131 protein-coding genes, 7 tRNA genes and 2 rRNA genes (2 of these 140 only partly in view) are annotated in these 106,921 nt (G+C 52.4%); 100 read left to right on the forward strand and 40 right to left on the reverse strand.

What is annotated here, in order from left to right:
• The 3 genes in view from moaA to taw22 are tightly spaced (at most 43 nt apart) and all read left to right on the forward strand, a layout consistent with a single transcriptional unit that may run on beyond the window.
• Nucleotides 1–40, forward strand: partial view of a GTP 3',8-cyclase MoaA gene (gene moaA / locus A3K92_RS00295; protein WP_198361960.1) — the end only. 884 nt of this gene lie to the left of the window's left edge; the window shows 40 of its 924 coding nt (coding positions 885–924); its start codon lies beyond the left edge, outside the window; the stop codon is at nt 38–40.
• Nucleotides 41–83: 43 nt separating this feature from the next.
• Nucleotides 84–1,037, forward strand: coding sequence for a DUF835 domain-containing protein (locus A3K92_RS09495; RefSeq protein WP_088884377.1), 954 nt, complete (start codon nt 84–86; stop codon nt 1,035–1,037).
• Nucleotides 973–1,986, forward strand: a complete 1,014-nt coding sequence (taw22, locus tag A3K92_RS00305) for a tRNA (guanine(37)-N1)/4-demethylwyosine(37)-methyltransferase Taw22 (RefSeq protein WP_088884378.1) — start codon at nt 973–975, stop codon at nt 1,984–1,986. Before A3K92_RS09495 ends, taw22 begins: the two co-directional genes overlap by 65 nt.
• 4 nt (nt 1,987–1,990) lie before the next feature.
• On the opposite strand, the gene A3K92_RS00310 is transcribed toward taw22, so the two are convergent.
• Both A3K92_RS00310 and A3K92_RS00315 read right to left on the reverse strand, forming a co-directional pair.
• Entirely contained in the window at nt 1,991–3,493 is a 1,503-nt protein-coding gene (locus A3K92_RS00310) for a replication factor C large subunit (RefSeq protein ID WP_088884379.1), read from the reverse strand.
• A gap of 5 nt (nt 3,494–3,498) precedes the next feature.
• Nucleotides 3,499–4,479, reverse strand: a complete 981-nt coding sequence (locus tag A3K92_RS00315) for a replication factor C small subunit (RefSeq protein ID WP_088884380.1) — start codon at nt 4,477–4,479, stop codon at nt 3,499–3,501.
• A gap of 48 nt (nt 4,480–4,527) precedes the next feature.
• Here A3K92_RS00315 and A3K92_RS00320 point away from each other — a divergent pair, with 48 nt between their 5' ends.
• Nucleotides 4,528–4,986, forward strand: coding sequence for a metal-dependent hydrolase (locus A3K92_RS00320; protein ID WP_088885997.1), 459 nt, complete (start codon nt 4,528–4,530; stop codon nt 4,984–4,986).
• A 55-nt stretch (nt 4,987–5,041) separates the two neighbouring features.
• Nucleotides 5,042–6,229 (forward strand): glycine C-acetyltransferase, encoded by a 1,188-nt coding sequence (locus tag A3K92_RS00325; protein ID WP_088884381.1) that lies wholly within the window; start codon nt 5,042–5,044, stop codon nt 6,227–6,229.
• A gap of 36 nt (nt 6,230–6,265) precedes the next feature.
• On the opposite strand, the gene A3K92_RS00330 is transcribed toward A3K92_RS00325, so the two are convergent.
• The 3 genes from A3K92_RS00330 to rimI are packed head-to-tail and all read right to left on the reverse strand — an operon-like array spanning nt 6,266 to nt 9,082.
• Nucleotides 6,266–8,023: a DUF262 domain-containing protein gene (locus A3K92_RS00330; RefSeq protein ID WP_088884382.1), complete on the reverse strand. Its 1,758-nt coding sequence runs from the start codon at nt 8,021–8,023 to the stop codon at nt 6,266–6,268.
• Between the two features lie 52 nt (nt 8,024–8,075).
• Nucleotides 8,076–8,582 carry a tRNA-intron lyase gene (gene endA / locus A3K92_RS00335; protein WP_088884383.1) on the reverse strand — a complete coding sequence of 169 codons (507 nt, stop codon included), beginning with the start codon at nt 8,580–8,582 and terminating at the stop codon, nt 8,076–8,078.
• Complete coding sequence (gene rimI / locus A3K92_RS00340; protein ID WP_088884384.1) at nt 8,582–9,082, reverse strand: ribosomal protein S18-alanine N-acetyltransferase; 501 nt, start codon at nt 9,080–9,082, stop codon at nt 8,582–8,584. The genes endA and rimI overlap by 1 nt, the downstream gene beginning before the upstream one ends.
• A 186-nt stretch (nt 9,083–9,268) precedes the next feature.
• Here rimI and herA point away from each other — a divergent pair, with 186 nt between their 5' ends.
• The 15 genes from herA (at nt 9,269) to A3K92_RS00415 (ending at nt 27,086) form a co-directional block, all read left to right on the forward strand.
• On the forward strand, nt 9,269–11,038 hold the full coding sequence (gene herA / locus A3K92_RS00345) for a DNA double-strand break repair helicase HerA (protein ID WP_088884385.1): 1,770 nt from the start codon (nt 9,269–9,271) through the stop codon (nt 11,036–11,038).
• Between the two features lie 9 nt (nt 11,039–11,047).
• Entirely contained in the window at nt 11,048–12,412 is a 1,365-nt protein-coding gene (gene mre11, locus A3K92_RS00350; protein WP_088884386.1) for a DNA double-strand break repair protein Mre11, read from the forward strand.
• The gene (gene rad50, locus A3K92_RS00355) at nt 12,409–15,060 is read left to right on the forward strand and encodes a DNA double-strand break repair ATPase Rad50 (protein ID WP_088884387.1); all 2,652 of its coding nucleotides are present in this window, start codon (nt 12,409–12,411) and stop codon (nt 15,058–15,060) included. The genes mre11 and rad50 overlap by 4 nt, the downstream gene beginning before the upstream one ends.
• Nucleotides 15,060–16,391 carry a DNA double-strand break repair nuclease NurA gene (gene nurA / locus A3K92_RS00360; protein WP_088884388.1) on the forward strand — a complete coding sequence of 444 codons (1,332 nt, stop codon included), beginning with the start codon at nt 15,060–15,062 and terminating at the stop codon, nt 16,389–16,391. Before rad50 ends, nurA begins: the two co-directional genes overlap by 1 nt.
• A gap of 36 nt (nt 16,392–16,427) precedes the next feature.
• Nucleotides 16,428–17,438: a FecCD family ABC transporter permease gene (locus tag A3K92_RS00365; RefSeq protein ID WP_088884389.1), complete on the forward strand. Its 1,011-nt coding sequence runs from the start codon at nt 16,428–16,430 to the stop codon at nt 17,436–17,438.
• Nucleotides 17,435–18,151 (forward strand): ABC transporter ATP-binding protein, encoded by a 717-nt coding sequence (locus A3K92_RS00370; RefSeq protein WP_088884390.1) that lies wholly within the window; start codon nt 17,435–17,437, stop codon nt 18,149–18,151. The genes A3K92_RS00365 and A3K92_RS00370 overlap by 4 nt, the downstream gene beginning before the upstream one ends.
• Nucleotides 18,152–18,205: 54 nt before the next feature.
• Nucleotides 18,206–18,811: an archaeal proteasome endopeptidase complex subunit beta gene (psmB, locus tag A3K92_RS00375; RefSeq protein ID WP_088884391.1), complete on the forward strand. Its 606-nt coding sequence runs from the start codon at nt 18,206–18,208 to the stop codon at nt 18,809–18,811.
• A gap of 5 nt (nt 18,812–18,816) precedes the next feature.
• Nucleotides 18,817–19,173, forward strand: a complete 357-nt coding sequence (locus tag A3K92_RS00380) for an ASCH domain-containing protein (protein WP_088884392.1) — start codon at nt 18,817–18,819, stop codon at nt 19,171–19,173.
• Entirely contained in the window at nt 19,170–19,871 is a 702-nt protein-coding gene (locus tag A3K92_RS00385; RefSeq protein ID WP_088884393.1) for a DUF1614 domain-containing protein, read from the forward strand. Before A3K92_RS00380 ends, A3K92_RS00385 begins: the two co-directional genes overlap by 4 nt.
• 67 nt (nt 19,872–19,938) lie before the next feature.
• A complete protein-coding gene (locus A3K92_RS00390) occupies nt 19,939–20,781 on the forward strand; it encodes a ribose-phosphate diphosphokinase (protein ID WP_088884394.1) in 843 nt (280 codons plus the stop codon).
• A 378-nt stretch (nt 20,782–21,159) separates the two neighbouring features.
• Nucleotides 21,160–22,648 (forward strand): 16S ribosomal RNA (locus tag A3K92_RS00395).
• Nucleotides 22,649–22,701: 53 nt separating this feature from the next.
• Nucleotides 22,702–22,779: transfer RNA gene (locus tag A3K92_RS00400), tRNA-Ala, on the forward strand.
• Nucleotides 22,780–22,886: 107 nt separating this feature from the next.
• Nucleotides 22,887–25,916: ribosomal RNA gene (locus tag A3K92_RS00405) — 23S ribosomal RNA — on the forward strand.
• Together the 16S and 23S rRNA genes with 1 tRNA gene alongside form the textbook arrangement of a ribosomal RNA operon.
• A gap of 121 nt (nt 25,917–26,037) precedes the next feature.
• The gene (locus A3K92_RS00410; protein ID WP_088884395.1) at nt 26,038–26,514 is read left to right on the forward strand and encodes a magnesium-dependent phosphatase-1; all 477 of its coding nucleotides are present in this window, start codon (nt 26,038–26,040) and stop codon (nt 26,512–26,514) included.
• Nucleotides 26,515–26,519: 5 nt separating this feature from the next.
• Nucleotides 26,520–27,086: a DUF366 family protein gene (locus A3K92_RS00415; RefSeq protein WP_088884396.1), complete on the forward strand. Its 567-nt coding sequence runs from the start codon at nt 26,520–26,522 to the stop codon at nt 27,084–27,086.
• Here A3K92_RS00415 and A3K92_RS00420 read toward each other — a convergent pair.
• The gene (locus A3K92_RS00420; RefSeq protein WP_088884397.1) at nt 27,080–27,688 is read right to left on the reverse strand and encodes a diacylglycerol/polyprenol kinase family protein; all 609 of its coding nucleotides are present in this window, start codon (nt 27,686–27,688) and stop codon (nt 27,080–27,082) included. The genes A3K92_RS00415 and A3K92_RS00420 overlap by 7 nt on opposite strands.
• Before the next feature lie 45 nt (nt 27,689–27,733).
• The gene (locus tag A3K92_RS00425) at nt 27,734–28,606 is read right to left on the reverse strand and encodes a PhoI (protein ID WP_088884398.1); all 873 of its coding nucleotides are present in this window, start codon (nt 28,604–28,606) and stop codon (nt 27,734–27,736) included.
• Between the two features lie 128 nt (nt 28,607–28,734).
• On the opposite strand from A3K92_RS00425, the gene lysS reads away from it, so the two are divergent.
• Nucleotides 28,735–30,315: a lysine--tRNA ligase gene (lysS, locus tag A3K92_RS00430; protein WP_088884399.1), complete on the forward strand. Its 1,581-nt coding sequence runs from the start codon at nt 28,735–28,737 to the stop codon at nt 30,313–30,315.
• On the opposite strand, the gene A3K92_RS00435 is transcribed toward lysS, so the two are convergent.
• On the reverse strand, nt 30,268–31,002 hold the full coding sequence (locus A3K92_RS00435; protein ID WP_088884400.1) for a class I SAM-dependent methyltransferase: 735 nt from the start codon (nt 31,000–31,002) through the stop codon (nt 30,268–30,270). The two genes, lysS and A3K92_RS00435, sit on opposite strands and share 48 nt — an antisense overlap.
• Nucleotides 31,003–31,254: 252 nt before the next feature.
• On the opposite strand from A3K92_RS00435, the gene A3K92_RS00440 reads away from it, so the two are divergent.
• A complete protein-coding gene (locus tag A3K92_RS00440) occupies nt 31,255–31,839 on the forward strand; it encodes an indolepyruvate oxidoreductase subunit beta (protein WP_088884401.1) in 585 nt (194 codons plus the stop codon).
• A gap of 11 nt (nt 31,840–31,850) precedes the next feature.
• On the opposite strand, the gene A3K92_RS00445 is transcribed toward A3K92_RS00440, so the two are convergent.
• Together A3K92_RS00445 and A3K92_RS00450 are read right to left on the reverse strand one after the other, a co-directional pair.
• The gene (locus tag A3K92_RS00445) at nt 31,851–33,017 is read right to left on the reverse strand and encodes an MFS transporter (protein WP_088884402.1); all 1,167 of its coding nucleotides are present in this window, start codon (nt 33,015–33,017) and stop codon (nt 31,851–31,853) included.
• 2 nt (nt 33,018–33,019) lie between these two features.
• Nucleotides 33,020–33,493, reverse strand: a complete 474-nt coding sequence (locus A3K92_RS00450; RefSeq protein ID WP_088884403.1) for an HIT family protein — start codon at nt 33,491–33,493, stop codon at nt 33,020–33,022.
• Nucleotides 33,494–33,551: 58 nt separating this feature from the next.
• Between A3K92_RS00450 and A3K92_RS00455 the strand changes: the two genes are divergently transcribed.
• The 8 genes from A3K92_RS00455 (at nt 33,552) to A3K92_RS00490 (ending at nt 38,940) form a co-directional block, all read left to right on the forward strand.
• Nucleotides 33,552–33,779, forward strand: a complete 228-nt coding sequence (locus tag A3K92_RS00455; protein ID WP_088884404.1) for a hypothetical protein — start codon at nt 33,552–33,554, stop codon at nt 33,777–33,779.
• 63 nt (nt 33,780–33,842) lie between these two features.
• Nucleotides 33,843–34,625, forward strand: coding sequence for an archaeal proteasome endopeptidase complex subunit alpha (gene psmA / locus A3K92_RS00460; RefSeq protein WP_088884405.1), 783 nt, complete (start codon nt 33,843–33,845; stop codon nt 34,623–34,625).
• A gap of 11 nt (nt 34,626–34,636) precedes the next feature.
• Nucleotides 34,637–35,347 (forward strand): ribosome assembly factor SBDS, encoded by a 711-nt coding sequence (locus A3K92_RS00465; protein ID WP_088884406.1) that lies wholly within the window; start codon nt 34,637–34,639, stop codon nt 35,345–35,347.
• Nucleotides 35,344–36,108 (forward strand): exosome complex RNA-binding protein Rrp4, encoded by a 765-nt coding sequence (gene rrp4 / locus A3K92_RS00470; protein ID WP_088884407.1) that lies wholly within the window; start codon nt 35,344–35,346, stop codon nt 36,106–36,108. The genes A3K92_RS00465 and rrp4 overlap by 4 nt, the downstream gene beginning before the upstream one ends.
• The gene (rrp41, locus tag A3K92_RS00475) at nt 36,105–36,854 is read left to right on the forward strand and encodes an exosome complex exonuclease Rrp41 (protein WP_088884408.1); all 750 of its coding nucleotides are present in this window, start codon (nt 36,105–36,107) and stop codon (nt 36,852–36,854) included. The genes rrp4 and rrp41 overlap by 4 nt, the downstream gene beginning before the upstream one ends.
• On the forward strand, nt 36,847–37,677 hold the full coding sequence (rrp42, locus tag A3K92_RS00480) for an exosome complex protein Rrp42 (protein WP_088884409.1): 831 nt from the start codon (nt 36,847–36,849) through the stop codon (nt 37,675–37,677). The genes rrp41 and rrp42 overlap by 8 nt, the downstream gene beginning before the upstream one ends.
• Before the next feature lie 96 nt (nt 37,678–37,773).
• On the forward strand, nt 37,774–38,196 hold the full coding sequence (locus A3K92_RS00485) for a cell division protein SepF (protein ID WP_088884410.1): 423 nt from the start codon (nt 37,774–37,776) through the stop codon (nt 38,194–38,196).
• 75 nt (nt 38,197–38,271) lie between these two features.
• Nucleotides 38,272–38,940 (forward strand): ZPR1 zinc finger domain-containing protein, encoded by a 669-nt coding sequence (locus A3K92_RS00490; RefSeq protein ID WP_088884411.1) that lies wholly within the window; start codon nt 38,272–38,274, stop codon nt 38,938–38,940.
• Here the strand turns inward: A3K92_RS00490 and A3K92_RS00495 are convergent.
• A complete protein-coding gene (locus A3K92_RS00495; protein ID WP_088884412.1) occupies nt 38,937–39,461 on the reverse strand; it encodes an ASCH domain-containing protein in 525 nt (174 codons plus the stop codon). The two genes, A3K92_RS00490 and A3K92_RS00495, sit on opposite strands and share 4 nt — an antisense overlap.
• 56 nt (nt 39,462–39,517) lie before the next feature.
• Here A3K92_RS00495 and A3K92_RS00500 point away from each other — a divergent pair, with 56 nt between their 5' ends.
• On the forward strand, nt 39,518–39,928 hold the full coding sequence (locus tag A3K92_RS00500) for a hypothetical protein (RefSeq protein WP_088884413.1): 411 nt from the start codon (nt 39,518–39,520) through the stop codon (nt 39,926–39,928).
• Here A3K92_RS00500 and A3K92_RS00505 read toward each other — a convergent pair.
• The 9 genes from A3K92_RS00505 to A3K92_RS00545 all read right to left on the reverse strand — a co-directional run bounded on the left by A3K92_RS00505 (nt 39,915) and on the right by A3K92_RS00545 (nt 49,604).
• Nucleotides 39,915–40,922 (reverse strand): homoserine dehydrogenase, encoded by a 1,008-nt coding sequence (locus A3K92_RS00505; protein ID WP_088884414.1) that lies wholly within the window; start codon nt 40,920–40,922, stop codon nt 39,915–39,917. The two genes, A3K92_RS00500 and A3K92_RS00505, sit on opposite strands and share 14 nt — an antisense overlap.
• A 37-nt stretch (nt 40,923–40,959) precedes the next feature.
• Complete coding sequence (locus tag A3K92_RS00510; protein WP_088884415.1) at nt 40,960–41,802, reverse strand: CBS domain-containing protein; 843 nt, start codon at nt 41,800–41,802, stop codon at nt 40,960–40,962.
• A 58-nt stretch (nt 41,803–41,860) separates the two neighbouring features.
• Nucleotides 41,861–43,054, reverse strand: coding sequence for a sodium ion-translocating decarboxylase subunit beta (locus tag A3K92_RS00515; protein ID WP_088884416.1), 1,194 nt, complete (start codon nt 43,052–43,054; stop codon nt 41,861–41,863).
• A gap of 6 nt (nt 43,055–43,060) precedes the next feature.
• The gene (locus A3K92_RS00520) at nt 43,061–43,519 is read right to left on the reverse strand and encodes an acetyl-CoA carboxylase biotin carboxyl carrier protein subunit (protein WP_088884417.1); all 459 of its coding nucleotides are present in this window, start codon (nt 43,517–43,519) and stop codon (nt 43,061–43,063) included.
• Between the two features lie 2 nt (nt 43,520–43,521).
• Nucleotides 43,522–43,902 (reverse strand): OadG family protein, encoded by a 381-nt coding sequence (locus A3K92_RS00525; protein WP_088884418.1) that lies wholly within the window; start codon nt 43,900–43,902, stop codon nt 43,522–43,524.
• Between the two features lie 9 nt (nt 43,903–43,911).
• Nucleotides 43,912–45,480 carry a carboxyl transferase domain-containing protein gene (locus tag A3K92_RS00530; protein WP_088884419.1) on the reverse strand — a complete coding sequence of 523 codons (1,569 nt, stop codon included), beginning with the start codon at nt 45,478–45,480 and terminating at the stop codon, nt 43,912–43,914.
• Nucleotides 45,481–45,577: 97 nt separating this feature from the next.
• On the reverse strand, nt 45,578–46,009 hold the full coding sequence (locus A3K92_RS00535; RefSeq protein WP_088884420.1) for a translation initiation factor IF-2 subunit beta: 432 nt from the start codon (nt 46,007–46,009) through the stop codon (nt 45,578–45,580).
• A 44-nt stretch (nt 46,010–46,053) separates the two neighbouring features.
• Entirely contained in the window at nt 46,054–49,107 is a 3,054-nt protein-coding gene (locus tag A3K92_RS00540) for an AAA family ATPase (protein WP_088884421.1), read from the reverse strand.
• 5 nt (nt 49,108–49,112) lie between these two features.
• Complete coding sequence (locus A3K92_RS00545; protein WP_088884422.1) at nt 49,113–49,604, reverse strand: hypothetical protein; 492 nt, start codon at nt 49,602–49,604, stop codon at nt 49,113–49,115.
• Between the two features lie 186 nt (nt 49,605–49,790).
• On the opposite strand from A3K92_RS00545, the gene A3K92_RS00550 reads away from it, so the two are divergent.
• Nucleotides 49,791–50,303 carry a metallophosphoesterase gene (locus A3K92_RS00550; RefSeq protein WP_088884423.1) on the forward strand — a complete coding sequence of 171 codons (513 nt, stop codon included), beginning with the start codon at nt 49,791–49,793 and terminating at the stop codon, nt 50,301–50,303.
• Between the two features lie 25 nt (nt 50,304–50,328).
• Nucleotides 50,329–51,174, forward strand: a complete 846-nt coding sequence (locus A3K92_RS00555; protein WP_088884424.1) for a hypothetical protein — start codon at nt 50,329–50,331, stop codon at nt 51,172–51,174.
• Here A3K92_RS00555 and A3K92_RS00560 read toward each other — a convergent pair.
• Nucleotides 51,155–51,745, reverse strand: a complete 591-nt coding sequence (locus A3K92_RS00560) for a hypothetical protein (RefSeq protein ID WP_088884425.1) — start codon at nt 51,743–51,745, stop codon at nt 51,155–51,157. The genes A3K92_RS00555 and A3K92_RS00560 overlap by 20 nt on opposite strands.
• Before the next feature lie 89 nt (nt 51,746–51,834).
• Between A3K92_RS00560 and rtcA the strand changes: the two genes are divergently transcribed.
• Entirely contained in the window at nt 51,835–52,869 is a 1,035-nt protein-coding gene (gene rtcA / locus A3K92_RS00565) for an RNA 3'-terminal phosphate cyclase (protein ID WP_088884426.1), read from the forward strand.
• A 50-nt stretch (nt 52,870–52,919) separates the two neighbouring features.
• Nucleotides 52,920–53,765 carry a hypothetical protein gene (locus tag A3K92_RS00570; protein WP_088884427.1) on the forward strand — a complete coding sequence of 282 codons (846 nt, stop codon included), beginning with the start codon at nt 52,920–52,922 and terminating at the stop codon, nt 53,763–53,765.
• Here A3K92_RS00570 and A3K92_RS00575 read toward each other — a convergent pair.
• The 5 genes from A3K92_RS00575 to A3K92_RS00595 all read right to left on the reverse strand — a co-directional run bounded on the left by A3K92_RS00575 (nt 53,744) and on the right by A3K92_RS00595 (nt 57,297).
• The gene (locus tag A3K92_RS00575; protein WP_088884428.1) at nt 53,744–54,586 is read right to left on the reverse strand and encodes a TatD family hydrolase; all 843 of its coding nucleotides are present in this window, start codon (nt 54,584–54,586) and stop codon (nt 53,744–53,746) included. The genes A3K92_RS00570 and A3K92_RS00575 overlap by 22 nt on opposite strands.
• Before the next feature lie 9 nt (nt 54,587–54,595).
• Complete coding sequence (pbp11, locus tag A3K92_RS00580) at nt 54,596–54,919, reverse strand: tRNA-binding protein Pbp11 (protein WP_088884429.1); 324 nt, start codon at nt 54,917–54,919, stop codon at nt 54,596–54,598.
• A 24-nt stretch (nt 54,920–54,943) separates the two neighbouring features.
• Nucleotides 54,944–55,612 (reverse strand): DUF257 family protein, encoded by a 669-nt coding sequence (locus A3K92_RS00585; RefSeq protein ID WP_088884430.1) that lies wholly within the window; start codon nt 55,610–55,612, stop codon nt 54,944–54,946.
• A complete protein-coding gene (locus A3K92_RS00590) occupies nt 55,609–56,277 on the reverse strand; it encodes a DUF257 family protein (protein ID WP_157722392.1) in 669 nt (222 codons plus the stop codon). Before A3K92_RS00590 ends, A3K92_RS00585 begins: the two co-directional genes overlap by 4 nt.
• 96 nt (nt 56,278–56,373) lie before the next feature.
• A complete protein-coding gene (locus A3K92_RS00595) occupies nt 56,374–57,297 on the reverse strand; it encodes an asparagine synthetase A (protein WP_257789298.1) in 924 nt (307 codons plus the stop codon).
• A 198-nt stretch (nt 57,298–57,495) separates the two neighbouring features.
• Between A3K92_RS00595 and A3K92_RS00600 the strand changes: the two genes are divergently transcribed.
• Complete coding sequence (locus tag A3K92_RS00600; protein WP_088884433.1) at nt 57,496–58,077, forward strand: P-loop NTPase family protein; 582 nt, start codon at nt 57,496–57,498, stop codon at nt 58,075–58,077.
• Between the two features lie 83 nt (nt 58,078–58,160).
• Here A3K92_RS00600 and A3K92_RS00605 read toward each other — a convergent pair whose 3' ends face one another.
• Entirely contained in the window at nt 58,161–59,321 is a 1,161-nt protein-coding gene (locus A3K92_RS00605) for a pyridoxal-phosphate-dependent aminotransferase family protein (protein ID WP_088884434.1), read from the reverse strand.
• 164 nt (nt 59,322–59,485) lie between these two features.
• Between A3K92_RS00605 and A3K92_RS00610 the strand changes: the two genes are divergently transcribed.
• The 6 genes from A3K92_RS00610 (at nt 59,486) to A3K92_RS00630 (ending at nt 65,095) form a co-directional block, all read left to right on the forward strand.
• Entirely contained in the window at nt 59,486–60,652 is a 1,167-nt protein-coding gene (locus tag A3K92_RS00610) for an MFS transporter (protein WP_088884435.1), read from the forward strand.
• Between the two features lie 88 nt (nt 60,653–60,740).
• Nucleotides 60,741–61,289 carry a 50S ribosomal protein L16 gene (locus tag A3K92_RS00615; protein WP_088884436.1) on the forward strand — a complete coding sequence of 183 codons (549 nt, stop codon included), beginning with the start codon at nt 60,741–60,743 and terminating at the stop codon, nt 61,287–61,289.
• A gap of 127 nt (nt 61,290–61,416) precedes the next feature.
• Nucleotides 61,417–62,559: an RNA ligase gene (locus tag A3K92_RS00620; RefSeq protein WP_088884437.1), complete on the forward strand. Its 1,143-nt coding sequence runs from the start codon at nt 61,417–61,419 to the stop codon at nt 62,557–62,559.
• A gap of 140 nt (nt 62,560–62,699) precedes the next feature.
• Nucleotides 62,700–64,088: an ATP-binding protein gene (locus tag A3K92_RS00625; protein ID WP_088884438.1), complete on the forward strand. Its 1,389-nt coding sequence runs from the start codon at nt 62,700–62,702 to the stop codon at nt 64,086–64,088.
• Between the two features lie 3 nt (nt 64,089–64,091).
• Complete coding sequence (locus tag A3K92_RS09665; RefSeq protein WP_257789299.1) at nt 64,092–64,217, forward strand: hypothetical protein; 126 nt, start codon at nt 64,092–64,094, stop codon at nt 64,215–64,217.
• A 5-nt stretch (nt 64,218–64,222) separates the two neighbouring features.
• Complete coding sequence (locus A3K92_RS00630; protein ID WP_157722393.1) at nt 64,223–65,095, forward strand: hypothetical protein; 873 nt, start codon at nt 64,223–64,225, stop codon at nt 65,093–65,095.
• Between the two features lie 5 nt (nt 65,096–65,100).
• On the opposite strand, the gene A3K92_RS00635 is transcribed toward A3K92_RS00630, so the two are convergent.
• Nucleotides 65,101–66,183 carry an AAA family ATPase gene (locus tag A3K92_RS00635; protein WP_088884440.1) on the reverse strand — a complete coding sequence of 361 codons (1,083 nt, stop codon included), beginning with the start codon at nt 66,181–66,183 and terminating at the stop codon, nt 65,101–65,103.
• A 797-nt stretch (nt 66,184–66,980) separates the two neighbouring features.
• Between A3K92_RS00635 and A3K92_RS00640 the strand changes: the two genes are divergently transcribed.
• The 52 genes from A3K92_RS00640 to A3K92_RS00895 all read left to right on the forward strand — a co-directional run bounded on the left by A3K92_RS00640 (nt 66,981) and on the right by A3K92_RS00895 (nt 92,880).
• The gene (locus A3K92_RS00640) at nt 66,981–67,751 is read left to right on the forward strand and encodes a putative RNA uridine N3 methyltransferase (protein ID WP_088884441.1); all 771 of its coding nucleotides are present in this window, start codon (nt 66,981–66,983) and stop codon (nt 67,749–67,751) included.
• A 1-nt stretch (nt 67,752) separates the two neighbouring features.
• A complete protein-coding gene (locus A3K92_RS00645; protein WP_088884442.1) occupies nt 67,753–68,793 on the forward strand; it encodes a 50S ribosomal protein L3 in 1,041 nt (346 codons plus the stop codon).
• A gap of 10 nt (nt 68,794–68,803) precedes the next feature.
• A complete protein-coding gene (gene rpl4p, locus A3K92_RS00650; RefSeq protein WP_088884443.1) occupies nt 68,804–69,571 on the forward strand; it encodes a 50S ribosomal protein L4 in 768 nt (255 codons plus the stop codon).
• Between the two features lie 6 nt (nt 69,572–69,577).
• Nucleotides 69,578–69,838, forward strand: a complete 261-nt coding sequence (locus tag A3K92_RS00655; RefSeq protein ID WP_088884444.1) for a 50S ribosomal protein L23 — start codon at nt 69,578–69,580, stop codon at nt 69,836–69,838.
• A 13-nt stretch (nt 69,839–69,851) separates the two neighbouring features.
• Nucleotides 69,852–70,571 (forward strand): 50S ribosomal protein L2, encoded by a 720-nt coding sequence (locus tag A3K92_RS00660; RefSeq protein WP_088884445.1) that lies wholly within the window; start codon nt 69,852–69,854, stop codon nt 70,569–70,571.
• Nucleotides 70,572–70,573: 2 nt separating this feature from the next.
• Nucleotides 70,574–70,975, forward strand: coding sequence for a 30S ribosomal protein S19 (locus tag A3K92_RS00665; RefSeq protein ID WP_088884446.1), 402 nt, complete (start codon nt 70,574–70,576; stop codon nt 70,973–70,975).
• A 10-nt stretch (nt 70,976–70,985) separates the two neighbouring features.
• Nucleotides 70,986–71,456, forward strand: a complete 471-nt coding sequence (gene rplV, locus A3K92_RS00670) for a 50S ribosomal protein L22 (RefSeq protein ID WP_088884447.1) — start codon at nt 70,986–70,988, stop codon at nt 71,454–71,456.
• A gap of 5 nt (nt 71,457–71,461) precedes the next feature.
• Nucleotides 71,462–72,091 (forward strand): 30S ribosomal protein S3, encoded by a 630-nt coding sequence (locus A3K92_RS00675; protein WP_088884448.1) that lies wholly within the window; start codon nt 71,462–71,464, stop codon nt 72,089–72,091.
• Nucleotides 72,078–72,278: a 50S ribosomal protein L29 gene (gene rpmC, locus A3K92_RS00680; RefSeq protein WP_088884449.1), complete on the forward strand. Its 201-nt coding sequence runs from the start codon at nt 72,078–72,080 to the stop codon at nt 72,276–72,278. Before A3K92_RS00675 ends, rpmC begins: the two co-directional genes overlap by 14 nt.
• A 36-nt stretch (nt 72,279–72,314) precedes the next feature.
• A complete protein-coding gene (gene yciH / locus A3K92_RS00685) occupies nt 72,315–72,581 on the forward strand; it encodes a stress response translation initiation inhibitor YciH (RefSeq protein ID WP_232460924.1) in 267 nt (88 codons plus the stop codon).
• Nucleotides 72,467–72,847: a ribonuclease P protein component 1 gene (locus tag A3K92_RS00690; protein ID WP_198361944.1), complete on the forward strand. Its 381-nt coding sequence runs from the start codon at nt 72,467–72,469 to the stop codon at nt 72,845–72,847. Before yciH ends, A3K92_RS00690 begins: the two co-directional genes overlap by 115 nt.
• On the forward strand, nt 72,844–73,188 hold the full coding sequence (locus tag A3K92_RS00695; protein WP_088884452.1) for a 30S ribosomal protein S17: 345 nt from the start codon (nt 72,844–72,846) through the stop codon (nt 73,186–73,188). Before A3K92_RS00690 ends, A3K92_RS00695 begins: the two co-directional genes overlap by 4 nt.
• A 3-nt stretch (nt 73,189–73,191) precedes the next feature.
• Nucleotides 73,192–73,617 carry a 50S ribosomal protein L14 gene (locus A3K92_RS00700; protein WP_088884453.1) on the forward strand — a complete coding sequence of 142 codons (426 nt, stop codon included), beginning with the start codon at nt 73,192–73,194 and terminating at the stop codon, nt 73,615–73,617.
• Between the two features lie 10 nt (nt 73,618–73,627).
• Nucleotides 73,628–73,993: a 50S ribosomal protein L24 gene (gene rplX, locus A3K92_RS00705; protein WP_088884454.1), complete on the forward strand. Its 366-nt coding sequence runs from the start codon at nt 73,628–73,630 to the stop codon at nt 73,991–73,993.
• Entirely contained in the window at nt 73,993–74,724 is a 732-nt protein-coding gene (locus A3K92_RS00710; protein ID WP_088884455.1) for a 30S ribosomal protein S4e, read from the forward strand. Before rplX ends, A3K92_RS00710 begins: the two co-directional genes overlap by 1 nt.
• 11 nt (nt 74,725–74,735) lie before the next feature.
• Nucleotides 74,736–75,287, forward strand: a complete 552-nt coding sequence (locus tag A3K92_RS00715) for a 50S ribosomal protein L5 (protein ID WP_088884456.1) — start codon at nt 74,736–74,738, stop codon at nt 75,285–75,287.
• 1 nt (nt 75,288) lies between these two features.
• Complete coding sequence (locus A3K92_RS00720) at nt 75,289–75,459, forward strand: 30S ribosomal protein S14 (protein ID WP_088884457.1); 171 nt, start codon at nt 75,289–75,291, stop codon at nt 75,457–75,459.
• A gap of 11 nt (nt 75,460–75,470) precedes the next feature.
• Nucleotides 75,471–75,863 (forward strand): 30S ribosomal protein S8, encoded by a 393-nt coding sequence (locus tag A3K92_RS00725; protein ID WP_088884458.1) that lies wholly within the window; start codon nt 75,471–75,473, stop codon nt 75,861–75,863.
• Nucleotides 75,864–75,873: 10 nt separating this feature from the next.
• Entirely contained in the window at nt 75,874–76,428 is a 555-nt protein-coding gene (locus A3K92_RS00730) for a 50S ribosomal protein L6 (RefSeq protein WP_088884459.1), read from the forward strand.
• Nucleotides 76,429–76,445: 17 nt separating this feature from the next.
• Nucleotides 76,446–76,829: a 50S ribosomal protein L32e gene (locus A3K92_RS00735; protein ID WP_088884460.1), complete on the forward strand. Its 384-nt coding sequence runs from the start codon at nt 76,446–76,448 to the stop codon at nt 76,827–76,829.
• Between the two features lie 5 nt (nt 76,830–76,834).
• Nucleotides 76,835–77,281: a 50S ribosomal protein L19e gene (locus A3K92_RS00740; protein WP_088884461.1), complete on the forward strand. Its 447-nt coding sequence runs from the start codon at nt 76,835–76,837 to the stop codon at nt 77,279–77,281.
• A gap of 10 nt (nt 77,282–77,291) precedes the next feature.
• Nucleotides 77,292–77,897 (forward strand): 50S ribosomal protein L18, encoded by a 606-nt coding sequence (locus tag A3K92_RS00745; RefSeq protein ID WP_088884462.1) that lies wholly within the window; start codon nt 77,292–77,294, stop codon nt 77,895–77,897.
• Complete coding sequence (gene rpsE, locus A3K92_RS00750; RefSeq protein WP_088884463.1) at nt 77,894–78,601, forward strand: 30S ribosomal protein S5; 708 nt, start codon at nt 77,894–77,896, stop codon at nt 78,599–78,601. Before A3K92_RS00745 ends, rpsE begins: the two co-directional genes overlap by 4 nt.
• An 11-nt stretch (nt 78,602–78,612) precedes the next feature.
• Nucleotides 78,613–79,080 (forward strand): 50S ribosomal protein L30, encoded by a 468-nt coding sequence (locus tag A3K92_RS00755; protein WP_088884464.1) that lies wholly within the window; start codon nt 78,613–78,615, stop codon nt 79,078–79,080.
• Between the two features lie 11 nt (nt 79,081–79,091).
• Nucleotides 79,092–79,538: an uL15m family ribosomal protein gene (locus tag A3K92_RS00760; protein ID WP_088884465.1), complete on the forward strand. Its 447-nt coding sequence runs from the start codon at nt 79,092–79,094 to the stop codon at nt 79,536–79,538.
• Nucleotides 79,539–79,582: 44 nt separating this feature from the next.
• A complete protein-coding gene (gene secY / locus A3K92_RS00765; RefSeq protein WP_088884466.1) occupies nt 79,583–80,962 on the forward strand; it encodes a preprotein translocase subunit SecY in 1,380 nt (459 codons plus the stop codon).
• 75 nt (nt 80,963–81,037) lie between these two features.
• A complete protein-coding gene (locus A3K92_RS00770) occupies nt 81,038–81,628 on the forward strand; it encodes an adenylate kinase (protein ID WP_088884467.1) in 591 nt (196 codons plus the stop codon).
• Entirely contained in the window at nt 81,621–82,142 is a 522-nt protein-coding gene (locus A3K92_RS00775) for an EMC3/TMCO1 family protein (protein WP_088884468.1), read from the forward strand. The genes A3K92_RS00770 and A3K92_RS00775 overlap by 8 nt, the downstream gene beginning before the upstream one ends.
• A gap of 42 nt (nt 82,143–82,184) precedes the next feature.
• Nucleotides 82,185–82,457 carry a 50S ribosomal protein L34e gene (locus tag A3K92_RS00780; protein ID WP_088884469.1) on the forward strand — a complete coding sequence of 91 codons (273 nt, stop codon included), beginning with the start codon at nt 82,185–82,187 and terminating at the stop codon, nt 82,455–82,457.
• 10 nt (nt 82,458–82,467) lie between these two features.
• Entirely contained in the window at nt 82,468–83,049 is a 582-nt protein-coding gene (cmk, locus tag A3K92_RS00785) for a (d)CMP kinase (RefSeq protein ID WP_088884470.1), read from the forward strand.
• A complete protein-coding gene (locus tag A3K92_RS00790; RefSeq protein ID WP_088884471.1) occupies nt 83,050–83,301 on the forward strand; it encodes a 50S ribosomal protein L14e in 252 nt (83 codons plus the stop codon).
• Nucleotides 83,302–83,375: 74 nt separating this feature from the next.
• On the forward strand, nt 83,376–84,086 hold the full coding sequence (locus A3K92_RS00795; protein ID WP_088884472.1) for an SDR family NAD(P)-dependent oxidoreductase: 711 nt from the start codon (nt 83,376–83,378) through the stop codon (nt 84,084–84,086).
• Nucleotides 84,087–84,144: 58 nt separating this feature from the next.
• Nucleotides 84,145–85,155, forward strand: a complete 1,011-nt coding sequence (locus A3K92_RS00800) for an RNA-guided pseudouridylation complex pseudouridine synthase subunit Cbf5 (protein ID WP_088884473.1) — start codon at nt 84,145–84,147, stop codon at nt 85,153–85,155.
• Nucleotides 85,156–85,294: 139 nt separating this feature from the next.
• Nucleotides 85,295–85,576: a hypothetical protein gene (locus A3K92_RS00805; protein WP_088884474.1), complete on the forward strand. Its 282-nt coding sequence runs from the start codon at nt 85,295–85,297 to the stop codon at nt 85,574–85,576.
• Nucleotides 85,577–85,739: 163 nt separating this feature from the next.
• Nucleotides 85,740–86,006: a hypothetical protein gene (locus A3K92_RS00810; protein ID WP_088884475.1), complete on the forward strand. Its 267-nt coding sequence runs from the start codon at nt 85,740–85,742 to the stop codon at nt 86,004–86,006.
• Between the two features lie 55 nt (nt 86,007–86,061).
• A complete protein-coding gene (locus A3K92_RS00815; RefSeq protein WP_088884476.1) occupies nt 86,062–86,649 on the forward strand; it encodes a class I SAM-dependent methyltransferase in 588 nt (195 codons plus the stop codon).
• Nucleotides 86,635–86,721: transfer RNA gene (locus A3K92_RS00820), tRNA-Ser, on the forward strand. Before A3K92_RS00815 ends, A3K92_RS00820 begins: the two co-directional genes overlap by 15 nt.
• Nucleotides 86,722–86,763: 42 nt before the next feature.
• Entirely contained in the window at nt 86,764–87,213 is a 450-nt protein-coding gene (locus A3K92_RS00825) for a 30S ribosomal protein S13 (RefSeq protein ID WP_088884477.1), read from the forward strand.
• A gap of 10 nt (nt 87,214–87,223) precedes the next feature.
• Nucleotides 87,224–87,766, forward strand: a complete 543-nt coding sequence (locus tag A3K92_RS00830; RefSeq protein ID WP_088884478.1) for a 30S ribosomal protein S4 — start codon at nt 87,224–87,226, stop codon at nt 87,764–87,766.
• Nucleotides 87,763–88,182 (forward strand): 30S ribosomal protein S11, encoded by a 420-nt coding sequence (locus A3K92_RS00835; RefSeq protein WP_088884479.1) that lies wholly within the window; start codon nt 87,763–87,765, stop codon nt 88,180–88,182. Before A3K92_RS00830 ends, A3K92_RS00835 begins: the two co-directional genes overlap by 4 nt.
• A gap of 30 nt (nt 88,183–88,212) precedes the next feature.
• Nucleotides 88,213–88,995 carry a DNA-directed RNA polymerase subunit D gene (locus A3K92_RS00840; RefSeq protein ID WP_088884480.1) on the forward strand — a complete coding sequence of 261 codons (783 nt, stop codon included), beginning with the start codon at nt 88,213–88,215 and terminating at the stop codon, nt 88,993–88,995.
• Nucleotide 88,996: 1 nt separating this feature from the next.
• Nucleotides 88,997–89,081 (forward strand) — tRNA-Leu (locus A3K92_RS00845).
• 66 nt (nt 89,082–89,147) lie between these two features.
• Nucleotides 89,148–89,513, forward strand: coding sequence for a 50S ribosomal protein L18e (locus A3K92_RS00850; RefSeq protein WP_088884481.1), 366 nt, complete (start codon nt 89,148–89,150; stop codon nt 89,511–89,513).
• 6 nt (nt 89,514–89,519) lie between these two features.
• Nucleotides 89,520–89,948, forward strand: coding sequence for a 50S ribosomal protein L13 (gene rplM, locus A3K92_RS00855; protein WP_088884482.1), 429 nt, complete (start codon nt 89,520–89,522; stop codon nt 89,946–89,948).
• Nucleotides 89,949–89,958: 10 nt separating this feature from the next.
• Nucleotides 89,959–90,366, forward strand: a complete 408-nt coding sequence (locus A3K92_RS00860) for a 30S ribosomal protein S9 (protein WP_015859569.1) — start codon at nt 89,959–89,961, stop codon at nt 90,364–90,366.
• Between the two features lie 32 nt (nt 90,367–90,398).
• Nucleotides 90,399–90,596, forward strand: coding sequence for a DNA-directed RNA polymerase subunit N (locus tag A3K92_RS00865; protein ID WP_088884483.1), 198 nt, complete (start codon nt 90,399–90,401; stop codon nt 90,594–90,596).
• Between the two features lie 15 nt (nt 90,597–90,611).
• Nucleotides 90,612–90,689, forward strand: a tRNA-Pro gene (locus A3K92_RS00870).
• A gap of 36 nt (nt 90,690–90,725) precedes the next feature.
• Nucleotides 90,726–90,899, forward strand: a complete 174-nt coding sequence (locus A3K92_RS00875; RefSeq protein ID WP_088884484.1) for a DNA-directed RNA polymerase subunit K — start codon at nt 90,726–90,728, stop codon at nt 90,897–90,899.
• A 10-nt stretch (nt 90,900–90,909) separates the two neighbouring features.
• Complete coding sequence (locus tag A3K92_RS00880; RefSeq protein ID WP_088884485.1) at nt 90,910–91,935, forward strand: hypothetical protein; 1,026 nt, start codon at nt 90,910–90,912, stop codon at nt 91,933–91,935.
• A gap of 15 nt (nt 91,936–91,950) precedes the next feature.
• On the forward strand, nt 91,951–92,556 hold the full coding sequence (gene rpsB, locus A3K92_RS00885) for a 30S ribosomal protein S2 (protein ID WP_088884486.1): 606 nt from the start codon (nt 91,951–91,953) through the stop codon (nt 92,554–92,556).
• 39 nt (nt 92,557–92,595) lie between these two features.
• Nucleotides 92,596–92,683, forward strand: a tRNA-Leu gene (locus tag A3K92_RS00890).
• A gap of 38 nt (nt 92,684–92,721) precedes the next feature.
• A complete protein-coding gene (locus tag A3K92_RS00895) occupies nt 92,722–92,880 on the forward strand; it encodes a 50S ribosomal protein L40e (RefSeq protein WP_088884487.1) in 159 nt (52 codons plus the stop codon).
• Nucleotides 92,881–92,933: 53 nt separating this feature from the next.
• On the opposite strand, the gene A3K92_RS00900 is transcribed toward A3K92_RS00895, so the two are convergent.
• On the reverse strand, nt 92,934–93,260 hold the full coding sequence (locus A3K92_RS00900) for a PadR family transcriptional regulator (protein ID WP_088884488.1): 327 nt from the start codon (nt 93,258–93,260) through the stop codon (nt 92,934–92,936).
• Nucleotides 93,261–93,374: 114 nt separating this feature from the next.
• Here A3K92_RS00900 and A3K92_RS00905 point away from each other — a divergent pair, with 114 nt between their 5' ends.
• On the forward strand, nt 93,375–93,674 hold the full coding sequence (locus tag A3K92_RS00905) for an FUN14 domain-containing protein (protein WP_088884489.1): 300 nt from the start codon (nt 93,375–93,377) through the stop codon (nt 93,672–93,674).
• Nucleotides 93,675–93,694: 20 nt separating this feature from the next.
• Here the strand turns inward: A3K92_RS00905 and A3K92_RS00910 are convergent, their stop codons facing one another.
• The 3 genes from A3K92_RS00910 to A3K92_RS00920 all read right to left on the reverse strand — a co-directional run bounded on the left by A3K92_RS00910 (nt 93,695) and on the right by A3K92_RS00920 (nt 96,077).
• Entirely contained in the window at nt 93,695–94,450 is a 756-nt protein-coding gene (locus A3K92_RS00910) for a metallophosphoesterase family protein (protein ID WP_088884490.1), read from the reverse strand.
• A gap of 192 nt (nt 94,451–94,642) precedes the next feature.
• Nucleotides 94,643–94,719: transfer RNA gene (locus tag A3K92_RS00915), tRNA-Gly, on the reverse strand.
• A gap of 59 nt (nt 94,720–94,778) precedes the next feature.
• Entirely contained in the window at nt 94,779–96,077 is a 1,299-nt protein-coding gene (locus tag A3K92_RS00920; protein WP_449451370.1) for an alpha-amylase family glycosyl hydrolase, read from the reverse strand.
• A 67-nt stretch (nt 96,078–96,144) separates the two neighbouring features.
• Between A3K92_RS00920 and A3K92_RS00925 the strand changes: the two genes are divergently transcribed.
• Nucleotides 96,145–96,222: transfer RNA gene (locus A3K92_RS00925), tRNA-Arg, on the forward strand.
• Nucleotides 96,223–96,231: 9 nt separating this feature from the next.
• Here A3K92_RS00925 and A3K92_RS00930 read toward each other — a convergent pair.
• The 4 genes from A3K92_RS00930 to A3K92_RS00945 all read right to left on the reverse strand — a co-directional run bounded on the left by A3K92_RS00930 (nt 96,232) and on the right by A3K92_RS00945 (nt 98,741).
• Entirely contained in the window at nt 96,232–96,717 is a 486-nt protein-coding gene (locus tag A3K92_RS00930) for a DUF835 domain-containing protein (RefSeq protein WP_088884492.1), read from the reverse strand.
• A gap of 182 nt (nt 96,718–96,899) precedes the next feature.
• Nucleotides 96,900–97,298 carry a methylmalonyl-CoA epimerase gene (gene mce / locus A3K92_RS00935; protein ID WP_088884493.1) on the reverse strand — a complete coding sequence of 133 codons (399 nt, stop codon included), beginning with the start codon at nt 97,296–97,298 and terminating at the stop codon, nt 96,900–96,902.
• A gap of 4 nt (nt 97,299–97,302) precedes the next feature.
• Nucleotides 97,303–98,274, reverse strand: coding sequence for a methylmalonyl Co-A mutase-associated GTPase MeaB (meaB, locus tag A3K92_RS00940; protein WP_088884494.1), 972 nt, complete (start codon nt 98,272–98,274; stop codon nt 97,303–97,305).
• 38 nt (nt 98,275–98,312) lie between these two features.
• A complete protein-coding gene (locus A3K92_RS00945) occupies nt 98,313–98,741 on the reverse strand; it encodes a cobalamin B12-binding domain-containing protein (protein WP_088884495.1) in 429 nt (142 codons plus the stop codon).
• A 132-nt stretch (nt 98,742–98,873) separates the two neighbouring features.
• On the opposite strand from A3K92_RS00945, the gene A3K92_RS09720 reads away from it, so the two are divergent.
• A complete protein-coding gene (locus A3K92_RS09720; RefSeq protein WP_449451369.1) occupies nt 98,874–99,527 on the forward strand; it encodes a PHP domain-containing protein in 654 nt (217 codons plus the stop codon).
• An 818-nt stretch (nt 99,528–100,345) separates the two neighbouring features.
• Here A3K92_RS09720 and A3K92_RS00955 read toward each other — a convergent pair.
• The 3 genes from A3K92_RS00955 to A3K92_RS00965 form a co-directional block, all read right to left on the reverse strand.
• Complete coding sequence (locus A3K92_RS00955) at nt 100,346–100,906, reverse strand: Maf-like protein (RefSeq protein ID WP_088884496.1); 561 nt, start codon at nt 100,904–100,906, stop codon at nt 100,346–100,348.
• Nucleotides 100,907–101,012: 106 nt separating this feature from the next.
• The gene (locus A3K92_RS00960; protein WP_088884497.1) at nt 101,013–101,381 is read right to left on the reverse strand and encodes a hypothetical protein; all 369 of its coding nucleotides are present in this window, start codon (nt 101,379–101,381) and stop codon (nt 101,013–101,015) included.
• Between the two features lie 46 nt (nt 101,382–101,427).
• Nucleotides 101,428–103,236 carry a PINc/VapC family ATPase gene (locus A3K92_RS00965; protein WP_088884498.1) on the reverse strand — a complete coding sequence of 603 codons (1,809 nt, stop codon included), beginning with the start codon at nt 103,234–103,236 and terminating at the stop codon, nt 101,428–101,430.
• A gap of 95 nt (nt 103,237–103,331) precedes the next feature.
• Here A3K92_RS00965 and minD point away from each other — a divergent pair, with 95 nt between their 5' ends.
• From minD to asnB, 3 genes are all read left to right on the forward strand, one after another.
• A complete protein-coding gene (minD, locus tag A3K92_RS00970) occupies nt 103,332–104,069 on the forward strand; it encodes a cell division ATPase MinD (protein ID WP_088884499.1) in 738 nt (245 codons plus the stop codon).
• A gap of 9 nt (nt 104,070–104,078) precedes the next feature.
• Nucleotides 104,079–104,828, forward strand: a complete 750-nt coding sequence (locus tag A3K92_RS00975; protein WP_088884500.1) for an ATP/GTP-binding protein — start codon at nt 104,079–104,081, stop codon at nt 104,826–104,828.
• 106 nt (nt 104,829–104,934) lie between these two features.
• Nucleotides 104,935–106,392, forward strand: coding sequence for an asparagine synthase (glutamine-hydrolyzing) (gene asnB, locus A3K92_RS00980; RefSeq protein ID WP_088884501.1), 1,458 nt, complete (start codon nt 104,935–104,937; stop codon nt 106,390–106,392).
• On the opposite strand, the gene A3K92_RS00985 is transcribed toward asnB, so the two are convergent.
• A protein-coding gene (locus A3K92_RS00985) for a hypothetical protein (RefSeq protein WP_232460882.1) crosses the window boundary here: on the reverse strand, nt 106,375–106,921 show its end. The gene runs 653 nt beyond the window's last position; the window shows 547 of its 1,200 coding nt (coding positions 654–1,200); the start codon falls outside the window, past its right edge; its stop codon occupies nt 106,375–106,377. The genes asnB and A3K92_RS00985 overlap by 18 nt on opposite strands.

Below are 106,921 nucleotides of genomic sequence, written 5' to 3' on the forward strand. Positions count from 1 at the left end.
CAAGAAAGCCGTTCTCATGCGCGAGCCCTACTGGAGGTAAAGTTTTTGAGGGATGGCTTCTAACTTCTTCCCGGGGAGGAGGTATGGGAAGCTACCCAATATTGGTTACGGGTATTGTCCTGCTTATGGGCTCTCTGTTAGGTATCTATCGCGCCTGGTACTACTATTCCCGGCTCTCGGGAATCTGGAAAGACCTGAGCGAAAAAGTAATTGTTTCATTGATTTTTTTCGCATTAGGGGCCTTGGGAACTATCGCTCATTCTTTTTTGTTGGCAGACATCACGGTGATTGTTATGGCGTTCTTCTACACCCTGTCTTACTTGGTAATATTATTTGTGCTTTTTAGAAGTCTCGGGCGTGTTTCATCTTCAAAACCCACACCTGAGAAATCTCAGTCAGGGGGCCGGGAGGAGGGCAATGTCCCTGTGGTGGGTGGTTATCTGCTGATTAACCCCCCTTCTCGCTTGATATTAATGCTTCTTAAGAGGGTATCTCGCGGTCTCCTTGTGGTGAGCAGAAACACCTACCACCAGTGGGTTAAAAGATCCGGTGTTGAGCCCGATAAGTTCATCTGGCTGAGCAGGGCCGAGCTGGATGGGGCAATAGATCCCGGAAAGCTTCATGTACTTCAGAGGGAGATACTGACCTTTTTGGAAACGCACAGTCCAGCGAGCATTTACTTTGAGGGCATTGAGTATCTGGTACTCTACAACGACTTCCCCGGCGTTGCCAAGTTCCTGTTTTCAGTTAAGGACGCGGTGTTGATCAACAACTCTTTAATGCTCCTTTTCCTGCCCAAGGGGATTCTTGACTCGAAACAGGAATCCGTAATGGCCAGGGAGTTTGAACCGATTGACGAGAAAGAGTTAACGAGAAGAATTTTAAATGCACTACCAGAGAAGGAAAGGGCCGAAATAGCGCTCTTCGGTGCACTTCCACCAGCCAAGGAGCAGGAATCGGAGGGAAGCAAGGGTGCCAGCGCTGAAGGTCCCGAAGAGGGAAGCAGAGCCGGTGAAGAGGAAGCTGAAGAAGCTTAACCTCTACGACGGGAGGAGACGGCCGAGAAAAGAGGATGATTTTGTTCTTTTACCTGTTTTTGAGGATGAAAAGGTTTACTCCCTCGGCTACGAGGTTCTTGACATTGAACTCCCACTCAGGCCGGAGAGGCAGATATACAAGAACCTTGAGAGCGTTTTGGCAGAGAGGCTAACCCCGGAGGAGCTGAAGCATCTCCGGAGATACGACGTTATAGGGGACATAGCGGTCGTTCAAATCCCGCCCGAGCTTGAACACCGCGTTGATGATATTGTGTGGGGCCTCCGGAAAGTTCACCCGTTTCTCAAGGTCGTTGCAAAAAAAGGTTTCCATGAGGGGGCCTTCAGGATAAGGGATTACTCCATAATCTGGGGCGAAAAGAGGCTCGAAACTGTCCACAAGGAGAACGGCGTCGAGATAAAGGTGGACCTCTCGAAGGCCTTCTTCAACCCGAGGATGAAGGGCGAGAGATACCGTCTGGCCCAGCTTGTTCGCGATGGAGAGAGGGTTCTGATTCCCTTTGCTGGCGTTCTGCCGTATGCGCTCGTCATAGCTCGCTATCGGAAGGTCAAAATCACCGCCGTAGAGCTGAACAGGGAAGCCTATGAGCTCGGCCTTGAGAACATCGAGTTGAACAGGAAGCGTTTGAAGGGAGAGATTGAGTTCATACACGGCGACGCCTTTGAGGTTCTTCCGGAGCTTCCAACCTACGACCGTGTGATAAGTCCGACGCCGAGGGGCGTTGACGCTCTGGCCCTAACGCTGAGCAAAGCCGAGAAATGGCTCCACTACTACGACTTCGTTGGTGAGACTGAGATAGAGGACTTCAAGAAGAGGATACTGGAGGAGTGCTCGAGGCAGGGAAAGGAATGTGAAGTTAGGGTAAAAAAGGTCAGCGACTTCAAACCACACGTATTTAAGGTCTGCGCTGATGTGAGGATAAAAGGGTAGGAAATCACTTCTTCAAAAAGTCGAAGAGCGTTGCCTGCTTGCCCTTTTTCTTTTCTTCTTTTTTCCTGCCGACTGCTTCAATTTCCTTCGTTGCCTTTTCAAGTTCCTCCTCGCTTATTTCCTCTTCAGTCTCTTCCTGGACTTCTTCTGTCGTCTCTTCGGCTTCCTCTATCTCCTCTCCCTCTTCGGTTGTTTCAACCTCTTCGAACTCTTTTCTGATCTCTCTGGCTCTTGCCTCAAGCTCACCCTCCTTCTTGAGCTTCTTCTCGATGTTCATGCTCTTGGCCCATATCGTCTTGGCCTTCTCTTTGTCACCTACTATGAACTCGACCTCCTTCAAATCAAGGTCAAGGTAGACAACGAAGTGGGCTGCCATCTCCGAGTTGTTCTCAAAGATGGCTTTGAGGTAGTTGAGGGTCTCCAATGCTTCGAGCTTGGCCATGTGCATTTCTTTCATAATTTTCTTGACCACGGAATCCCTGAGCGTTCTCTCCTCCTTGCTTTCGGTGAGTATCTTTATCGTCTTCGGCGGGTAGATTTTGACGAAACCTTTCTTCTTGACGCCTGCAACGGCAACTCCTGCCGTCATCATGTCCGTTGCATACTTCCAGAGGGAATACGCTCCGGTTCTCTGGGCTCTTCCAAGGTAGATGTCCGCCCTGCTTAGTGCTTCATATGCCCTTGCTATGTCCTCCGGCCGGTAATAGACGTAGGGGATGTTCTCGTCTATCCACTGGAGAAGTTCATCTGGAAACATATCAACGCCAAGAACAGCTATCTTAGCTTTTTTAGCGTTATCGGTGGCGAAAACCTGTGCAAGAGCCTGAAAGACGCTCTTTTCTACGTCTCGGTAGGCCAGAACTTCCTTCGCGTCCTCAACTCCACCGGTAACTACAGTCTGGAGGTCGTTGATAGCAGCCCTTAGATCGCCGTTGGAGCGTTTGGCTATTTCGTAAAGTATTTCCTTCGGAACCGTTTTGCCTTCCATCTTGAGGATCCTGATTAGGGCCTTAATGATGTCCCTCTGGGTTAGTCTCTTGTACTCGACTATCTGCGCTTTGTCGCGTATCTCCCTTGGAACCTCCCAGTAGTGGTTGGCGGCCATTATTATCGGGTTCTTGGCTTTGTCAATGAGCTTGGCTATCTCTTTTGCACCGCTTGGCTCTATGTTGTCCGCTTCGTCGAGAAAGATTAGCTTCCTGTGCTTTCCGAGGATGTCCATCGTGTAAGCTGCCTGAACATAGCGTTCGATCATCGTGTAAGTTCTCTCGTCGCTCGCGTTGAGCTCTATCACCTCGAAGCCGTACTCGTTGGCTAGGGCATATACTGTGGTTGTCTTCCCGCTCCCGGGCGGGCCGGCAAGGATCAGGGCTTTCTTCTTTGGAGGATTGCCATGAAGCCAGGCCTCGACCCATGCTCTGACCTGTTCTATTGCCTTCTCCTGATTGACTATTTCGCTGAGCTTTCTCGGGCGATACTTCTCGACCCAGGGGGCTTCCCTCGGCATAGCTATCACTTGCCCATTATGGTGAACTGAGCGAGCAGGGCCTCAAGCTGTATCATCTCGTTGGCCCCTTCAACGAGGCGGAAGTTGTACTCGCCTATCTTGTCGGCCAAAGCGACCTTTTTATCCTCCGGAATCGGCAGGTTGAAGACCTCCCTGTGCATCTGGATGAGAACATCCTCCCCGCTGAGGCCCTGTTTGAGGAGTATTTCCCTCAGCTTGTCCCTCGCCTTGAGGAAGTTGCCTTCCAGGGCCAGCTCCATCATCTCACGGACATCTTCGGGCCTGGCCCTGCTGGCGACGAGGAAGACGTTCTCGTCCGTTATCTTTTTGTCGAGGGCGGCAGCGGCTTGAAGGACGTTTATGGCCCTTCTCAGGTCTCCCTCAGCGACGTAGAGTATGGCCTGAAGCCCTTCCTCCGTCAGCTCAAGGCCTTCGTTCTCGGCGATGTACTTTATACGCTCCGCTATGGCCTCGTCGCTGAGCGGTCTGAAGCGGAAGATGGCACACCTTGACTGAATTGGCTCGATGATCTTTGAGGAGTAGTTGCAGCTGAGGATGAAGCGCACGTTGTTCGAGAACATCTCCATGGTTCTCCTGAGGGCCTGCTGGGCGTCTTGCGTTAGGGCGTCCGCTTCATCAAGGAAGATTATCTTGAAGCTCGCCCCGCCTATCGGTTTCGTCCTTGCAAATTCTTTCACCTTCTCGCGGATGACGTTTATGCCGCGCTCATCGCTCGCGTTAAGTTCCAGGAAGTTGTGACGCCAGTTTTCGCCAAATAACTCCCTCGCGAGGGCCAGAGCGGCAGTTGTTTTCCCCACGCCAGGCGGCCCGGCAAAGAGCAGATGCGGCATCGAACCGGTTTTAGCGTAGTGCTTGAGCCTCTTGACGATGTGATCCTGACCCACTATGTCATCAAGTCTTTGGGGTCTGTACTTCTCGACCCACGGCTTCTCAAGTACCTTAACCTCCCTTGGTTCCTCGGGCATGGCTTTCACCTAAAGGCTTATTTTCTCGAAATGTTTAAGGCTTTTGCCATGGACCCGCTTGAACATGCCTCAATTCCAAGTCTGGTTTATCTTGCCCTCTCACCCGAACAATCCTTAGGCTTTATGATGGCCCTAGTCGTTGGAGCGGTCTTTCCGGACCTCGACGTTCTAACTAAAGAGCACCGCTCATACCTTCACTCACTCCTCCCGTTCCTCCCTGCTTTTGTTGTGGCAGTTCTACTTGGGGGTTGTCCCCTGGCCTTCACCCTCGGTTGGCTCAGCCACCTCTTTCTCGACTTCTTCACTGGAGTGATTCCCCCGGCTTATCCCCTTTCGAGGAGGGGCTGGGGGTTGTCAATTACAATCACCGGGCCGAGGAATTTTGGGATTGAGGTGAAGCTAATCGAAAGATACCCCGAGAAGAGGCACGATTACAGGCTGGAAATCGGTGGAAGTTTCGCGCTCGCCCTTTTAACGCTCCTGACGGCGATAATTAGACTGCACTAACATGCCCACTGCAAAACTTTTATACCTCGATGTCCAACTACAACCGGTGGTTCTCATGGGGAAGCTCGACTGGATTAGGGAAGAGCTCCAGGAGCTTAAGGAGAAGGGGCTCTACGTGACCATAAGAAAGCTTGAAAGCGCCCAGGGCCCGTGGGTCGTGGTTGATGGCAAGAAGGTTCTCAACATGTGCTCCAACAACTACCTAGGTTTGGCAGCTCATCCAGAAATCAGGTACGCGGCCATAAGGGCAATTCTCGACTACGGTGTCGGTGCAGGAGCTGTTAGGACCATAGCCGGAACGATGGACCTCCACGTTGAGCTCGAGGAGAAGCTCGCCAAGTTCAAGAAGAGGGAAGCGGCTATACTCTTCCAGAGCGGCTACAACGCCAACCTCGGAGCGATAAGCGCCCTCCTCAAAAAGGGCGAAGACGGTGTCTTCATAAGCGAAGAGCTGAACCACGCGAGCATAATAGACGGAATGCGCCTCAGCGGCGCGCCGAAGGTTATCTACAAGCACATAGACGTGGAAGACCTTGAGAGGAAGCTGAAGGAAAACAAGGACAAGAAAAAGAAAATCATCGTAAGCGACGGTGTCTTCTCGATGGATGGTGACCTCGCTCCTCTCCCAGAGATGGCGGAGCTGGCCGAGCAGTACGATGCCATACTCTACATAGACGATGCACACGGGGAGGGCGTCCTCGGTGACAGCGGAAGAGGTATAGTTGACCACTTCAAGCTCCACGACAAGGTTGACTTCGAGATGGGAACTCTGAGCAAGGCCTTCGGTGTCATAGGTGGCTACGTAGCTGGTCCTGAGGAGGCAATCGAGTACCTCCGCCAGAGGGCGAGGCCGTTCCTCTTCTCAAGCGCTCCGAACCCGCCTGACGTCGCCGCGGCCATAGCGGCAGTTGAGATACTCCAGAGGAGCGACGAGCTTGTTAGAAAGCTCTGGGACAACACCCACTTCCTTCAGAACGGATTACGCGAGTTAGGCTACGACCTCGGCAACACCAAGCACCCGATTACCCCCGTTATGCTCTACGACGAGAAGCTTGCCCAGGAGTTCTCAAGGAGATTATACGACGAGTACAACATCTTCGCCCAGGCGATAGTCTATCCGACCGTCCCGCTCGGAACGGCTAGAATAAGGCTCGAGCCTTCGGCGGCCCACAGCAAGGAGGACCTCCAGTACGTGATAGATGCCTTCGAAGACCTCGGAAAGAAGACCGGGTTCCTGAAGTGACTTTATTCTTCTTTTCTTCTCATAAATCCCAAAATTCTAATCCTCTTGGGAGAGATAAATCCTAAAGGTTAGGTCTAATAGCTCTTTGTGTCTTTTTTGAAAAGCCTTTTTGTCCCATACCTTATACTCCCTAAGCATTGAAGTGATAGCGAAAGGACTACGTTCAACCTCAAAATATTTCTTCTTTTTCTTTGAAAACTCATAGTTAGAAGCTCTAGAATTTTTCCTTTTATTAAGGAGGGTTAAGTTGCCTAGTTTGTGCACAATATCTTTAACCTCATCCTCACTAAAGATCTCTAACCATTTATCGTTAGGGGATCTGGGAAGAATATGCTCCACCGTGATAGTTCCAATATTAGCATACCCTGGAAAGTTCTCTTCTTGCATCTCCATGTCCAACCTCAGGAGAAGATATCTCGCCATTTTTCCTCCTTTTAGAGTGTAAAATTGAGAATCATCAACTTTTGATAATAGTATTTTGCGAACTAATTCTTTGTCATTAAAGTCGATTTTTCTCCGCTCACGGCCCCTTCTGAATTCTTCTGTATGTTCAAACATTTTCTCCAAAACATCTTGAGGGGAGTTAGAATTTTTAATAAGCCGTATGAGGCTTATAGCACTAGTGGTTCTTTCTGTGGCAGTAAAGTCCGCACACCACTCAATAAAGAGCTTTCTCTCTAGCATGAATGCAAAGTTATAGAGTGATTCTTCATCTCTGAACTTCTTGTAGAAAAGTAGAAGTGGTGATACCCACTCAGAAAACGGCAAAAATCTGTTCATTATGTCAATTAGTGTTATGTACCTAACTTTCTTCCACGGGATTAGACCCACGATTTGAGGATCGAGGATTTTGTCTCTATAAATTTCTCCATACTCAAGCACTAGTTTAAAGAATCCCTCGCCTTTTTCAATTTTATTTTCCTTGAAGAGTTTCTCAAATTCTTCAACAAGTTCTCGCTTAGCTTTTTCCTCAGTGTAAATAGCTCTTATCCACCCCAGCAGGTTTTCAAGGCCTTCACGTCCAATATCCTCCTCTAGATTTCGCCACTTTCGGAAATATTCTTCCCTTGCTTCCTCTGGGAGAGGTTCTAGGTTCATACTCTTAAGTACATCTGCAGATGAAAGAGGCAAACCTCTAGTATTTAGAACATTAAATAATCTAAATGCCGAACTGCGATCGGTTGTGATGATGCGAACAAAGTAAACATTTTGAAACAAATATTTTAAGAATCTTCTCATGGTTTCCCTATCGAGGCTCTCAACAAAGTTCCTGAAAGTTGTTATTGCCTCGTAGGGGTGATAAGCTGGGGAATCTTTATCAACAAGTATTATTCTCCTGTTCTTCACGTCATCAATAAATTTGCTAGTTCCCCCAATTTTGTAAATGTACTCTGAAAAGAGCTCCTGAAGGTCACTCCACACTTTAATTTTCTCCCGAGGAGGAATGCCTGCGTACTCATTGCCCTTACTCACAATCCAGTCCCAGTGAAGACCTTCATCATTAAGGTAATCTCTAAACACGGATAGTAAAACTATCAAAGATGTTAGTCGTTGCTGACCATCAACAATTTCATAAGTCATTCCATCATTTTCGCTTCTCAGGAGGATCGACCCAAGAAAATAACTTGGTTGATCGTCTTCTATAGCATCTAAAATATCCTCCACAAATTCTTGAAAGTTTTCCTCCTTCCAGCTAAATGGTCTTTGATAAATGGGGATTCTATAAAACTTATTGCTCAAGAGTTCAACAACATTGACTTCTTTGGCCTCAATTATTGGTTTATTCTCTGACACTTAACGCACCCACGAGACATTCTTGCAAACTACCATATAAAGATTTTCCGTGTTAGAACTTTGTCCATTCTATTTTGTAGTATACAATGTCCCCGTCGTCGTCAACGACGGCCATTATCATCTCCTTCCTGACGCCGTGAGCCACCCTAACTCTGGCCGTTATGTCGTTGGGGGCTATTGTCTTGTTCTCTGGAACGACCCAGACGAGCCACTGTGAATGCTCGTCCATTCCGCGCCTGTAAACCCTGAAATGGGAGCCGAACTTTAGGCCGGATTTAACCGTGTAGCCCCTGTCCCTCAAATCCTTGTAGACGAGGTACTTGGCATCGAACAGCTCGTCTTCTTCCCTCCCGAGCTTCATGACTTCCTCTAAGGTTAGCCTCCTTTTCCCGTCCCTTACCTCTATCTTGCCCCTCTCCACCAGATAGGCCGCCTCGAGGAGTGAGAGAAAGACCTTCCCGTTGACGAGCTTACCGTAGTGGCGGTTGTTGTGGAGGCCGTCTATTGCGTTCTTATCGGTCGAGAAAACCCTGTTCCCGCTGAGGTAAAAGACTATCATCAGCTCCCCCTCCATTCCTCTGCAGGCAAAATCATGTAATAGGCGTCCTCGCCGTCGGAGTAGTAGCCTATTATCCTCTTCACTTTCCTGAAGCCGAAGCGCTCGTAAAGTCTTATCGCCTTTTCGTTGCTGACCCTGACTTCGAGACCGATGTATCGTGCCCCTTTCTTTATCAACCTATCAATGACCTCCGTGAGAAGTGCTGAGCCTATGCCGTTGCCCCTGTACTCCCTGTCCACGGCTATGCTCATTATGTGGCCCTCAAGGTCCGGCCTCAGGTAGGCCATCACATAGCCGATGACCTTCCCGTTGTATTCCGCAACCAGAAATGTATCCGGATTGTTCTCAAGGAAGACGAGAAAAAGCCCCCTGGGATAGGCTTCGCTAAAGGATTCACGCTCAATTCTCATTATCTCGGGGATGTCAAAGAGCTTCGCTGGCCTTATCACGACCATCGCCAGCGGTATTCTCCTGGTTACTTCTCTGGCCGAAGTACTCATGATCTCATTTTCTCCCGAAACCTTAAAAGATTAAGGGGGCTGATATGGATGACTTTCGTGATGAGCACTCTCGAACCTGACCGTGGGATGATGACCGGATTCCTGGCTGATTTCTCCTTCTTTACTCCACTCGCAGGAGTAAAGTTTAAAGCCACCAGACTGGAATCCATCCGATAGGTGGAAACTATGAGGATAGCCCAAGACCCTGACAAGCCCGTTGGAATAGTCACGGGCGAGGCGACGGTTAGTTCCTTCCAGTTCTACGCTCATCCGGACGTTGACCTCAAATTCGGAGACTTCGTCGTTGCAAGGCTGTGCAAAGAGGCCAAGGAGAGAGACTGTCGGTGGAGTGATAACGTTGAATGGGTTATTGGAACAATCAGGGGCCTGAAGAACATAAACTGGCTCCTCAGCGAGGGAAAGAGCACTTACACCTCTCTGGAGCTTGATATAAGAGAGTACGGGGAGAGCATAGGTGAGAACGAGGCGTTAATCGTTACGGTTCACGTCCTCGGGAAAGTGCAGTTCAACGGTGAAAGGGCGGAAGTTGTTCCCACAAGGGTTCCCGTCCCAAACGGCAACAGGGTTTACCTTGCAAGCTCCGACCTCTTGAGGGCCATCTACTACGGCGGGAACGGCTACATCGAGCTGGGCAGGTTGATAATAAGGGAGGACGTCCCGGTTTACCTTAACGTTAACGAGCTCGTCTCAAGGCACTTCGCCATTTTGGCCGTCACCGGAGCGGGAAAGAGCAACACCGTCTCGGTCATGCTCTGGAAGCTGGTTGAAGAGCTTGGTGGAACCGTGATAGTCCTCGACCCTCATGGAGATTACACGAAGCTCAGCCTCCCCGGGACGGGAAGGGAGTACGTGAACCTTATCGAGGCAAAGATTAGGCCCGAGGCCATGGATAGCGAGGAACTTGCTGAGCTTATGGAGATACAAACTAATGCAGCAATACAACGTTCCTATTTGATGAGAGCTTGGGACACCGTGCTCCACGAGAATCAGGGCGTTGGTGGAAGGGAGGCAGTAAAGCTTGTCCACGATTTGCTCCAGAGGTGGGCGAGCGAAGGCGGCGGAACTTACTGGGACCCCCACGCCGGTCAGTACAGGGACCTTGGCGATATAAAGTCGGCAGAGAAGGAGACGATAATGAGGCTGACGATGAAAGTTTCACGCTTCCTCAGGAACTACGGCCATCTGCTCTCGAGCGAGGACATAGTTGCGTCAATAGAGCCCGGGAAGGTTAATGTTATCGACCTCGGCCCCCTCGACGAGGGCCAGATGAAGCTGGTCGTTGCCAAGCTCCTTGAAAAGGTCTTCGAGACGAGGATGGACTACGAGAAGGCAAGGAAGAGGCTTGACTACCTAAGAACGGCTTACTCCAGCAATATCTCTTCAGTCGCGGATGAGATAGACGAGCTTGAGAAGTTCTTGAGGGGCGTTGAGAGGGATTACCCGGCTCTAGCGGAACCGGTAATGGTTATTGTTGAAGAGGCCCACATCTTCGCGCCCCACGGCGAGAAGGGGGGAGCGGTCAGAATCCTCGGAAGGATAGCGAGAGAAGGAAGGAAGTTCGGGGTAGGCCTTGGGCTCGTCTCCCAGAGGCCGAGCAGATTGAGCGAGGACGTTCTGAGTCAGACCAACACGAAGATAATAATGCGCATAGTCAACCCCAACGACCAGCAGTACGTCATCAGGGCCAGCGAGCAAGTTAGCGGGGAGCTGATGAGCGATATAGCTGGCCTCGGGAAGGGGGAAGCCGTCATAGTCGGCCAGGCGATAAGCCTGCCTGCACTGGTCAAGATATACAACTTCAAGGCCCTCGGCGGGAACTACGGAGGAGAGGACATCGGCGCGGTGGAGAGGTGGCTTGCCAGGAAAAAGCGCGAGGAAGAAGAGAAGAAGAAAGAAGAGCTCTACGAGGAAGAGGGCGTTGAGATAGACTTTTGAGGTGTTGGTATGAAGTTCGCCCACATTGCAGATGTTCACCTCGGCTTTGAGCAGTACCGACTGCCTTACCGGGCCGAGGAGTTCGCAAAGGCCTTTCGGGAGGCGATTGAGAAGTCCGTCGCTGAAAAGGTTGACTTCATACTCATCGCTGGTGACTTATTCCACTCCAGCAGGCCAAGTCCCGAGACCCTGAAGCAGGCTATGGACATCCTTTCGCTCACAAAGGAGAAGAAAATTCCCGTCTTTGCAATTGAGGGGAACCACGACAGGACCCAGAGGCGGGTTTCCGCGTATCACCTCCTGGAAGAGCTCGGCCTTCTCAGCCTCATCGGGATTAGGAGTGAGAGGATTGAAACCGATTATTTGACCAGCGAGAGGACGGAGAGGGGATGGCTGGTTAAGGGGATATTTGAGAAAGGCGGTAAAACCGTTGAGATACACGGCATGAAGTACATGAGTGCCGCCTGGCTCGAAAAGAACCCGCTGAAGGACATATTTCACCCCGAAGGAGACTCGATACTCATGCTCCACCAGGGGGTTCGGGAGCTCGTGGAAGAGATGACGGGGAAACTCCCTGAAAGCCAGAGGGACTACTACGAGGTAAAGCTTGGAGACCTCCCAAAGGGCTACCTTTACTACGCCCTCGGGCACATTCACAGGGCTTTTCTGACGAGCTACGACATAGGAAAACTCGCCTACCCCGGCTCGCTCCAGCGCTGGGACTTCGGTGACTATGAAATAAGATACCGCTGGGATGGAAGGACATTCAGGCCGATAACCGGCAGTCAAAAGGGCTTCTACATAGTCGAGGACTGGGAGCCTAAGTTCGTCGAGCTCGAGGTAAGGCCGTTTGTCGATGTCAGCATCAGCGCGGACGAGGAGACCGCCGCGAGGGAACTCAAGCGCCTCTCGGTTAAGATACCGGAAGAGGCCTTCGTAAGGCTTGACATTCGCTGGGAGAGGCCCTACGACGTGTCAAAGCTCACCGGGCTAATCAAGGCGCGCTACGTTTACGTGAGAACCCGGTTCGAGAGAAAGCTCGGCGGGAGAACGCCTTCCGGCGAGGTTCCCAAACCGGAAGAGTACTTCCTTCCCGTGGAACTAAAGGCCATAACGCTGACCGGGGAGAGGAGCGTTGAAAACATCGAGGACGTTGTGAGCCTTTTCCTCGGCAGTGAGTGGGACGAGAAAAGGATTAAGCAAAAAGAACCTGAGAAAAAGCCCGCTGAGAGCGGAGAGAACGACCTCAAAATTGACGGTGAAAAAGAGGCCAGGGCGGAAAAAAGTGAGAAGCCGGCAACAGAGGAGAAGAAAACTCCCAAAAGGCTTTCAAAGGGTTCTAACCTTTTGGCGTGGCTCGGTGGTGGGAGATGAAGATTGAGAAACTCATAATAAAGGACTTCAGGTCGCACGCCCTAACCAAGGTAACCTTCTCGAGCGGGATAAACCTGATAATCGGCCAGAACGGCTCCGGCAAGAGTTCTATCCTCGATGCGATTCTGGTTGGCCTCTACTGGCCGACAAAACCAAAAGACCTCAAAAAGGACGACTTCTCACGCATAGGCGGAGGCGGAACCGAAATCACAGTCTTCTTCGAGAAGGGGAACGTAAAGTATCAGATTCACAGGAACATAACTAGGGGAATAGCGTTCGTTCGCTACCACGATGGAAGCTCCTGGAAGACCCTGGAGACGGGGCAGAAAGGAGTGCGCGAATGGATGGAGAAGCTCGTCCCCTACGATGTCTTTCTGAACGCGGTCTACATCCGCCAGGGTGAGATTGACGCGATCCTTGAGAGCGACGAGAGCAGGGAGAAGGTAGTCAGGCAGGTTCTCGGGCTCGACAGGTACGAGAACGCCTACAAGAACCTTCTGGATGTAAGGAAAGAAATAGACGCGAGAATAAAGGCGACGGAGGACTACCTTAGGAGCACCGAAAACATCGATGAGCTAATCGGAAATCTGGAAAAAGAGCTGGTTTCCATCCTCGGGGAGATAAACGAGCTCTCGCCAAGGATCCCAGTGCTCAGAAAGGAACTTGAGAAGCTCGAAGAAGAGCTGAAAGAACTCGACAGAAAAGCCGAAGAACTATCAAAAATCAGGATCGGGCTGAAGGAGGTAGAAGGCCTGCTGAGAGGACTCAGGGCGGAGGAATCGGGCCTCGTAAGCAGGATCGAGGACGTTAAAAAGAGAATCGAGAAGCTCAGGGAAAAAGTAAAGGAATTCAGCGAAGTGGAGCCAAAGGCGGAGGAATACAGGAAGTTGTCTGACTTTTTGAAGAGATTCAGCGATAGCATGAACAGGATAGAGAAACTTCTGGCCACTTACTCCCAGCAGGCTGAGAACCTCGAAGAGCGCCTCCGTGAGCTTGGAGACAAGGAGGAGAGAATGAAAAAGCTCGCCGATGAGAAAGAAAAACTGCAAAAGGAGCTTGATGCGCTTGAAGATGACGTTACTGCCTACCAGAAGGCAAGGGAATTGATTGCAAACCTGGAGAGGCTCAGGAAGAGGCTCACACTGAGCGAGGAGGAAATAGAAAAGCTGGAAGAAGACATCAAGAGAGCTAGGGAGAGAAAGGAGGAGATAAACAGGGAACTCGAGGAGATAGGCTCCAGGAGGGGAGAGCTGAAGAGCAGGGCTGGAGAGAGAAACAAAGCCATAATAGAGCTCAAGAAAGCCAAAGGCAGATGTCCTGTATGCGGCAGGGAGCTAACCGAGGAGCACAGAAGGGAACTTCTCGAAAAATACACGGCAGAACTCAAGGATATATCGAGCGAGATGAAAAGCCTCGACGAAAGGGAGAGGGAGTTAAGGGCCGAGCTGGTTGAGGTAGAGAAGACATTAAAACGTGAGAGAGATCTCTTCGCCCTCAAGGAAATCCTTGGACAGATAAAGGAGATCGAGGAGAAGCTGAAGGAGTACGACATGGAGCGCCTTGAAGGGGCCAGCAAGAGGGCCGAGGAGCTGAAGAAGAAGCTCTCCGAAATCGAGGGTAAAATACGGGAGCTTGAAGACGAGCTGAAGAGGGGAGATGCCCTGAGGAGGAAGCTTGAGGTTATTAAGAGGAAGATCAGCGAGCTTGAGGAAGAGAAAAAGGTCCTCCTCAATGAGTTGAAAGAATTTGGGTTTGAAAGCGTTGAGGATGTCAACTCCAGGCTGAGGGAGCTCGAGCCGTATTACAACCGTTACCTCGAGCTGAAACCGGCCAGAAAAGAGCTCAAACAGGAAGAAGAGACCCTCAAAGCCCTGAACCTGAAGCTCGGCTCCGTTAAAGGGGAGATCTCCAAGACCGAGAAGAACCTCCGGGCCCTTCAAGAAAAACTTGAGGAGGTTGAGAGATCCTACGATAGGGAACGACACGAGGAGCTGAAGAAGAGAACAAAGGATCTCTCAAAGGAGCTCGCGGGTCTTGAAGCCCGTCTAAGGGCCCTGGAGGAGAGAAGGGACGAAGTAAAGGGTAACCTGGAAAAGCTGAAGGAAGAAAAGGAACTCAGAAAGAAGAAAGCCAGCGAACTTGAAAACCTCAAGAAGGCCAGGGAGAGAGTTCAGAGGCTCAGGGAAAAGGTCAAGGCGTACAAGAACCTTCTAAAGGAAGGGGCTTTGGCCAAGGTCGGTGAAATCGCCAGCGAGATCTTTGAGGAGCTGACGGAGGAGAAGTACTCAGGCGTCACGGTTAAAGCAGAGGAGAACAAGGTCAGGCTGGGCGTGGTCTACAACGGGAAGGAATACGGTCTCGGCTTCCTGAGCGGCGGGGAAAGGATAGCCCTTGGCCTAGCCTTCCGGCTTGCTTTATCGCTTTATCTGGCAGGTGAGATAAGCCTCCTTATCCTCGATGAGCCGACACCTTATCTGGACGACGAAAGGCGGAGAAGACTCGTTGACATAATGCAGCGCTACCTCAGGAAGATACCGCAGGTTATAGTCGTTTCCCACGATGAAGAGCTCAAAGACGCGGCCGATAGGGTCATCAGGGTGAGCCTTGAGAACGGTGTTTCAGTTGTGAGGGAAGTGGAGGTGAGCTGATGTACAGGCTTATTGACAGGGGGAGCGTGAACAGAATAAAGGCCCTCCTTGAGAGGGGCTACCGCGAGGCGGAGGGGAAGTTGGCTGAAATTCAGTGGATGCCCTTGCCCAAGGAAAGGAGAAAGACGAGGGTCTACGCCATAGACGGTAGTCAGGGGAAGCAGAGACTCAGCGGGACGATATTCTACGCGGTTTCAAGCTACGCCTTCGGCAACGGGCCCGCTTACAGGCTGGTCTATACCAACGCCATGCTCTACAACCAGGGGATTTCAGACCAGATTATAAGGCTCCAGATGGAAACGCTGGAGAACAAGCTCGGCTACCTTGCCGCCAAACTTGGTGAAGTCGACTACGTGATGATGGACGGGACTTTAACGGGCTCCTTAACGAGGCCACCCGTTTATCCCGAGAGTGTGAAGGGCCTGACGACCATAGAGAACGCCCTCGGTAAAGAGAAGCTCAAGGAGCTCATTAAAAAGTTCGTTCGCCTTCTTGATGAGCATTACAAAGAACTTGGAGACCAGCTTCAGGATAAGGGAAAGGTTAACGGCGGTGTGATCCTTGCCGATGAAAAACTGACCGATTTCGAGGAGTTCTACTCCGCCATGGAGGGCTACAAGGTCAGGGACTTCGCGGGAACTACGCCGAGGAGCGTTAGAATCTCCGGAAAAACGCTGGATCAGTACCTGAAAGGGGAGAAGACCGCCGAGGAGATATTCCAGGAGCTCTTAAACGAGTACGGTGAGGAGAGGGAGCTTTCCCTCGACGATGCCCGCAACGCCGTTCACGTGGTTCTTAGTTATCTCGAATACCTCTACTCCCTTGAGAAGCTCCTCAGGGTTAGCTTAGTTTACGTGGCCAAGAGCTTTTACAACAGAAAGCTGACCGGAAAGCTTGGTATTGACATCGTTGACGTTCCCTACCTGGATGCCTACCTGAGAAAGCGCTTTGGTGAGGAGATTCCCGGTTATTACGTCATAACACAGGGAGGAAACGCAATAAGCCACCGGATGCCCAAGCCTCTGAGGGACACCTTCCCTCTGGTTGAACATTACATCGAGCACGGTGTCCCGATGGCTTACATAAGGACGATGAAAGGCGGAGTAATTTACCTCCTCCAGAGCAACAGAGAAATCAACGACGAGCTTTTGAGTGAAATCCTCTGGCATGAAAGCAACGGCTACTTCAGGCCGCTCCAGAGGGCCCACGAGGGGGTTAAGATAGAGAAGAAGGCCTTCGAGGCCGAACTTAAGGCTTTGCTCAACATCATAAAGGCTGAGAGGCCAGAACTGAGGGTCTTCCTGAAGTATGGTAGAAGTCCTCTGGAGTAGCGAAAGGTTTAAAGAATGGACATTTAATCCACTCGCATGAGGGACTCGAAAGTTGTTTTTACTGGCCTTGCGGTTTTGTCGCTCCTTTCTCTATTCCTGAGTCTCTACATAGGGCCCGTTAGAATAAGTCCCCTGGAGGTCTCCAAATGCCTGCTCTATGGCCTGAAGTCTTCCCTGGGTCTGGGAGGAGAATTGAAACCCAAGTATTTCTTCATAGTATGGGAGCTGAGGCTTCCGCGAACTCTTCTGGCATATCTCGTTGGCATGTCACTGGCATCTGCCGGCGTGGCTTCCCAGGCCCTTTTTAAAAACCCCATGGCTGACCCGTATATAATCGGTATTAGCGGTGGTGCTTCGATTGGGGCAGTCCTGGGCTTTATATACGCCCCTTCCCATATCTCGGAGTTAGCATTTCTCTTCGCTCTGGGATCCGTGTATCTGGTCTACCGCGTTTCTAGGGTGGACGGAAGGGTTCCAGTTGATACGCTCCTCCTGGCAGGGATAGCCTTTGGCTTCATGGCGGGAGCAATAACCTCTTATTTAGTGCTCACCCTTGGCTCAACCGCTCACCTGACTTACATGTGGCTGATGGGGAGCTTCAACGGTTCCGATTGGAGTAAAGTACAGGAAATGGCTGTGGTTACCGCTTTCGGCCTCGGTTTTCTCTTGTGGAAGTGGAGAGAACTCAATCTTCTTCTTTTAGGCGAAGAGGGGATTGCCCTTGGCCTTGAGGTTGATAAATTCAGGAAGCTTTTGATAATCGTTATCTCCCTCATGACGGCCGTGGCAGTTGCAACGGCAGGTATAATTGGGTTCGTTGGTTTGATAGGCCCCCATATAGCCAGACTCCTCGTGGGACCCAATCACAAACGATTAACCCTCAATGCCGCCGTTTTTGGTGGTTTTCTCATGGTCTCCTCTGATATAATCGCACGGACCGTTGTTAAACCCGATGAAATTCCCGTGGGAATAGTGACCTCAATCATCGGGGGAGGGTTCTTCCTGTACCTGCTCATAAAGCACAAGAGGGGTGAGCTGAGGGCATGATGAGGGTGGAAGTATCTTTTTCTTACGGCGAGAGAAAAGCCCTTGATGGTGTCGATTTCAGTGCCGATAAAGGAAGGCTTCTAGCGGTTATAGGCCCCAACGGTTCTGGCAAGAGCACCTTACTCAAGTGTATAGCCGGGATCCTGAAGCCAGAGGGAAGGATTGAACTGGACGGCGAGGACATAACTGCACTTTCCCCCCGGGAGAGGGCGAAGCTCGTTTCGTACGTTCCACAATCGTCCTTTCCAGAGTTCGACTTCACCGTTGAAGAGTTCGTGGAGATGGGAACTTACTTCACCGGTGGCAGTGTAGAGAGGGCCCTGAAGGAAGTTGGCATGTGGGAAAAGAAATCGGAATCAGTCCTCAAGCTTTCTGGCGGGGAGTATCAGCTGGTTCTCATAGCCAGAGCCCTTGCACAGGGTGGAAGGGTTCTTCTCCTCGACGAGCCGACCAGCCACCTCGATGTGAACCACGCCCTTGAAGTTATGGGTCTCATCAAGTCCCTCAGCAGGGAAAGAATCGTTGTTGCGGTTCTCCACGACCTGAACTTAACCCTTAGGTACGCTGACGATGTACTCGTACTTAAGAACGGGAAGGTAATCTGGTTTGGGCCAACTGAGGAGTTAACCCCGGATGTTCTTCAGAGAGTTTACGGGATCAAGTTTGAGTTCGTTAGGGGTAATTCCGGAACCGCTGTTGTGCCTTCCCTCTAAACACACCAAACCTTTAAATTCTCCAATCTCTATCGCTTACGGAGGTGAGTGGTTATGGTGGGAGAGAAAAAAACCGGCACCACTACAGTAGGGATAAAGGTTAAAGACGGTGTTGTCCTCGCCGCTGACACTCAGGCTTCCCTTGACCACATGGTAGAAACGCTCAACATAAGGAAGATCCTCCCGATAACCGATAGGATAGCCATAACAACGGCAGGGAGCGTTGGCGACGTTCAGGCCCTGGCCAGAATGCTCGAGGCAGAGGCGCGCTATTACCAGTTCACATGGGGAAGACCGATGACGACGAGGGCAATGGCCAACCTGCTCAGCAACATACTCAACGAGAACAAGTGGTTTCCATACATGGTTCAGATCCTCATCGGAGGCTACGTCGATGAGCCTGAGCTCGCCAGCTTGGACGCCCTCGGCGGCTTAGTCTTCGAGAAGTACATCGCAACCGGTTCTGGAAGTCCGTTTGCGATAGCCATACTAGAGGACGGCTACAGAGAGGATATGAGCGTTGAAGAGGCGAAGGAGCTTGCAGTAAGGGCCGTGAGAACCGCCGGAAAGAGGGATGTCTACACTGGAGACAGGAAGGTTCAGGTCGTCGTCATAACCAAGGACGGAATGAAAGAGGAGTTCGTCGAGTTCAAGGAGTGATGGTGATGAAGGGGCTCATAGTTAGGCGCCCCTTTGCAGACTGGCTCGTTGAGGGCAGAAAAAGGTGGGAAATACGGAAGTCCAGAACAAGGGTTCGTGGAGAAATCCTGATCCTCAGTGAAGGCTACGCCCTGGGTAAAGCTGAACTGGTTGACGTTGTTGGCCCCTTCACCCCGAAAGAACTGGCCAGGCATAGGGAAAAACACCTCGTTGATTACAACTTCCTCCGGGAGTACTCCAATGGAAAGCCGCTCTACGCCTGGGTGTTTGACAACCCTGAGAAGTTTGAGGAGCCCATAAAGGTCAACATCAAAAAAGGTGCCCAGGTCTGGGCAAACGTTGAGCTGGTGGGCGGGCTATGAGATACCGCTATCTTTTTCCACCCATAGCAATTCCCTTTGTGTTCTTATTTCTCCTTCTTCTCCTGCTTTTCTTTACGATCCTTTCGGGGATTGTGACGGCGGCCTTTCAAAAACTCGGGCTCCCCTTACCTGTTGCTTACTCACTCTTCCTCTTTTCCCTGGTCGGGAGCTTCATAAACATCCCGATAGCAGAGGAGAGATCGTACGTACCGGTTATGAGAGTGAGGGAAGTTAGGTTCTTTGGGATTACCTATCCCGTCCCCTACTTTGATTGGGCTGAGCAGAAGGTCGTTATAGCAATCAACGTTGGAGGTGCTTTGGTCCCGTTGAGTCTCGTTACCTATGAGGTTGTGAGATTATACCAACTGGGCGCCTACTCTGCCTTATTTAGAATGGCCGTTGCAGTAATCATAGCGGCCTTGGCCAGCAACATGGTGGCCAGGCCCGTCCCCGGGGTGGGGATAGCCCTGCCGACTATCATACCCCCACTCATAGCGGTTTCTCTTGCTGTTCTTATCGGGGGACAGTACAGGCCTCTGATAGCCTACGCAAGTGGAACAATGGGAGTTCTCATCGGCGCTGACCTGATGAACTGGAAAAAGATAAAGAATCTGGGGGCGCCAATGGTGAGCATAGGCGGCGCGGGAACCTTTGACGGTATATTTCTTGCAGGAATATTGGCGGTGCTCTTGGTTTGACATGTATTTGAATGGGTCATCTTTAAAAAGGTCGAAGTTTTACAGGTTTGCGGCAAAGGTGGTGAACATGATAATAGTGGGATCGGGTGCCGTTCATCTTAAGGATGAGCTACTCAACTTTGGAGCAGAGGTAGGGGAGATAGAGATAAGCCGTTTCCCCGATGGGGAGAAGTACGTCAGGGTACCTCTCTGTGGAACAGAGGCGACGGTTGTTCAGTCTACCTACAAGCCTCAGGATGAAAACCTGATTGAGGCCCTTCTGATAGGAGATGCCCTCCGGGAGAGGGGCTTTGAGAAGCTGAAGTTGGTTGTTCCATACTTGGCCTATTCCCGCCAGGACAGGGTAACGAAGGAAGGCGAACCCATAAGCGTGAGGGCCGTAATGAGAACGCTTGGTCTTTACTACGATGAGCTCTACGTCGTGGACATTCACAATCCCAAAACACTTGACTTCTTCCCAGGTAAAGCCTTCAACGTCTCCCCGGCCAGGTCAATAGCGGACTACTTTGGAGACAAGCTGGGAGAGGGCATAGTTCTTTCCCCTGACAAGGGTGCTCTATCCAGGGCCAGGAAAGTTGCAGAGGAACTTGGGGTTGAATACAGCCACTTTGAAAAGCGCAGAATTTCGCCAACACAAGTGGAGATGAGACCGGTTGAAATAGACGTCAGTGGGAAGAACGTTCTGATAGTGGACGACATAATAAGCACAGGTGGGACGATGATAAGGGCTGCTGAAATCCTTAGAAAGTTGGGGGCAAGGAAAATCTTCGTTGGCGTTACCCACGGGGTTTTTGCCGAAGGTGCTGTGGAGAAGGTGAGTAACGCTGTGGACGAGCTGGCTGTGACCAACACCATACCCACTCCTGTCTCGAAAATCAGCGTTGTCCCAGAGATAATCAGGGTTCTCTAGCTTTTCGCTTTAACATTTTAATGTTAAATTTTTTTTGTAGCTTTTTTTAGTTTTTGAGTGGTTTATTTTCAAAAAACGGGCCCTTTCAGTCATTTTGCAAAAATTTTGTATCACAAGGGTCTGCCACTATTGGGTGGAGCGCCCGAACAGGGCGCGAGAAACCCGGGCGCCAAGACGGCGGCGTCGGGGGGAACGGGTGCAAAGCACCCAATATGAACCCCGCCCTCCAGCCCGGGTCACAAAAAGGTGCGCTCCCGAGGAAACGCCGAAAGGCGGACCCCTCGGGGGTAAGGCAGGCCCGACATCCCGACCAAACCCCGGACGGGAATTTTGGTACTTCCCGCTAAGGGAAGTCCCACCGGCCGTACTCCTTGCTCAATTCCGGTTGATCCTGCCGGAGGCCACTGCTATGGGGGTCCGACTAAGCCATGCGAGTCATGGGGCGCGCTCTGCGCGCACCGGCGGACGGCTCAGTAACACGTCGGTAACCTACCCTCGGGAGGGGGATAACCCCGGGAAACTGGGGCTAATCCCCCATAGGCCTGAGGTACTGGAAGGTCCTCAGGCCGAAAGGGGCTTTTGCCCGCCCGAGGATGGGCCGGCGGCCGATTAGGTAGTTGGTGGGGTAACGGCCCACCAAGCCGAAGATCGGTACGGGCCATGAGAGTGGGAGCCCGGAGATGGACACTGAGACACGGGTCCAGGCCCTACGGGGCGCAGCAGGCGCGAAACCTCCGCAATGCGGGAAACCGCGACGGGGGGACCCCCAGTGCCGTGGCATCGCCACGGCTTTTCCGGAGTGTAAAAAGCTCCGGGAATAAGGGCTGGGCAAGGCCGGTGGCAGCCGCCGCGGTAATACCGGCGGCCCGAGTGGTGGCCGCTATTATTGGGCCTAAAGCGTCCGTAGCCGGGCCCGTAAGTCCCTGGCGAAATCTCACGGCTCAACCGTGGGGCTTGCTGGGGATACTGCGGGCCTTGGGACCGGGAGAGGCCGGGGGTACCCCTGGGGTAGGGGTGAAATCCTATAATCCCAGGGGGACCGCCAGTGGCGAAGGCGCCCGGCTGGAACGGGTCCGACGGTGAGGGACGAAGGCCAGGGGAGCAAACCGGATTAGATACCCGGGTAGTCCTGGCTGTAAAGGATGCGGGCTAGGTGTCGGGCGAGCTTCGAGCTCGCCCGGTGCCGGAGGGAAGCCGTTAAGCCCGCCGCCTGGGGAGTACGGCCGCAAGGCTGAAACTTAAAGGAATTGGCGGGGGAGCACTACAAGGGGTGGAGCGTGCGGTTTAATTGGATTCAACGCCGGGAACCTCACCGGGGGCGACGGCAGGATGAAGGCCAGGCTGAAGGTCTTGCCGGACACGCCGAGAGGAGGTGCATGGCCGCCGTCAGCTCGTACCGTGAGGCGTCCACTTAAGTGTGGTAACGAGCGAGACCCGCGCCCCCAGTTGCCAGTCCTCCCCGCTGGGGAGGAGGCACTCTGGGGGGACCGCCGGCGATAAGCCGGAGGAAGGAGCGGGCGACGGTAGGTCAGTATGCCCCGAAACCCCCGGGCTACACGCGCGCTACAATGGGCGGGACAATGGGATCCGACCCCGAAAGGGGAAGGGAATCCCCTAAACCCGCCCTCAGTTCGGATCGCGGGCTGCAACTCGCCCGCGTGAAGCTGGAATCCCTAGTACCCGCGTGTCATCATCGCGCGGCGAATACGTCCCTGCTCCTTGCACACACCGCCCGTCACTCCACCCGAGCGGGGTCCGGGTGAGGCCTGGTCTCCCTTCGGGGAGGCCGGGTCGAGCCTGGGCTCCGTGAGGGGGGAGAAGTCGTAACAAGGTAGCCGTAGGGGAACCTACGGCTCGATCACCTCCTATCGCCGGAAATCCCGTCCGGGGGGTTTAAGGGATGTCGGGCCTGCCATAGGTGGGCCGGTAGCTCAGCCTGGTATGAGCGCCGCCCTTGCAAGGCGGAGGCCCCGGGTTCAAATCCCGGCCGGTCCACCACGAAGAGGTGCACATCCCGAGCCCAGCTCGGGGTGGAAGGGCCTGAGACCCCGAACAGGGGTCACGATGAGGGCCGTGCATAGGCGAGCTGGTCCAGAAAACGCCCCGCCCGGTGGCAACTAAGCCGCCTGGTGGATGGCTCGGCTCGGGGCGCCGACGAAGGGCGTGGCAAGCTGCGATAAGCCCCGGCGAGGCGCAGGCAGCCGTCGAACCGGGGATTCCCGAATGGGACTTCCCGCGGCTTTTGCCGCACTCCCAGTCGGGAGGGGGAACGCGGGGAATTGAAACATCTTAGTACCCGCAGGAAAAGAAAGCAAAAGCGATGCCGTGAGTAGGGGCGACCGAAAGCGGCACAGGGCAAACTGAACCCCGGGCCGAAAGGTTCGGGGGATGTGGTGTTGCAGGGCCCCCGAAAGACCCTCGCGGGCGAAGCCGAAGTCCGCTGGAACGCGGCGCCGTAGAGGGTGAAAGCCCCGTAGGCGTAAGCCCGCAGGGTCTTGGGGTGTCCCTGAGTACCGTCGGTCGGATATCCGGCGGGAAGCTGGGAGGCATCGGCTCCCAACCCTAAATACGTCCCGAGACCGATAGCGAACTAGTACCGTGAGGGAAAGCTGAAAAGCACCCCGGGAGGGGGGTGAAAAGAGCCTGAAACCAGGCGGCGATAGGAGGGTGCGGCCCGAAAGGGTTGACCCTCCCCGAAGGAAACACGGGCGACCGTGGAGTACGAGGGGAGGTGACCGGGGTTGCACCGTCCGTCTTGGATCACGGGGCAGGGAGTTCACCCGAGCGGCGAGGTTAAGGGGGTCAGCCCCGAAGCCGCAGGGAAACCGACAGGTCCGCAGCCCGTAAGGGCGAGGGACGGGGTGTGAAAGCGCCCGGAGTCGCTCGGGTGAGACCCGAAGCCGGTCGATCTAGCCCGGGGCAGGGTGAAGTCCCTCAACAGAGGGATGGAGGCCCGCTAGGGGTGCTGACGTGCAATTCGCTCCCGTGACCCCGGGCTAGGGGTGAAAGGCCAATCGAGGCCGGCGATAGCTGGTTCCCGCCGAATTATCCCCCAGGATAGCCCGGCCGGAGGTAGGCGGTGGGGTAGAGCACTGATTGGGGGTTTAGGGGGAGAAATCCCCCGGCTCCCTGTCAAACTCCGAACCCACCGCCGCCGTAGATGGCCGGAGTAGGGGGGCGGTGTAAGCCGTCACCCGAGAGGGGAACAACCCAGACCGGGGTTAAGGCCCCAAAGTGCCGGCTAAGTGTTACTCCAAAGGGTGTCCCTGGCCTTAGACAGCGGGGAGGTAGGCTTAGAAGCAGCCATCCTTTAAAGAGTGCGTAACAGCTCACCCGTCGAGGTCAGGGGCCCCGAAAATGGACGGGGCTTAAGCCGGCCGCCGAGACCCCGGCGCACGGACCGATTGGTCCGTGATCGGGTAGGCGGGCGTGCCGATGGGGCGGAAGCCGGGCCGTAAGGTCCGGTGGACCCGTCGGTATTGCGGATCCTGCCGGGAGTAGCAGCATAGCCGGGTGAGAATCCCGGCCGCCGTAGGGGCCAGGGTTCCACGGCAATGTTCGTCAGCCGTGGGTTAGTCGGTCCTAAGCCGGCCCGTAACTCGGCGCCGGCGAAAGGGAAACGGGTTTATATTCCCGTACCGCGGTGGTAGGTGCGGCAACGCAAGCCCGAGGGGTGACGCCTCGGGGTAGGCGGACCGGCCCACAAGGCCGGCTAAGCGTATAAGCCCGGGGAGTGCCGTAATGGCGAGAACCGGGTGAAAGCGCGAATGGCCTCCCGTAAGGGGGGTTCCGCCGATCCCTGGGGCCCGTGAAAAGCCCCTCGGGAACGATCCACCGCGACCGTACCGAGAACCGACACTGGTGCCCCTGGGTGAGAAGCCTAAGGCGTGTCGGGGGAAACCCAGCCGAGGGAACTCGGCAAATTGGCCCCGTAACTTCGGGAGAAGGGGTGCCTGCGGGTGCGTAACCCGCAGGTCGCAGTGACTAGGGGGGCCCGACTGTTTAGTAAAAACACAGGTCCCAGCTAGCCCGAAAGGGTTTGTACTGGGGCCGACGCCTGCCCAGTGCCGGTATGTGAAGCCCGGGTCCAACCGGGTGAAGCACCGGTAAACGGCGGGGGTAACTATAACCCTCTTAAGGTAGCGAAATTCCTTGTCGGTTAAATGCCGACCTGCATGAATGGCGTAACGAGGTCCCCACTGTCCCCGGCTGGGGCCCGGCGAAACCTCTGCCAGGCGCATATGCCTGGGACCTCCGGTGGGAAGCGAAGACCCCATGGAGCTTTACTGCAGCCTGCCGTTGCCGTACGGCGGGGGGTGCGCAGCGTAGGCGGGAGGCGTCGAAGCCCGCCCTCCGGGGCGGGTGGAGCCGCCCATGAGACACCGCCCACCCTCTGCCGTACGGCTAACCCGCGGAAGCGGGGACAGCGGTAGGTGGGCAGTTTGGCTGGGGCGGCACACCCTCGAAAAGGTATCGAGGGTGCCCTAAGGTCGGCTCAGGCGGGTCAGGAATCCGCCGTGGAGTGCAAGGGCAAAAGCCGGCCTGACTGGACCCGTAACAGAGGCGGGTCCAGCCGCGAAAGCGTGGCCTAGCGAACCCCTGTGCCTCCCCGGTGGGGGCCAGGGATGACAGAAAAGCTACCCTGGGGATAACAGAGTCGTCTCGGGCGAGAGCCCATATCGACCCCGAGGCTTGCTACCTCGCTGTCGGCTCTTCCCATCCTGGCCCTGCAGCAGGGGCCAAGGGTGGGGGTGTTCACCCATTAAAGGGGAACGTGAGCTGGGTTTAGACCGTCGTGAGACAGGTCGGATGCTATCTACCGGAGGTGCTGGCCGCCTGAGGGGAAGGCTCCCCCAGTACGAGAGGAACAGGGAGCCGCGGCCTCTGGTCTACCGGTTGTCCTACAGGGCAACGCCGGGCAGCTACGCCGCAGCCGATAAGGCCTGAAAGCATCTAAGGCCGAAGCGGCCCCCGAAAATAGGCGGCCATTCCTGGGCGTTTGGGCCTGGGCGACCGGTCCGTTGCCCAGGACGAGGGCTCGGGAAGAAGACCCGTTTGATGGGGCGGGGATGTAAGCGGGAAGGGAAACCGACCCGTTTAGTCTGCCGCTCCCAACAGCCCGAGTGCCCCGGGCGGGGCGTCTGATAGGCCAGCTCGCCTATGCACGGCCCTCATGTGACTTAACTCATGTCTCTTCTATTGAACCTAAACCGCAAGAATTAAAGTCCTTCAATCGCTTTATCTCCGGTGATTCTTATGAAACTGCTCGTTCTTGATCTGGACGGAACGCTATGGGATCATGAGGATGCATCCCGCCTAGTTCCTCCTTTTGAATTCCACAGTGATTACCTGGTCGACGCCTACGGGGATGAGCTTCACCTTTTTCCTGGCGTGCGGGAGTTCCTTGAATGGGCCAGCTGGCGCTTTATCCTGACGATAGCCAGCTGGAACGTCGAGGAGAGAGTTAGACCTATTCTTGAGGGCTTCGGCCTCTGGGACTACTTCCTGTTCCCTAAGATAGAGGGCCACCCAAACAAGGCCGACATGATAAGGAGAACACTTGAGGAACTAGCCTCAATCGGCTACACTGTTGAGGACGTTATCTACGTGGACGACAGGGAGCTTCACGTGGACGAGACTAAGATGACTCTTCCAGAAGTCGACTTCATCCACATGTGGGTTGATGTAAATTCTTTTGAAGAGCTTAGGCAACTTCTCGAAAAGATGAGGTGATCGCGATGGAACTACTGGTCGTTAAGGATAAGCGCATTGACTACGACGGCTCGGCCATCCAGAGCCATTGGGCCTACAGGAACTTTGGAATCCTCGGGAATTCGGTCGTCGTCTTCCGCGGAAAGTGCGACGTCAAGGTCGAGGAGATGATAGACATAGAGGATCTTCGCCAGAGCAAGGAAATTAAAAGCGACGACATGGTGCACTACATAATCGAGGTCTTCGACCTCGTAAACACTCTCTTTGCCTCAACCCTTCAGAAGCTCTTCATAGCGAAACTCTGCGAGGTTCTTGGGGAATACGGCGTGAAAACAAACAGAAAGGGCGACGACATCTACGTGAACGGCAAGAAGCTCAGCATCTCTATAGCTACTGTTTCACCTGTAAGCGTCAAGATTCACATCGGAATAAACGTCGAGGCTAAAGGAATTCCCAAGGGCGTCGATGCCATCGGCCTCAAAGAGCTCGGCATCACCGACATCGAGGACTTTATGGAGAAGACTGGAAAAGCCCTCGTTGCTGAGTTTGAGAAAGTGAAGAAGGACAGCCTGAAGGTCAGATGGGCTCAGTAGAGGGGGTAGAGCAAACCTCCAACGAGAGGAACGGCCAAGTTGTCGTCGAGCAAGCGCTGATACTCTGCGAGGGTCAGCATAGCCGCCCATCCTATTTTTTCAACTGTTCCTGCATTGAGAAAAATGAACGCTATTATTACTGCCGTGACGAAGTAGCCCAGGCTCCCGGTCCAGTGCTTCTTGAGCTTTACATTAAAGCCGTGCCTTTTGAAGTAGTAGTGTCTTATTATTCCCGTAACCCCGTCGCTTATCGCCATTGCAAGCAGCAGAGCGGTAGCGTATTCAATCGGGAGTGTGGCTGAAATAACGGATGCCGAGAGAGCAAAGAAGACCTCGCCGTAGTTGTGCTCTAACTGGTACCAGCTCAGCTCCCTTCTTCTCAGGTGAGGCCACAGCTGGATTAAACCAATGAGAAATGCCGCCCCGCTGAAAATCCACCGGGGGATAAGCCCCCAGTAGAACATCAGTATCGCGGGCACGACACTGAGATGTATCAACTTCCTGTTGATCCACGCCCACTCCTGCCCGAGCTTTTTCGTGAAGGCGATGGTGCCGATGATAAAGAGCACGCCTATTGTAACCGCTTCGGGGATGTTGATCATACCGATTTCACCAAAAATGAAAGAGGAGTTGAGAGTTATATATCTTTACCCGAAAGCCGTCATCACCTTGTGGAGCGCGCCCGCGAAGTCCTCCGCATGGACTACAACATACCAGTCGTCGGTTCTCGTCAGTTCCCCGCGCGACTTCCCAATTAACTCGCCGTAGAGCCCCTGGATCTTAACCCTCGGCTCTGTAGTTGAGAGCTTCAGCGTTATCTCGTTTGGCTTCCCGTTCTCCCAAACCACTCCAACCTTCAGGCCCGCTTTGGTCTCCTTTCTCTTCCTGAGGCCCAGCTTAAGGTAGCGGAGCCTCTCCTTAGGAACACCACTCTCCTCTGCCTTATCACGGAGGTATTCGTTCGCAAGTGTGAGGCCGTGCAGGCCGAGAGCGTAGCCGAAGACGGGAATTCCGAGGTCTTTTCTGGTTCTCCCCTTGTAGGCGTAGACCTCTATCTTCCTCCCCGCCCCGCGGGAAGCGAGGTAGAGGCCGTTCGTCTCATCCCTCCTGAACTCGCTCAAAAAGTCTGCCAGCGTTTCGTAGAACGAGAACGGTATCGAGAAGCTTGCCCACGTTCCCCATACCCTCGGCGGGGCCGAGACGAAGCCCATCTCTTCAAGATGGTATTCGAGGGGCTTTAGCCTCAGTATCAGGAAGCCTTTCTCTGTAAGCTCCATCTCCATGATTGCCCTCTCTCCAGGCACCAGAGCAAACTTTCCATCGCTTTCAAAGTCCTTCGCCTTTAGCAGTCTGTCCCTTCTTAGCTTTCTCTCTTCCTTTGAACTTACCACGACGGGAATCGGCGTTTTCCTCCCCGTTTCTTTGTCGTACGGAACCTTAAAGCCAGCCTTCAGTAGCTCTTCCTGAATTTCGAGCGATGCTGGAAAGAAGGCCTGCATCCTCTTTAGTTCAACTTCCATGGGGATACCTCCTTACATTTTGCAGTAGTTTTTACTATGTTTACTTATAAACTTTTCTTTATGATTCGTTGCAACTGGACAAGCTTAAGCTTAAAAGGGGCTGAGAGGAGCTAGGCCAGGTGGTGAGAATGGTTCACTGGGCGGATTACATGGCCGAGAAGATAATCCGGGAAAGGGGCGACAAGGAGGAGTACGTCGTCGAGAGTGGCATTACTCCGAGCGGTTACGTTCACATAGGCAATTTTAGGGAGTTCTTCACGGCTTACATAGTCGGCCACGCCCTCAGGGACAGGGGGAAGAAGGTTCGTCACATCCACATGTGGGACGACTACGACCGCTTCAGGAAGGTCCCGAAGAACGTTCCACCGGAGTGGAAGGAACACTTGACGAAGCCCGTCAGCGAGGTTCCCGACCCTTGGGGATGTCACAAGAGCTATGCAGATCACTTCATGGAGAAGTTCGAGGAGGAAGTGAGAAAGCTCGGCATAGAGGTTGATTTCCTCCACGCAAGGGAGCTTTACAAGAGCGGTGAGTACGCGGAGAAGGTGAAGCTTGCCCTTCAAAAGCGCGATGAGATAAAGGCAATCCTCGACAAGTACCGCGAGAGGGCCAAACAGCCTCCCCTTGAGAAGGACTGGCAGCCGGTTATGATCTACTGTCCGCACTGCAGGAAGGAGGCCCAGTTTATTTCGTGGGACGGCGAATGGAAGGTTAAATACCGTTGCGAGCACTGCGGCAGGGAAGGCGAGACCGACATAAGGGAGGGTAACGTTAAGCTCCGCTGGCGCGTTGACTGGCCGATGCGATGGGCGCACTTCAAGGTTGACTTCGAGCCAGCTGGAAAGGACCACTTAGCCGCTGGAAGCTCCTACGATACCGGCAAGGAAATATCTGAGAAGGTCTTCGGCTGGAAGGCCCCTATGACCCTCATGTACGAGTTCGTTGGAATCAAGGGGCAGAAGGGCAAGATGAGCGGTTCAAAGGGCAACGTTATCCTCCTCAGCGACCTCTACGAGGTTCTTGAACCCGGGATAATCCGCTTCATCTACGCGAAGGCGAGGCCCAACAAAGAACTGAAGATTGATCTCGGTTTGGGCCTTCTCAACCTCTACGACGAGTTCGACAAGGTCGAAAGGATATACTTCGGCCTTGAGCACGCCAAGAACAAAGAAGAGGAAGAGGAACTCAAGAGAACCTATGAGCTTTCCATGCCAAAGGTTCCCGAAAGGCTTACGGCTCAAGCCCCGTTCCGCTTCCTTGTTACGCTCGTCCAGATGCCCCACCTCGACGAGGATGGCATAATCCGCGTTCTTCAGGAGCAGGGTCACGTTCCCGAAGAGCTCACCGATGAAGACATTGAGAGAATCAAGCTCCGCATTAGGTTGGCCAAGAACTGGGTCGAAAAGTACGCTCCCGATGATGTCAAGTTCAGCCTGCTTGAAAGACCACCCGAGATTGAGCTCGAGCCGGAAATCAGGGAGGCAATGCTCGAAGTGGCTGAGTGGCTGGAAAGGCACGAGAAGTTCACCGTTGATGAGCTCAACAACGTTATCTTCGATGCCGCCAAGAAGCGCGGAATCCCGAGCAAGAAGTGGTTTAAGGCACTCTACAACGTCTTCATCGGCAAGGACCGCGGGCCGAGGCTTGCCCCATTCTTGGCTTCACTCGACAGGGAGTTCGTTGTGAGAAGGCTTCGCCTCGAGGCCTGATTTACTTTTTGGAATGTAGATCTGGAAGTAGCTGTGCTCGTTTATTTTTTCACTGTGTATTTCTTTGAAATATAGCTTCGCCAGCAACTCGACTGCAGTTTTGCCCCATATGTTAAAGCGGACCCTGAACGTGTCTTCCTCGCTCTGGAACTCTATCACAACGGTTTTTTCGTCCTTATCTATCAAGACCCTGCTTATCCAGTATTCCGCACCAACAACCTGGCCGTTCATGAGAACCGGAAGGAGCTCCCTTAAATCCGTGAACTGCAGAATAAACCTTCCCCCTGGTTTCAGTACTCTGGCTATCTCCCTGAATATCTGGTTTAGCTCCTTCGGCTCAAAATGAACGAGGCTGTCGATGAAAAGGACGTAGTCAAAGCTGTTTTCTCTGAAGGGGAGGTTTTTAGCATCTCCCTCCACGAATTCTACCTTTGAGCGCTTGTCCCTCGCGAACTCTCTAGCCTTTCTGATCATCGAAGGACTGTAGTCCAGCCCAACAACTTCGAAGCCAAGATCCTCCAGCAGGAAGGAGAATCCGCCAACCCCACAGGCCAGGTCAAGAACCTTCCCCCTCTCGGGCATGTGCTTGAGGAGGAGTGGCTCCAGAGTCTCCAGCCTCTTCTTGTACTCTTCGGAATAGATGTCACTATAGGCCTTGAAGACCTCGTAGTACTTCTCGAAGGACATATTCTTTGATTCTCCTCACACCTTAAATATTTGTCCATCTCTATTCCCGGTATTGGGGCTCCGTTGAGGGGAGCTTAACACTCTCGAAAGACATGGCTGGTGTCTGAACGTTTTAGCTCGAAAGAACGCTTTGGTTCTATCTTTGACTGGGTAAAACTGAATGGGAATGATCTTCGAAGAGCTAATACTCTGGGCGAATTTTTTTGAGCTTAGGTTTTTATTTCTCACCTCCAATCTTCTCCGGTGGTGCTCATGGAGTTCAATCTCATAATAACCGGCGTCGGTGGTCAGGGTGGATTGACACTCTCGAGGATAATCGGGAACGCTGCTATGGTTGAAAGTTACAACGTCAGAATCGGCGAGACCCTTGGAATGAGCCAGCGCTACGGTAGTGTTCTCAGCTACCTTCGCTTCGGCGAAGAAGTTTATTCTCCCCTAATCGAGGAGGGTGAAGCCGATTTAATGCTTGCACTCGAGCCTGCTGAGGCCTTGAGAAACGCGCGCTTCCTCTCAAAGAAGAGCGTTGCCATAATCAATGCCTACCCGATTCACACGGCAACTACTTTGGTCGGCAAAGAAAAGTACCCAGAGCTCGATGAGATAAGGGAGGCCATTGAAAGAATCTGCCCGGTTCATATGGCCAACTTCCAGCGCGAGGCGGACAAGATAAACCCGAGAACGCTTGGCGTTCTGATGCTCGGCTACGCCTACGGCAAGGGGCTAATCCCCCTCAAGCGCGAATCCCTGACCGAGGGCATAAAGCTCACCCTCCGCGAGAAGCTCTGGGAGATGAACTTCAAGGCCTTTGAGCGCGGCGAGGAACTGGCTAAGGAGTGAGCTTTTCTTTTCTACTCATTGTGCTTGATGAAGAAGGCGTAGAAGATGGCCGTCGCCACTGCGTAGAGGAGCGCGGTGGCGTAGAACGGGTAGGCCAAGGAAACCGCGAAGAGCATCCCGCCGAGGGAGTTGCCAACCCCTCGCATGAAGGTCGAGAATGCCTGCTGGATTCCGTTGGCTGTCGCCTTCTCCTCCGTCCTGAAGAACCCCATCATGAAGGAGCTGTTTATGGGCCAGATTATGTTCATGAGTATGGCCCTGAGGACGTAAACTGCCCCCGCCAGGACGAAGGTCTCTATTGAGGGGAAAATTGCAAAGAGGAAGGTTGCCGCCCCCTGAAAGAGGGTTATAACCTTCACCGGCCCGTATTTCCTGACGAGTTCTGGAAGGCCAAAGGAGCCGAGTCCCATGGCCAATTGCTGGAAGAAGAAAATCCCGCTTATTGCCTGTAAGGTCTCCCCAAAGCGTAGCTTGAAGTAAAGGCTCATGAAGGGTATCGTTATCCCCGCGCCAAGGCCTATGAGGGCACTCGGGAGGGAGAACTTGAGGATTTTGAGGACGAGACCTCTGTTCCACCTTATTTTCTTCTCCCTGACTTCCACGTCCCTCACGATTAGCAGGGCCGGAATGACGAAGAGGAACTGGAGGAGCGAGAGGGAAAACGTTATCCTGTAGGCCGTTTCTTCAGCAAGCGACAGTCCCGTCAGGTATCCCGGGAGGAAGCCGGCCAGAAGGACACCCAGGGAGTTGAATAAGGTTCCCAGGCCGAAGCTTTTCGAAAAGGCCTCGTGTCTCCTCTCGTCCGGGACGAGCTCGCTCAGGTAGGCGTTGTAGTTCGGTTGCCTTAGTCCCATGTTTACCCCGACGAGCACGAATCCAAGGAAAAGAACGACAGCGTTTATCGCCAGCACCTGGAGAAGCCTTCCGGCGAGACCCAAAAACGCGCTCAGGAGGAGGCTTTTTCTGTAGCCGAGGCGCAAAGATATCGGCCCTGCCAGGAGGAAGAAGAGCCCGCCGACAATAGTCTGGGCCGAGAAAAATGCCCCCATGGCCTTCATGTCGTAGCCGAGGGCATTCAAATAGAACGGCATGATGAAGAAGGAGAACCACATGAAGGTCTGGCCTAATGCATTTGCCCCTATGAGTATCCTTGCATCCCTGCCGTACTCGGAGAGCATGGTTAAACGTCTCTCATAGCGTTTATAAGCTTATCGAAATGGTGTTTTAGCTTCTGGATCTCATTGCCGTTTAATCTGTTCCTTTCCCACCTTTCCTTCATGCTAAGGTTCTCGTCCTCAAGATCGAGAACGGCCTTTCTGACGCCTCCTCTCGGACTTTTGCAGTCCCCTTTCCATCTGGGAATAACGTGGACATGGAGGTGCGGAACCGTCTGGCCGGCGGCCTCTCCTAGGTTTATCCCGACGTTGAAACCATCTGGTTTAAGACTATCTTTAAGGGCTTTCATTGCCAGTTCTATTCCCCTGAGAAGCGCTTCTTTTTCTTCCCATCTGATCTCGTCCCAGCTCTCCACGTGCCGCTTTGGAACTACTAACAGGTGTCCCCTGCTGGCAGGATAGCCGTCGAGTAGGATCCTTACCAGCTTCCCTTCGTACAGGACACTTCCTCTATCCGGGTTGCAGAACGGACACTTCATTTCACCACCTCCAAACCCTTAAAACTCCTTACCGTTAATTCATTTTTGGGTGGGAAAAATGGTTGAGCTTGAGACCATGCAGAGGGAATACCGAAAGCTCATGCTTTCGGGTCTGTTGATACTCCTGGTGGCCTTTGCCCTTTTGATATTTGCGCCATTTGGCAGGCTCTCACTGCTGATCGGACTGGTGCTCTTTCCTGTAGCGTTGGTTCCCCTTGAGCTGGCGAGAAGAACTGCTCATAGAATGGCCCTGCTGGCCCTCAGTGAAGGTGATGGAAAAGCTTAATTACACTTTGCGGTGAAATCGTTTGGGTTAAAAAAGAAAAGATAGATGATGAGGTGATGAGGCATGGCGTTTGTACCACCACAGGCTGGCTACGACAGGGCGATCACGGTTTTTAGTCCCGATGGAAGGCTCTTCCAGGTGAACTATGCAAGGGAGGCAGTGAAGAGGGGAGCAACCGCTGTCGGCGTCAAGTGGAAGGAGGGCGTTGTCCTGGCCGTCGAGAAGAGGATAACCAGCAGGCTCATCGAGCCCAGCAGTTACGAGAAGATCTTCCAGATAGACGACCACATAGCGGCGGCGCCAAGCGGTATAATAGCTGACGCTAGAGTTCTCGTGGACAGGGCCAGGCTGGAGGCTCAAATCTACCGCCTCACATACGGCGAACCGGTTCCGCTCACCGTTCTGGTGAAGAAGATCTGCGATCTAAAGCAGGCCCACACCCAGTACGGGGGAGTTAGACCATTCGGTGCGGCTCTGCTCATGGCAGGCGTCAATGAGAAGCCTGAACTCTACGAAACCGACCCGAGTGGAGCCTACTTCGAGTGGAAGGCAGTTGCCATAGGCAGCGGAAGAAACGTTGCCATGGCAATCTTCGAGGAGCACTACAGCGATGATATCGACATGGAGGGGGCAATAAAGCTGGCCATACTGGCTTTGGCAAAGACCCTCGAGGAGCCCAGTGCAGAAGGAATAGAGGTTGCCTACATCACCACCGCGGACAAGCTGTGGAAGAAACTATCAAAGGAAGAAGTCGAGAAGTATCTCTCCGAGATCCTGGAAGAGATCAAGGAAGAAGAGGTCGAGGAAAAGGAAGAGGACTACTCCGAACTCGACCAGAACTACTGAGGTGACGGGCGATGCCCATAAGTGTTGATAAAGCCGTCATCGCCCGTCTTAAAACTCACGGCGAGACCTTCGAGATACTCGTTGATCCATATCTGGCCAGGGACTTCAAGGAGGGCAAGGACGTTCCCATTGAAGAGATCCTCGCCACTCCCTACGTTTTCAAGGACGCTCACAAGGGTGACAAAGCGAGCGAGCATGAGATGGAGAAGATCTTCGGAACGAGCGATCCCTACGAGGTCGCTAAGATAATACTCCGTAAGGGTGAGGTTCAGCTGACGGCCGAGCAGAGGAGGCAGATGCTGGAAGACAAGAAGAGGTACATAGCAACCATAATTCACAGGCACGCCGTCGATCCTAGAACTGGCTATCCTCATCCGGTAGACAGAATCCTCAGGGCCATGGAGGAAGCAGGGGTTCACATTGACATATTCAAGGATGCCGAGGCACAGGTTCCGGCAGTGATCAAGGCAATAAGACCACTCCTTCCGATAAAGCTTGAGGTGAAGGTTATAGCGGTCAAGATACCGAGTGACTACGTTGGAAAGGCCTACGGCGAAGTTAGGAAGTTTGGGACGATAAAGCGCGAAGAATGGAGCAGTGATGGCTCTTGGATGTTCGTGATAGAGATTCCTGGAGGAGTTGAGGAGGAGTTTTATGAAAAACTCAACGCCCTCACCAAGGGCGAAGCTTTAACTAAACTGTTAGAGAGGAAGGGACTATGAGGAGAGTTTTTGTAAAACCAAGGGAATTGGTTGTTCCTGGAACTCTGCTTGCGCAGGGACCCTTCCAGGCAGGTAGAGGAACGTTCAGGGAAGGCAACAGGATATACTCAACAGTTGTGGGGCTCGTTGAGATCAGGGGCGATACAATAAGGGTTATCCCTCTGGAGGGCCCCTACATACCTGAGGTCGGAGACAACGTTCTTGGAAAGATCGTTGACGTGAAGTTCTCCAGCTGGACAGTGGACATAGGCGCTCCGTACCAGGCAACTCTCCGCGTCCAGGACGCGGTGGAAGAGAGGATAGATCTGCTGAAGACGGACCTTAGGAAGATATTCGACATCGGGGACATAATCTACGCCAAGGTTAAGGCGTTCAATGAGGTGAACCAGATCGACCTGACCACTAAGGGAATGCCATTCAACGGCGGTCCGCTTAGGGGAGGTCAGCTGGTAACGATAACCTCCTCTAAAGTGCCCAGGGTAATCGGAAAGGGTGGCTCGATGATAAACATGATCAAAAAACTCACCGGAACGAGGATAATAGTTGGCCAGAATGGCTGGGTATGGGTAAGCGGAAAGAACAGGGAACTGGAAAAGCTGGCTGTAGAGGCGATACTCAAAGTGAACAGGGAAAGTCACACCAGGGGATTAACCGACAGGGTCAAGGAGTTTCTCCTCTCCCGGCTTCAGGATCTCAAGGAGAGGGGGGTAATAGACGAGATCCCCGATCTTGATGAAACGGAGGGTGGTGAAGGGCAATGATGGGTAGGCCAGAGGGATTAAAGCTCATCGATGAGAACGGAAGGAGAATAGACGGTAGGAAGAAGTACGAACTCAGGAAAATTCATATGGAAGTAGGTGTTCTAAAAAACGCCGATGGTTCGGCTTACATTGAATGGGGGAAGAACAAAATCCTAGCTGCCGTTTACGGTCCAAGGGAAATTCATCCAAAGCACCTCCAGAGACCTGAAACAGCTGTTCTGAGGGTTCGTTACAATATGGCTCCCTTCAGCGTTGAGGAGAGAAAGAAGCCCGGTCCTGACAGGAGAAGCGTCGAGATAAGCAAGGTCATCCGCGGTGCACTCGAACCAGCCCTAATACTCGAGATGTTCCCCCGGACTGTTATAGACGTTTTCATTGAAGTTCTTCAAGCCGATGCCGGAACTAGAGTGGCCGGAATAACCGCGGCTTCCCTTGCCTTGGCCGACGCTGGAATACCCATGCGCGACCTCGTAGCAGCTTGTGCCGCAGGAAAAATAGACGGCGAGATAGTCCTTGATCTGAACAAGGAGGAGGACAACTACGGAGAGGCCGACGTTCCTGTGGCCATAATGCCCATGAAGAACGACATAACCCTGCTTCAGATGGATGGGTACTTAACCAGAGACGAGTTCATCGAGGCAGTTAGGCTCGCAATAAAGGGTGCGAAGGCCGTTTATCAGAAACAAAGGGAGGCTTTGAAGGAGAAGTACCTCAAGATCTCCGAGGAGGTGGGTGACAATGAGTGACGTTGAAATAATGGCCGGCATCATGCGCGACAGGATACTCAGTCTGCTCAAAGACGGAAAAAGACTCGATGGCAGGGGTTTTGAAGACTACCGGAACATAGAGATCCAGACCGGTGTCATTGAAAAGGCAGAGGGCTCTGCATTAGTTAAGCTTGGAGACACAATGGTGCTCGTTGGCGTTAAGGTCGACTTTGGGGAGCCCTTCCCGGATCTGCCCGAGAGGGGAGTAATGACGACTAACGTAGAGCTTGTTCCACTCGCTTCACCGACCTTTGAGCCGGGCCCTCCAGATGAGAGGGCAATCGAGCTGGCCCGCGTTGTGGACAGGGGAATAAGGGAGAGCAACGCCGTTGACCTCGACAAGCTGGTTATAGTGCCTGGAAAGCTCGTTTACGTCCTCTTCATCGATGTTCACGTCCTCGACCACGACGGAAACTTAATCGACGCAACAGGATTGGCGGCGATGGCTGCCCTAATGACCACCAGAATTCCCAAGGTTCAGTATAACGAGGAAACAGGAGAGCTGATAAAGCTGGACGAGTTTGAGCCTCTGCCGATTAATCACGTCCCAATTCCCGTGACCTTCGCCAAGATCGGCTCTTCAATAGTTGTTGATCCCAACCTGGACGAGGAGACCGTCATGGACAGCAGGCTGACTATAACGACTGACGAGACCGGTCACATCTCCGCCGTTCAGAAGGGAGAAGGCGGTGCCTTTAAGCTTGAAGAGGTCATGTACGCTGTTGATACCGCCCTCAAGAAGGCCTCAGAAATTCGTGAAATCCTGCTCAATGTCACGGGGTTCGAGCTCCCCCAGGCGTGAGCTCTTTTCTTTTTGCCGTTTCAAATGGGAAAGAAATATAAACGTTAACACTTAAAATGCTTTAGCTTTCATTATGATCAAGCTGGGGTGAAAGCCATGGGCCTGTTTGACGGCATTTTAAAGAAGGAGAAGGATAAACCCAAGAGAACAGTTCCAGTTAAGGAGGTTTCCTCCTCGGCCAAGAAAAAGGAAGGATCCTCTCAGGTGCACCGGGAAGTAGACGTTATCCCCCTTGAGGAGGACGTCCTCGCCAGGGAGATCGTAAAGCCTCAGGTTAGGTACGTCAAGAAGGTTGTCGTAACCAGTTACTCTGACCTTGAAAAGATATCTGAGGAACTTCAGAACGGTAACCTCGTCCTTGTGGATCTAAGCCCCCTTGAGGTGAAGCCGGATATCCTGGAAAAGGTGGCCGAGCAGGTCAAGGGAATGACAACGGCTCTCGGTGGCCAGCTGGCAAAGATCTGCAAGAATGAAATAAGACTCTTACTAGTCCCGGAGGATATAAGATTCGTTAAGTGATCCCAATTTCCGATTTTCCTTTATGGATACCAATTATTTATAAACTGGCTTTTGCTTCTTTTCTCGGTGGGCGATATGAGTGAGAAGAGTGAGAAGAAGGAGAAGGTTGAATTTCACGAGGAAGTGGGCGAGGTTCAGGTTATAAGACTTGGCGATTGCCCAGTCTGCGGTGGAAAAGGCACGCTCAAGGCTATTCAGCACATCCACGAGATTCCCTACTTTGGAAAGGTCATGGAGAGCACTATAATCTGTGAAAAATGCGGCTACAGAAACGCCGACGTCATGATCCTCGAGGACAGACCGCCGAAGCTCTACACCGTCAGGGTCGAAAACGATAGGGATCTCTTCACGCGTGTTGTCAGGAGTAAAAGCGGAACCATTGAGCTCGATGAGATCGGGGTTAAGATAGAACCGGGTCCGGCTGCGGAAGGATTCATAACCAACGTTGAAGGCGTCCTTGAGCGGGTTAGAGAGACCCTCCTCATGGCCAGGGAATTCAGACTGCAGGAGGGAGACGAAGAAGCGGTTAAGAAGGCCGACGAGATACTGGAGTACATTCAGGACGTCAAAGACGGGAAAAAACCGCTAACAGTCAAAGTAATGGACCCCCTCGGAAACAGCGCTTTGATCGGCGAAAAGGTCAAGAGCCGGCTCCTCACGGAGGATGAGATACGCAAGCTCAGCCTTGGGCCTTACGTCCTCCTTCCTGAGCAAGAAGAGAAGACTTCGGAGAATGAGGATTAGAGGTGGATTGTCTCCCGGGTCAGGAGGTCCTCTATCAGGGCCTTTACCCAGGGCTTTCTGGTTTTTCTCGATAGGTGTATTATTCCCTCCACGTGGATACCGTACCGCTCCTTCATTTCTTCTCTGCTCATGGGTTCCTTAAAGAGGAAGGGTCTCTCTATGGTAAAGGCGTAGCCGTATTCTCGTATGTATTCCCCAAGCCACTTCTTCCCGTTCTCGCCGTGGACCAGTGTCAGACCGCTTGTCTCCTTCGTTATCTCCCACAGTGTATCTAAGTCGGCTTTGATAACCTCTCCTACCTCGAAGCCGCCAGCTATCGTTCCCCTCTGGGTCAGGGTCTGCTCCTCGTGGAGGCCGAGCCTTCTGAGGGTATCGCGAAGCTCGTAGGGGTTGCCCCTCGCGACGTAGAGGAAAACCAGGTCTCCTTCCTGAAAAGCACGGCTCTTCCTTATCTCAACGGTCTTGAGGCCCCGGAATATCAGTTCAGCATAGACCTGGTGGAGCGCTATGACGTGCTCCATGCTTTCACCACCAAGGGCTCGAAAAAGGGTTAAAAAGGTTATGGCAATCCGTTGCTGTGAAGCTCGAGAAAATCACCCTCAGGAACGAATTGTTCTGGAAGGCTGGTGTGGCCTATTTGGTTCTGTCTGTGATACTGCTTGTGGTTGAAGTGATGAGAAGGGGCACTTTGTTTTCGCTGCTCAATGTCTTTGTTGGGGTCGTCTTTATTGTTATGGCCAACAGATTTCGTGCAGTTAAACTTGAGTGCGATGGGAAAACGTTTTTCATTATCCCTGATTATGCTACCTCATCCGTCATCCTGAAGGACTCTGGTGAACAGGTTCTCCTCAAGAGGCCTTTTCCTATTTTTGAAACGGAAGAGATAGAAACTCCGTGTGGAATGGTAAAAATTCAGGCTATTAATCATCGCTTCGGAAAGATTGAGCTGATCATATGGAAGGAAAACAAAAAGATCACCCTCCCGTGATGGTGAGAGCAGCCTTCACGATATCGCTCACGACCCCGCTGGCGGTTTCTTTCAACCCCGCACCCGCTCCCTTTATCACCAGCTCCCCGAGGAGGTCAGTCCATATCACCGCCGCGTTCTCGTGGCTTTCCACTGCCAGCGGACTATCCAGCGGCACCTCCTTCGGCTCAACGGTTATGCTTCCCCTCTCGATAGTTGCTACCAGTCTTATTGTTTTTCCTTTCTTCCTGGCTCTCTGGACTTCTCCAAGCGTTATCTCGGCTATGCCCTTTACCCTCGCTTCGTCGAAGGTTTTCGGTCCAAACGCGACGCAGTGCAGAATTGTAGCTTTATATCCAGCGTCTATGCCGAGTATGTCCCCGCTTGGATCCCTCTCGGCTATTCCAAGGGATTGGGCCTGCCTCAGTGCCTCCTCGAAGTGGAGCCCCATCTCCATCCTGCTTAGGATGAATGTTGTCGTCGCGTTCAGAACCGCTTCTATCCTCTCGACGGTGTCCCCGAGGAGGTTCTCGCGGAGAAGGCCGATGATCGGCGTCCCGGCCATCACCGTCGCCTCGAAGAGGTAGGGAACGTTTCTCCTCTCCGCCTCACCAATAAGTTCCGCATAGTGAAATGCCAACGGCGGCTTGTTGCTGGTTACGACGGCCTTCCCTTCTCTGAGCGCGGTGAGGTGCCACCCGTGGGCATTCTTGTCGTTGGTCACGTCGATAACGATATCAGCGTCAATTTCCTTCACCGCTTCCTCGAGAGTGAAATTGTAGACCTCGTAGTCGTTCGTCCAGGAAGAAAGCTTTCCAAAGGTCTCCTTTACCAGGAGGGCCTCCCTGAGATCAACTCCCTCAGGAAGCCAGAGCGTTCCGCTCGTGTCCGATATGCTGACTACTTTAAAGTCCAGTCCATACTTTTCCCGGAAGAACTTTTTCTTCTCAACGAGAACCCTTGCAACAGCTTTTCCGACGTTCCCAAAACCAAAGAGCTGAACTTTCACATCCATCGAACCACCTGAAGAAAAAAGAGAGGAGGAGCTTAAATCACTTGTTGAGGATGACCTTTATGAGGTCCATGTCCCTGACGATGCCGACGAGCTCGTCTTGGCCTCTAATGACGGGAAGCTGTTCTATCTCGTACTTCACCATCTTCTGAGCGACGTCGTAGACGCTCATGTGGGGTGTGGCAACGACAACGTTCGGGTTCATTATCTCCTCAACCGGCTTCTTGGGAAGCTGAAGTTCAGCTTTCTCAAAGAGGAGCGTTGGATGGCTTTCAAGAATCCAGTCTTCTTCACTGGAGGCGGCTAGCTCAGTGCTCTTCATTATCCTGATAACTTCACTGTCCTTGAGGATGTCCGTCTCATCAACCATCCCTATCAAATTCCCGTCGTCGTCTATAACTGGTATTGCCATGGAGTTGGAGAGTAGAAGTGCCTTGAGAGCGGCTTTTAGCGGTGTCCCCCTCCACACAACGCCCACGTTTCTCTGGTAGTACGGCTCTATGGTAACCTCCTTGAGTTTTTCGTTTTTCGCCAGATAGCGCCTCACTATGTCGCCGACCGTTAGTATTCCTACTGGCCTGTCCTCGTCATCCACAACGACTACCCTGCGGTAGTCCATCTCAAGCATCTTCCTGACGGCTTTTTTGAGGTCGTCTGTGGCCTTAACTGTTGGCACTTCTCTCCTTATCAGCATTGCCAGCTGGTCCTCGTCAGGGTGAAGAAGGACTCTCTTTATGCTCACTATTCCCACTAGCTTGCCGTCCTTTCCGACAACGGGGAAGGAACGGACGTTGTGCTTTCTGAAGAGCCCAATGGCGTATTCCCTCGTCGCCGGGAGCTGGATGACGACCGGGTCCTTTGTCATCAGTGTCTTGACTTTCATCTTCACCACCGCTCAACCTAAAGCGGGTTCCTTCTATTTTAAGTTTTTGGAAAAAAGGTCAGCCCAAGAGGGCGAGGAAGACACCCGCAACAACCGCGGTTCCTATAACGCCGGCGACGTTTGGGCCCATAGCATGCATGAGGATGAAGTTGCCGGGGTCTTCTTCGCTTGCTATCCTCTGAACAACCCTTGCGCTCATTGGAACTGCTGAAACTCCGGCCGCGCCTATCATCGGGTTTATTCTGCCACCGCTGATCTTCATCATGAGCTTTCCGAAGAGCACTCCACCCGCGGTAGCGCTGGCAAAGGCCACGACACCCAGTCCAAGTATCATGAGGGTCTGTGCCGTGAGGAAGCTTTCAGCCCTCATCGTTGAACCAACGCCGAGGCCGAGGAAGATTGTGACGATGTTCATGAGCTCTTCCTGAGCAGCTTTACTTAAGCGCTCGACGACACCGCTCTCCCTGAACAGGTTGCCTATCATGAGCATTCCTATAAGCGGTGCCGCGCTCGGAACAAGAAGGCCTATGACGATCATGGTGATCACGGGGAAGAGTATCTTCTCGCGCTTTGAGACCGGCCTGAGCTGCTCCATCCTTATCTTCCTCTCCTCGGGTGTCGTCAGTGCCTTTATGATAGGGGGCTGTATCAGCGGAACCAGGCTCATGTAGGAATAAGCAGCAACCGCTGTCGCAGCGAGTATCTCGGGTGCGAGCTTCGTCGTCAGGTAGATGGTTGTTGGCCCGTCAGCACCGCCGATGATACCTATGCTCGCCGCTTGGTGGAGGTTAAAGCCCAAAGCCAGAGCCGTGAGCATGGCAACGAAAACACCGATCTGGGCCGCCGCTCCGAGTAAAGCCGTCTTTGGATCAGCTATCATCGGTCCGAAGTCCGTCATTGCTCCGAGACCGAAGAATATCAGGAGCGGGACGACCTCGGTCTTGACGAGGAGGTAGTAGATAAGGTCGAAGAGTCCAGGCTCCCCATAGTGATCGCTCATGTATGCGATTGTCTTGAAAATGCTGTCGCTCACGTTCTCCGGCAGATTCACTGCCACAGGCCAGTTTGCTATACCGCTTAGAGGGAGGTTTACCAGCACCGCTGTTATGCCTATCGGCAGGAGGAGCAGGGGCTCCATCTCGTACCTTATAGCTAGGTAGACCAGCGTTAAGCCGACGAGGATCATTATGACGTTCCCCACTGTGAGGTGGAGGAGTCCAAGGGTGTTGAGGAAGTCTATGAACGTTGCCATGGCGCTTCACCCTATTTCCATTAGTGGGTCGCCCGTGTTCACGGTGTCGCCTTCCTTGACGAGGATCTTCTTGACTACCCCGTCTTTCGGCGCTGGAATCTCATTCTCCATCTTCATAGCCTCGAGAATGAGCAGTCCTTGGCCCATCTTTACTTGCTCCCCCTCTTTGACGAGTATTCTGAGAATCTTGCCCGGCATTGGAGCCGTGACGACGCCCTCGCCAGCCGGAGCTGGAGTCGGTGCCGCTGGTGCGGCAGGAGCAACTGGTGCCGGAGCCGGAGCGGGCGCTGGTGCTGGCGTCGAAACCTGAGCCGGAGCGCTTAGGGCTCCAACGTCTATTCCGAGCCCCTTGGCCTCGACCTCGTAGCTCTTGTCCTCAAAGCTTACCTTGAATTTCCCTCCTGGGAGCTCCTCAACCTCGACTTCGTACTCAACACCATCAACGATGACCTTGACCTTCGCCATTTTCACCACTTCCCAATCTCGTAGTTGAAGTCCTCAACATCTTCCATCTGAGTCTGAAGGCCGTAGAGGCGCCAGGAATCGGAAACCTTCCTCCTGAAGGGCAGGGGTCTGAGCTGGCTGGCCTTTTCTGCGGTATAGGCCAAAATCGCGGCCGTAATAACGGCAAGATCCCTCGGCGGTATAGATGGCTTCTCCTCTTTCACCTCTGCGGCCGGTGAAGGAGTAGCTGTAGGCTGTGCAGCCGGTTTTTCCCTCTCGACGAGCCTCCTCTCAAGCCATCCCACGAAGTAAAGAACTAGGGCCAGTATTCCAAGGATAGTAAAAACGACCGTAACGCCTATTACTGTTATCCAGCCGCCTTCGATGACCTGTGTTACGTCCATTTTCCCACCTCACAGCGGTATGTTGCCGTGCTTCTTCGGCGGGAGCTTGACGCGCTTGCTCTCCAGGGCCTCGAGCGACATGATTATCTTCGCTCTTGTCTCAGCTGGATCGATGACGTCGTCGATGTAGCCCCTTGCTGCAGCAACGTACGGGTTGGCGAACTTGTCGCGGTACTCCTTGATCTTCTGCTGGCGAACCTCCTCCGGGTTCTCTGCAGCTGCGATCTCCTTCCTGAATATGATGTTGGCCGCTCCCTCCGGCCCCATAACCGCTATCTCAGCTGTTGGCCATGCAAACACGAAGTCGGCACCGAGGTGCTTGCTTCCCATCGCGAGGTATGCTCCTCCGTAGGCCTTCCTGAGGATGACGGTAACCATCGGGACGGTCGCTTCAGCGTAGGCGTAGAGAACTTTTGCACCGTGCCTTATGATTCCCCTATATTCTTGGTCGGTTCCTGGGAGGTAGCCGGGGACGTCGACAAGCGTAACTATTGGGATGTTGAAGGCGTCGCAGGTTCTTACAAACCTCGCTATCTTGTCCGAGCTGTCTATGTCAAGAACTCCAGCCAGGTGTATTGGGTTGTTGGCGACTATACCAACTGTCTGTCCGTTCATCCTTCCAAAGCCCACTACCGCGTTCGGGGCGAAGTACGGGAGAATCTCAAGGAAGTCCGGGTTGCCGTTCTCGTCGCGGTCGACTATCTCGTAGATTACCTGCCTCACGTCGTAGCCCTTGTTCGGGTCGTCCGGGACGATGCTGTAGAGACCCTCGGTCTTTCTGAAGGGCAGGTCGTTGGTCTTAACCCTCGGCGGCTTCTCCATGTTGTTTGACGGCAGGTAGCTCAGGAGCCTCCTTATAAGGGCCAGAACCTCCTCGTCGCTTTTTCCTATCAGATGGGCCTGACCGGAGCGCTGGGCGTGGACCATTGCCCCACCGAGCTGTATCGGCGTAACCTCGACGCCGGTAACTGCCTTAACGACCTGCGGGCCGGTGATGAACATGAAGCTGGCCGGGTTGTCAACCATCAGAATGAAGTCACCTATGGCCGGGCTGTAAACAGCTCCGCCGGCACAGGGACCCATAATAGCCGTGATCTGCGGAACCACACCGCTCAGAAGGGTGTTCATCTTGAATATCTCGCCGTAACCCTTGAGCGAATCAACACCCTCCTGAATCCTTGCCCCACCTGAGTCGTTGAGGCCTATGACCGGTGCTCCAGCTTCGAGGGCCAGCTCCATAATGCGCTTTATCTTCGCCGCGTGCATCTCGCCGAGAGAACCGCCCATGACTGTAAAGTCCTGGGCGTAGACGAAGACGAGCCTTCCGTCAATGGTTCCGTAGCCTGTTATGACGCCATCGGCTGGAAGCTCCTTCTTGTCGAGACCGAACTCGGTCCCACGGTGTTTAACAAACATTCCGATTTCCACGAAGCTCCCTGGGTCAAGGAGCTTTTCAATCCTTTCGCGGGCGGTAAGTTTGCCCTTGGCATGCTGCTTCTCAACGGCCTGTTCGCCGCCCATTTCAAGAATTTTCTTTTTCCTTTCGTACAGCTCATTGAGCTTTTCCTCCATGCTCATGAGAATTCCCCCTGAATTTGCTGAACCTTGTAGTTTGTAAAGTTTAAAAGGGTTTTTAGGGGTTAGAGAAACCTAAAAGCCAAAAATGAAGAAAAGTTCACAGGTGTTGTATTGGCGTTTCCGCACCGCAGGCCTCGCACTTGAGGAAGTGGAAGCGTCCCTTCTTGATTATCTTCGTGTCCGGTGAGCCACAGACCGGGCAGATAACGAACTCCTTGAGGTACTTCTTCATCTTGTTGGCTATGAGGTAGGGCGTGAAGCGTCCCTGAAGGATTGCCCTTCTCCCCTCGAGTGTTCCGGCAGTTGCCACTTCCCTCAATATGAACTTGAGGAGATGGTTCGGATCGCGGTTCATTGCCTCGGCTATGTCCACGAAGTTCTCGATTATCGTCCTGTTTCCTGCTATGGTAACCTGCGCAGGAGGAACCTCGAAACGGGAAGTGTGATGCTTGACGTTCTCAGGGAGTTCATCGTAAGCTTTGTCAAGCAGGCCTTCGAAATCGTAAAAGTCAATCTTCTTCTCGCTCATGATCTCACCCCATCCTACATCTCCAGCTGCCTTTATAACCTTTGTTAGAGCACCCTGTAGAATCCCGCCCTCGGTTCATATATCCTTGCTTCTCTCTTTAGGTCGTTGAGAAGCTTTTTAACGTCGTTCTCGGTTCCAAGTCCGGCTTGTCTAGCGGCCTCGATAACTTTATCCTCAGGAGCCCCGAATTCTCCCTCTCCCTCCAGGGATTTTATGATGTCGAGGAGCTTCTCTATCTTGTTCAGCTTCTTCGTGCTCTTTCCGACTTCTAAGATTGCGGCGTCAACCATTCCCTCTTCGTCCACCGCGATAGTCCTCAGCATTTCCTCCATGATCTCTATTGCTGCCCTCGCGTCTTCTCTTGTTACCGTCTCGCTCAGGCGCATCCTCGCGTGGGCCTCACTCAGACGGATCAGTGCCTCAAGCTGCCTCGCCGTTATCGGTATCGGCTGCAATCCCTCGTCCTCACCTTTTCTCTTGAAACCCTTCCTCATTCTGACGTAGTAGTTTTTGATTTCCTCCATCGCCTCCCTGCTGAGAACGGGGTGAACGTTCTTCCTCGCGTAGGCTATGTACTTCTTGAGGAGGTCGTAGGGTATCTTCGGCGTAACTACTTCTGCCTCGCCCCTTCTGACCCTGAGGATGTGCTCCGCTATGCTGGCATCAACTTTCTCGTCGGGCTCGTCCAGCAGGAGGAATATAAGGTCGAAACGGCTAAGGAGCGTTGGCGGGAGGTCAAGCTGTTCCGGAAGGGACTTCATCCTGTTGAACCTTCCGAACTTCGGGTTTGCGGCTGCTATAACGGTTGTTCTGGCGTTGAGAGTGGCCGTTATACCTGCTTTGGATATGCTTATCGTGTTGTGGAGAACCAGTCCGTGGGATACGAAGAGGTGGTAAGGCTCGACGGTAACGTCGTAGACCCACTCCCAGCGGTCGTTTGGGATTCTCTCCACCTTCTTGACTCTGAGGAAGTTTACGTTCGCGTTCCACCAGCTGTAAAATTCTTCCAGGTGCTCTCTGGCCGATTTTGTCATCCCACTTACAATGTCCCTTATCACTCTGACGGCTGCTTCGTTTCCTTCACTCAGCATCTTCCTGAACCTGTTGTACGTTATTCCCGATCTCGGATAGATCCAGCTTTTTGGAATATTCCTCAGCGCCTTGGCAGGTTCTTCCTCAGCAATCTTCTCGAGTTCGGCTATTTTTCTTTTGATTTTTTCCAGTATGGCCCTTATGTAGCTCTCCTTCACCAGCGGCTGGTTGAGTCTCATACGTTCCTTTGAAGTCAGTCTTATGTTTAGGGCCCTGCACGCCTTTAGGAGGGGTTTTACGAGCTCCTTTGGAAGTGCTCTCTCCGTCTCTTTTACCACAAAGTTTGCTCCCGTTTTCATTATCTTCCCAACAATGCCCCTGGAGTACAGGTAGTCATGGTAGTCCTCCGCCTCCTTCCTGTCCCTGTAGACGCTCTTGAATTCCGCTCGTATCTCCACTGGATACTCCCTAACCCCGAGCGCTATGTCCCCCGGGAAGATTTCATCGGCGGGCTTTTCCCTTATCTCCCCTTTCTCCCACACCATTATTGGGTGCTCTGGAGTTACCGTTATCTCCCTGCCGTTGGAGAACCTTATGCGAATAAACCTATCCGGCGCTTTGTGCCTGCTCACGCGGTCGGCTTTTACCTTCACGATTTTCTTTTCCTCAAGGTCGTAGGCGAGGAGTTCGATATCATCAACGGGCAGTATCTCGGTGTCTTTGCCGATTATAACCTTATCGCGGTTTCTCTCGATGAGCCCATCTACCAGCTCGCCAATCTTCATCTTCCTGCCATCTGCGAGCAGAAGCTCGAAATCGTGGTGGTAGCTCTGCTGTTCCAGTGCCTCGTGGATCGCACTCCTGTCGCGATCGCTCATCTTGTCGAACTCGTCGATTAGGGCAAACCCGCCATCAGCAAGAACCAAAACACCAGCTTCGAGAACCCAGGAGCCAGTGAACTCGTCTCTCACGGCAGCTGCCGTAAGACCGGCCGCAGAACTGCTCTTTCCACTCGTGTAAATCGCCCTTGGGGCCAAATTGGCCACGTAACGGAGAATTTGAGATTTGGCTACTCCCGGATCTCCCACAAGCAGGACGTGGCTCTCTCCCCTCAGTTTTGTCCCATCTGGGAGTGTCCGCTGGACTCCGCCGAACAGAGCTAAGGCTATGCCCTTCTTCACGATCTTGTGGCCCCAAATGGCGGGGGCGATGGAATCCACTATTGCATCGACGATGTCCTTCCTCTTGGCCAGCTCGCGAATCTTCTGCTCGTCCTCTGGCGAGATTTCAAGTTCCTCTATCTCTTTGCTCAGCTGTTCAATGTGGTTAACCTCAAGAACTTTCTTGAAGATCGGTCTCTTTTCCCTCTGTTCGAGAATAACCCTTAGAATCCCAGTTGCCAGGACCCTATCACCGGGCAAGGCTGTGTCAACGAGGTCATCAAGGAGTATTGCATCGACGAATCGAGGCATCTGGCCGCCTTTAAGGCTCTCGGGCCTGTCCTGGAGGCGGAAGCTCTGGAAGTTGATGAAGCGGCTCTTCTCAACGTCGAGTTCGATGTTCCTTGAGCCACAGGCGTCGCACTTTGCCGGCTTGACGAGGTTCTCGTAGGGCCTCTGGAGCCTTATCATCTCGTTGCCGCAGTCCTTGCAGACGAAGACTGCCCTCTCGACGAAGGGCTTTACCTCGCTCACGCGCGTGATGATTCCCTCAACCTGGATAAACCTGTTTATGTGCTCGCTCCCGAGTTCCTTGACGAGTAGTGTATGGGGCAGGTTGTAGAACCTCGCGTGAATCTTAAGCTCTCCATCGTACATAAGGTCTTCGCGCAGAACTATCTGGATCGCGTCCTCGGCGCTGGCTATCACTTCTTCTGGGTTGTTTATTAGCTCTTCTCCAAGCTCGGGATCAAAGGAGTTTAGGTGAGTCCAGTCTATAGTTAGCGATCTTTTGGGGACTACTGTGAGCAGATCACGGAGCTTGTTTATGTACAACGGGTTACCGTCATCGTCTTTGTATTCCCTCAGGAAGGACGAGAACCGTGATATCATATCCTCTCTCTCCATATTCCTCACTCCCCGAGCCACTCATTTCTTATCCTGGAGAGCTCCAGGTAGATCCTCCTCTCCTCCGGAGCGAGCCTCCCGAGGACTTCCAGACTGTTTGGCCTGAGCCTTACAGCCTCGAGTATCTTTTTGAAGCGTAGCTCCTTTAGATAGAGGTACTTCCTCTTAAGGTTGGCAAGCTTGGTCATCTTAACCCCGAGGACGTCTATGCTCTCTCCGGAGTTCTTTCTCACGTAGTTCTCAAGGTAGTACATGTAGAATTCCGCCCTCTCGTAGAGACCTTCGGGAATAGCCGTTAGGGGCTCATTCTCCCTTTCCTGGGCTATGATCCTGTCAATCTCGCCTATGATTTTATCTGTCTCGTCAACTACTTCTCCTACTCCAGCTTCCCATAAGATCTTGGCCTTCCAGTCCTCAACGAGGGTTATGTCCCCTGGATTCCAATCTTCGAAGGGTTTGAGTATCTTCACCGGTATGAGTGCCCGGCCCGTGAACATCTCACCACCTCATCATGGTTGGGCAATGGTCTAATAAACTTTGGGAGTACGCTTTGGTGTCTCGTTGTACCTTTCTTGGAGTTCTTTTCCCTTTCCAATGTGTTCATGTATTCACCTTTGACAGTCTCCAGAGTCGTGCACGATAAGCCTATAAACCGTTGGGCTCACCAGAACATAGGTGAGAGCATGCTGATAGGAATAATGAGCGATACCCATGACAACCTTCCGGCTATAAGGAAGGCCGTCGAGTTTTTCAACGAAAGGAACGTTGACCTCGTTATACACGCCGGAGATTTCGTCGCTCCCTTCGTCGCAGGGGAGCTTAAAAAGCTAAAGGCCCCGCTCAGAGGAGTTTTCGGCAACAACGACGGTGAGAGGAAGGGTCTGTACGAAGCTTTAGGGATTTACGACGAGCTTATAGAGTTGGAAGCTGATGGGATGAAGATAGCCGTAACCCATGGGACTAATGAGGTTCTGGTTAGGGCCCTGGCCCACAGCAGGCTTTACGACGTGGTTGTGGTTGGGCACACCCACCGCTACGAGATAAGGGAAGTTGGCAGTACGGTTCTTGTCAATCCAGGTGAAGTTTGCGGCTACGTTACCGGCGTAAAAAGTGTTGCTCTCCTCGACACCCGCATGAGGGAGGTCAGGATAATAAACCTCGACACGGGTGAGCTTTTAGGGGCGATGAGCCTCTGACCTTTTTATCATAACTCCCGCGGCGATGGAGATGGATGACATTCTCATCCCCAAGGAGCGGCGTGATGCGGTCGTTCTGATTGGGGTTGATGACAGAGATAGGGTTGAGTTCGTCAGGGTATATGCTCTAACAGAGGAACTCGCGATGCAGGCCCTTGAGGAGTTCTTTAATGCTAAGGGCCTGTTCCCCACAGATTACCGGCTGGTGAGCCGGGGTAATGAACCCGTTGGGGGCAGGAAGGCGATAACTACGAGGAGCGAGGTCTCCCTAAGTTCTGCACTTGCCAGACTGGGCCTCAAGTTGCTCTCCAACGGGATCCTTTATCTGGAGGGTGTTAACACGATTTATCAGATAACCCTCGTCAGCGAGGATCTCTATTCGACCATTCTCTCAGGCCGGGAGAAGGAGGTTCAGGGTAGTGATGAAAATCTGAACCCGGAGGATGTCATTTCTCTCGGTGTTGACGTTCTCGTAGAGAATCTTTCTGGAAGGGACATTTCAGATCTTTTGCCGGAAAACGCAGTTCTTCTTCGCGAACCACCGCTCGAAAAGGTTGCCTCCCTTTTGAATGAGGAGAGGGATTATCCTCTGGTCGTTGAGACAAAAAACGCCGGAAAGTACGCTGTCCTTGACTTTCCCGTTGTTGTTAGGCTTCCCCCTCTAACGGCGGAGGAATTCGCCGCTGAACTGTCTTCCCGGCTGGGCATCGATGTTGATCCGGGACTTTTCTCTGGGTACCTCCCTGAAAAGCTCAACCTGAGGAACGCTAAAGCCTTGGTAAAGCTCGTTGAGGCCATTGTTGAAAAATGGAATCTCGGAAGGGAGGAGGCGCTTAAATTGGCCATTAAACTCAACCTTGAAGGGCTTTAAAGTATCTTTTGGCCATTTCCCTGTACTCATGATTATGCTTCCCAAGCGCTGAATTAACGAGCTCTTTTTCCTTTTCGTCCTTTGCCAGATAGCCTAGCAATAGTCCCTGGTCTAAGGTTAGCTCGTCCACAAAAGAGGATCTTTCCAGGTATTCCCTTCTGTTACCACTGGCTTCCAGGGAGTCTCTAAGCTTCTTGAGATAGGGTACAACCTTCTCTTTCCTTCTCTGAAACTCGAGCCAATCAATCGAGAGTCCTGATGAGGGGGATATAAAACGGCCCGGACTGGTCATGTACTGCCTGAGGGATCCCCCGAGCTTCGATGAGAGCAGTTTTTTCTTGAACTCGTTCAGCCCTTTGTAGTCCGCTTCCAGTCTTCTTTTATCGACTTCATCGAGGGCATCGAAGATGGCCACTCCGACCAAATAGCAGAGAGCCCCAAACGGGATGTCCGGCAGTGTTATCGTTTCAGTTGAGACCTTTACACTTTCTCCTTTTCTTCTTTCTTTCCCCTCGAGGAGCATCCCTAGGGGATAGCTTATTGATTTCAGGCAGAATTCCAGCTCGTCCATTCTTTCACCGTTCTGAGTTATGCCTTCTTGGGCTAAAATCCTTTCGTCAGGTTTTTAGATGAGGTCGTCAAGGGGATTGGGGTGAAACCATGGAGTGGGTTGAGATAGATGGTTCATACGGTGAAGGTGGGGGACAGATACTCAGGACGGCCGTTGCTCTCTCGGTTATAACCGGGAAGGCAGTTAGAATAACGCGGATTCGTGCCAACAGGCCAAATCCGGGCTTAAGACCTCAACACCTCCACGGGATTCTGGCATTGAAAGAGCTCAGTAACGCAAGGGTTAAAGGCGCCCAGGTCGGTTCGACCGAGCTCGAGTTTATCCCCGGGGAGGCTAAGCCGAGGCACATCCGCGTCCCGATAAAGACCGCCGGTAGTATAACGCTCGTTCTTCAGGCCTTGTTGCCTGCAATGGCCTTCGTCGGCGGGAACTTTGAGATAACCGGTGGAACCGACGTCCCCTGGAGCCCGCCGGTGGACTACTTGAAGCACGTAACGCTCTTCGCCCTTGAGAAGATGGGACTGAAGGTTGAGCTTGAAATCAAAAGAAGGGGGCACTATCCTAAGGGAGGTGGCCTCGTTGTCGGAAGTGTAGAGCCGTGGGGGGAGAGGAGGTCATTAAAGGCACTCAAATGGAATAGAGTAGAGCGCTTCGCCGGAATAAGCCACGCAACAAACCTGCCATCTCACGTTGCGGAGAGGCAGGCCAAGGCCGCAAAGGAGAGACTTAAGGAGCTCTACAACGTTCCTGTGGAGATAGAGACTGAGGTAAGCCGTTCCCTTGGCCCTGGAAGTGGAATAGTAGTCTGGGCGGAGACGGACAAGCTGAGGCTCGGGGGAGATGCCCTTGGAAAGAGGGGGAAGCCTGCAGAGGTTGTGGGGAAGGAAGCGGCCGATGAGTTGTTGAGTCAGCTAAGGACGGGAATGGCAGCGGATAAATTCCTCGGCGACCAGCTGATACCGTTTTTGGCCTTCGCCGGTGGAGAAATAGGAGTTGTGGAGATAACCAACCACCTCGTCACCAACGTCTGGGTTGTCGAGAAGTTCCTCGGGAAGGTCTTCGAGGTCGAGGGGGAGGTTGGAGGGCCGGGAGTTGTGAGGGTTATGAGGAGGGTGGAAGTTTGACGAAGGATTAATATATCCCAATTTGTATTCATACTAGTAGGTGCTGGATGATGAGTTTTGATCTTCAGACAACTATTAGTATTGCTATGGTTGTTGTGAGCATATTCTCTTTGGGATTGACTTATTACTTAAGCCAGCATGCTCCTTGGGAAAAGTATCGAAAAAATGTTTTAGTACTTTTAACGGATTTGTTTAAAATTTCATTTGAACCAAAGATTTTTTCACAGTTGCAGCCTGATCTAGGGGAATTGTTTGGCAGGCCTAAGATGTGGCATATTCTGATTGGGTTTGTACTCCCGATTTTTATTTCAGGAGCACTATCTCTTTGGTCTTTTCACTCCAAAGGTACTCTTCCACGTTTGACTGATTTTCTAGTGTTGTACTTTCTATTGGCGTTGATCCTGTTTTATCTTGTGATGTTGGTGTGGAGCCTTATTTATCTAATCAAGCCTAAAGCTGCAGGACCAGTATATGGGATTTATACCGGAACTGCAATGAGTTTAATTTTCTCCCTCGGTATTGTGACCAGTGTTAATCCTGTATCTTACAGCGGGCGAGGAATTATGATTCTGATAAGTCTATTTGTTGTGGGATTAGTATATCTTGTGATATGGATAATGTCGAAAAAGCAGGAAAGCATATTTTATCAGAAATGGAAGAAAATGCGGAAAGATATTGAGCCCCAAATTCCTTTCGTCACAGTTTATACACTAAGTGGCACAAAGTTCCAGGGAAAAGTTTGGGAGTTTGATTCTGCTTGGTTAAAGCTAAAAACAGATGATAAACTTGGTAATATCTCTAATATTATTGCTATCGATTGGAAATCTATAATGGCAGTAGAGCTTGAAGAGAACCATCAAATATTGATAATTAGTCAGTCAACATCGACCTCATAGACCTTCCTCGGGTTCTCCACGTGAATCCTGTAAACGTCCTCCTCCGTGAAGATGCCATTCTGGAGGAAAGCCTTCGTCCTCTTCGGCACGGTTTTCGGTCCTAAAACCGCGCCCGGACGGCGTTTGTCGTCTATGTAGTCGGTCTCCATCATAAAGCGGTTACCCTGTTTGATTGCTTCCTCGATGTTCTTCCTGCTGGCTATTATGCTCGGAAAGACGCCTACTTTTTCGGCAACCTTCACCAGCGGCGGCGAGAAGTGCTTGACAACCTTGTAGGGCTTTATTCCGACTTCCTTAACGTACTCTCCCAGCTCCCTGAATTTTGCTTCGTCGAAGCTTTCAGTGTGAAGCTGAACAGCACAGTCGGCCTCCTTCGCCAAGGCCATTCCATACTTCATCAGCTCTATGCTGGCCTCCCAGATTTCCGGAGGAACCTCGTAGTGGGGTCTGCCTATCTCACCTATTCCTATCGCCTTCCCCTCAAGGCACAGCTTTTGGGCATACTCCAGAGCTTTCATGACTTCACTCTTCGCGTATTCGAGGCCCTTCTCTCTAGCCAGGTAATCAAACTCGGCCGGATGGACTCCAACGACTGCGTAGGCCTTCACCGGCGTCTCCCTGTTGATCTTTTCAACAAGCTCAATGTGAAAGTCCATCGCTTTGATGAAGTCCTCAGCCTTGAGGCCCGGAAAGCCGTAGTCGTGGGCCGTCTTGTAAACAACGACTAGGTGAGTTCCACCTGCCCTGTGAAACTGCTTCACCGCCTCAAGGAAGAGCCCGTGGTACGGATCGACGTGGAAGTGGTCGTCCCAGATTCTCATGCCATCACCTCATGACTGATAGACTTCGATTTCATCGTTTTTCTTCACTTTTATCCTGCCCTCGAGGATGAGTGCCACCCTGTCACCGGGAGCGGCAAACTCGACATCCCTGTGCTCCTTCTCGATGCGGTAGATGATGGCAACTTTCCTGTCTGCTTTGACCTTGTAAGCGGGGTAAACAACCCCCTCAAGAACCTCACCGATGAGAACTTGCCTCCCCCAAACGGTTAGGCTTTTCTCTACTCTGAACTTTCCCACTGGCTTTCTGGAGACTATCTCCAGGGGATTTTCATCTTTACTCCCTCTCCTAAATAACCTGTCCAGGAATCCCATGACTCTCACCTGGTTATCTTTGTCTTACTCTGAGAAAACTTCCCTTAGATCAACCTTTATGGCATTCACGTTCGTTCTTAATGCCGAGGGATCCTTTATAATGCTTACGATTAGCATGCGCCCTTTCTGCTTCAGTTCAAACACCGAAGTAGCTAGATCTTCGAGAGCTGGAAGGGGTCTCGTTCTGAGGTTTTCCATTATCGCGGACTCCAGTATGTAGAACGCGGTTCTCTTCCTGTTGGTGACGATAGGCTTCATGGCGCGCAGGGTGGTCCCAATTCCCAAGGGGTTGTCCTGGAAAACGAAAAGCCTGTCAATGCCAAGTACAATGTTGATGAATTCTTCTTCTGGAGCTACCGAGGAGAAGAGCTTCTCATAATGGTTCATATACACATTGGGGTCCATATCAAAGCGTCCCCTGTTGACCACGTTTCCAGCGGTTTCATTCCCACCCATTTTGAGAACCCTGACGCTTGAGAGATTCGGGTTTATCCCCATGAGGTTCAGGTGCTTGACGTAGAGGGGGAAAGCATCAAGGATGTCGTCAACAAGGACTGGAATTTCCCTCTCGCGGATGTACCTGAGGAGGACTGCCAAGAATGCCTCCGCACCCAGGGGAGCGCGGTTTTCCACAATGACAGTGCTGCCGAACTTCATCCCGTCGAGGAGGTTAAAGAGATCGGAAAGGCTCATAGTTCACCACCTATGTCGACTTTTAACTCCTCCCCGAGTAGATCCACGTCGGTGCTCTTGACAAAGCGGAGTATTGCACCTGTAGGATATGGAACCATCTCGACAACCGTGCTGGCCACCCTTTTCATCTCGCTGGAAACAATCGGACTTAGGGATTCGAGTATTTTCTTGTTGAACAGGTAAAACGTCCTCCTCCTGGTATTCCCAAGGAATCTTTGAAGGATCCAAATGGTCAGGTAAATATCTGATGGACTTGAGAGGGTTTTGAGGAAGTTTTCGAGGCCGAGAACCAGGTTTATTGAATCCTCAACCTCTTCGAAGACCTTGCTGGCCTCTTTCTCGTAGTTTTTTATGTAAACCCTGGGGTCGGGATGGAAGGGAACCCTCGCCACAACGTTGCCCACATCTATTCTGCCGCCGGTCTTTATGACGTAGACCCCGCTGAAGTCCACTTTGATCCCGAGGTTTTCTATGTGGGCCGCTATGACAGGTAGAGTGTCGAAGTTGTCATCTATTATGAGGGGTATTTTCATCTCCTCCGAGTATTCCATAAGCTTTAGAAGCGTGAACTCCGGGATGTACGAAGGCAAGTACTCAAGAATGGCAGTCTCGCCGGGCTTAACGCTCTCGATTATTCCGAGGACGCTTGTGTTCACAACTCTCACCTTAGTTAAATTCTGAAAAAGATGGATATAAGGGTTTCGAGAGATCTTGGGAAAATTCTGTTCTTAAAAATTGGTGTAAATGTTTCGATAAGCTTCTTAAATAACCGCCGGAATCCCTGGAATCCTCGGGAAGGGCTGCACCTCGGCTATGTGCTCCGCACCGACAATGTAACGGACGAGCCTCTCAATTCCTATTCCTGCTCCTGCGCTGGGCCTCAGCAGGCCGGCCTTTGCAACTTCGAGGTAAGGTCTGAACGACTCTTCGCTCAACCCGGAGGAGCGTATCTTCGCAAGTATCTTCTCGTACTCCCACTCTCTCTCGCCGCCGCTCGAAACCTCGCCGTAGCCTTCTGGCAAATAAAGGTCGTAGTTCCTGAAGTGCCCGGGCCTCTCAGGGTCTTCCCTGTCGTAGAACTCCCTTTTAATGTCCGTTACCCAGAAAGGCTCATCCAAGACTCTGCTCGCTTCCTCTTCGCTTCCAAATTCTTCCCGGATTTCTTCGAGGGTAAAGCGCCTGAAAGGTTTCCTGACCCTTGGGAGTTCCCTTTCGAAGGTTTCCCATACGAGCGGCCTGAGCTCGCGGAAGAGATCCGTTATTAGCCCCTCAATCAGGCTCATAACGTCGTCCATGCTCGCGTAGGCGATTTCAAAGTCGAGCTGGGTAAACTCGTATGCGTGCCTCCCGTCGTCCGCTTCCCTGCCTTCGAGCCTCACGTTCGGCGAGAGGATGAAGAGCCTGTCTATACCCATAGCCACTGCAATCTGCTTGTGGAGTATCATGCTGTGCATCAGCCTGAGCCTTGAGCCGTAGACCTCAACCTCCAGTGGCTTCAACGCCTCCCCCGCCGCTGGGTCTGGCCAGAGCGGGTCGGTTATCGAGCTCAAAACCACAGGGAGCAACCAGCGAAAACCTCTCTTTGAGAGCTCACCCGTAAGGTAAGCTATTGCCCTCGTCTGAACCTCTGTTATTGGTTCAATTTTTCTGCTTACAATTTGGAGAGCGTTCATATTAATCACCAACTTTTCGTCAAGATGCTCAGGGTTTATTATCTTTGTGCAAAAATCTTTGAATTCTTGCCAAATAATGACAAGATTAAAGTCAGATTTTTGCCTAAAATTCTAAACTTTTTAATTTAGATTGGCATAACTCCAACCAAATTTGAAGTGGCCAAACGGCAGAGTTATAACTCTTGGAACGGAATACCTGCGGTGGAAGCTATGGGCGTCTACATATTCAAGCCAGAGGATTTGATACGCTACGGCTCTGCCAGACCGGAGCAGATGGAGCTCCTGAAGGAAGCGATACTTGCAAAGAAGGACATACTGATTGTCGGCACGAGCAGGAGCGGAAAAACAAAACTCGTTGAGGCCCTCCTCCACTACGTCCCAGATGACTGGAAAGTCGCCGTTGTGACGGCCTACAGCGAGTTCAAGCCGTTCCGGAAAAACATTGAAGTGATTGACACCGCCTTCGACCAGAGAAGCACAGACGAAAGAACCGAGGAAGTCATTGAGAAACTGAAAGGCCTGAAACCAGACTACATTGTGATAGACACCATCCACACCATCAGCGTTCCAAGGGTTTTGGATGAACTGATCGATGATTATGCTTTCATAGTAACCTCCCTCGCCCTGACGGACGACATAAAGGGCGAAGTAATGCACTGGCTCAGGATAGACGAGAAAACTTTTGACCGCTTTGACGTCCTAGTCGAGCTTAGCAGAGACTGGAGAACCGGCATGAAGAAGATAAACGGGATTTACGAAATAAAAAACGGGGAGCTTAAGCCCCTTCTCTAAACCTGTTCCTTTTTCTCCTACATTTCAGCATCAAAAGAAGAACGAGGTTGAAAATAGTGGAAAGGGAACCTAAGCTTAACTCCTCAGGCCCTCTTCTTGAGGTCCTCAATGACCTCGCGGAGGTTGGCGAGCATCTCTTCTATGTCATCAAAGGTCATGTAGCCCATGTTTCCAATCCTGAAGGTCTTCTCGGCGACGCTTCCGTAACCCTTAGCCAGCTCGAAGCCGCGCTCGCGCATCGCGTTGTAAACGTCAACGCCCTTCATGCCCTCGGGGACGACGACGGCGGTAATAGTTGGGCTCTCATAGCCGGGCTCTGCCAGAATTCCAAGGCCCATCTCCTTAACTCCGTTCCTTATCATCTCGCTCCTCTTTCTGTACATTCCGAGCCATTCTTTCTTGCCGCCCATCTTCTCGACTATCCTCAACACGACGTTGAGGCCGAATATCTGCGGGAGCGGCGGGGTTGAGGGCGTTCCCTTCTTCTTCTCGTTGAACTTCTTGTAGAGCGGGAGATCAAAGTACCATCCTCTCTCAGGCATCTTCTCGGCTATCTCAAAGACCCTCTCGCTTACTGCCGCAACCGCTAATCCCGGGGGAACGCCGAAGGCCTTCTGGCTGCTCGCGAAGACGAGGTCGATTCCCCACTCGTCGAACTTTATATCGGCACCACCCATCGCTGAAACGGCATCGACGAAGAGGAGCTTGTCGTGCTCATGGACGACCTTTGCCAGCTCTGGGAGCGGGTTGAGGACACCCGTTGAAGTCTCGTTGTAGGTTATCGTTACCGCGTGGACATCAGGGTTTTTCCTGATGGCATCGTCAAGCTCCTCCGGCTTAACAGCCTGCCCAGGTTCCTTCTCGAAGACAACGGCCTTTCTGCCGTTGGCCTCGACAACGTCGGCAAAGCGCTTTCCGAAGGCGCCTATGACAGTAACCAGAACCTTTCCGCCACGCGGGACGGTGTTTCTAACAGCTGCCTCCATGAAGCCTGTTCCAGAACTCGGGAAGAGGATTATCTCGCCCTTATCGGCCTCAAGGAAGGCCTTGAGCCTGTTGAGGGTATCAACGTGAACTTCCTTGGCCTCGGCAGAGCGGTGGCTGAACATCTGGACGCTCATTATCGCAAGAACCTCGGGGAAGCAGGCGACGGGACCGGCGGTGAAGAGCTTGTATTTGGGCTTCACCATCTCGTAAACTTCCCTGTAAGCGTCCTCGTACTGCATGTCAAACCTCAGCTCCATTAACATCACCTCGGCGGGAGTTGGCGCGAGAGCTATAAAAGGGTTCTCTTCAGCTGGAGGTTTGGTTTTTGAAGCTTTTTTCTTATGGATGTCCGATAAATGAAAAGTTTTCAACCCGACCAATACTTTTTAAAATTCCACACTAACGTTCAGAAGGTGGTCTGATGGAACTGCGACGCCTTGCTGGAATCATCCTGCTGATTATCTCCGCTTTCACCGGCACGATAGCCTTTCGCCTGGCAACTCCGGCCATAGCGTTTTACACCCGTGATATTCTCAAAGCAAGCATGCTGTCCGTTTCAATTGTATCAATGTCCTTTGTCCTCGCTAGGGCTTTTTCCTCGGTTCTGGGAGGTCTGATGCTTGAGAGAGGTAAAAAGCTTGTTTACGTTGGTGCCCTCGCAATGATGAGCAACGCGCTGGCCGTTCAACTCTACCCACTCACCTCTACATGGGTTCAGGTGGCTGGGATAAAGCTCCTCAACGGCTTCCTCAACGGTCTGAGCTGGCCGATGGCCCAGTTCGTCATAGCCGTGGCGACGCCCAACGAGATAAGGGCGAGGGTGACCTCGGTGTACTTCTTCTTTGGGAGCATAGCCTCACTCCTCGGGAACTACGTCTATGCCTATACCGCTAGCTGGGGCCTGTCGGAGCAGATGTGGATTTCCTCAGCTTTCTTTGTCCTGACGGGTCTGATAATGCTCCTAAGCTACTACCTCCTCTACGCCGAGATAACGCCGAGGCGGAAAAACACAGTCGAAGGTGAAAGACCGAGTCTGGACCCGAAGAGGGTTCTCGTAATTGCCTCCCTGATGGCGGTCATAGTCGCCTTTACCTCGGGGGAGATAACCTACGTCTACGTCTCTGAGGCTCTGGGGATGGACAAAGCAACGACCGCAACGCTCGTAGGCTGGGCCGGTTTTCTTGCCGCCATGCTGAGCTACGGCATCTCGTGGCTCGCCGACGTGAGGAGCGAGAGAAGAATGGTGGTTCTGACCTCTATCATGGTCGCCGTTTCCCCGCTTCTCGCGGCGGTGAAAACGGCCCCGACGGTGTTTCTTGGCATCTTCCTGGCCCTCTTTGCCTTCCAGAGCTTTCGTCCGATTTCGAGGAAGGTTTTAGTGAGCTACCATCGCTCTTCCCTAGCCATCGGTGGAATGAACGGGGTGCAGAACCTGTCCACTTTCCTTGGGGGAATGCTCTTCGGCTTCGCCTACTCCCTCGGGGAGCTTCACGGAGTCATAACCCTCAATCTTGCCTTGCTTACCTTTACACTAGTCTCCCTCCTGCTTCTCTGGGAGGCAGTTAAGCTTAAAGGCGGTGAAAAATAACAACCCACTAAGAGACCGTCCAAAACTTTTATAAAAGGGGGGTCAAGCTAAGTTTAGGCTTAGCTTACGCTCATTTGGAGGTGAGAGTATGGGACTGAGACCAGCAAAGATTGATAGGGACGTTGACAAGCCCGCTTACACGAGAAGGGAGTATATACGCGGTGCTCCGGGGCCGAAGATAACGATATTCGACATGGGCAACCTCTCCGCTGAATTCGAGTACGAGGTCAGCCTCCACGCCGAGCAGGCCATGCAGATAAGGCAGAACGCCCTTGAGGCCATTCGTATACAGGTCAACAGGTACCTCCAGAAGAACGTCGGAAGGAGCAACTACCACTTCAAGATAAGGGTTTACCCGTTCCAGGTGCTTAGAGAGAACCCGATGGCAACCGGTAGGAAGGCAGACCGTTACGGAAACGGTATGCGCAGGCCCTTCGGAAAGCCCATTGGACTCGCTGCAAGGGTCAAGAAGGACCAGAAGATCCTCACCGTCTGGGTGAACGAGGCCCACCTCAAGTTCGCCCTTGGAGCGATGCACAGGGCCAAGATGAAGCTGCCCTACTCAGCTTACTACAGGATCTACGACAAGGAAGGCAACGACATCACCACCAAGGTTCTTTCCACGATGAAGCTCTGATGTGCATGCTGAGCCCCTAGGGCTCTTCCTTTCACAACTTTTGTGCGCTTCCCATGGCGAATTTTTGTGCCGGGTTCGGGATCATAATGATTATTAACGATGCCGCCCTATTCTCCCCGGTGGGAAGATGGTAAGCTCACAGTTCAGGGATCTGCTCCTCAAACTTGGCGTTCCCGAGGACAGGCTTCTCGTTCTAGAGGGTAAGGGAGGCATCGTTGAGGACGAGTTCGATGGCATCAGGTACGTCCGCTTCCGCGATTCCGCCAGGGGGTTTCGCAGGGGAACGGTGGTCTTCGAGAACGGCGAGACAGTCCTCGGCTTTCCCCACATAAAGAGAATCGTCCAGCTTGAGAACGGGGTAAAGCGGATCTTCAAGAGCAGGCCGTTCTACGTCGAGGAGAAGGTGGACGGCTACAACGTCCGCGTCGTTAAAGTTGAGGACAGGGTTCTTGCCCTTACCCGCGGCGGCTTCGTCTGCCCGTTCACGACGGAGAGAATAGAGGACTTTGTGAACTTCGAGTTCTTTAAGGACTATCCAAATCTAATCCTCGTTGGAGAAATGGCCGGGCCCGAAAGCCCTTACATAGTCGAGGGACCGCCCTACGTGAAGGAGGACATAGAGTTCTTCCTCTTCGACATACAGGAGAAGGGAACCGGAAAGAGCCTGCCAGTTGAAGAACGCTATAAACTCGCGGAGGAGTACGGGATTCCGCAGGTCGAGCGCTTCGGCATGTTCGACCGCTCCCGCCTGGATGAGCTCTACGACCTGATAGAGCGACTCAGCAGGGAGAAGAGGGAAGGCATCGTCATGAAGAGCCCGGACATGAGGAAGATAGCGAAGTATGTGACGCCATACGCCAACATCAACGACATAAAGATAGGCTCGCACATATTCTTCGACCTCCCCCACGGCTACTTCATGGGAAGGGTAGAGAGACTCGCCTTCTACCTCGCCGAAAAGCACGTCAAGGGAGAGGAGTTCGACGAGTACGCCAAAGCCCTCGGAAAAGCCCTGCTGAGGCCATTCGTTGAGAGCATCCACGAAGTTGCCAACGGCGGAGAGGTCGAGGAGACCTTCACTGTGCGGGTCAAGAACATAAGCACCGCCCACAGGATGGTCACCCACTTCGAGAGGCTGGGCGTGAATATTCACATCGAGGACATCGAGGATTTGAAGAACGGTTACTGGAGGATAACCTTCAAGCGGGTCTATCCCGACGCGACGAGGGAGATAAGGGAGCTGTGGAACGGGTTGGCGTTTGTGGACTGAGGTTTCTGTTTTTGAAGCCGGTGATTTCTTTTTTAAATTCGCTGAGAATGATAATCGCCGTTATGATAACCGCGGTTATTATCTCGCTGGCCGTTTGAAGAGTTCGAAAGGCTTATAAGCACCAAAACCTACTCACGAGTATGATACCCACAAGTAAGTTTGTTGATAGGGAGGCCGAGCTGAACTTCCTCAGGGAGCGATATCGCTCGGGAAAGGCGGAGCTGATAATCCTCTACGGCCGGAGGAGGATCGGGAAGACCTACCTCCTGCGGAAGTTCCTTGAGGAAGTCGGCGGGCTTTATCTCCTCGCGGAGGAGAACGAGACGAATCTGGAGGACTTCTCCTCAAGGCTGGCCGACTACTTCAACGATCCCTTCTTGAGGGAGAACCCGATCCGGAGCTGGGGGGCGTTCTTCACATACCTCGCTGGAAAGAGCTCCGAGAGGCTCGTGGTTGTTATCGATGAAGTTCAGTACCTTGCCAAGGCAGACAAGGGTTTTCTGAGCACGATCCAGAAGTACTGGGATTTGTATTTAGCCGACACGAAGATAATGCTCATCCTCTGCGGTTCGCTCGTTTCCTTCATGGAGGGCATGCTCTCGGCGAAGTCGCCGATATATGGCAGAAGAACGGGAGCGTGGAAGGTGGAGGAGATAGGCTTCTTTGACCTGCTCGAATTCCACCCCATTGACTTTGAGACCGCGGTTAAGGTATACAGTGTCTTCGGCGGAGTCCCCCAGTACTGGGCGGACTACAACCCGGAGAAAGACTTCTGGGACAACATTAGGGCACTAATCCTCTCCAAGGGGGCCAAATACTACGACGAGCCCAAATACCTCCTCAAGGAGGAGCTCAGGGACGTTTCGAGGTACTTCTCGGTTCTCAGGGCCATAGCTCTCGGCTACACGCGTTTCGGCCAGATAGCGGATAAAGCAAGGATAGAAACCAAAAGCCTCGGCAAGTACCTCAACGTTCTGGAGGAGATGGGCTACATCAGGGAGGAGAGGCCCGTTTTGGGGAAGGGAAGGGCCGTTTACAGGATAAACGACAACGTCTTTGCCTTCTGGTTCCGCTTCGTCCTTCCGAGGAGGGACGAGATAGAGATGGGCTTCGACGTGGTGGATGAGATAAAGGGCGAGTTCAACGACTACCTCGGCTTTGTCTTTGAGGATGTGGCGAGGCAGTTTCTGGTTGAGATGAACAGAGCCAACAAGATGCCTTTCAGGTTCACAAAAATTGGCCGCTGGTGGCACAAGGGCGAAGAGATTGATTTGGTTGCTTTGAACGAAAGGGAGAGGAAGGCCCTCTTCGTCGAGGTGAAGTGGAAAGACCTGAGCGAGAGGGAAGCGCGGGGAGTTTTAAGGGACTTGGAGAGGAAAGCTGGGCTTGTTGGAGTTGAGGACTGGGAGAAGGCCTACGGACTGGTGGCTAAAAAGGTCGAGGGGAAAGAAGAGCTGAGGAAAGAGGGCTTTTTGGTCTGGGATTTGGCCGACTTCGAAAGGCTTATCTCCTCCAAAGGTGAAGTTTAGCGGGTGGTGGCGTTGTCGCTCTTGCCATTGGCCGGGATGTTCATATTCGGAGGTAAGAAGAGGAATAAGAAAAAGGAAGAGTGGATGAAAAAAATGGGGCTTAGTAAAAAAGAACTGGAAAAATACTAGCCCTGATGATTGAATTCAGAGGGTATGAAACGCACAAGAAGATTTCTAGACTCACAGGAGTAGATGCAGAAAAAATCGATCGTGTTCGAAGAGATGGTCCGGTCACACACACACTTAGCAGCACGTTCTCCGATGATATAGATAATCCGCACAACACGTTCTTCATATTCTTCACAGAAATGCTGATGCCACTAGCAGCGGAACTATCAGGAAAACAACACCCGATCGTAGGAAAGAAGGTTGTAAAAGCTGTGGAGTCGCTTGTAGGGAGTGATCCCAACGCAACCTTCGATAAAATACTAAACATGGAGGACCACAAAATAGCTAAAGTTATTGGTAAGCACATAGAGGATGTCAGAGATAGGCCACTATCGAACGAAGAATGGGAGCAACTGGAGAAAGCAATAAGTGCAATAAAGAAGATATCTGCAAAGGTGTATTCCAACGGGCTCCAAGCGCCCGAAGCGCTGTACCGGGCAGCAGAGAGAAATGATTTTGATAGGGCTCTGGTCGAAGAGGGCATACTCGACGAGAAAGATGTAGCTATGATCAAACAAGTTTTCGCCGAGATCAGCAGTAAGAAGATAGAGGAAAAGCCAAAGCTCAAGCAAGCTCAGAAGCAGGTTAAGGAAGAGCCCAAGAGCTTACCCGAAGATGCCAAGCTCGAAGTCCTCTCCATCCTTCAGGCCTTGGAGTTCGCCGACTACTCCGAAAGCGCCAAGGAAAAAGCCCTTCAAAAGCTGGCCTCGATGCTCGAAGAGCTCTCGAAGGAAAAGCTCACGGCAGAAAACCTTCAGAGAATCGGCCTCGTGGCCTTCGCGCTCGAAATAATAAAGCGGGGCGAGTTTGAAAGGGCGGAGGAGATAAAGAGGCTCTGAGGGCTTTAAAGCTCCCTAAAAACTCTCTCAAGGACCGGATCCGAAATCCTGTACCTCCCGTTTTTCTTCTCGACGTAGCCCGACTTAACGAGGTTCTCAAGCAGGGCTGAGAAGTTGGAGTCGTTGACGTAGCCGAGCTTTAGCGTCAGGTAATCCTTGATGTCCTTCCAGCGGGAATAGCCGAGGCTTATGGCCTTCAGTATCACCCTGTACCTCGGACTGTAGGCGAAGAGCTTTGACAGCTCGCTGTTCACAACTGATTTCGCCTCCCTAAGAACTTCCTCGATGGCGTCTTCGTGGCCTACCCCTCTCGTAACCCTGACGTAGCCATAGAGGGCCAGCCAGCCTACTATTCCGTCGAGCTCCTCAACGGCTTTTTCAATCTCACGCTCGCTTACCCCAACTTTCTCCTCCTCGAAGCCCTTCCGCAGGAATTCGGCGCTCAGCTCCGGACTGAACCTGTTGAGGGTTATGTCGTGGTGGTACCTGCCGAAGAGCGGAGCCTCTGGGTCGTTGAACTTGAGGAAGTCGAAGAGCAGGCCCACTTCGGAACCAGTCAGGACAAAGCTCAGGTTCTCAAGGTTGTCGATTGCGTAAGCCAAAACCCCATCGTACTTTGTCGCCCCGCCAAAGCGGAGGTACTGGGCCTCGTCGAACGCTATGATGATTCTTCCTGCCTTTTCTCCGTACTCGTTGAGGGCCTCAAGCAGTTCAGTTATCGAGAACTCCTTTGAGGTTACCTCAACCCCAACCCCTGAGATGCTAACTCCTCTAACCCTTTCGAGGAAGACTCTCGCCTCCTCGATGATCCTCCGCTTTCCGCTCATTGCAGAGAGCAACATCTTTCCGATGACGTACCTGTTTACGGAGGAGAACTCGGAGTAGGTTTTCCGCACGTCTATCTTGATTGACGGGTTGGGAAGCTCGTTGAGGGCGACGTTCAGGAGGGAGCTTTTTCCAAGCCTCCTGAGCCCGAGAAGAAGGATTAACCTCTCCCCGCGACCTATTGCCTCCTCAAACTCTCTAAGCTCCCGCTCCCTGTCGAACAGCTCTTCCTTCTTCGTCTTTGGATAGGGGGAGAACAGCATTAACTTGCACCCCCACAAGTTACTTGCACCCCCACAAGTTAAAAGCCTTTCCCCACAACCTTTGCTCGCGCAAAGGTTGACCAAATGGCTCTGACTCTATTTAATCGCCTTGGAGTAGTTCGTACGTGTTTCGTTATGTAAGGGACTTTTAGTGGCTTTCTTGGGCAGGTAGTTGATGCCTGTTGGGGTTATCTCCTTCGCGCCCTTCGGGCGCTGTTAGAAGTAAACCCTTATCTCTAAAAAGCCAGTTTAAGTTTGAAAGCCACTGAAAGCAAGAGCACTCGAAAAGCACGTACAAACTTTGATGAAACTTTGCGAAGGCAAAGTTTCCCTCCGTGGGGCGAAGCCCCACTTCGGGGGTTTGAGAGTACAGAGCAAGCTTTAGGAAAGCTTGACCAAAGTTCGTAGCTCTCGTTCTGAAAGTTAATCTGGGCGGGTGATCCCCTCTACTGGTCGCTTTAATTCTGTGGAATTCACAAAGGCAAGTCGCTAAGAGTGAGTTCACTTTAAATCGACGCCCGAAGGGCGTCAGTGGGCAGGAACTCCTAATAGCACTTGCCCGTTGAGTTGAATTCCGTTTTTGGAATGGGCGTTTGGGGAGGGATCACACTCTTAGCTCCGGAAGTTCAGCGATGAGCTACCAACCTTGATCAAACTTCACGGAGGTGAAGTTTGCTTTGCAAAAAAATTTCACACTTCCCAAACCAAAAAAGGGTGGAAAGGTTCGAAAGCCTTTTAAATAGTCTCCATAGACCCCACTTCAGCGTTGAAGTTAGCAGAGCTAAGGATGACGGAAAATGGCCTGGCACGTCTTCATTCCAGATTCACTCCTCGAAGAGAGCAACGACCCGAAGATCAGAACCTACAAAGTTGGGCAAATTGCTAGAGCCTGCTCGATATTTGGCGTCGAGCACATCTGGATTTACAGGGCCGGCGGAAGGGACGGGAAGTTCATCAAAACGATCCTCGAATACGCAGAAACGCCGCAGTACCTCCGCAAAAGGCTGTTCCCCCTGATGCCAGAACTCAAGTACGCCGGCGTTATACCGCCGCTCAGGACACCGCACCACAAGCTCAAGGGAAAACCCAAGGTGGGCGAAATCCGTGAGGGCTTTGCCTTCAGGAAGGGCAAAAGGGTTTACGCGGACATCGGGCTTGAAGAACTCGCGATGGTTGAAGGGGATGTTGAAGGGCGCGCAACGTTCAGGATCGTATCGATAAGACCGCTCAGAGTGGTGCCAGCGAAGCCAGCTGAATACTGGGGGTACAGGGTGCACCTGACTCATAAGTCCCTGGCGAAAACACTTAAAAAGGCCGGGCTGGATCTGGTCATCGCGACCTCTAGGAAGGGTCGCGATATTAGAGAGGTGGAGCTTCCCCCGCTGGAGGGGGAGATCGGTTTCGTGTTCGGCTCACCGAGGAAGGGCGTGATGGAGCTCCTCGGCGGGGAGAAGTTCAACTTCGATCTAATCCTTAACACGATCCCTAATCAGCGGACTGAAACCGTCCGCACCGAGGAGGCGCTCCTCGCGACTCTCGCAATATTTAATCTCATAAGGAGGGATTGAGATGGGAAAAGTACACAGGCCTAGGAGAGGTTCACTGGCATATTCCCCGAGAAAGAGGGCCAAGAGCATAGTGCCCAGGATTAGAAGCTGGCCAAAGGACAGTGAGGTCAGGATGCTGGGCTTTGCAGGCTATAAAGCCGGAATGACCCACATCCTCATGATAGATGACAACCCTGGACTCACCAAGGGAAAGGAGATATTCGCGCCGGTCACAATAGTCGAGGTTCCGCCGCTCTTCGTCTACGGGATAAGGGCCTACAGGCAGGGCTACCTCGGCCTTGAAACAGCGACAGAGGTCTGGTTCCATGAGCTGAACGACTACGTCAAGAGAAGGATAAAGACCCTGCCCAAGGACTACGGCGAAGACGCATTCCAGGCCAAGCTCGGCCAGCTTGAAGACCTCGTCAACGACGGCGAGATAGTTGACGTTCGCCTTCTCGTCCACACCCAGCCGTGGCTCATCAAGCTCAAGAAGAAGCCGGAAGTCATGGAGTACGCCATAGGCGGCGACGACGTCAAGGCCAAGTTCGCCTACGCCAAGGAGAAGATCGGCAAGGAGATAAGGGCGAGCGAAGTTCTCCACGAGGGAGAGCTCCTCGACGTTATAGCCGTAACCAAGGGCAAGGGAACCCAGGGCCCGGTCAAGCGCTGGGGCGTCAAGGTTCAGTTCCACAAGGCCCAGAGGGCCGGAAAGGGCAGACACATCGGTAACCTCGGTCCGTGGCACCCGGCCCGCGTCATGTGGACTGTCCCGCAGGCCGGTCAGATGGGCTTCCACCACAGGACCGAGCTCAACAAGAGGCTCATCGCCATAGGTGAGAACGGAAAGCTCAATCTGGACGGTAACGAGATCGAGATAACCCCGAAGGGCGGCTTCCCCCACTACGGAATCATAAGGAGCGACTTCCTCATGATAGAGGGCACGATTCCGGGTTCCTTCAAGAGGATAGTAAGGGTTAGGCCAGCCATAAGACCGCCCAAGAAGAAGCCGCCCGTTGAGAGGCCGCAGATAACCTACGTCAGTAGGGAGTCCAAGCAGTGAGGTGAGATAGATGAAGGTTAAGGTTTTCAACCTCGAAGGCGAGCCCGTTGGGGAGATAGAGCTTCCAAAGGTCTTTGCTACGCCTTTCAGGCCCGACCTCATAAGGCGTGCAGTCATCGCTTCATGGACCCACAGGATACAGCCCCAGGGAAGGGACCCGCAGGCGGGTAAGAGAAGGGTTACCGAGAACATTGGAAAGGGCCACGGCATGGCGAGGGTTGAGAGGATAAAGACTCCGCCGAGGTTCGCGGCCTTCGTCCCGTTCGCCGTTGGTGGAAGGAGAACCCACCCGCCGAAGGTCGAGAAGATAATCTGGGAGGACATCAACAAGAAGGAGCGCAGGCTGGCTATAATGAGCGCTATCGCCGCAACAGCAAACCCTGACCTCGTCAAGGCTAGGGGTCACATCATAGACAACGTTCCCGCCTTCCCGCTCGTCGTCGTTGACGACCTCGAGAAGGTCTTCAAAACGGCACAGACCAGGGAGATATTCAAGAAGCTCGGCGTTTGGGACGACATCGAGAGGGCAAAGAAGAACACCAAGATAAGGGCCGGAAAGGGCAAGATGCGCGGCAGGAGATACAAGAAGGCCAAGGGACCACTTATCGTCGTTGCCAAGAACGAGGGCATCGTCCAGGGAGCGAGGAACCACCCCGGAGTTGATGTAGTTACAGTCGAGAACCTCGGTGTCGAGCTGCTCGCTCCCGGAACCCACCCGGGAAGGCTCACAATCTGGACGAAGGGAGCAATAGAGAAGCTTAGGGAGATTTATGGGTGATGGGAGATGGATCCGTACAAGGTTATCGTAAGGCCCGTCGTTACCGAAAAAGCCGTTTCGCTCATCGAAAGGGAGAACAAGCTCACCTTCATAGTCGATAGAAGGGCCACCAAGCAGGACATCAAGAGGGCCGTGGAAGAGATGTTCGATGTGAAAGTCGAGAAGGTCAACACCCTCATAACAATGAAAGGCGAGAAGAAGGCCTACGTGAAGCTCAAGCCCGAGTACAACGCAAGTGAGGTTGCTGCAAGAATGGGATTGTTCTGACGGGGTGAGTGAGATGGGAAAGAGTTTGATCCAGCAGAGGAGAGGTAAGGGAACCACGACCTTTAGGGCCCCTTCGCACAGGTACAGGGGCGCTGTTAAGTACGTTCCGCTCAACATCACGAAGGAGAGGACCATCAGGGGAGTCGTTGAGGAAATCCTCCACGACCCTGGAAGAACGGCTCCAGTTGCCCGCGTTAGGTTCGAGGACGGGACTAAAAAGCTTATCCTTGCTCCAGAGGGAGTTCTCGTTGGTCAGGAGATTTACATTGGACCTGAGGCCCCGATAGCGATAGGCAACACCCTTCCGCTCGCAAAGATACCGGAGGGAACCTACGTATACAACATCGAGGGCATACCGGGTGATGGTGGAAAGTACGTCCGCGCCGGGGGAACTTACGCCCTCGTCGTGAGCAGGGAGAAGGACAAAGTCATAGTCCAGCTTCCGAGCGGTGAGCTCAAGCAGTTCAAGCCCGAGTGCAGGGCAACGATAGGTGTTGTCGCCGGCGGCGGTAGGCTCGAGAAGCCCATCGTCAAGGCTGGTAAGGCCTACTACATCGCCAAGGCCAGGAACAGGTTCTGGCCGAAGCCGAGAGGTGTCAAGATGAACGCCGTCAACCACCCGCACGGTGGTAAGGAGCACCACATCGGAAGGCCGAGCACCGTTTCCCGTAGGGCTCCGCCCGGAAGGAAGGTTGGCCACATAGCCGCGAGAAGAACTGGTAGGAGGAAGTGAAGATGGCGAGAAGGAAGGAGTTTAGGTATAGGGGTTACACGCTCGATGAATTACTCAACATGTCCCTTGAGGAGTTTGCAAAGCTCCTCCCGGCCAGGCAGAGGAGGAGCCTCAAGAGGGGCCTTAGCCCTGAGCAGAAGAAGCTCCTCAGGAAAATAAGGCTTGCCAAGAAGGGCAAGTACAAGAAGCCGATAAGGACCCACAGCAGGGACATGATTATACTTCCCGAGATGGTCGGCATGACCATTCACGTCCACAACGGCAAGGAGTTCGTTCCCGTCGAGATCAAGGAGGAGATGATAGGCCACTACCTCGGAGAGTTCGCCATGACGAGAAAGGTCGTCCAGCACGGCTCACCTGGTGTCGGTGCAACGAGGTCATCGATGTTCGTGGCAGTTAAGTGAGGTGGTTTAGATGAGCAGGGGCAGGTTTTCCTACTCATTCCAAAATTTTGACCCTGAGAGGATGGCTCGCGCCAGCGGAAGGGATCTTAGAATTTCACCCAAGCACAGCGTTGAGCTCCTCAGAGAGATAAGGGGCATGATGCTGAACGACGCTCTCCGCTACCTCGACGATGTCATAGCGAAGAAGAGACCCGTTCCGATGAAGCGCCACAACGACAGCCAGGGACACAAGCCGGGTAAGGGCTTCGGTCCGGGTAGGTACCCGGTCAAGGTCGCCAAGGCCGTCAAGAAGATACTCCTTAACGCCAAGAACAACGCCGAGCAGAAGGGCCTCGATGTCGACAGGCTTAAGATAATTCATGCTGCAGCGCACCGCGGTCCAGTGCTTCGCGGGTACATCCCGAGAGCCTTCGGAAGGGCCACCCCATTTAACGAGCAGACCACTCACATAGAGATAGTCGTCGAGGAGATTAGGAGGTGAGACCTTTGGCAATCGAGAGGTACTTCATTAGGGAAGGAGTTAAGGAAATGCTCATCGACGAGTACCTTGAGAAAGAGCTCAGGCGTGGCGGCTATGGTGGTCTGGATATAAAGAAGACCCCCCTCGGAACCAAGGTCATAATCTTCGCCGCCAACCCCGGTTACGTTATCGGCAGGGGTGGAAAGAGGATAAGGGATCTGACCAGGATACTTGAGAGGCAGTTTGGCCTTGAGAACCCTCAGATCGAGGTCGAGGAGATAAAGAACCCATACCTCAACGCCAAGGTTCAGGCCGTTCGCCTGGCGCAGGCCCTTGAGAGGGGAGTACACTTCAGGAGGGCCGCTTACTCAGCCATAAGGGCTATTATGAGGAACGGAGCTAGGGGCGTCGAGATTCGCTTAAGTGGAAAGCTCACCGGCGAAAGAGCTAAGAGCGTTAGGTTTTACCAGGGCTACCTTGCCAAGGTTGGAAACCCCGCTGAAACACTCGTCAGCAAGGGTTACGCTCAGGCTCTGCTCAAGCTCGGTGTTATAGGAGTCAAGGTCTCTATCATGCCGCCCGATGCAAAGCTTCCGGACGAGATCGAGATCAAGGAGATAGTGGAGGAAGAGGTGAGCACCAATGAAGCCCAGTGAGATTAGGGAGATGAGCATTGAGGAAATCGATGAGAAGATCAGACAGCTCCGCCTCGAGCTCGCCAAGGAGAAGGGTATGCTTACCATGGGGACCTCTACCGAGAACCCCATGGTCATCCGCAACCTCAGGCGCGATATAGCGCGCCTGCTTACCATAAAAAAGGAGAAGCTTAGGGAGAAAAGGTGAGGTTCGGTGCCAAGGATTGTTAACCCTCTGGATGAGATGCTCTTTAAAGAGGTGCTGAAGGAGCAGCAGAGAATTAGGGTTTACATAGAAAGGGCCCGCTACGGAAAACTCAAGACAATAATTGAGGGCATAGACGAGAAGGAGTTCGACCTCGAGGAGATAGCAAAAAAGCTGAAGGCGAAGCTGGCATGCGGCGGAACCGTAAAGAAGGGAAGGATAGAACTCCAGGGCGACCACAGAGACAGGGTCAAGAAATTGCTGGCAGAACTTGGATTTTCAGAGGAGCTCATAGAGGTCGAGTGACGGCAAAAAACATAATCTGGCACGAACTCATAGGGCTGAAAGCAAAGGTTATAAGGGCATCTCATCCAGAGCTGGTTGGCATCGAGGGCTACGTCCTTGATGAGACTCGTAATACTCTCACCATAGTTGGTGATAGGGTCTGGACCGTTCCGAAGGACGTTGCCGAGTTCGAGTTTGAAACGGCCGCCGGCAAGAGGATTAGAGTGAATGGGAGTAAGCTGGTTGGGAGACCTGAGATGAGGTTGAAGAAGAGGTGGCGGAAATGAGAGAGATAGGATTGAACGTTCAGCCTCCCGCTGAAAAGTGTAACGATCCAAACTGCCCGTGGCACGGGCACCTCAAAATACACGGTAGATACTTCGAAGGAATAGTGGTCAGCGACAAGGGTAAGAAGACGGTAGTGGTTGAGAGACAGCACTACAGGTACCTCAAGAAGTACGAGAGATACGAGCTCAGGAGGAGCAAGGTTCACGCCCACAACCCGGAGTGCATAAACGCTAAAGTGGGTGACCGCGTCCTCATCGCTGAGACCAGGCCGATAAGCAAGACCAAGAGCTTTGTAGTCGTTGCAGTCGTTCAGAGGGCTGAAAGGTCTGAGGAGGTGTGACGGATGGCCAAGAAGGGTGCCGGTGCAACGAGGGGTATAAGTCCCGTCAGGCCCACTAGGGCCCTTCCGATTGGTGCCTACCTCAAGGTCGCCGACAACAGCGGTGCCAAGGTTATCCAGATCATCGGTGTCGTCGGCTACAAGGGTACCAGGAGAAGGCTCGCCTCAGCTGGCGTTGGTGACATGGTCGTCGCTACCGTCAAGAAGGGAAGGCCTGACATGAGGCACCAGGTGGTTAGGGCTGTCATCGTGAGGCAGAGGAAGGAATACAGAAGGCTTGACGGCATGCGCGTCAAGTTTGAGGACAACGCGGCAGCTATAGTCACGCCTGAGGGCGTTCCGAGGGGAACCGAGATCAGGGGTGCCATCGCTAGAGAAGCCGCCGAGAGGTGGGTTAGGCTCGGTAGTATAGCGAGCATAGTGCTGTGAGGTGAGAATTATGAAGCTTGATGTAAAGCAGCCGAGAAAGCAGAGGAAGTTCCTTTACAACGCTCCCCTTCACCTTAGGCAGAAGATAATGAGCGCTCCCCTTAGCAAGGAACTCAGGGAGAAGTACGGTGTGAGAAATCTTCCAATCAGGGAGGGGGACAAGGTTAGGGTAATGCGCGGTGACTTCAAGGGGAAGGAAGGCAAAGTTCTCGAGGTTGACCTCAAGAGGTACAGAATCCACGTTGAGGGCGTTACTCAGACCAAGGTCGACGGTACCGAGGTCTTCTATCCGCTTCACCCATCCAATGTGATGATAATCGAACTCAACCTCGAGGACGAGGAGAGGAAGAAGATAATTGAGAGGAGGGCTGCCTGATGGCGAGAAAGGGTCCGAAGAGGCATCTTAAGAGGCTTGCCGCTCCAACCTCATGGTATCTCCACAGGAAGGAGTACAAATGGGCCGTTAGACCGAGGCCGGGTCCTCACAGCATGCAGACGTCAATACCGCTGCTCTACATCGTCAGGGACTACCTCGGCTACGCCAAGACCGCACGTGAGGCCAGGAAGATACTCAACGAGGGCAAGATCCTCGTCGATGGACGCGTTAGGAAGGACTACAAGTTCCCTGTTGGGATAATGGACGTAGTTTCCATCCTCGAAACCGGTGAACACTACAGGGTTCTTCCAAACAGGATTGGAAAGCTCATACTCCACCCGATAAGCGAGGAGGAGGCAAAGCTCAAGCCCTTCAGGATAAACAACAAGCGCATGGTCAAAGGCGCTAAGGTTCAGCTCAACCTCCACGACGGAAGCAACCACCTCGTTGGTTTTGCTGAGAAGGACTCCTTCAGGACATCTTACACCGTCGTCATGAAGGTTCCGGAGAGGGAGATCGTCGAAGTTATACCCTTCGAGGTCGGTGCCTACGTCTTCGTTACTCAGGGTAAGAACGTGGCAAGGAGAGGCAGAATAGTCGAAGTCAGGCAGTTCCCGATGGGCTGGCCTGATGTGGTTACAATCGAAGACGAGAGTGGGGAGAAGTTTGACACCCTGAAGGAATACGCCTTTGTCCTTGGTAAGGACAAGCCCGTCATTTCCCTTCCGTGAGGTGAGAAGAGATGGAGATAAACAGAGAGGCCATACTTGCTGACTGGGAAGCTCACCCCATGAGGAAGCCCAGGATAGCTAAGGTCACTATAAACATCGGTGTTGGCGAGAGTGGTGAGAGACTTACCAAGGCTGAGACAATGCTTGAGCAGCTGGTTGGCCAGAAGCCGATAAGGAGAAGGGCCAAGCAGACCAACAGGGACTTCGGAATCAGGAGGGGAGAGCCAATAGCTGTGAAAGTCACCCTCCGCGGTGAAAAGGCCAGGCAGATGCTCGACAGGCTTCTTGAGGCTGTCGACAGGAAACTTAGCGTCAGCAACTTCGATGAGCACGGCAACTTCTGCTTTGGGATTCAGGAGCACATCAACATACCCGGAGTTGAGTACGATCCGGAGATAGGTATCTTCGGTATGGACGTCTGCGTCACCCTCGAGAGGCCAGGCTTTAGGGTAGCGAAGAGGAAGAGGCAGAGGAGGAAGATACCGACCAGGCACAAGCTGACGAAAGAAGAGGGTATTGTCTTCGCTATGGAGGAGTTGAAGGCCAAGGTGGAGGGATTGTGAGATGGCGAAGGCCGACTACAACAGGAGGAAGCCGAGGAAGTTTGGTAAGGGAGCGAGAAGATGCATGCGCTGCGGCCAGTACGGTCCGATAATCAGGATTCACGGCCTCATGCTCTGCAGGCACTGCTTCCGCGAGGTTGCTCCAAAGCTCGGCTTCAAGAAGTATGAGTGAGGTGAGATGCGATGACTCTGCTTGATCCGCTTGCGAACGCTCTTTCCCACATAACCAACAGTGAGAGGGTTGGAAAGAAGGAGGTCTACATAAAGCCTGCCTCAAAGCTCATTGGCGAAGTGCTGAGGGTTATGCAGGAGAACGGCTACATAGGGGAGTTCGAGTTCATAGACGATGGAAGGGCAGGCATTTACAGGGTTCAGCTCCTTGGAAGGATTAACAAAGCTGGAGCAATAAAGCCTCGCTTCCCGGTTAAAGCCATGGAATACGAGAAGTGGGAGAAGAGGTTCCTTCCGGCGTTCGAGTTCGGTATCCTTATAGTCTCGACGTCTCAGGGCGTTATGACACACAAGGAGGCTATCGAGAAGGGAATCGGCGGAAGGCTGATAGCCTACGTCTACTGAGGTGAGAAAAATGCCGGTAGACGCTTGGATTCGTGAGGAAATTGAGATACCAGAGGGCGTCGAGGTTACCGTTGAGGGTAACACTGTCAAGGTCAAGGGGCCCAAGGGCGAGCTTGAGAGGGAGCTCAAGTACCCCGGCGTTCAGATATTCACCGAGGACGGGAAGGTTGTAGTTTACAAGGAGTTCCCGAGGAAGAAGGACGTGGCCATAGCGAGAACCTTCAAGGCTCACATAGCCAACATGATTAAGGGTGTAACCGAGGGCTTCACCTACAAGCTCAAGGTAGTTTACAGCCACTTCCCTATAACGGTCAAAGTTCAGGGTGACGAGGTCATCATAGAGAACTTCCTCGGTGAGAAGAACCCGAGGAGGGCCAAGATACTTCCGGGTGTTACCGTCAAGGTTCGCGGTCAGGAAGTCATCGTTGAGGGCATTGACAAGGAAGCAACTGGTCAAACCGCTGCCAACATCGAGCAGGCCACAAGGATAACCAAGTGGGATAGAAGAGTGTTCCAGGACGGTATCTACATCGTGGAGAAGGCTGGCAAGCCGATAAAGTTCTGATTGGTGAGGTGTGAGAGATGAACGAGAAGGCGAGACTCTTGAGGATAAGGGCCAAGCTCAAGAGGAAAAAACCGAAGTTCCTCCGCCAGGAGTGGTGGAGGTATCCAAAGTTCAAGAACGACCCCAAGTGGAGGAGGCCCAAGGGAATCGACAGCAAGATGAGGCTCAAGAAGAAGGGCAAGCCGAGGTCACCGAGCATAGGCTGGAGCTCACCGAAAGCCGTTCGCGGTCTCCACCCGAGCGGTTACGAGGAAGTCCTCGTTCACAACGTGAAGGAGCTCGAAGCCATAGACCCAACCAGGCAAGCCGCTAGGATTGCGGGAACCGTTGGAGCTAGGAAGAGGGAGATAATCATTGCAAAGGCCAGGGAGCTCGGTATTAAGGTTCTCAACGCGAGGTGATAATCATGCTCAAGACTCAGAGGAGGATTGCCGCCGAGCTGTTGAAGTGCGGAGAGAACAGGGTGTGGATAGACCCCGAGAGGATTGATGATGTCGCTGCCGCCATAACCCGTGAGGACATCAAGAGGCTGATCCACGACGGTGTCATAAAGAAGAAGCCCGTCAAGGGCCAGAGCAGGGCCAGGGCGAGGGCCTATCAGGAGGCCAGGAAGAAGGGCAGGCACCGCGGCCCTGGAAGCAAGAAGGGCAAGAAGACGGCTAGAATGGGCAAGAAGGAGCGCTGGATGATGACCATAAGGGCCTTGAGGAAGGAACTCAGGAAGCTCAAGGCGGAAGGCAAACTAGATGCCCACACCTACAGAAGGCTTTACATCCGTGCCAAAGGTGGCCAGTTCAAGAACAAGAGGCAGCTCTACATGTTCATGAGGGAGCACGGTATCTTGAATGAGTGAGGTGAGATAAATGGCGAGAGGACCTAGATATAGGGTTCCGTTCAGGAGGAGGAGAGAGGGTAAGACCAACTATCACAAGAGGCTCAAGCTCCTTAAGAGCAAGAAGCCGAGGCTCGTTGTTAGGAAGAGCCTCAACCACCACATAGCCCAGATAGTTGTCTACGACCCCAAGGGTGACAGGACACTCGTTTCCGCTCACACCAGGGAGCTCATGAGGGACTTCGGCTGGAAGGGCCACGGTGGAAACACGCCGAGCGCTTACCTGCTCGGTCTTCTGATAGGTTACAAGGCGAAGCAGGCAGGCATTGAGGAGGCCATCCTCGACATAGGCCTTCACCCGCCGACCAAGGGATCCAGTGTCTTTGCAGTCCTCAAGGGCGCCGTTGATGCTGGACTTAATGTCCCACACAGCGAGGAGATTTACCCTGAGGACTACAGGATAAGGGGTGAGCACGTAGCTAACTACGCTAAGGCCCTCAAGGAGGAAGACGAGGCCCTCTACAGAAAGCAGTTCGGTGGTTATCTCATTAAGGGCCTCGAGCCCGAGAAGCTTCCGGAGCACTTTGATGAGGTCAAGGCCAAGATAATCGAGAAGTTTGAGGGGGCGAGAGAATGAGCGACCCGAGAGAGATCGCCCAGAGGGTTCTTGAGGAGTGGGAGCCGAGGACAAAGCTGGGTAGGCTCGTCAAAGAGGGGCAGATAACTGACATTCACGAGATATTCAGGAAGGGTTATCAGATAAAGGAACCGCAGATAGTTGACGTTCTCCTTCCCGAGGTCAACCTCAGGGAGAACCAGGAGATCCTTGACATCGCCCTTACCGTTAGAATGACCGACAGCGGAAGGAGGATCCGCTTCCGTGTTCTCGCTGCCGTTGGCAACAGGGACGGCTACGTCGGTCTTGGAATCGGCCACGGAAGGGAAGTTGGAATAGCCATCAGGAAGGCAATAGACTATGCAAAGATGAACATCATCGAGATCAAGCGCGGCTGTGGAAGCTGGGAGTGCAGGTGCAGGAGGCCGCACTCAATACCGTTCGCCGTTGAGGGCAAAGAGGGTAGCGTTCGCGTTAAGCTCATGCCCGGTCCACGTGGTCTCGGCCTCGTCATCGGTGACGTCGGCAAGAAGATACTCACACTGGCCGGCGTTAAGGACGTGTGGTCCCAGACACTGGGTGAGACCAGGACTACAGTTAACTTCGCCAAAGCCGTCTTCAACGCACTCTACAACACCAACCGCGTTGCCGTTAAACCAGAGGACATCGAGCGCTACGGCATAATTGTTGGTAGAGAGATGCCCACAAGCTTCCAGGTTGAGTGAGGTGAGATAACATGACAAAGCTCGCACTTATCAGGCTTAGGAGCGGGATTAGGGCTAGGGGTGAAGTGAGAGACACCCTGGCCATGCTCCGCCTTCACAGGATTAACCACCTTGTCATAGTTGATGACACGCCAAGCTACCGTGGAATGATACAGAAGGTCAAGGACTACATAACCTGGGGTGAGATTGACAAGGAGACCCTCGTCAAGCTCCTCAGGAAGCGCGGAAGGCTCGTCGGGAACAAGCCGATAACCGATGAGTACGTCCAAGAGAAGCTCGGCATGACCCTTGAGGAGTTCGCTGAGAAAGTCATCAATGGTGAGATGAAGCTCAGGGATCTGCCAAACATAAAGCCCGTCTTCAGGCTCCACCCGCCGAGGGGAGGACTTAAGGGAAGCAAGAAGCGCAGCTTTAAGGAAGGTGGCGTCCTAGGTTATCGTGGCGAGAAGATTAACGAGCTCATTGAGAGAATGCTCTGAGGTGGCGAGAGATGATAAGGAGAAGGAAGAAGGTTAGGAAGCTCCGTGGAAGTCACACTCACGGTTGGGGATGCAAGAAGAAGCACCGCGGTGGAGGAAGCAAGGGCGGCCGCGGTATGGCCGGTACCGGTAAGAGGAAGGATCAGAAGTTCACCTGGACCATCAAGTACGCTCCCGACCACCTCGGCAAGCGCGGCTTCCACAGGCCAAAGGCGGTTCAGTACACTCCGCAGACCATAAACCTCAGCGACATCGACGAGAACTTTGAACTCTTCAGGGACATGGGCGTCATCTACGAGGAGGACGGAAAGCTCGTCTTTGATGCAACTGCTCTCGGCGTTGACAAGGTTCTCGGTACAGGGAAGCTAACCAGAGCACTGGTCGTCAAAGCCTACTACGTTACTCCAAAGGCGGAGGAGAAGATTAAAGCAGCCGGTGGCGAGGTTATCCTCGCCTGATCCTACCTTCTTTAACTTTCATCACAGTTATACAGGTGTTGAAAATGGGAGTCCGGGAGGTTATTTACGCCATCGAACGCTGGTTTCCAGAGGTTGAGAGACCCAAAAGGAGGGTTCCTCTCAGGGAGAAGTTCCTGTGGACTGGGGTTGCCCTTCTGCTGTACTACATCCTGGCGGAGATACCGCTTTATGGCATACCTTCGAATTATCAGGATTACTTTGCTTCCCTCAGATTCGTGTTAGCCGGTAGGAACGGATCGCTTTTGACCCTTGGTATAGGTCCAATCGTTACCGCTGGAATCATACTCCAGCTTCTCGTTGGTTCAGAGATCCTCAAGCTTGATCTCTCAAATCCTGAGGATAGGAGATTTTATCAGGCCCTTCAGAGGTTGTTCTCGGTATTCATGGCCTTCTTCGAGGCCTCTATATACGTCCTCGCGGGTGCTTTCGGCAAGATCGGGGTAGACATGACTCTCGCGGTGGCTATATTGGTCATCATCCAGCTCGGGTTCGGCTCGACGATACTGATACTGCTCGACGAGCTCGTCAGCAAGTGGGGCATAGGGAGCGGTATCAGCCTCTTCATTGCCGCAGGAGTCTCTCAGACAGTCATGGTCAAGTCTCTCAACCCATTGCCCATACCCGGGAACCCGGATGAACTCAGCGGTGCTATTCCGGCGTTCATACAGCATTTGGCCAGGGGAGATCTCAGCGGTGCAATCTACAGGCCAAACCTTCCGGACATGACCAACCTGCTGGCAACTATCGTCGTGTTCCTGATAGTCGTTTACCTCGAGAGTATGCGCGTTGAGATACCGCTCAGTTATGGAAGGGTAACCGTCCGCGGAAGGTATCCGATAAGGTTCATGTACGTCAGCAACATTCCGATAATCCTTACCATGGCGCTCTACTCAAACATACAGCTCTGGGCCAGGCTTCTCTCTTCCAGGGGGATAACATGGCTGGGAACTTTTGAGGGTACAGTTCCTGTTTCCGGACTTGCCAAGTATACGGTGCCCCCCTACGACATCTACCAAGTGATTCACCAGCCTGGTCAGGCACTGATCTATGGACTTCAGACGATATTCTGGTCGGTGATTTTTGGTTTCCTCTGGGTTGAGCTTACGGGTCTGGACGCCAAGAGCATAGCCAAACAGCTTCAGAACGCTGGACTGCAGATACCTGGCTTCAGAAGGGATCCGAGGATACTGGAGAGAGTTCTCAACAGGTACATCCCCTACGTCACGTTCTGGGGTTCATTCACCCTGGCTCTCGTTGCAGTGCTGGCAAGTTTCCTCGGTGCACTTGGTACCGGAACGGGAATACTCCTTACCGTTGGTATACTCTACAGGTTTTATGAGGAGATAGCCAGAGAACAGGCCACAGAAATGTTCCCGGCCCTGAGAAAGTTCTTTTCCAAGTGAACTTTTCCTTTTTTCAGCTAAATCTTTTAAACCTGTGCGGCTATTTTTACCGGATTGGTGAAAAAGGTGGTCGGGATGCCCTTCGTTGTCATGATAACCGGGATTCCAGGGGTTGGGAAGAGCACCATAACCCGGCTGGCACTCCAAAAGTCCCAGGTTAAGTTCCGGCTGGTGAACTTCGGCGATCTGATGTTTGAGGAGGCCAAGAAACAGGGGTTCGTGAAGCATCGGGACGAGATGAGGAAACTCGATCCCTTGATTCAAAAGGAACTTCAGCTTAAGGCAGCCCAAAGAATCGTGGAAATTGCCAGAGAGGAACCCGTCCTCCTCGACACACATGCCACAATAAGAACTCCAATGGGGTATCTTTTAGGGTTTCCAAAAGAAGTCATCGAGACGATACGGCCGAACTTTATCGTCATCATTGAGGCAACACCCAGTGAGATACTTGGTAGGAGGCTGAGGGATTTGAAGAGAGACCGCGATGTTGAAACTGAGGAGCAGATAGAAAGGCATCAGGATCTTAACAGAGCCGCTGCAATAACCTACGCCATGCACTCCGATGCCCTTATAAAGATAATCGAAAACCATGAGGACAAGGGTCTTGAAGAGGCCGTGAATGAGTTAGTGGAAGTGCTGAACTTGGCGGTGAGGGAGTATGATTGAGGGAATATACAAGTTCCTTGACGATCTTTTCGGGGGCTACATAGTCCAGCATCCTCTGCTTGCTATAACCTTTGCTGGATTCGTGATCGGTGGTTCGTACACTCTGATCTACTACTTCTTCATGGACGTCGAGAAGATGCGGAAGATCCAGGAGGTGTCAAAGCAGCTTCAAAAAGAGATGAGGGAGGCCCAGAAAAGTGGAGATGAAAAGAAGCTAAAAAAAGTACAGCAGAAGCAGCTGGAGCTCATGAGAATGCAGGGTGACTTAATGAGGCAGCAGACGATTCCGATGCTTTTGACCCTACCTATATTTTGGGTGTTTTTCGCTTGGCTGAGGAGATGGTACGTCGAAGTCGCAATAGCTAAGGCACCATTTAATTTCTTCCTCTTTGATTGGTTCCACAGCTTGTATCACTCTGCTCTCGGGCCAGACGAGCTTGGCTACTTTGGATGGTACGTTCTTTCGAGCTATGTCATCGGTATGGTCCTTAGGAAGTTCCTCGACATGGGATAAATTTAAAAACGGCCCACTGAAAGGTGTTGCGAGGTGAGAGGAATGAAGCCGATGTACAGGTCAAGGTCATGGAGGAGAAAGTACGTCAGAACTCCTGGAGGAAGAACCGTTGTTCACTTTGAGAGGAGGAAGCCTAAGGTGGCCCACTGCGCCATGTGCGGAAGGCCGCTCAACGGCGTCCCGCGTGGAAGGTCAAGCGAACTTAGGAAGCTCCCGAAGACGGCAAAGAGGCCAGAGAGACCCTACCCGAACCTCTGCCCGAGCTGCATGAGGAAGGTCATGAAGGCCCAGGTAAGGGCTAGCATAGCCCTCTGAAGGTGTTTCCATGCCGAAGGGCTGCCTCGTGATAACCGTTAGTGGTCTGGCCGGTTCGGGAACTACAACCCTATGCAGAAATCTTGCCAGGCACTACGGCTTTAAACATGTCTATGCAGGCCTAATATTCCGTCAGATGGCCAAGGAAATGGGCATGACTCTCGAGGAGTTTCAGAAATACGCTGAACTTCACCCCGAGATAGACAGGGAGGTTGACAGGAGACAGATCGAGGCAGCTAACGAATGTAACGTCGTTATTGAGGGTCGGCTCGCCGGGTGGATGGTTAAAAACGCCGACCTCAAAATATGGCTCGATGCTCCGATAATGGAGCGTGCCAGAAGGGTTGCCAAACGGGAAGGCATCTCCGTTGAGGAGGCCTTTGTCAAGATAGCCGAAAGGGAGAAACAGAACAGGAAAAGATATTTAAACCTGTACGGTATCGACATCGAGGACAAATCCATCTACGATTTAATAATCAACACGGCCCATTGGGGCCCCGATGGGGTCTTCGCAATTGTGAAGGCCGCCATCGACCACCTTTCCCCCGTCGGTGACGCGGGGGAGAAGAAAAAAGAAAAGGAGGTGGGATGAATGCCAGCTATTGAGGTTGGAAGGCTTGCCGTCGTTATTGCCGGAAGGAGGGCAGGTCAGAAGGTCGTCGTTGCCGACATAATCGACAGGAACTTCGTCCTCGTTACCGGCGCTGGCCTCAACAAGGTCAAGCGCAGGAGGATGAACATCAAGCACCTTGAGCCCCTTCCGGAGAAGATAAACATCGCCAGGGGCGCCTCCGACGAGGAGATAAAGGCTGCCCTTGAGCAGGCTGGAATAAGCCTTGAGTGATACGGCGGCCTTTGGCCGCTTCTTCACTTCTCAACGCTTTTAAGTCCTTGTTTTCAAGTTTCCATGGTGGTTTCATGAAGACAGCACTTGTGACGGGTGCAACTGGTGGTATTGGAAGGCTCCTCGTTGAGAGGCTCATTGAGAGGGGCTATAGGGTTGTTGGTGTGGCCAGAAATGAGGAGAAGCTCCGTAACCTCCAGGATGAGCTGTTGTCCTTTGAATACATAGTCGCAGATCTGAGTAAGGAGAATTTTTCAGATACAGTCTTGGAAGGGCTTGGGATGCTCGGTATTGAGAGAGTTAACCTTCTTGTAAACAACGCTGGTTTAGCTGTAAGGAAACCCCTTCTTGAGCACTCAAGAGAGGAGTTGGAGAGCCTGTTTCGGGTTAACACCATTGCACCCATTGAACTTACGAAGGCCCTCATCCCAATGCTCCCGAAGGGCTCGACCGTAGTGTTCGTAATCAGCGGCGTCGCCTTCATCAACGTCCCTGAACTGCCATCCTACTGCGCCGCCAAGGCCGCGCTCCACTATCTAACCATGAACCTCGAGAGGGAGCTAGAGGTCAGGGGAATTCATGTCATGAGGGTGTACCCCAAGCAGGTTAAGACAGGTTTCTGGAATGGTAGAGTCCCGAAGGGCTCAATAGAACCCCAAAAAGTCGTGGATGCTATACTGAGAGGGCTCGATAAGGGCAAAAGGGAGGTCTTCGTGCCCGGCTATCTGAAGCTCGTTAAGTACCTGTCCAACTGGCCGGTTTTCACATACCACTTTAAATACTAGCTCAGGTTTATAAACTCGAAGACCAAATTAGGGCGATAACGCTCACCGGGTGATGCTCATGGCGAGGGACGAAGTCAGGAGGATTTTGCCTGCCGACATAAAGCGAGAAGTCCTGATCAAGGACGAGAAGGCCGAGACGAATCCGAAGTGGGGCTTTCCGCCGGAGAAGAGACCCATGGAGATGCACATACAGTTCGGCATAATAAACCTCGACAAGCCGCCGGGGCCGACGAGCCACGAGGTTGTTGCATGGGTCAAGAGGCTCTTCAACCTCAGCAAGGCCGGCCACGGTGGGACCTTAGACCCGAAGGTCAGCGGAATCCTCCCGGTCGCGCTTGAAAGAGCCACCCGCGTGGTTCAGGCCCTCCTTCCTGCAGGAAAGGAGTACGTTGCTCTAATGCACCTTCACGGCGACGTTCCCGAGGATAGAATCCTCGCCGTCATGAAGGAATTCGAGGGCGAGATAATCCAGAGGCCACCTCTAAGGAGCGCGGTCAAGAGAAGGCTTAGGACGAGGAAGGTCTACTACATCGAGGTGCTTGAGATAGACGGCAGGGACGTTCTCTTCCGCGTTGGTGTCGAGGCTGGAACATACATTCGCTCTCTCATCCATCACATAGGCCTTGCTCTGGGAGTTGGAGCGCACATGGCCGAGTTGCGCCGTACCAGAAGCGGTCCATTCAAGGAGGACGAGACGCTGGTGACTCTTCACGACCTCGTTGACTACTACCACTTCTGGAAGGAGGACGGCATCGAGGAATACTTCAGGAAGGCGATACAGCCGATGGAGAAGGCAGTTGAACACCTCCCCAAGGTGTGGATAAGGGACTCCGCGGTTTCAGCGGTCACCCACGGTGCTGATCTAGCGGTTCCTGGCATAGTGAAGTTACACAAGGGTATCAAGAAAGGGGATTTGGTTGCCATAATGACCCTTAAGGACGAGCTGGTGGCACTCGGCAAGGCCACGATGACGAGCGGCGAGATGCTCCAAAAGAACAAGGGCATAGCCGTCGATGTTGACAAGGTCTTCATGCCGAGGGAGTGGTACCCCAAACTTTGGGCCAAGTGAGTACGCTTTTGTCAACTCTTTTTACCTGACTTTGCGCAAGCAGAGGTTGCTGAGAGTTAACCCACTCTCCGAAGTTTGATACGCATAAAGCTTTATATTATTTTTAAAGTTTGTATACCCCAGTAGGAGGTGAGGCTCTATGAGTGTCTGGGCGTGGATTATTTTAATAGGTTTGGCGGTCTGGATATTTGATTTCTTCCATAACGAGAGGATAAAACATGCCGAAACAAAAACACTCAAGGTGGCTTACGGATTGGGATATATTGCCCTGGGTATTGCGTTTCTACTTGCTGCACTATTGGACTTTGGGCTCATCTCCGTTAATTCCCAAATAACTTGGCTCATGGTAATGCTGCCGGTGATAGCCCTAGCTATGATTGCGTTGGGTGTTTGGCATGAGAAATCGCAACGACGACAATAATTTATCCCGTGGAGCAAATCAAAAGCTTTAATGGTTTTAAATAACATCGGCCATATAACCGGATGACCCGAGTCTGTTCCCCTATAGTGGATACAGGTATGCGTTTACATGCTCTGATTTGATTTAAAATCACATGTGGGAGATTATGGTGGGGGGAAGTAGTATGTATTGGGTAGAATACGGAGCTTACGCAGGAATACTTGGAGGGGCAGTTTACCTCCTTTTGCTTTTTGCGTTTAGGGAATACTTTACAGGCAGGAATAAGGTCTCATGGGCGGTCCAGCTGGAGATGGCTGTCTTTATGATCCTCCTGGGTCTCATGAACTTGAAAGCTCGCAGTGGAGGCCCTTCCGAGTACTTGGGAGCAGTTGGATGGGTATGGCTGGTTGTGATTATACTCACGGTGCTTATCGGCTTTAAGCGGCGTTAGCCCTATAACCGTTCTACCCCTTCATCTTTATAAACCCCTTTCCCTACCTCTCACCATGAGCCACTACTACTCTGAAGACCCCAGCACGCCGTTGAAGACCAAAACGATAGAGGTCTGCCTCAGGGGACACTGCTTCAAGTTCGTAACGGCAAGTGGAGTCTTCTCCTTCGGGAAGCTAGACCGCGGAACCGAACTGCTAATAGAGAGCATGGTACTCGACGATGACTGGCGCGTCCTCGACTTGGGCTGTGGTTACGGTGCGATAGGAATAGTTGCCTCCCGATTCGTTGATTACGTGGTGATGACCGACGTTAACCGGCGGGCAGTTGCTATGGCGAAGAAAAACTTAAAAATCAACGGCGTTAGAAACGCCGAGGTTAGGTGGGGAAACCTTTACGAGCCCGTGAGGGGAGAGAAGTTCGATTCAATAATCACGAACCCCCCAGTTCACGCGGGTAAAGAAGTCCTGAGGGAAATAGTTATAAACGCCCCACGGCATCTCAACGACGGGGGGTTGCTTCAGCTGGTCATCCGCACCAAGCAGGGCGCAAACTATATTAAGGCCCTGATGGAGGAGAGCTTTACCGAAGTGAGAGAGCTGGCTAAGGGGTCTGGCTATCGCGTGTATGCCGGGATCGCCTAGCCTGGGATGGCGCGGGCCTTGAGAGCCCGTGGGCGTTTGCCCGCCGGGGTTCAAATCCCCGTCCCGGCGCCAAAATCCCTTTCGTCATCAAAGGGATGTGGAGGTGTGTTGGTAATGACTGAGAACTTCAGGCACATAGTCCGCGTTGCGGGCGTTGATCTAGACGGAAACAAACAGCTTAGGTGGGCACTGACTGGTATAAAGGGAATAGGAATAAACTTTGCCACGATGGTCCTGAGAGTAGCTGGCATAGACCCGTTCATGAAGGCAGGCTACCTCACGGACGAGCAGGTCAAGCTGATAGAGAAAATCCTCGAGGATCCGGTAGCCCATGGAATTCCTGCATGGGCAGTCAACAGGCCGAAGGACTATGAGACTGGTAAAGACATGCACCTTATCACCGCCAAGCTTGTCATGGCCTGGCGTGAGGACATCAACAGGCTGAGGAGGATAAGGGCTTACCGCGGTATCAGGCACGAGCTTGGTCTCCCGGTTAGGGGCCAGAGAACGAGGTCAAACTTCAGGCATGGAACTACTGTTGGTGTTAGCAGGAAGAAGAAGTGAGGTGGTGTAAATGGGAGACCCGAAGAGGCAGAGGAAGAAGTACGAGACTCCCTCTCACCCGTGGATTAAGGAGAGACTCGACCGCGAGAGAGTCCTCATGAGGAAGTACGCCCTCAAGAACAAGAAGGAGCTCTGGCGCCACGAGACCCAGCTCAAGGAGTTCAGGCGTAGGGCGAGAAGACTCCTCGCAGCCCGTGGAAAGCAGGCCGAGATCGAGAGGCAGCAGCTCCTTCAGAGGCTCTACAGGCTCGGCCTCCTTCCGGCCGATGCCGTCCTCGATGATGTCCTTTCCCTCACCGTCGAGGACGTTCTTGACAGGAGGCTGCAGACCATCGTCTACAAGAAGGGCCTTGCCAGGACCATAAAGCAGGCCAGGCAGCTTATAGTTCACGGACACATCGAGGTCAACGGTCAGATAATCCGTTCCCCGGGTTATCTCGTTCTCCGTGAGGAAGAGGACTCGATAACCTACGCCAAGGGCTCACCTTTCGCTAAGGAGAGCCACCCTGAGAGGATGGTTATTGAACAGGCTAAACAGGGTGGTGAGGCATGAGCGAGGAAACCCAGCAGGTTAACCTCAAAAAGAAGGAGAAGTGGGGAGTTGCTCACATCTACTCAAGCTACAACAACACTATAATCCACATAACTGACATCACCGGAGCGGAAACTGTGAGCAGATGGAGCGGTGGTATGGTCGTCAAGGCCGACAGGGACGAGCCATCCCCGTACGCGGCTATGATAGCTGCAAGGAGAGCTGCCGAAGAGGCCATGGAAAAGGGTTTCGTTGGTGTCCACATAAAAGTCCGCGCTCCTGGGGGAAGCAAGAGCAAGAGCCCTGGTCCTGGTGCCCAGGCGGCCATTAGAGCCCTCGCTAGAGCGGGACTAAAGATAGGCCGTGTTGAGGACGTTACACCAATACCCCACGACGGTACCAGGCCAAAGGGTGGAAGAAGGGGTAGACGCGTCTGACCCCCTACAACTTCTTTTTTGGTGGTGCACATGGAGCCGAAGTTTGAAATTCTTGAAAAAAAGGAAGATGCCCTGAAGTTCATTCTTCGTGGCGTTGATGTGGCTTTTGCCAATGCCCTTAGGAGGACTATTTTGGCAGAGGTTCCGACTTTTGCAGTTGACGAGGTTGAATTTTTCGAGAACGATTCAGCTCTGTTTGACGAGATAATAGCCCATAGGCTGGCTATGATCCCTCTGACAACGCCACACACGAGGTTTTCTCTTGATTCCCTGGAACTGGACGACTACACGGTTACCCTTTCCCTCCAGGTTGAGGGTCCGGGGGTCGTTTACTCCGGCGATCTCAAGAGCGATGACCCCGAAATTAAGCCCGCCAATCCCAATATCCCAATAGTAAAGCTCGCCGAAGGCCAGAAACTTGTACTCAACGCGTATGCCAGGCTGGGAAGAGGTAAGGATCACGCCAAATGGCAGCCGGGCTTTGTTTACTACAAGTACCTCACGAGGATCCATGTGAGCAAGGAAGTCCCTGAGTGGGAAGAACTTAAAGAATTGGCCGAAAAGAGAGGTCTTCCCCTTGAGGAAAATGAAAAGGAGCTCGTGATAGAGACTACCAAGGCTTTCTACCTCCCCCGCAAATTTGAGGCATACAAAGGCGAGAAGATCAGGGAAGAAGTGGTGCCCAATACGTTCGTCTTTACTGTAGAAACGAACGGAGAACTCCCCGTTGAGGAAATCGTCAGCACAGCACTCAAGATACTCATGAGGAAGAGCGATAGATTTATAAACGAACTCCATAAATTAGCCGACTGACGCGGGGGTTGCCGAGCCTGGTCAAAGGCGGTGGACTCAAGATCCACTCCCGCAGGGGTTCCGGGGTTCAAATCCCCGCCCCCGCACTATTCACGCTCACCCCGTCTGGACCTGTCGGTTTCCCACTGTGAGAGAGAACGGGAGGTATGATCATGGTCAAGAGAACTGGACCGACTGACGTGAACCTGAGGAGACTCATCCGCTATCTTCGGAAAAAATCAAACGAAGAGGGAGTTAAGATCTGGAAGGACATCGCCTGGCGTCTCGAAAGGCCGAGAAGGCAGAGGGCAGAGGTCAACATTAGCAAAATAAACCGCTACACCAAAGAAGGCGACATCGTCATCGTTCCAGGAAGCGTCTTGGGCGCTGGAAGGCTTGAACACAAGGTCACCGTTGCCGCCTGGAAGTTCAGCGAGACTGCCAAGAGGAAGATAGTCGAGGCCGGTGGGGAGGTTCTCACGATTGAGGAGCTCATCGAGAGAAACCCGAAGGGTAGTGGAGTAATCATAATGGAGTGATGAGCCATGAGGATTATTAACGCTGAAGGACTCATACTCGGAAGGCTTGCCTCAAAGGTTGCCAAGATGCTCCTCGAAGGAGAAGAAGTCGTCATAGTCAACGCAGAAAAGGCTATCATCACAGGAAACCGCGAGGACATCTTTGCCAAGTACAAGCAGAGGACAGAACTTAGAACCAGAACCAACCCCAGGAGGGGACCATTCTACCCGAAGAGGAGCGACGAGATCGTCAGGAGAACCATCAGGGGAATGCTCCCGTGGAAGACCGACCGCGGAAGGAAGGCCTTTAAGAGGCTCAAGGTCTACGTTGGCGTTCCCAAGGAGTTTGAAGGTAAGGAGTTCGAGACCATAAGCGAGGCTCACATGTCGAGGCTTGCAACTCCCAAGTACGTCACCGTTGGTGAGGTTGCCAAGTTCCTCGGTGGAAAGTTCTGAGGTGAGAAAGATGAGGGTCATCCAGACTGCTGGAAAGAGAAAGACGGCCATCGCGAGGGCCACCATAAGGGAAGGAAAGGGTCGCGTCAGGATCAACCACAAGCCCGTTGAGATAATCGAGCCCGAGATAGCGCGCTTCACTATAATGGAGCCCCTGATCCTTGCCGGTGAGGAAATCGTCAGCAAGGTTGACATTGACGTCAAGGTTGAAGGCGGCGGCTTCATGGGACAGGCCGAAGCAGCGCGCGTCGCCATAGCCAGGGCCCTCGTCGAGTGGACCAACGACATGAACCTGAAGGAAAAGTTTATGAAGTACGACAGGACTATGCTCGTTGGTGACAGCAGGAGGACCGAGCCTCACAAGCCCAACCGCTCGACCAAGGGTCCGAGGGCCAAGAGGCAGAAGTCCTACCGCTGATGGCTTTCCTTTAAAAATTTGAGGTGATGGGGTTGATAGTCCCCGTAAGGTGCTTCACTTGCGGTCGCGTGATAGGCGACAAATACTACGAGTTCAGGAAGAGGGTTGAGGCCGGGGAAGACCCGGGTAAGGTACTTGATGATCTCGGGATAGAGAGGTACTGCTGCAGAAGGACCCTCCTGAGCCATGTCGAGCTCATAGACCAGGTCATGCAGTATAAGGTGTATTAAAAACCACCTTTCTGGGGGGCCGTGGGGTAGCTTGGTCTATCCTCCCGGCTTGGGGTGCCGGAGACCCGGGTTCAAATCCCGGCGGCCCCACCAAAATTTAACCTCATTGGAAGTGGCAGGGTGATAGGCATGTTCAAGTATACCCGCTTCGAAAAGGCCCGCATTATCGGAGCGAGGGCTCTCCAGATAGCAATGGGTGCCCCTGTGCTGGTAGACGTTCCGGAGGGGGCTACTCCGCTCCAGGCCGCGATAATCGAGTTTGAAATGGGAGTAATCCCAATAACAGTCGTAAGACCCGTATGAGGGAATGACAATGACAATCATAGAGAACATAGTCGGCAGGGTTGCAGTGCTCAGGGGTGGCAGGTATTCGGTTGAGGTTGATGTCATAACTACTTCAGGCTTCGGCCGCTTCGCCGCCCCTGTCGATGATAACCCGCAGCTCTACATAGCTGAGGCCCACAGGGCAGTCAGCGAGGTTGACGAAATAATCGGTCCTGAGCTCATAGGCTTTGACGCGAGCGAGCAGGAGCTCATAGACAGCTACCTCTGGGAGATAGATGGTACGGAGGACTTCAGTCACATCGGTGCCAACACCGCCTTGGCCGTCTCGGTGGCCGTTGCCAAGGCCGCGGCCAGTGTAAAGAAAATGCCCCTCTACAGCTACATTGGGGGTACGTTCACAACAGAACTTCCGGTTCCACTCCTTGAGGTTATGCAGGGAGAAGACTTCGATTACTATGTACTGGTAAGGGACATCATGGAGATAACCGATGTTGTTGACGCCGCGGTTAATCTCCTGGAGGTTGTGGAAAAGCCTTCGCTTGAGGAACTTTCCAGGGCCAGCGAGAAGGTTGGTAGTGAGCTGGGCCTCGAAGTAACTCTGGGCATAGTCCAGAAGAAACCTCTCCCGATCGAAGAAGTGCTTTCCACAGTTGAGGATCACAACGTGTCCTACATAAAGCCGATGGGCGATGAAGACCTCTTCCTTGAGTTAATAGCTGGAACTCATGGAGTTTTTGTCGATGGGGAGTACCTCTTCCAGAGGAAGGGCATACTCGACAGACGCTACTACAATGCCCTCTCTATAAAACCCATAAACCTCGGCACTCTCACTGATCTCTACAACCTAGTTAGCGATGTTAAATCCGAGAGGATAACCCCGATCTTGGCCGAGGCTAGATATGAGTCGGCCGACGAGGCCCTTCCCCACATAGCCCTGGGCCTTCGCTGCCCGGCTATTATATTGGGGAAGGACTCGGTGGCTAAGCTTAATGAACTCAATAGAATTGCCGAAGATCTCGGTGAAAGGGGTAGGTTGATAACGTTTGAAGGATAAAGGAGGTTGGGAAAGATGGAGGGATATCTGGTTCCGCTCGATCAGTATCTGGCTGCCGGTGTCCACATCGGAACCCAGCAGAAGACCCAGGACATGAAGAAGTTCATCTACAGGGTTAGACAGGACGGTCTCTACGTCCTCGATGTCAGGAAGACCGACGAGCGCTTAAGGATCGCCGGCAAGTTCCTGGCCAAGTTCGACCCGGAGAGCATCCTGGCTGTGAGCGTCAGGCTCTACGGCCAGAAGCCCGTCAAGAAGTTCGGTGAGGTTACCGGTGCCAAGACAATACCCGGCCGTTTCCTCCCTGGAACAATGACCAACCCACAGGTTAAGAACTTCTTCGAGCCGGACGTTCTCATCGTCACCGACCCGAGGGCCGACCACCAGGCTATGAAGGAAGCCATTGAGATTGGCATTCCGATAGTTGCCCTCGTTGACACCGAGAATTTCCTCAGCTACGTCGACTTGGCCATACCGACCAACAACAAGGGCAGGAAAGCTTTGGCCCTCATCTACTGGATCCTCGCAAGGGAGATCCTCTACAACAGGAAGGAAATTGAGAGCAGGGAAGACTTCAAGGTTCCGGTTGAGGACTTCGAGATGAGGATCATCAGGACTTGAGGGGAAAATTTTTAACGCCCCTCACTTAATCTCCCTCGCGCGGGGGTGCCCGAGCCTGGCCAAAGGGGGCGGACTTAAGATCCGCTGCCGTAGGGCTGCGCGGGTTCGAATCCCGTCCCCCGCACCAGCTTTGAGAAAACGCGTCAAGATCATGAGGTGATTACGATGGCGAGATTCCCTGAGGCTGAGGCAAGGATATTTAGGAAGTACGTCTGCATGCGCTGCGGTGCTACTAACCCGTGGAAAGCCAAGAAGTGCAGGAAGTGTGGCTACAGGGGGCTTAGACCAAAGGCGAGAGAGCCGCGCGGTGGAATGGGACGCTGAAGTTTTCAATATTTTGTCTTTGTTCATGTTTTCCGTTTGTTTCACTTGGGGATTCATTTCTTCAATTTTGAGAGTATCTCTTCGAGAAAAGCTACGCCCTCTTCCAGCAGTTTCTCTCCTTTGGGGGTTAGACGGTAATACTTCCTAAGTGGTTTTCCGGTCTCATTTTCCTGCCACTCCGAAGTTACGTAGCCATCTTTTTCCAGCTTGTATAGGACGACGTAGGAACTCACCGTCGCGGGTTCGAACCCAAAGTTTTCCTTTATTCTCTGCTTCAGCTCATATGCGTACATGGGCCTCTCTTTAAGGAGGCTGAGTATATAGAGCCACAGAACTTCCTTTGTTATTTTAATTTTCAATCTCTCCATTGGGCTCGTCATGCTCTCACCCTCAAGTTTAAACTTTATAAAATATTTCAAAACTGTGTAATTTAAACCTTTTGCTTTGGAAAACCTTATTAATTCTCAAGTTCCAGTTACTATTGGCGATGAATCATGGAGTTTAACCTTGGAAGTATGATAGGGGACGTTGGTGTTGGGGGAGTAGCGGGATTCATCACTGGCTACGCTCTGAAGAAGTTCATGAAAATAGTGATGACGATAATTGGTGCCTATATACTCAGCCTGTTCTGGCTCCAGCAGAAGGGAGTCATAACAATAAACACACAGAAACTGTTCAACTTGGCTGAGAGTGCAACCTCTCAGACAGTTGGTCTGGCCCAGAAGGCCGTTGGTCTTCTTCCCGGAACTGGTGCTTTCATAGCGGGTTTTTACTTGGGGTTCCAAAAGGGATGAAAAAGGAAATCAAGGAAATCTCAGACTTTTCTATGATAGAGTATCTTAACGATCTCCTCAGGGAGACCCTCGTTCTTTATCTTTTCCTCGATTAACTTCTTGTTGTACTCGACCTCTATGAACTTCGTATGCAGAGTATCCACGTCCACCAGTGCAAACGTTGCCTTGTGTTCTCTTCCCGGTGGGTAGCCTACGCTTCCGGGGCAGATAACCCTTCCGTACCTGGTCATTGCGTTCACGGGATACCTCGGGGACGAGACGAAGAGTATCTCGTAGTCCTTTACTGGCCTCATTATAGCCTCATAGTAGCTTGTAGGTTGATCTGGTAGTACTTCTCCTTCAAAGGGATTAAGCGGGCTTCCATAAACGCCGAAGATGTCGTTTTTCCCTATTTTGTCCACTAAGTAAATTGGCAGATCCCTTATGAACTCTCTTCCCTCATGCCCGAGCTTTTCCCATGTGTACTTTAGGGCCTTTTTGATGTAGTGGGGGAGATCCAGTCTGTCTATGTAACCCGGGCCCTCCGCGTGTGGATCGCTTTCCGCGATGATCTGGTCGAATTTACCGCGGATCACCTTTACCTTGTTCTCCTTCATTAAGTCCTCTAGCGCGTCAATGGTCTCCTTTGGGTATGGGAAGAGTCCTATAATGTTGCCTAGGATGTAGTACTTCTCAATTTCATAACCTTCTTCTTTTAACTCTTCAATCCTTTCAAGGGCCTTTGCGAACGCCGGGAAGTTCCCGTTTATGTTTGCTAGAACAGCCACGTACGCCATTTTTCCTCACCTCCTTTTTTGTTACCTATATTTACTAAAAACTGAGGGCTTTTAAGGTTTTCCGTTCACGCGTGTTCTGGTATTCCTCTCGTGAATAGAAGCCTTGCAGAAAAACGGCAAGTGCCCCCGATTCTGAAAATTTGTCGTGAGAAAACCTCCATGGAATAAGCGACGTCAGAAATTATAATATTGTGGTGCGGTGGCCGGGATTTGAACCCGGGCCAGCGGCGTGGCAGGCCGCTGTCCTAGCCAGGCTAGACTACCACCGCATCCGACCCGTTACATACTCACCTCCGGTCGCTTTATAAATCTTTCGGTGACTTCCGCGCTAACCACGCCGGAGGACTATCAGGGGCTCAAAGCCCAACTCCAATTTCCCGTTCCTGCTCCTCACGGCTTCCCCCGTGAGAAGGTTCTTTCCGCTGATCTCCAGTTCGATCTCCCCGATCTTCCCCTCTACGTTGAAGATCCCAGTCGCGTTATCACACTCTACAACAAGCACGCCGTCTTTGAGTGCCCTCACCCTTTGGTTCTCACATTTCAAGGCCTTCTTGATGGAAATAAGCCTCTTGAAGAACCTCAAGAACTCCTCATCGCCAGTCTCCCAGAGGATGGGGTCCTTCTCAAAGAGATTCGGGGCCTCTTTTATCGCGTATTCCTGACCGGCATAAACGAGTGTCGCTCCCTTGAGCATGAAAGCAAGCGCGGTCCAGTTCCTGAGCCTGAATTCATCTCTGAATATAGAGGCCGCCCGTGGGGTATCATGGTTTTCCAGGAAACGGAGCTTCGCGTACTCCGCTGGATACAACGCTTCCTGAACGTTCAGATAGTCAGCGTAGCTCTCGAGGCTTTTCTCTCCTCTCAGGTAGGCTTCAAGGATTTCTCTCCCGTCGTAGTCGTAGGTGAGGTGGAAAACCGCATGCATTTCCGGATCCGAGTGGACCGCAAACCCCCTGGCCCTCAGCCAGCGCACGAAGGAGGGATGTACCGTCTCGGCAAGCCAGAGAATGTTGGGGTTCACCTTGGAAACCTCTGCCTTCGCCCTCTTCCAGAACTCAAGGGGAACCAGAGGGGCCACATCACACCTGAAGCCATCCACGTATCTGGCCCAGAACTTGAGGGTCTCTATCTGGTAGTCCCAGAGTTCGGGCTTGGAGTAGTCGAGGTTATAGACATCGCTCCAGTCCGGGACCTTCCGGGAGGGGGATCCGTTCTCAGTATAAAACCACTCGGGATGATCCTGGAACAGGATGGAATCCCGGGAGGCGTGGTTGTACACGATGTCTATCATGACTTTCAGACCCAGAGAGTGAGCCTTGCCAACTAAAGCCTTGAAGTCCTCAAAGGTTCCGAGCTCGGGATTTATAGACCGGTAGTCCTTTATCGCGTAGGGGGAGCCAAGAGTTCCCTTCCTTCCCTCCTCCCCTATTGGGTATATGGGCATGAGCCAGACGTAATCCACGCCGAGGGACTTTATCCTGGGAAGATCCTCCGTCAGGGCTTTGAGAGTTCCTTCCTCAGTATGATTTCTGGGGAAGACCTCGTAGATGACCAGCTTCTTCGGGTCCATGGTATCACCGGTGGTGTTACACATTTTCCTAAGATAAAGCTGACGTTCCTTTGACATTGCCAACGTTCGGCGACGGCAGAAAAGTTAAATTTATAAAGCGTCCTCAGGAATGGTTAGCGGGCGTGCCCCGGTGGCCTAGTCTGGATAGGGCGCGAGGCTGCGGACCTCGAGGTCCGGGGTTCAAATCCCCGCCGGGGCGCCAGAACAGTTTCTACGGTAAACCTAAAACCCTTCTTATGGGGACTACCTCCTTCTCGCTCAGGGCGTCGCTTGCCACCACATAGAGACTTGACCCATGAAGAGCCGTTACGTCTTTTACTTGTCCCAGGAACTTTAGGGTTGGTTCCAATCCGTTTTCTATTATAAGATACTCGATTCCATCAACTATTACTTGGGACCCGTTTGCTTTTACTTCTCTCTCAATTATTGCCCCAAGTTTATACAGATGTCTTGGGTTAATTGCGTAGGGGCTCTGCGTTTCAACCGTCGTAAGCCATAATGGTTTTACTTTTCCTGCTGGGACTCTCAAGTAAGAGAAGAGAGCCTTTGGTGGAATCCTGCCGACAAAAAGAACTGGAAACAGTTTAGATACGGAGAGAATCACATCCCCAAGCTCCATTGGTGAAATTATTCTGGTACCTTTTTCATCAACGTTCTTTTTTGCTCTCCACGATTTTGCTAGCTTTGGGAACATCATACTTGGTTCCAGAGAAAGTTGTAGTTACTGTATAAAAAAGTTATCGATTTCTAGTGATTATTATAACACTAAGTTCCGCTAAATCCGTACATTTTGCCCAGACGTTTGAATACATTTAGAATAAAGCTGGTTGGAGGACAATATGAAAAAAGCTTCAAGAAGAGTGAAACGGGCTGAAAAATTCACTCCCTCTGGCAGAGTTCGAGGAGAACACCTGTTACCGCCTTCGGGTGCACAAAGGCTATCTTTGCCCCGCCAGCGCCTATCCTCGGCTTCTCGTCTATCAGGCGGTAACCCTTCTCCTTCAGCTCTTTGAGGTGCTCTTCGATGTTGTCAACGCCGAGGGCTATGTGGTGTATCCCCTCACCGCGCTTCGCTATGAACTTCGCTATCGGTGAGTCCTCTGCCGTTGGCTCCAGAAGCTCTATCCTGCTCTCTCCGATGTGGATTATTGCGGTTCTAACCTTCTGGTCCGGAACCTCTTCAATATCATCAACCTTGAGGCCGAGGCCTTCCCATACCTTTATGGCCTCTTCAAGGTTCTTAACGGCTATACCGACGTGGTCTATCTTCTTGAACATACCATCACCTCCAGAGATCCTCTTTAAGTTTCTCCATGACGATTTGAGAGGCCGAATATGGGTCGAGCTTCCTCTCCACGACCTCGTCAATGAGCTCCTTGGCCTCTCCTTCCGCGAGCCTCTCCTCGACCTTTCTCGCTATTGAGGAAGCTATTATCGTCTTCACTTCCTCCCTGGCGCGGAAGGCCCTGCGCTCCCTTAACCTTCCGCTCGACTCCATGTATTCCCTGTGCTTCTTTATGGCCTCCCAGAGGGGCCTGACCCCCCTAAGGGTAAATGCCGTCGTTTCGACTATCGGCGGCTCCCAGCCCAGTTCCTTCCACTTGTCCTTTTCGAACTCAAGGGCCATCTTGAGCTCAAGGTAGACCATCTCAACGCCTTCCCTGTCGGCCTTGTTGATGGTGAATATGTCGGCAACTTCCATGAGGCCGGCCTTTATGGCCTGAACCTCGTCGCCAAGTCCGGGAACGGTTACGAGAACAACCGTATCGGCCGTTTTAACAATGTCCACCTCTATCTGGCCGACTCCAACGGTTTCAACGAATATCAGGTCGTAGCCAGCGGCGTCGAGAACCTTTATGGCGTCGTTAGTTGCCTTTGCCAGACCCCCGAGGGCGCCGCGCGTTGCCATGCTCCTTATGAATACCCCCCGGTCGGTTGAGTGCCTCTGCATCCTCAGCCTGTCGCCCAGTAAAGCCCCTCCGGTGAAAGGTGAGGTGGGGTCAACGGCTATGACGCCGACCTTATGCCCATCATCCCTCGCGAGCTTTATGAGCTTGTCGAGGAGGGTTGACTTTCCAGAGCCGGGGGGACCAGTTATTCCAACGACGTAGGCCTTTCCGGTGTAGGAGTATATCTTTTTCACTATCTCTCTGGCCTTCTCCTCGTCGTTCTCGACGAGCGTTATTAGCCTCGCTATTGCCTTCTTGTCGCCTTTGAGTGCGAGTTCGATTAAGCCGTTGAGCCCTTCGGTCATAGGCATCACTGGAGAAATTATCCAAGGAGAATATAAAGTTAAGCCCTGAACCTTTTGAGGTTCTCGACGGCTTTATCAACGGCCTCTATTATGGTTTTCAGAGGTGTTCCGGGGCCGAAGACCTCGAAGACTCCCATCTTTTTGAGCTCCTCGGCGTCGTCGGGCGGGATTATTCCGCCGGCAAAGACGGCAACGTCCTCTCCTGGCTTCAGACCCCTCTCCTCCAAGAGCCTGAGTATCTTCGGGATGAGAACCATGTGTGCCCCAGAAAGTATGCTTATTCCAAGAACTGCGGCGTCTTCCTGGATAACCGTCTCGACTATCTGCTCCGGCGTCTGCCTTATTCCGGTGTAGATAACCTCATAGCCTGCCTCCTTGAGGGCCCTCGCAACGACCTTCGCTCCCCTGTCGTGGCCGTCGAGACCGGGCTTCGCTACGACAACGCGGACTTTTGAGCGTTCCACCATGAGCACCACCACCCTTAGTTGTCTCCGCTGTATTTAAAGGTTTGTCAAAGTTCAAGTTTAACCTTTACATTGGATATTTTGTCCAACAATAAGACGCTTAAACTCATTATCTAACATCATCTGGTGTTTGCAATGAGGTTCCCCCATGATACCCATACTCACACTGTTTACTCCGATGGAAGTGGTTCTGTAGTTGATAACATAGCGGCTGCTGAAGAAAAGGGCCTGAAACTAGTTGCCATAACGGATCACGTCCACTACCTTGAACCAAAAAACCTAAACAGCTACATCTCCGAGATAAAACGCTGGGCTGGGGAGAGCGAAGTTTTTGTTCTGGCTGGTGTGGAGGCAAACATAATGCCCGGAGGAAGTGATGTCCCGGATTGGATGGCGAAGAAGCTTGATTTTGTTATAGCCAGCGTCCACGAGTGGGTCGAGAGGCCTGAAGAGTACTTAGAGCTGGTCAAATCAGCACTTCTCGATGATAACGTTGATGTGATAGGTCACTTTGGAGCCAGTTTTCCATATATCGGCTTTCCCGGGGCGGAAGAGCTTGAGGAAATCCTGGAACTCGCCGAGGAGAGGGGGAAAGCTTTTGAGATAAGCTCTAGATACAACGTTCCCGACGTCGATTTTGTGAGGAAATGTATAAAGCGCGGAATAAAGTTGACCTTTGCGAGCGACGCCCATTCCCCGAGAAGTGTCGGGAACGTTGGATGGAGCGAGAGCGTGTTTTTAAAGGCCGGCGGAAAGAAGGAGGATCTTCTGTTTGAGGAGTTTCTTTGACTTCTCCTAAAGTCTTATTGCAACAAGCGATGATGGCCTTGATCGCGGCGGCGATCCTCATGTTTCAATTCTCCTAAAGTCTTATTGCAACCTTTCTCATCTACAACCAAACGAACAACATCACCGTCGTTTCAATTCTCCTAAAGTCTTATTGCAACTTGCCGTCCACGAAGACTTTGGCATTGACTGTTAGGGTTTCAATTCTCCTAAAGTCTTATTGCAACTACTTCAACAGCACGACGGGCTACCCGAGGCTCACTAGGTTTCAATTCTCCTAAAGTCTTATTGCAACCGTTACCGTCCACAAGCACCTTTGCGTTCACAGTCAAGGTTTCAATTCTCCTAAAGTCTTATTGCAACAGGGCGGCTTTTTCCTTCGTTCGTCCAACAAGAGAATAAGAACCTCCAGATTTTATAAGCTTTTCCACGAAGGGGTCTTGAAAACACCTCAAAAAGCCCCTGTTATCTTTTATCGGGAACTGGAAATTTGACAAAGGAGACGTTTTCTAGCCTGTTTTCTCAAATGAACATCTTTGTTCACAAGATTTCCCTGGTGCTTAAAAGGGTTGAAAACGACTAAAATCCGTTTTAAATCAGTAGATACGAAAACAAACGGGTTTCCACTGGAAGAACGTATATTTCCGCCTCTCTCCAACCACCGTTTAAAACTTCGAAAAAATTTCGTTACAGTTTACATCGAACCATGTAACTCACCGATATATAATAACTAGAGATTACTAAAGATTTCCAGAAAGCCTGGAGTCGTCCAAATCGCAGTAGAACCAACCAGAAGGGACAAAATCTCGATAAAAGGAACTTCATCGTGATATGACTTCAAAGCCCAGCTCCCTGAGCTTCCAAATTATCTCCATTGGAAAGCCGACGACGTTGTAGTAGTCCCCTTTTATCCACTCGATGAAGAGGCCCCCAAGCCCCTGTATCCCATAAGCTCCTGCCTTGTCCATCGGCTCGCCCGTTCTTATGTATCCCCATATCAGCTCGTCGTCCAGCTCGCGGAACTTGACCTCGGTAACGACTTTTCCGCAGTGCTCCTTCCTCGAGTGGATTATGCAGTATCCCGTTGTAACCCTGTGGACTCTGCCGCTCAGGAGCTTTAGCATTTCGTAGGCCTCGTTTTCGTTTCTGGGTTTGCCCAGAATTTTTCCCCCTACGCTCACGACGGTGTCGGCTCCAATAACCGTTCCGTTAACTCTGGAGTGGACTTCCCTCGCCTTCCTCCGGGCGAGTTCGAGTGCAACCTCCCCCGGGTCGCTGAGGGAGCACTTCTCATCGGCGTTGCTCGGTATCACAGCGAAGTCTTTTATGAACCTCGCCAGTATCTCCCTCCTCCTCGGTGAAGCAGAGGCAAGCACTAGCATAACCTAACCAACCTCCGAAAAGTCATTAAAGGAAAAGGAATACTGTAAGAGGGCGATGACGACAATTTCGCTAGCTGAATGGTGATGACTACCCTCGCAGCCGAGCCTACGAGAGGCAGTTCTCTATTTCTTCGATTATTGACTGGATGTCTCTCTCAAATTCAAAAACCTCAATGCGGTTTCCGTTTGCCTTTCCACACTCCCCGGTAACTTTCCTGAGCTTTACATGAACGATCCCCGTTTTGCCATCCTTGTTGAGTTCGTACTTTCGGTACACAATATCGCAATCATCCCCCTTCACTTCCTCGAACGTTACATTGAATTTTGACATTATGGCTTTATCAATGCCGTTGAGCACTTCCATTGCCACGTTGTAGCTCCTGCCCTCTATGACCATCGGCACACAGATGTGCTCCATGTTGTGCTTGCCGAAGGGATGGAAGCTTTCGGGGATTACAACGACCTCGTATTTCATTAACACCACCGGAGAAAAGAGGGGAGAGAAAGTTTAAAAGTCTGTCTCATGTGCTGGCCCATATCGGTATGCCCGCATCGATGAGCCTCTTCAGTTCTTTCCCTATCGGCGTGCTCTTGCTAACCTTGACGAGGCCCTTCTTGCTCGGAGTGGCAGTGAAGACGTACTGTTCCCCACCGTAGAACTTGAGCGGTTTTTTCGCGTAGTCCGGCGAAACTCTCAGGACTATTGTTTTCTTCTTCTCCTCTACCTCGACCGGTATCTTCTCCCTGGGCTTCTCGGCTTCTCTCTCGGCGAAGCTCTTGACGTCTATGCTTATTCCCACCTTCTTCTCCAGCTCGGTTATCCTCTTGCCCTTCTTTCCTATTATCGCGGGAATGTCGAACTCGTCGGCGTATATCACAGCTTTGTGCGGGCTGACTATCTCGACCTCGGTGTAAACATCGGGAAGGAACTTCTTTATCTCCTGCTTGAGCCTCTTCTCTGCCAGCTTAAGAGCGGGGGCCTTTTCCTCTTTCTTCACAGGGACGACGCTTACCTCTTCACCGTAGGTGTATATCTCGTACTCAAGCTCACCCGTCTCGAAGTCGCGAACCTCGATAACGGGCCTCGCTAAGTCCTCCTCCTTCATGCCGCTCGGTACTTTGACGAGGTACTCCAGCGTTAGAACCTTCGCAACGCGGCCGGCTTTGATAAAGATAACCGTATCGACTATCTGGGGTATCATTCCCAGCTCGACCCTGCCGATGAAGCGCTGGATTGCATCTATCGGCTTGGTCGCATGGACCACTCCAACCATTCCAACACCGGCCAGTCTCAAGTCGGAGTAAATCTTGAAGTCGCTCGTCTTCCTCATCTCGTCGAATATCGTGTAGTCCGGCCTCACTAGGAGGAGAATATCTCCGGTAAGTTCCATCTTTCCGCTTAAGGCTGTGTACTGGGTTATCTCCTCGCTAACCTGCAAATCCCTCGGCTTCTCCATCGTCTTTACTATCTTGCCCATGCTCGCGTACCATTCGGCCAAGGCCTGAGCGAAGGTCGTTTTGCCCTCGCCCGGAGCGCCTGCTATGAGAATACCCTGGGCCTTGTCCTTAAGCCTCTCTAAGAGCCTCTCGCTCAGCTCATAGTCCTCTATGCTGAGTTTCGTGACTGGTCTGACGGCGGTTATCTCAATCCTGTCTGCAAAGGGCGGTTTAGCTATAACGATACGGTAGTTCCTGAGCTGAACGACCGTCGCCCCCGGCTCGTCTATCTCTATAAAGCTCTCTGGATCGCGTCTGGCGCGCTCGACGATGTCATCGGCTATCTCCTCAAGCTCTTCATCGGTTAAAGGTTCGTCCCTGACCGGGACGAGCTTCCACTCGCCAGGTTTGCCCTTCTTGGCGAGCGGTCTTATGCCTGCTTTAAGGTGGACGCTCATGGTTGTTTCATCAAAGAAGTCTTCTAGACGGTGCTTCACCTCTTTTCTGGCCGTCAGGTAGATTACATCGATGCCTTTGGCTATCGCAACGTCCCTCTGAACTTGATCGCCCGTGATGAGGGTGGCGTTGAGTTCCCTAGCGGCCTCGCGAACCATATGGTCTATCTCGCCTGCTTTAGCTCTTCTAATCTGCCAGAGCTCGGGCCTCTCGCCGTAGAATTCAAGGAGTATTTCGCCTCTGTCAGCCATGTCGCGGAGCTTTTTGAGCTCTTCAAGGCCGACGTGGCCTATGGCCTTTCCCTCGTTGGCCTGGTGCTCTATCTCCGCCACAACTGCCTCGGGAACTACCACCTTCACTTTCTCGCCCAAAGTTGAGAGGAACTGGGTCAGCCTGCCGTCAACTATCACGCTCGTGTCTGGAACGAACACCTTCATTTTTCTCACCTGAATTGAGTGATTGGATGCCTTCATAAAGTTAGCGTACCTCAAAGTTCATAAAGATGAAAAACAAACTCCATACGGTGAGTTCAATGGGGCATTTGATATCAATAGCAAGTGGTAAAGGGGGGACGGGGAAAACGACGACCACTGCTAACCTCTCGATAGCCCTCGGAAAGATGGGAAAAAAGATTTTGGCAATTGATGCCGACTTGACGATGGCAAACCTCAGCTTAGTCATGGGTATTGACGATGCCGAACCAACAATACATGACGTTCTCGCCGGGGAGGTAAAGATCGATGAGGTAATATATCAGACAAGTTACGAAAACGTTGATCTAATCCCCGCCGCTATAGACTGGGAGCACGTTAAAAAAGCTGACCCTAGAAAGCTCCCCGGGGTTATAAAACCTCTGAAGGACAGGTACGATTTCGTTCTCATAGACTGTCCCGCTGGTCTCCAAATGGACGCGATGAACGCGATGCTGAGTGGAGAGGAGGGTATCCTGATAACGAACCCTGAAATATCATGTATAACAGATACCATGAAAGTTGGAATAGTCCTCAAAAAAGCTGGTTTAGCCGTTCTGGGCTTTGTTCTCAACCGCTACGGAAGAAGCGAAAACGACATTCCCCCCGAGGCCGCTGAGGAAGTCATGGAAGTTCCCCTCTTGGCTGTAGTTCCTGAGGACCCCAAAGTCAGGGAGGCAACTCTTGAGGGTATCCCCGTTGTGGAATACGCCCCAGAGTCTGAGGGTGCCAAGGCTTTTATGAAGCTGGCCGAGGAGGTTGTTAGAATAGCAGGCCTTAAGGCAAGGGTCATGTACTGAGGTGGTGCGATGATACTGATTTTCCTGGGCACCGCAGGTAGCGGAAAGACCACTATAACAGCTTCCTTTGGTGGGTATCTTGAGAAAAACGGTAACTCAGTTGGTTATGTCAACCTCGACACCGGGGTGAAGAAACTCCCCTACAAGCCGGACATCGACGTCCGTGATATAATAACTGTTGAAGAACTAATGAAGGAAGGTTATGGGCCAAACGGGGCCATAGTTGAGAGCTATGACAGATTGCTTTCCCACGCTGATGAAATACTTAGTGGAATACTTGAACTGGATGAAGAGCTCGACTACCTCCTTATAGACACTCCCGGACAGATGGAAAGCTTTCTTTTTCACGAGTTCGGCATGAGAATAACCAGTGGCCTGAAGGAACCCCTGGCCGCTTACCTTTTCGGTCCGGATATTCTTAGGAGGCCTTCCGACTACTGTTTCGTCAAGTTCTTCGCTATAATGATAGACCTCCGTCTGGGCACGACAACGGTTCCCGTTCTCAACAAGGTCGACTTAATACGTGAAGAAGAACTATCCTCGATAAGGCGGCTCCTTGAGGACATAGATTATTTAAACGCCCGTCTTAAGCTCGATCCATCCATGCAGGGCTTTTTGGCCTATAGGATATGTTCCTTCCTTCCCGAAGTTTCCCCGCCGGTTAGGGTTGTTTATGCCTCCGCTAAAACCGGCGAGGGGTTTGATGAGCTAGAAACCCTCTCCTATGAGCACTATTGCACCTGTGGAGATCTGACCTGAATTCCTGGACAGACGTTCACATCCTGCAACTTTTTTGAAAAAACATCTTCAAGTTGGAATTGGCAACGCTTATCTGGCATCTTCATGACTACACTGGGGGAGTGCCATGTGCCTGATCGCAGGAGGAATGGGATTAAATCTGAAGGATAAGTTCATTCGCATGATCCTCACCGGGAAACACAGGGGTCCTGATTCCTTTGGCGTGTGGACGGATTTGGGAGTTTTCAAGTCAGGTGACTTTTCAAAGATCAGTGAAATTCCCGAGGGAAGCGTGGGCCTTCTTCAGTGCAGGCTGGCAATGACTGGATCGAAGGGCTTTACACAGCCCTTTTTCAATGATATCGTTCTCGTTCACAACGGAGAGATCTACAATTACCGCCAGCTCAGGGATTACCTGGAGGGCAGGGGTGTTGAATTTGAAACCGATGTTGACAGCGAGGTCGTACTCCGTCTCCTCGAGCACCTACTCTCGAAGGGCTTGAGCGTCCATGAGGCCGTTAAGAGGGCCATGATAATGATGAACGGTGATTATGCCGTTGCTTTCTTTTGGAGGGGTAATATTTACCTGTTCAGGGATCCCGTTGGAATAAGGCCCCTTTACTTTTCTCCCAACGGCTTTTTTGCCAGTGAGAAGAAGGTTCTCTGGGCAATAGGTGAGAAAGCCGTCCCCGTTGGGCCCGGTGAGCTGGTGAGGCTTTCCCCCAGAGGTGCTGATAGGAAAAAAGTTCTTGACATTAGAGAGCTCCCCTGGTGTGAAAAAGAATTCACCGAGGAAAGGGCTATTGGGGCTTTGGTGAAATCTCTCGAGTGCTCCGTCAGGATGAGAGCTGGTTCCAGAACTGGGGTTCTCTTCTCCGGTGGTCTGGACAGTTCAATAGTCGCTTACCTGGCCTCAGAGTTTTCAGACGTTACTCTCTACACTGCCGGCGTTGAGGACAGTCCCGACGTTGAGTGGGCCAGAAAGGCCTCTGACGAGCTTGGTATTCCGCTAAAGGAGGTGCTATTAACCAAAGAAGATGTTGAAAACATCGTTGAAAAGGTCATCTTCGCCATAGAAGAACCTAGCTTCATGAACCTTGCTATAGGGGTTCCCCTCTATTTTGCCACAGCACTCGCTGCTTCCGATGGCCTTAAAGTCCTGCTCAGCGGTCAGGGAGCGGATGAGCTCTTTGGTGGCTACGCCAAGTACCTTGAGGATCCAGGGCTGATGGAGAGAGACCTTCTTGAGCTGGGTGAGAAGAACCTGGCCAGAGACGACAAGATAGCTATGTACAACGGTGTTGAAACCAGGTACCCTTACCTTGCACTTCCACTCGTTAGGCTGGCACTTAAAATGCCACACGGTATGAAGATCAAAAACAGTGTCAGGAAGTGGGTTCTTAGAAAAGCCGCCGAGAGAATGGGACTTCCCACCGATGTAGTTTGGAGGGAGAAAAAAGCCGCCCAGTACGGTAGCGGTTCCCAGAAAATCCTGATGAAGCTGGCCAGGGAGAGAAAAATGAAGCCCAGTGAATTTGCTGAGTTCCTTTTCAGAAAAGTCTTTGGTTCAGTAGGTTGGCCTTGAGAGTCCCTCTGCTTCATAGAGGAGTTCAACGGTTGGTTTTAGCTCCTCTATGTTCAGCAACACGGAGTTTAGCAGTGTTATTGCTCTTGCGGCTTCTCCCCTTTCAAGGTAGTAGTTGGCTTCCTCAACGGCAAGTAGGGCGTTTTCATTCTTTTTCTCGGCTCCGTAGACCTTTAGGATAGCGGCCCTCATAAGTGCTTTAGTCTTCAGGTCCCCGATCCTGTTTAGTGCTTCCTTGTAGACTTTAAAAGCCTCTGTCGTTTTTCCCATCGAGAGGAGGGCCTGGGACAGCTCAAGGAACTTTTCTCCCGCCTTTCTCTCATTTCCCTCTTTTTGATGGGAGGATATGACCTGATAGAGCATTCTGGCGTTGTTTAAGCCTATTAGCTTGGCCCTGTTTGCGTTTCCTGCCAGAAGATAAGCGTACTGGGCTTTGAGGAGATAACTGGTTGTTCCGTCCAAATCGCCCTGGGAGTAGGCGATCTTGCTGGCCTTTTCATAGTTTTTGGCTGCTGTGTCCATCATTTCT

The organism is Thermococcus gorgonarius, assembly GCF_002214385.1.
GTDB classification, from domain to species: Archaea; Methanobacteriota_B; Thermococci; order Thermococcales; family Thermococcaceae; genus Thermococcus; species Thermococcus gorgonarius.

Bases quoted from the DNA above. Each gene is read 5' to 3' on its own strand.
- A3K92_RS00630 (WP_157722393.1), top strand. From the start codon at position 64,223: ATGATTGAATTCAGAGGGTATGAAACGCACAAGAAGATTTCTAGACTC.
- A3K92_RS00380 (WP_088884392.1), top strand. From the start codon at position 18,817: ATGAAGGGGCTCATAGTTAGGCGCCCCTTTGCAGACTGGCTCGTTGAG.
- A3K92_RS00555 (WP_088884424.1), top strand. From the start codon at position 50,329: ATGGAGATGGATGACATTCTCATCCCCAAGGAGCGGCGTGATGCGGTC.
- A3K92_RS00525 (WP_088884418.1), bottom strand. From the start codon at position 43,902: ATGGACGTAACACAGGTCATCGAAGGCGGCTGGATAACAGTAATAGGC.
- A3K92_RS00730 (WP_088884459.1), top strand. From the start codon at position 75,874: ATGCCGGTAGACGCTTGGATTCGTGAGGAAATTGAGATACCAGAGGGC.
- A3K92_RS00830 (WP_088884478.1), top strand. From the start codon at position 87,224: ATGGGAGACCCGAAGAGGCAGAGGAAGAAGTACGAGACTCCCTCTCAC.
- A3K92_RS00615 (WP_088884436.1), top strand. From the start codon at position 60,741: ATGGGACTGAGACCAGCAAAGATTGATAGGGACGTTGACAAGCCCGCT.
- A3K92_RS00635 (WP_088884440.1), bottom strand. From the start codon at position 66,183: ATGCTGTTCTCCCCCTATCCAAAGACGAAGAAGGAAGAGCTGTTCGAC.
- A3K92_RS00895 (WP_088884487.1), top strand. From the start codon at position 92,722: ATGGCGAGATTCCCTGAGGCTGAGGCAAGGATATTTAGGAAGTACGTC.
- A3K92_RS00655 (WP_088884444.1), top strand. From the start codon at position 69,578: ATGGATCCGTACAAGGTTATCGTAAGGCCCGTCGTTACCGAAAAAGCC.
- A3K92_RS00510 (WP_088884415.1), bottom strand. From the start codon at position 41,802: ATGAAAGTCAAGACACTGATGACAAAGGACCCGGTCGTCATCCAGCTC.
- mre11 (WP_088884386.1), top strand. From the start codon at position 11,048: ATGAAGTTCGCCCACATTGCAGATGTTCACCTCGGCTTTGAGCAGTAC.
- A3K92_RS00760 (WP_088884465.1), top strand. From the start codon at position 79,092: ATGATAAGGAGAAGGAAGAAGGTTAGGAAGCTCCGTGGAAGTCACACT.
- A3K92_RS00825 (WP_088884477.1), top strand. From the start codon at position 86,764: ATGACTGAGAACTTCAGGCACATAGTCCGCGTTGCGGGCGTTGATCTA.
- A3K92_RS00725 (WP_088884458.1), top strand. From the start codon at position 75,471: ATGACTCTGCTTGATCCGCTTGCGAACGCTCTTTCCCACATAACCAAC.
- A3K92_RS00795 (WP_088884472.1), top strand. From the start codon at position 83,376: ATGAAGACAGCACTTGTGACGGGTGCAACTGGTGGTATTGGAAGGCTC.
- A3K92_RS00965 (WP_088884498.1), bottom strand. From the start codon at position 103,236: ATGAAGGTGTTCGTTCCAGACACGAGCGTGATAGTTGACGGCAGGCTG.
- A3K92_RS00640 (WP_088884441.1), top strand. From the start codon at position 66,981: ATGGCCTGGCACGTCTTCATTCCAGATTCACTCCTCGAAGAGAGCAAC.
- A3K92_RS00390 (WP_088884394.1), top strand. From the start codon at position 19,939: ATGATAATAGTGGGATCGGGTGCCGTTCATCTTAAGGATGAGCTACTC.
- A3K92_RS00700 (WP_088884453.1), top strand. From the start codon at position 73,192: ATGGCCAAGAAGGGTGCCGGTGCAACGAGGGGTATAAGTCCCGTCAGG.
- A3K92_RS00720 (WP_088884457.1), top strand. From the start codon at position 75,289: ATGGCGAAGGCCGACTACAACAGGAGGAAGCCGAGGAAGTTTGGTAAG.
- A3K92_RS00385 (WP_088884393.1), top strand. From the start codon at position 19,170: ATGAGATACCGCTATCTTTTTCCACCCATAGCAATTCCCTTTGTGTTC.
- A3K92_RS00960 (WP_088884497.1), bottom strand. From the start codon at position 101,381: ATGAAATACGAGGTCGTTGTAATCCCCGAAAGCTTCCATCCCTTCGGC.
- A3K92_RS00315 (WP_088884380.1), bottom strand. From the start codon at position 4,479: ATGCCCGAGGAACCAAGGGAGGTTAAGGTACTTGAGAAGCCGTGGGTC.
- meaB (WP_088884494.1), bottom strand. From the start codon at position 98,274: ATGACCGAAGGGCTCAACGGCTTAATCGAACTCGCACTCAAAGGCGAC.
- A3K92_RS00450 (WP_088884403.1), bottom strand. From the start codon at position 33,493: ATGAAGTGTCCGTTCTGCAACCCGGATAGAGGAAGTGTCCTGTACGAA.
- A3K92_RS00690 (WP_198361944.1), top strand. From the start codon at position 72,467: ATGCGGCGGAACCGTAAAGAAGGGAAGGATAGAACTCCAGGGCGACCA.
- A3K92_RS00435 (WP_088884400.1), bottom strand. From the start codon at position 31,002: ATGTCCTTCGAGAAGTACTACGAGGTCTTCAAGGCCTATAGTGACATC.
- A3K92_RS00920 (WP_449451370.1), bottom strand. From the start codon at position 96,077: ATGTCAAAGGAACGTCAGCTTTATCTTAGGAAAATGTGTAACACCACC.
- A3K92_RS00575 (WP_088884428.1), bottom strand. From the start codon at position 54,586: ATGAGAATCTGGGACGACCACTTCCACGTCGATCCGTACCACGGGCTC.
- rplV (WP_088884447.1), top strand. From the start codon at position 70,986: ATGAGCAGGGGCAGGTTTTCCTACTCATTCCAAAATTTTGACCCTGAG.
- A3K92_RS00775 (WP_088884468.1), top strand. From the start codon at position 81,621: ATGATTGAGGGAATATACAAGTTCCTTGACGATCTTTTCGGGGGCTAC.
- A3K92_RS00540 (WP_088884421.1), bottom strand. From the start codon at position 49,107: ATGGAGAGAGAGGATATGATATCACGGTTCTCGTCCTTCCTGAGGGAA.
- rad50 (WP_088884387.1), top strand. From the start codon at position 12,409: ATGAAGATTGAGAAACTCATAATAAAGGACTTCAGGTCGCACGCCCTA.
- A3K92_RS00810 (WP_088884475.1), top strand. From the start codon at position 85,740: ATGTATTGGGTAGAATACGGAGCTTACGCAGGAATACTTGGAGGGGCA.
- herA (WP_088884385.1), top strand. From the start codon at position 9,269: ATGAGGATAGCCCAAGACCCTGACAAGCCCGTTGGAATAGTCACGGGC.
- A3K92_RS00660 (WP_088884445.1), top strand. From the start codon at position 69,852: ATGGGAAAGAGTTTGATCCAGCAGAGGAGAGGTAAGGGAACCACGACC.
- A3K92_RS00745 (WP_088884462.1), top strand. From the start codon at position 77,292: ATGGCGAGAGGACCTAGATATAGGGTTCCGTTCAGGAGGAGGAGAGAG.
- A3K92_RS00695 (WP_088884452.1), top strand. From the start codon at position 72,844: ATGAGAGAGATAGGATTGAACGTTCAGCCTCCCGCTGAAAAGTGTAAC.
- A3K92_RS00800 (WP_088884473.1), top strand. From the start codon at position 84,145: ATGGCGAGGGACGAAGTCAGGAGGATTTTGCCTGCCGACATAAAGCGA.
- A3K92_RS00840 (WP_088884480.1), top strand. From the start codon at position 88,213: ATGGAGCCGAAGTTTGAAATTCTTGAAAAAAAGGAAGATGCCCTGAAG.
- rplX (WP_088884454.1), top strand. From the start codon at position 73,628: ATGAAGCTTGATGTAAAGCAGCCGAGAAAGCAGAGGAAGTTCCTTTAC.
- endA (WP_088884383.1), bottom strand. From the start codon at position 8,582: ATGATAGTCTTTTACCTCAGCGGGAACAGGGTTTTCTCGACCGATAAG.
- cmk (WP_088884470.1), top strand. From the start codon at position 82,468: ATGCCGAAGGGCTGCCTCGTGATAACCGTTAGTGGTCTGGCCGGTTCG.
- A3K92_RS00550 (WP_088884423.1), top strand. From the start codon at position 49,791: ATGCTGATAGGAATAATGAGCGATACCCATGACAACCTTCCGGCTATA.
- A3K92_RS00415 (WP_088884396.1), top strand. From the start codon at position 26,520: ATGGAACTACTGGTCGTTAAGGATAAGCGCATTGACTACGACGGCTCG.
- A3K92_RS00320 (WP_088885997.1), top strand. From the start codon at position 4,528: ATGGACCCGCTTGAACATGCCTCAATTCCAAGTCTGGTTTATCTTGCC.
- A3K92_RS00445 (WP_088884402.1), bottom strand. From the start codon at position 33,017: ATGCTCTCCGAGTACGGCAGGGATGCAAGGATACTCATAGGGGCAAAT.
- A3K92_RS00325 (WP_088884381.1), top strand. From the start codon at position 5,042: ATGGGGAAGCTCGACTGGATTAGGGAAGAGCTCCAGGAGCTTAAGGAG.
- A3K92_RS00585 (WP_088884430.1), bottom strand. From the start codon at position 55,612: ATGAGCCTTTCCGATCTCTTTAACCTCCTCGACGGGATGAAGTTCGGC.
- secY (WP_088884466.1), top strand. From the start codon at position 79,583: ATGGGAGTCCGGGAGGTTATTTACGCCATCGAACGCTGGTTTCCAGAG.
- A3K92_RS00740 (WP_088884461.1), top strand. From the start codon at position 76,835: ATGCTCAAGACTCAGAGGAGGATTGCCGCCGAGCTGTTGAAGTGCGGA.
- A3K92_RS00625 (WP_088884438.1), top strand. From the start codon at position 62,700: ATGATACCCACAAGTAAGTTTGTTGATAGGGAGGCCGAGCTGAACTTC.
- A3K92_RS00420 (WP_088884397.1), bottom strand. From the start codon at position 27,688: ATGATCAACATCCCCGAAGCGGTTACAATAGGCGTGCTCTTTATCATC.
- A3K92_RS00910 (WP_088884490.1), bottom strand. From the start codon at position 94,450: ATGGCGTACGTGGCTGTTCTAGCAAACATAAACGGGAACTTCCCGGCG.
- A3K92_RS00945 (WP_088884495.1), bottom strand. From the start codon at position 98,741: ATGGTGGAACGCTCAAAAGTCCGCGTTGTCGTAGCGAAGCCCGGTCTC.
- A3K92_RS00905 (WP_088884489.1), top strand. From the start codon at position 93,375: ATGGAGTTTAACCTTGGAAGTATGATAGGGGACGTTGGTGTTGGGGGA.
- A3K92_RS00955 (WP_088884496.1), bottom strand. From the start codon at position 100,906: ATGCTAGTGCTTGCCTCTGCTTCACCGAGGAGGAGGGAGATACTGGCG.
- A3K92_RS00805 (WP_088884474.1), top strand. From the start codon at position 85,295: ATGAGTGTCTGGGCGTGGATTATTTTAATAGGTTTGGCGGTCTGGATA.
- psmA (WP_088884405.1), top strand. From the start codon at position 33,843: ATGGCGTTTGTACCACCACAGGCTGGCTACGACAGGGCGATCACGGTT.
- A3K92_RS00710 (WP_088884455.1), top strand. From the start codon at position 73,993: ATGGCGAGAAAGGGTCCGAAGAGGCATCTTAAGAGGCTTGCCGCTCCA.
- A3K92_RS00310 (WP_088884379.1), bottom strand. From the start codon at position 3,493: ATGCCGAGGGAAGCCCCCTGGGTCGAGAAGTATCGCCCGAGAAAGCTC.
- rplM (WP_088884482.1), top strand. From the start codon at position 89,520: ATGAGGATTATTAACGCTGAAGGACTCATACTCGGAAGGCTTGCCTCA.
- A3K92_RS00875 (WP_088884484.1), top strand. From the start codon at position 90,726: ATGTTCAAGTATACCCGCTTCGAAAAGGCCCGCATTATCGGAGCGAGG.
- A3K92_RS00755 (WP_088884464.1), top strand. From the start codon at position 78,613: ATGACAAAGCTCGCACTTATCAGGCTTAGGAGCGGGATTAGGGCTAGG.
- A3K92_RS09495 (WP_088884377.1), top strand. From the start codon at position 84: ATGGGAAGCTACCCAATATTGGTTACGGGTATTGTCCTGCTTATGGGC.
- A3K92_RS00410 (WP_088884395.1), top strand. From the start codon at position 26,038: ATGAAACTGCTCGTTCTTGATCTGGACGGAACGCTATGGGATCATGAG.
- A3K92_RS00850 (WP_088884481.1), top strand. From the start codon at position 89,148: ATGGTCAAGAGAACTGGACCGACTGACGTGAACCTGAGGAGACTCATC.
- A3K92_RS00770 (WP_088884467.1), top strand. From the start codon at position 81,038: ATGCCCTTCGTTGTCATGATAACCGGGATTCCAGGGGTTGGGAAGAGC.
- A3K92_RS00455 (WP_088884404.1), top strand. From the start codon at position 33,552: ATGGTTGAGCTTGAGACCATGCAGAGGGAATACCGAAAGCTCATGCTT.
- A3K92_RS00610 (WP_088884435.1), top strand. From the start codon at position 59,486: ATGGAACTGCGACGCCTTGCTGGAATCATCCTGCTGATTATCTCCGCT.
- A3K92_RS00645 (WP_088884442.1), top strand. From the start codon at position 67,753: ATGGGAAAAGTACACAGGCCTAGGAGAGGTTCACTGGCATATTCCCCG.
- A3K92_RS00520 (WP_088884417.1), bottom strand. From the start codon at position 43,519: ATGGCGAAGGTCAAGGTCATCGTTGATGGTGTTGAGTACGAAGTCGAG.
- mce (WP_088884493.1), bottom strand. From the start codon at position 97,298: ATGTTCAAGAAGATAGACCACGTCGGTATAGCCGTTAAGAACCTTGAA.
- A3K92_RS00495 (WP_088884412.1), bottom strand. From the start codon at position 39,461: ATGGAGCACGTCATAGCGCTCCACCAGGTCTATGCTGAACTGATATTC.
- A3K92_RS00425 (WP_088884398.1), bottom strand. From the start codon at position 28,606: ATGGAAGTTGAACTAAAGAGGATGCAGGCCTTCTTTCCAGCATCGCTC.
- A3K92_RS00715 (WP_088884456.1), top strand. From the start codon at position 74,736: ATGGAGATAAACAGAGAGGCCATACTTGCTGACTGGGAAGCTCACCCC.
- rrp41 (WP_088884408.1), top strand. From the start codon at position 36,105: ATGATGGGTAGGCCAGAGGGATTAAAGCTCATCGATGAGAACGGAAGG.
- A3K92_RS00835 (WP_088884479.1), top strand. From the start codon at position 87,763: ATGAGCGAGGAAACCCAGCAGGTTAACCTCAAAAAGAAGGAGAAGTGG.
- A3K92_RS00490 (WP_088884411.1), top strand. From the start codon at position 38,272: ATGAGTGAGAAGAGTGAGAAGAAGGAGAAGGTTGAATTTCACGAGGAA.
- rpsB (WP_088884486.1), top strand. From the start codon at position 91,951: ATGGAGGGATATCTGGTTCCGCTCGATCAGTATCTGGCTGCCGGTGTC.
- A3K92_RS00780 (WP_088884469.1), top strand. From the start codon at position 82,185: ATGAAGCCGATGTACAGGTCAAGGTCATGGAGGAGAAAGTACGTCAGA.
- A3K92_RS00485 (WP_088884410.1), top strand. From the start codon at position 37,774: ATGGGCCTGTTTGACGGCATTTTAAAGAAGGAGAAGGATAAACCCAAG.
- A3K92_RS00365 (WP_088884389.1), top strand. From the start codon at position 16,428: ATGAGGGACTCGAAAGTTGTTTTTACTGGCCTTGCGGTTTTGTCGCTC.
- yciH (WP_232460924.1), top strand. From the start codon at position 72,315: ATGCTCTTTAAAGAGGTGCTGAAGGAGCAGCAGAGAATTAGGGTTTAC.
- rpsE (WP_088884463.1), top strand. From the start codon at position 77,894: ATGAGCGACCCGAGAGAGATCGCCCAGAGGGTTCTTGAGGAGTGGGAG.
- A3K92_RS00815 (WP_088884476.1), top strand. From the start codon at position 86,062: ATGAGCCACTACTACTCTGAAGACCCCAGCACGCCGTTGAAGACCAAA.
- A3K92_RS00505 (WP_088884414.1), bottom strand. From the start codon at position 40,922: ATGGATGTGAAAGTTCAGCTCTTTGGTTTTGGGAACGTCGGAAAAGCT.
- A3K92_RS00440 (WP_088884401.1), top strand. From the start codon at position 31,255: ATGGAGTTCAATCTCATAATAACCGGCGTCGGTGGTCAGGGTGGATTG.
- A3K92_RS00665 (WP_088884446.1), top strand. From the start codon at position 70,574: ATGGCGAGAAGGAAGGAGTTTAGGTATAGGGGTTACACGCTCGATGAA.
- A3K92_RS00930 (WP_088884492.1), bottom strand. From the start codon at position 96,717: ATGATGTTCCCAAAGCTAGCAAAATCGTGGAGAGCAAAAAAGAACGTT.
- A3K92_RS09720 (WP_449451369.1), top strand. From the start codon at position 98,874: ATGAGGTTCCCCCATGATACCCATACTCACACTGTTTACTCCGATGGA.
- minD (WP_088884499.1), top strand. From the start codon at position 103,332: ATGGGGCATTTGATATCAATAGCAAGTGGTAAAGGGGGGACGGGGAAA.
- A3K92_RS00605 (WP_088884434.1), bottom strand. From the start codon at position 59,321: ATGGAGCTGAGGTTTGACATGCAGTACGAGGACGCTTACAGGGAAGTT.
- pbp11 (WP_088884429.1), bottom strand. From the start codon at position 54,919: ATGGGATTCCTGGACAGGTTATTTAGGAGAGGGAGTAAAGATGAAAAT.
- A3K92_RS00900 (WP_088884488.1), bottom strand. From the start codon at position 93,260: ATGACGAGCCCAATGGAGAGATTGAAAATTAAAATAACAAAGGAAGTT.
- A3K92_RS00535 (WP_088884420.1), bottom strand. From the start codon at position 46,009: ATGAGCGAGAAGAAGATTGACTTTTACGATTTCGAAGGCCTGCTTGAC.
- rrp42 (WP_088884409.1), top strand. From the start codon at position 36,847: ATGAGTGACGTTGAAATAATGGCCGGCATCATGCGCGACAGGATACTC.
- nurA (WP_088884388.1), top strand. From the start codon at position 15,060: ATGTACAGGCTTATTGACAGGGGGAGCGTGAACAGAATAAAGGCCCTC.
- A3K92_RS00465 (WP_088884406.1), top strand. From the start codon at position 34,637: ATGCCCATAAGTGTTGATAAAGCCGTCATCGCCCGTCTTAAAACTCAC.
- A3K92_RS00600 (WP_088884433.1), top strand. From the start codon at position 57,496: ATGGGCGTCTACATATTCAAGCCAGAGGATTTGATACGCTACGGCTCT.
- rpl4p (WP_088884443.1), top strand. From the start codon at position 68,804: ATGAAGGTTAAGGTTTTCAACCTCGAAGGCGAGCCCGTTGGGGAGATA.
- psmB (WP_088884391.1), top strand. From the start codon at position 18,206: ATGGTGGGAGAGAAAAAAACCGGCACCACTACAGTAGGGATAAAGGTT.
- A3K92_RS00370 (WP_088884390.1), top strand. From the start codon at position 17,435: ATGATGAGGGTGGAAGTATCTTTTTCTTACGGCGAGAGAAAAGCCCTT.
- A3K92_RS00975 (WP_088884500.1), top strand. From the start codon at position 104,079: ATGATACTGATTTTCCTGGGCACCGCAGGTAGCGGAAAGACCACTATA.
- rrp4 (WP_088884407.1), top strand. From the start codon at position 35,344: ATGAGGAGAGTTTTTGTAAAACCAAGGGAATTGGTTGTTCCTGGAACT.
- A3K92_RS00515 (WP_088884416.1), bottom strand. From the start codon at position 43,054: ATGGCAACGTTCATAGACTTCCTCAACACCCTTGGACTCCTCCACCTC.
- A3K92_RS00570 (WP_088884427.1), top strand. From the start codon at position 52,920: ATGAGTTTTGATCTTCAGACAACTATTAGTATTGCTATGGTTGTTGTG.
- A3K92_RS00790 (WP_088884471.1), top strand. From the start codon at position 83,050: ATGCCAGCTATTGAGGTTGGAAGGCTTGCCGTCGTTATTGCCGGAAGG.
- asnB (WP_088884501.1), top strand. From the start codon at position 104,935: ATGTGCCTGATCGCAGGAGGAATGGGATTAAATCTGAAGGATAAGTTC.
- rtcA (WP_088884426.1), top strand. From the start codon at position 51,835: ATGGAGTGGGTTGAGATAGATGGTTCATACGGTGAAGGTGGGGGACAG.
- A3K92_RS00880 (WP_088884485.1), top strand. From the start codon at position 90,910: ATGACAATCATAGAGAACATAGTCGGCAGGGTTGCAGTGCTCAGGGGT.
- A3K92_RS00545 (WP_088884422.1), bottom strand. From the start codon at position 49,604: ATGTTCACGGGCCGGGCACTCATACCGGTGAAGATACTCAAACCCTTC.
- rimI (WP_088884384.1), bottom strand. From the start codon at position 9,082: ATGAGTACTTCGGCCAGAGAAGTAACCAGGAGAATACCGCTGGCGATG.
- A3K92_RS00620 (WP_088884437.1), top strand. From the start codon at position 61,417: ATGGTAAGCTCACAGTTCAGGGATCTGCTCCTCAAACTTGGCGTTCCC.
- lysS (WP_088884399.1), top strand. From the start codon at position 28,735: ATGGTTCACTGGGCGGATTACATGGCCGAGAAGATAATCCGGGAAAGG.
- rpmC (WP_088884449.1), top strand. From the start codon at position 72,078: ATGAAGCCCAGTGAGATTAGGGAGATGAGCATTGAGGAAATCGATGAG.
- A3K92_RS00860 (WP_015859569.1), top strand. From the start codon at position 89,959: ATGAGGGTCATCCAGACTGCTGGAAAGAGAAAGACGGCCATCGCGAGG.
- A3K92_RS00735 (WP_088884460.1), top strand. From the start codon at position 76,446: ATGAACGAGAAGGCGAGACTCTTGAGGATAAGGGCCAAGCTCAAGAGG.
- A3K92_RS00530 (WP_088884419.1), bottom strand. From the start codon at position 45,480: ATGAGCATGGAGGAAAAGCTCAATGAGCTGTACGAAAGGAAAAAGAAA.
- A3K92_RS00560 (WP_088884425.1), bottom strand. From the start codon at position 51,745: ATGGACGAGCTGGAATTCTGCCTGAAATCAATAAGCTATCCCCTAGGG.